This is a genomic window from Enterococcus sp. NPDC086594, from assembly GCF_044746145.1.
Taxonomy (GTDB): domain Bacteria; phylum Bacillota; class Bacilli; order Lactobacillales; family Enterococcaceae; genus Enterococcus_D; species Enterococcus_D entomosocium.
Window position 1 is genome coordinate 57,672 of sequence record NZ_JBIVBP010000002.1, and the last position, 115,343, is coordinate 173,014.

General features: G+C 40.6%; 118 protein-coding genes, 1 pseudogene, 1 riboswitch and 1 other annotated feature (2 of these 121 cut by a window edge). Of the genes and pseudogenes, 93 read left to right on the forward strand and 26 right to left on the reverse strand.

Features of this window, described 5'->3' with window-relative positions; translation table 11 throughout:
* The 3 genes in view from hslU to ACIPK1_RS04665 are tightly spaced (at most 13 nt apart) and all read left to right on the forward strand, a layout consistent with a single transcriptional unit that may run on beyond the window.
* Nucleotides 1-922: the 3' portion of an ATP-dependent protease ATPase subunit HslU gene (hslU, locus tag ACIPK1_RS04655; RefSeq protein WP_005236820.1), read on the forward strand. Its footprint begins 476 nt before the window's first position; 922 of the gene's 1,398 nt are visible here — the last part of the coding sequence; its start codon lies beyond the left edge, outside the window; its stop codon occupies nt 920-922.
* 13 nt (nt 923-935) lie between these two features.
* Nucleotides 936-1,727, forward strand: coding sequence for a GTP-sensing pleiotropic transcriptional regulator CodY (gene codY / locus ACIPK1_RS04660; protein ID WP_005236817.1), 792 nt, complete (start codon nt 936-938; stop codon nt 1,725-1,727).
* An 11-nt stretch (nt 1,728-1,738) separates the two neighbouring features.
* The gene (locus ACIPK1_RS04665) at nt 1,739-2,614 is read left to right on the forward strand and encodes an aldose 1-epimerase family protein (protein ID WP_008379674.1); all 876 of its coding nucleotides are present in this window, start codon (nt 1,739-1,741) and stop codon (nt 2,612-2,614) included.
* A 52-nt stretch (nt 2,615-2,666) separates the two neighbouring features.
* Here ACIPK1_RS04665 and plsY read toward each other — a convergent pair whose 3' ends face one another.
* Nucleotides 2,667-3,305 carry a glycerol-3-phosphate 1-O-acyltransferase PlsY gene (gene plsY, locus ACIPK1_RS04670; protein WP_008379676.1) on the reverse strand — a complete coding sequence of 213 codons (639 nt, stop codon included), beginning with the start codon at nt 3,303-3,305 and terminating at the stop codon, nt 2,667-2,669.
* 284 nt (nt 3,306-3,589) lie between these two features.
* Here plsY and parE point away from each other — a divergent pair, with 284 nt between their 5' ends.
* The 18 genes from parE (at nt 3,590) to efp (ending at nt 29,816) form a co-directional block, all read left to right on the forward strand.
* A complete protein-coding gene (gene parE, locus ACIPK1_RS04675; protein ID WP_400450017.1) occupies nt 3,590-5,617 on the forward strand; it encodes a DNA topoisomerase IV subunit B in 2,028 nt (675 codons plus the stop codon).
* A gap of 11 nt (nt 5,618-5,628) precedes the next feature.
* On the forward strand, nt 5,629-8,091 hold the full coding sequence (parC, locus tag ACIPK1_RS04680; RefSeq protein ID WP_005236805.1) for a DNA topoisomerase IV subunit A: 2,463 nt from the start codon (nt 5,629-5,631) through the stop codon (nt 8,089-8,091).
* A gap of 270 nt (nt 8,092-8,361) precedes the next feature.
* Complete coding sequence (pflB, locus tag ACIPK1_RS04685) at nt 8,362-10,590, forward strand: formate C-acetyltransferase (RefSeq protein ID WP_008379680.1); 2,229 nt, start codon at nt 8,362-8,364, stop codon at nt 10,588-10,590.
* Between the two features lie 104 nt (nt 10,591-10,694).
* On the forward strand, nt 10,695-11,450 hold the full coding sequence (pflA, locus tag ACIPK1_RS04690; protein WP_008379682.1) for a pyruvate formate-lyase-activating protein: 756 nt from the start codon (nt 10,695-10,697) through the stop codon (nt 11,448-11,450).
* 94 nt (nt 11,451-11,544) lie between these two features.
* Nucleotides 11,545-12,474, forward strand: a complete 930-nt coding sequence (locus ACIPK1_RS04695) for a manganese-dependent inorganic pyrophosphatase (RefSeq protein ID WP_400450019.1) — start codon at nt 11,545-11,547, stop codon at nt 12,472-12,474.
* Nucleotides 12,475-12,562: 88 nt separating this feature from the next.
* Entirely contained in the window at nt 12,563-13,372 is an 810-nt protein-coding gene (locus ACIPK1_RS04700) for a DUF1803 domain-containing protein (protein ID WP_034872210.1), read from the forward strand.
* Between the two features lie 197 nt (nt 13,373-13,569).
* On the forward strand, nt 13,570-14,016 hold the full coding sequence (locus ACIPK1_RS04705; RefSeq protein WP_400450020.1) for a hypothetical protein: 447 nt from the start codon (nt 13,570-13,572) through the stop codon (nt 14,014-14,016).
* A gap of 94 nt (nt 14,017-14,110) precedes the next feature.
* Nucleotides 14,111-14,518, forward strand: coding sequence for a hypothetical protein (locus ACIPK1_RS04710; RefSeq protein WP_016621302.1), 408 nt, complete (start codon nt 14,111-14,113; stop codon nt 14,516-14,518).
* A gap of 174 nt (nt 14,519-14,692) precedes the next feature.
* Entirely contained in the window at nt 14,693-16,627 is a 1,935-nt protein-coding gene (gene glgB / locus ACIPK1_RS04715) for a 1,4-alpha-glucan branching protein GlgB (protein WP_400450022.1), read from the forward strand.
* A gap of 42 nt (nt 16,628-16,669) precedes the next feature.
* On the forward strand, nt 16,670-17,812 hold the full coding sequence (locus ACIPK1_RS04720) for a glucose-1-phosphate adenylyltransferase (RefSeq protein WP_016613232.1): 1,143 nt from the start codon (nt 16,670-16,672) through the stop codon (nt 17,810-17,812).
* Nucleotides 17,802-18,953: a glucose-1-phosphate adenylyltransferase subunit GlgD gene (gene glgD / locus ACIPK1_RS04725; protein WP_016613233.1), complete on the forward strand. Its 1,152-nt coding sequence runs from the start codon at nt 17,802-17,804 to the stop codon at nt 18,951-18,953. The genes ACIPK1_RS04720 and glgD overlap by 11 nt, the downstream gene beginning before the upstream one ends.
* Nucleotides 18,950-20,383 (forward strand): glycogen synthase GlgA, encoded by a 1,434-nt coding sequence (gene glgA, locus ACIPK1_RS04730; protein WP_087664324.1) that lies wholly within the window; start codon nt 18,950-18,952, stop codon nt 20,381-20,383. Before glgD ends, glgA begins: the two co-directional genes overlap by 4 nt.
* Before the next feature lie 117 nt (nt 20,384-20,500).
* The gene (locus ACIPK1_RS04735) at nt 20,501-22,954 is read left to right on the forward strand and encodes a glycogen/starch/alpha-glucan phosphorylase (protein ID WP_087664323.1); all 2,454 of its coding nucleotides are present in this window, start codon (nt 20,501-20,503) and stop codon (nt 22,952-22,954) included.
* A gap of 81 nt (nt 22,955-23,035) precedes the next feature.
* Nucleotides 23,036-23,797 carry a hypothetical protein gene (locus tag ACIPK1_RS04740; protein ID WP_400450025.1) on the forward strand — a complete coding sequence of 254 codons (762 nt, stop codon included), beginning with the start codon at nt 23,036-23,038 and terminating at the stop codon, nt 23,795-23,797.
* A gap of 409 nt (nt 23,798-24,206) precedes the next feature.
* Complete coding sequence (locus ACIPK1_RS04745; protein ID WP_400450027.1) at nt 24,207-27,206, forward strand: WxL domain-containing protein; 3,000 nt, start codon at nt 24,207-24,209, stop codon at nt 27,204-27,206.
* Nucleotides 27,207-27,568: 362 nt separating this feature from the next.
* A complete protein-coding gene (locus tag ACIPK1_RS04750) occupies nt 27,569-28,138 on the forward strand; it encodes a DUF2179 domain-containing protein (RefSeq protein WP_005236782.1) in 570 nt (189 codons plus the stop codon).
* A gap of 104 nt (nt 28,139-28,242) precedes the next feature.
* Nucleotides 28,243-29,181: a cation diffusion facilitator family transporter gene (locus tag ACIPK1_RS04755; RefSeq protein WP_400450288.1), complete on the forward strand. Its 939-nt coding sequence runs from the start codon at nt 28,243-28,245 to the stop codon at nt 29,179-29,181.
* Between the two features lie 74 nt (nt 29,182-29,255).
* Nucleotides 29,256-29,816, forward strand: a complete 561-nt coding sequence (gene efp, locus ACIPK1_RS04760) for an elongation factor P (RefSeq protein WP_400450029.1) — start codon at nt 29,256-29,258, stop codon at nt 29,814-29,816.
* Nucleotides 29,817-29,877: 61 nt separating this feature from the next.
* Here the strand turns inward: efp and ACIPK1_RS04765 are convergent, their stop codons facing one another.
* Complete coding sequence (locus ACIPK1_RS04765) at nt 29,878-31,089, reverse strand: chloride channel protein (protein ID WP_400450031.1); 1,212 nt, start codon at nt 31,087-31,089, stop codon at nt 29,878-29,880.
* Between the two features lie 94 nt (nt 31,090-31,183).
* A riboswitch (Fluoride riboswitch) is annotated at nt 31,184-31,256 on the reverse strand.
* Between the two features lie 231 nt (nt 31,257-31,487).
* Between ACIPK1_RS04765 and ACIPK1_RS04770 the strand changes: the two genes are divergently transcribed.
* Nucleotides 31,488-32,180: a hypothetical protein gene (locus ACIPK1_RS04770; RefSeq protein ID WP_008379712.1), complete on the forward strand. Its 693-nt coding sequence runs from the start codon at nt 31,488-31,490 to the stop codon at nt 32,178-32,180.
* An 83-nt stretch (nt 32,181-32,263) separates the two neighbouring features.
* Here ACIPK1_RS04770 and ACIPK1_RS04775 read toward each other — a convergent pair whose 3' ends face one another.
* Nucleotides 32,264-32,542, reverse strand: coding sequence for a GIY-YIG nuclease family protein (locus tag ACIPK1_RS04775; protein ID WP_005236776.1), 279 nt, complete (start codon nt 32,540-32,542; stop codon nt 32,264-32,266).
* Complete coding sequence (locus tag ACIPK1_RS04780; RefSeq protein ID WP_400450034.1) at nt 32,532-33,266, reverse strand: tRNA1(Val) (adenine(37)-N6)-methyltransferase; 735 nt, start codon at nt 33,264-33,266, stop codon at nt 32,532-32,534. Before ACIPK1_RS04780 ends, ACIPK1_RS04775 begins: the two co-directional genes overlap by 11 nt.
* Nucleotides 33,267-33,403: 137 nt before the next feature.
* Between ACIPK1_RS04780 and ACIPK1_RS04785 the strand changes: the two genes are divergently transcribed.
* Complete coding sequence (locus ACIPK1_RS04785; protein ID WP_005229679.1) at nt 33,404-34,039, forward strand: 1-acyl-sn-glycerol-3-phosphate acyltransferase; 636 nt, start codon at nt 33,404-33,406, stop codon at nt 34,037-34,039.
* A 53-nt stretch (nt 34,040-34,092) separates the two neighbouring features.
* Here the strand turns inward: ACIPK1_RS04785 and ACIPK1_RS04790 are convergent.
* From ACIPK1_RS04790 to anmK, 3 genes and pseudogenes are all read right to left on the reverse strand, one after another.
* Nucleotides 34,093-35,184 (reverse strand): annotated as a pseudogene (locus tag ACIPK1_RS04790) (DUF871 domain-containing protein).
* A 118-nt stretch (nt 35,185-35,302) separates the two neighbouring features.
* On the reverse strand, nt 35,303-36,598 hold the full coding sequence (locus ACIPK1_RS04795) for a PTS sugar transporter subunit IIC (protein ID WP_008379718.1): 1,296 nt from the start codon (nt 36,596-36,598) through the stop codon (nt 35,303-35,305).
* A 21-nt stretch (nt 36,599-36,619) separates the two neighbouring features.
* Nucleotides 36,620-37,780, reverse strand: a complete 1,161-nt coding sequence (gene anmK, locus ACIPK1_RS04800) for an anhydro-N-acetylmuramic acid kinase AnmK (RefSeq protein ID WP_400450036.1) — start codon at nt 37,778-37,780, stop codon at nt 36,620-36,622.
* A gap of 254 nt (nt 37,781-38,034) precedes the next feature.
* Here anmK and ACIPK1_RS04805 point away from each other — a divergent pair, with 254 nt between their 5' ends.
* From ACIPK1_RS04805 to ACIPK1_RS04815, 3 genes are read left to right on the forward strand one after another with little or no spacing between them, the layout of a single operon-like run.
* The gene (locus ACIPK1_RS04805) at nt 38,035-39,156 is read left to right on the forward strand and encodes an exonuclease SbcCD subunit D (RefSeq protein WP_005236763.1); all 1,122 of its coding nucleotides are present in this window, start codon (nt 38,035-38,037) and stop codon (nt 39,154-39,156) included.
* Between the two features lie 2 nt (nt 39,157-39,158).
* A complete protein-coding gene (locus tag ACIPK1_RS04810; protein ID WP_400450038.1) occupies nt 39,159-42,287 on the forward strand; it encodes an AAA family ATPase in 3,129 nt (1,042 codons plus the stop codon).
* A gap of 16 nt (nt 42,288-42,303) precedes the next feature.
* Nucleotides 42,304-45,468 (forward strand): SNF2 helicase associated domain-containing protein, encoded by a 3,165-nt coding sequence (locus tag ACIPK1_RS04815; protein WP_400450040.1) that lies wholly within the window; start codon nt 42,304-42,306, stop codon nt 45,466-45,468.
* Between the two features lie 47 nt (nt 45,469-45,515).
* Here the strand turns inward: ACIPK1_RS04815 and ACIPK1_RS04820 are convergent, their stop codons facing one another.
* Nucleotides 45,516-46,250, reverse strand: coding sequence for an HAD family hydrolase (locus ACIPK1_RS04820; RefSeq protein WP_034878652.1), 735 nt, complete (start codon nt 46,248-46,250; stop codon nt 45,516-45,518).
* A 244-nt stretch (nt 46,251-46,494) separates the two neighbouring features.
* Here ACIPK1_RS04820 and ACIPK1_RS04825 point away from each other — a divergent pair, with 244 nt between their 5' ends.
* The 5 genes from ACIPK1_RS04825 (at nt 46,495) to pepF (ending at nt 53,116) form a co-directional block, all read left to right on the forward strand.
* The gene (locus ACIPK1_RS04825) at nt 46,495-48,231 is read left to right on the forward strand and encodes an ABC transporter ATP-binding protein (protein WP_400450042.1); all 1,737 of its coding nucleotides are present in this window, start codon (nt 46,495-46,497) and stop codon (nt 48,229-48,231) included.
* A 705-nt stretch (nt 48,232-48,936) separates the two neighbouring features.
* The gene (gene spxA / locus ACIPK1_RS04830) at nt 48,937-49,335 is read left to right on the forward strand and encodes a transcriptional regulator SpxA (RefSeq protein ID WP_003127030.1); all 399 of its coding nucleotides are present in this window, start codon (nt 48,937-48,939) and stop codon (nt 49,333-49,335) included.
* Nucleotides 49,336-49,487: 152 nt separating this feature from the next.
* Nucleotides 49,488-50,138: an adaptor protein MecA gene (locus ACIPK1_RS04835; RefSeq protein WP_400450045.1), complete on the forward strand. Its 651-nt coding sequence runs from the start codon at nt 49,488-49,490 to the stop codon at nt 50,136-50,138.
* A 101-nt stretch (nt 50,139-50,239) separates the two neighbouring features.
* Nucleotides 50,240-51,238: a competence protein CoiA gene (locus ACIPK1_RS04840; RefSeq protein ID WP_400450046.1), complete on the forward strand. Its 999-nt coding sequence runs from the start codon at nt 50,240-50,242 to the stop codon at nt 51,236-51,238.
* 60 nt (nt 51,239-51,298) lie between these two features.
* A complete protein-coding gene (pepF, locus tag ACIPK1_RS04845; protein ID WP_400450048.1) occupies nt 51,299-53,116 on the forward strand; it encodes an oligoendopeptidase F in 1,818 nt (605 codons plus the stop codon).
* A gap of 136 nt (nt 53,117-53,252) precedes the next feature.
* Here the strand turns inward: pepF and ACIPK1_RS04850 are convergent, their stop codons facing one another.
* Complete coding sequence (locus ACIPK1_RS04850; protein ID WP_034878650.1) at nt 53,253-53,909, reverse strand: DsbA family protein; 657 nt, start codon at nt 53,907-53,909, stop codon at nt 53,253-53,255.
* Between the two features lie 105 nt (nt 53,910-54,014).
* Entirely contained in the window at nt 54,015-54,593 is a 579-nt protein-coding gene (locus ACIPK1_RS04855; RefSeq protein WP_005236734.1) for a CYTH domain-containing protein, read from the reverse strand.
* Between the two features lie 196 nt (nt 54,594-54,789).
* Between ACIPK1_RS04855 and ACIPK1_RS04860 the strand changes: the two genes are divergently transcribed.
* The 4 genes from ACIPK1_RS04860 to mgtE are packed head-to-tail and all read left to right on the forward strand — an operon-like array spanning nt 54,790 to nt 58,547.
* Nucleotides 54,790-55,458 carry a GTP pyrophosphokinase family protein gene (locus ACIPK1_RS04860; RefSeq protein WP_005236729.1) on the forward strand — a complete coding sequence of 223 codons (669 nt, stop codon included), beginning with the start codon at nt 54,790-54,792 and terminating at the stop codon, nt 55,456-55,458.
* Nucleotides 55,459-55,463: 5 nt separating this feature from the next.
* Nucleotides 55,464-56,261 (forward strand): NAD kinase, encoded by a 798-nt coding sequence (locus ACIPK1_RS04865; RefSeq protein ID WP_301280263.1) that lies wholly within the window; start codon nt 55,464-55,466, stop codon nt 56,259-56,261.
* Nucleotides 56,262-56,265: 4 nt separating this feature from the next.
* Entirely contained in the window at nt 56,266-57,165 is a 900-nt protein-coding gene (locus ACIPK1_RS04870; protein WP_034872214.1) for an RluA family pseudouridine synthase, read from the forward strand.
* A gap of 17 nt (nt 57,166-57,182) precedes the next feature.
* On the forward strand, nt 57,183-58,547 hold the full coding sequence (gene mgtE / locus ACIPK1_RS04875) for a magnesium transporter (protein WP_005229714.1): 1,365 nt from the start codon (nt 57,183-57,185) through the stop codon (nt 58,545-58,547).
* Nucleotides 58,548-58,606: 59 nt separating this feature from the next.
* Here mgtE and ACIPK1_RS04880 read toward each other — a convergent pair whose 3' ends face one another.
* Nucleotides 58,607-59,443: an AraC family transcriptional regulator gene (locus ACIPK1_RS04880; RefSeq protein ID WP_005236722.1), complete on the reverse strand. Its 837-nt coding sequence runs from the start codon at nt 59,441-59,443 to the stop codon at nt 58,607-58,609.
* Nucleotides 59,444-59,587: 144 nt separating this feature from the next.
* Between ACIPK1_RS04880 and ACIPK1_RS04885 the strand changes: the two genes are divergently transcribed.
* Nucleotides 59,588-61,339: an ABC transporter ATP-binding protein gene (locus ACIPK1_RS04885; RefSeq protein WP_400450052.1), complete on the forward strand. Its 1,752-nt coding sequence runs from the start codon at nt 59,588-59,590 to the stop codon at nt 61,337-61,339.
* Nucleotides 61,326-63,107, forward strand: a complete 1,782-nt coding sequence (locus tag ACIPK1_RS04890; protein ID WP_005236718.1) for an ABC transporter ATP-binding protein — start codon at nt 61,326-61,328, stop codon at nt 63,105-63,107. The genes ACIPK1_RS04885 and ACIPK1_RS04890 overlap by 14 nt, the downstream gene beginning before the upstream one ends.
* Nucleotides 63,108-63,182: 75 nt before the next feature.
* Here the strand turns inward: ACIPK1_RS04890 and ACIPK1_RS04895 are convergent, their stop codons facing one another.
* Nucleotides 63,183-63,824 (reverse strand): copper homeostasis protein CutC, encoded by a 642-nt coding sequence (locus ACIPK1_RS04895; RefSeq protein WP_086332246.1) that lies wholly within the window; start codon nt 63,822-63,824, stop codon nt 63,183-63,185.
* A 102-nt stretch (nt 63,825-63,926) separates the two neighbouring features.
* On the opposite strand from ACIPK1_RS04895, the gene ACIPK1_RS04900 reads away from it, so the two are divergent.
* The 5 genes from ACIPK1_RS04900 to ACIPK1_RS04920 all read left to right on the forward strand — a co-directional run bounded on the left by ACIPK1_RS04900 (nt 63,927) and on the right by ACIPK1_RS04920 (nt 69,302).
* On the forward strand, nt 63,927-64,769 hold the full coding sequence (locus ACIPK1_RS04900) for a methyltransferase domain-containing protein (RefSeq protein WP_016613256.1): 843 nt from the start codon (nt 63,927-63,929) through the stop codon (nt 64,767-64,769).
* A gap of 353 nt (nt 64,770-65,122) precedes the next feature.
* A complete protein-coding gene (gene trmL / locus ACIPK1_RS04905) occupies nt 65,123-65,626 on the forward strand; it encodes a tRNA (uridine(34)/cytosine(34)/5-carboxymethylaminomethyluridine(34)-2'-O)-methyltransferase TrmL (protein ID WP_008379765.1) in 504 nt (167 codons plus the stop codon).
* Between the two features lie 17 nt (nt 65,627-65,643).
* Nucleotides 65,644-66,297, forward strand: a complete 654-nt coding sequence (locus ACIPK1_RS04910) for a histidine phosphatase family protein (protein WP_016621323.1) — start codon at nt 65,644-65,646, stop codon at nt 66,295-66,297.
* Nucleotides 66,298-66,317: 20 nt separating this feature from the next.
* Entirely contained in the window at nt 66,318-68,978 is a 2,661-nt protein-coding gene (locus tag ACIPK1_RS04915) for an ATP-dependent RecD-like DNA helicase (RefSeq protein ID WP_400450056.1), read from the forward strand.
* A 96-nt stretch (nt 68,979-69,074) separates the two neighbouring features.
* The gene (locus ACIPK1_RS04920; protein ID WP_005236708.1) at nt 69,075-69,302 is read left to right on the forward strand and encodes a hypothetical protein; all 228 of its coding nucleotides are present in this window, start codon (nt 69,075-69,077) and stop codon (nt 69,300-69,302) included.
* Between the two features lie 99 nt (nt 69,303-69,401).
* Here ACIPK1_RS04920 and ACIPK1_RS04925 read toward each other — a convergent pair whose 3' ends face one another.
* Nucleotides 69,402-70,025, reverse strand: coding sequence for a response regulator (locus ACIPK1_RS04925; protein WP_008379771.1), 624 nt, complete (start codon nt 70,023-70,025; stop codon nt 69,402-69,404).
* The gene (locus tag ACIPK1_RS04930; protein WP_400450058.1) at nt 70,022-71,131 is read right to left on the reverse strand and encodes a sensor histidine kinase; all 1,110 of its coding nucleotides are present in this window, start codon (nt 71,129-71,131) and stop codon (nt 70,022-70,024) included. Before ACIPK1_RS04930 ends, ACIPK1_RS04925 begins: the two co-directional genes overlap by 4 nt.
* Before the next feature lie 86 nt (nt 71,132-71,217).
* Between ACIPK1_RS04930 and ACIPK1_RS04935 the strand changes: the two genes are divergently transcribed.
* From ACIPK1_RS04935 to ACIPK1_RS04945, 3 genes are read left to right on the forward strand one after another with little or no spacing between them, the layout of a single operon-like run.
* Nucleotides 71,218-72,150, forward strand: a complete 933-nt coding sequence (locus tag ACIPK1_RS04935) for an ABC transporter ATP-binding protein (RefSeq protein WP_005236700.1) — start codon at nt 71,218-71,220, stop codon at nt 72,148-72,150.
* A gap of 13 nt (nt 72,151-72,163) precedes the next feature.
* Nucleotides 72,164-73,309: an ABC transporter permease gene (locus tag ACIPK1_RS04940; RefSeq protein WP_400450060.1), complete on the forward strand. Its 1,146-nt coding sequence runs from the start codon at nt 72,164-72,166 to the stop codon at nt 73,307-73,309.
* A complete protein-coding gene (locus tag ACIPK1_RS04945) occupies nt 73,296-74,468 on the forward strand; it encodes an ABC transporter permease (protein ID WP_016613262.1) in 1,173 nt (390 codons plus the stop codon). The genes ACIPK1_RS04940 and ACIPK1_RS04945 overlap by 14 nt, the downstream gene beginning before the upstream one ends.
* Nucleotides 74,469-74,520: 52 nt before the next feature.
* On the opposite strand, the gene ACIPK1_RS04950 is transcribed toward ACIPK1_RS04945, so the two are convergent.
* From ACIPK1_RS04950 to ACIPK1_RS04960, 3 genes are all read right to left on the reverse strand, one after another.
* Nucleotides 74,521-75,492, reverse strand: a complete 972-nt coding sequence (locus tag ACIPK1_RS04950; RefSeq protein ID WP_400450063.1) for a diacylglycerol/lipid kinase family protein — start codon at nt 75,490-75,492, stop codon at nt 74,521-74,523.
* A gap of 461 nt (nt 75,493-75,953) precedes the next feature.
* Nucleotides 75,954-76,202: a spermidine/putrescine ABC transporter permease gene (locus tag ACIPK1_RS04955; RefSeq protein ID WP_400450064.1), complete on the reverse strand. Its 249-nt coding sequence runs from the start codon at nt 76,200-76,202 to the stop codon at nt 75,954-75,956.
* 16 nt (nt 76,203-76,218) lie between these two features.
* On the reverse strand, nt 76,219-76,731 hold the full coding sequence (locus ACIPK1_RS04960) for a hypothetical protein (RefSeq protein ID WP_400450066.1): 513 nt from the start codon (nt 76,729-76,731) through the stop codon (nt 76,219-76,221).
* Between the two features lie 394 nt (nt 76,732-77,125).
* On the opposite strand from ACIPK1_RS04960, the gene bsh reads away from it, so the two are divergent.
* The gene (gene bsh, locus ACIPK1_RS04965; RefSeq protein WP_005236690.1) at nt 77,126-78,100 is read left to right on the forward strand and encodes a choloylglycine hydrolase; all 975 of its coding nucleotides are present in this window, start codon (nt 77,126-77,128) and stop codon (nt 78,098-78,100) included.
* Nucleotides 78,101-78,158: 58 nt separating this feature from the next.
* Here bsh and ACIPK1_RS04970 read toward each other — a convergent pair whose 3' ends face one another.
* Entirely contained in the window at nt 78,159-78,686 is a 528-nt protein-coding gene (locus tag ACIPK1_RS04970) for an aromatic acid exporter family protein (protein WP_005236688.1), read from the reverse strand.
* A 367-nt stretch (nt 78,687-79,053) separates the two neighbouring features.
* Between ACIPK1_RS04970 and ACIPK1_RS04975 the strand changes: the two genes are divergently transcribed.
* Together ACIPK1_RS04975 and ACIPK1_RS04980 are read left to right on the forward strand one after the other, a co-directional pair.
* Complete coding sequence (locus ACIPK1_RS04975) at nt 79,054-79,752, forward strand: Ig domain-containing protein (protein ID WP_005236686.1); 699 nt, start codon at nt 79,054-79,056, stop codon at nt 79,750-79,752.
* A 628-nt stretch (nt 79,753-80,380) separates the two neighbouring features.
* On the forward strand, nt 80,381-80,890 hold the full coding sequence (locus tag ACIPK1_RS04980) for a QueT transporter family protein (RefSeq protein ID WP_008379785.1): 510 nt from the start codon (nt 80,381-80,383) through the stop codon (nt 80,888-80,890).
* An 83-nt stretch (nt 80,891-80,973) separates the two neighbouring features.
* Here the strand turns inward: ACIPK1_RS04980 and cbpA are convergent, their stop codons facing one another.
* Nucleotides 80,974-81,612, reverse strand: a complete 639-nt coding sequence (cbpA, locus tag ACIPK1_RS04985) for a cyclic di-AMP binding protein CbpA (protein WP_008379786.1) — start codon at nt 81,610-81,612, stop codon at nt 80,974-80,976.
* A gap of 155 nt (nt 81,613-81,767) precedes the next feature.
* On the opposite strand from cbpA, the gene rpmG reads away from it, so the two are divergent.
* From rpmG to ACIPK1_RS05005, 4 genes are all read left to right on the forward strand, one after another.
* A complete protein-coding gene (gene rpmG / locus ACIPK1_RS04990; protein ID WP_005229764.1) occupies nt 81,768-81,920 on the forward strand; it encodes a 50S ribosomal protein L33 in 153 nt (50 codons plus the stop codon).
* Between the two features lie 12 nt (nt 81,921-81,932).
* Nucleotides 81,933-82,103, forward strand: a complete 171-nt coding sequence (gene secE, locus ACIPK1_RS04995) for a preprotein translocase subunit SecE (RefSeq protein WP_005229766.1) — start codon at nt 81,933-81,935, stop codon at nt 82,101-82,103.
* Nucleotides 82,104-82,222: 119 nt separating this feature from the next.
* Complete coding sequence (gene nusG, locus ACIPK1_RS05000) at nt 82,223-82,765, forward strand: transcription termination/antitermination protein NusG (RefSeq protein WP_005229769.1); 543 nt, start codon at nt 82,223-82,225, stop codon at nt 82,763-82,765.
* Between the two features lie 128 nt (nt 82,766-82,893).
* Nucleotides 82,894-84,384: a DUF1576 domain-containing protein gene (locus ACIPK1_RS05005; protein ID WP_400450070.1), complete on the forward strand. Its 1,491-nt coding sequence runs from the start codon at nt 82,894-82,896 to the stop codon at nt 84,382-84,384.
* Between the two features lie 154 nt (nt 84,385-84,538).
* Here ACIPK1_RS05005 and sdaAA read toward each other — a convergent pair whose 3' ends face one another.
* Nucleotides 84,539-85,411, reverse strand: a complete 873-nt coding sequence (sdaAA, locus tag ACIPK1_RS05010; protein ID WP_400450071.1) for an L-serine ammonia-lyase, iron-sulfur-dependent, subunit alpha — start codon at nt 85,409-85,411, stop codon at nt 84,539-84,541.
* A gap of 13 nt (nt 85,412-85,424) precedes the next feature.
* Nucleotides 85,425-86,090, reverse strand: a complete 666-nt coding sequence (gene sdaAB / locus ACIPK1_RS05015) for an L-serine ammonia-lyase, iron-sulfur-dependent subunit beta (RefSeq protein ID WP_005229781.1) — start codon at nt 86,088-86,090, stop codon at nt 85,425-85,427.
* Nucleotides 86,091-86,408: 318 nt separating this feature from the next.
* Here sdaAB and rplK point away from each other — a divergent pair, with 318 nt between their 5' ends.
* The 4 genes from rplK to rplL all read left to right on the forward strand — a co-directional run bounded on the left by rplK (nt 86,409) and on the right by rplL (nt 88,809).
* Complete coding sequence (gene rplK / locus ACIPK1_RS05020) at nt 86,409-86,831, forward strand: 50S ribosomal protein L11 (RefSeq protein ID WP_400450073.1); 423 nt, start codon at nt 86,409-86,411, stop codon at nt 86,829-86,831.
* A gap of 100 nt (nt 86,832-86,931) precedes the next feature.
* Entirely contained in the window at nt 86,932-87,621 is a 690-nt protein-coding gene (rplA, locus tag ACIPK1_RS05025; protein ID WP_005229790.1) for a 50S ribosomal protein L1, read from the forward strand.
* Between the two features lie 63 nt (nt 87,622-87,684).
* Nucleotides 87,685-87,811, forward strand: a sequence feature (ribosomal protein L10 leader region).
* Nucleotides 87,812-87,876: 65 nt separating this feature from the next.
* Nucleotides 87,877-88,377, forward strand: coding sequence for a 50S ribosomal protein L10 (gene rplJ, locus ACIPK1_RS05030; protein ID WP_005236672.1), 501 nt, complete (start codon nt 87,877-87,879; stop codon nt 88,375-88,377).
* 60 nt (nt 88,378-88,437) lie between these two features.
* Entirely contained in the window at nt 88,438-88,809 is a 372-nt protein-coding gene (rplL, locus tag ACIPK1_RS05035; protein ID WP_003127081.1) for a 50S ribosomal protein L7/L12, read from the forward strand.
* Between the two features lie 79 nt (nt 88,810-88,888).
* Here the strand turns inward: rplL and ACIPK1_RS05040 are convergent, their stop codons facing one another.
* From ACIPK1_RS05040 to ACIPK1_RS05050, 3 genes are read right to left on the reverse strand one after another with little or no spacing between them, the layout of a single operon-like run.
* Nucleotides 88,889-90,028, reverse strand: a complete 1,140-nt coding sequence (locus ACIPK1_RS05040) for a tyrosine-type recombinase/integrase (protein ID WP_400450074.1) — start codon at nt 90,026-90,028, stop codon at nt 88,889-88,891.
* Between the two features lie 57 nt (nt 90,029-90,085).
* Complete coding sequence (locus tag ACIPK1_RS05045; RefSeq protein ID WP_252709166.1) at nt 90,086-90,490, reverse strand: ImmA/IrrE family metallo-endopeptidase; 405 nt, start codon at nt 90,488-90,490, stop codon at nt 90,086-90,088.
* Nucleotides 90,491-90,499: 9 nt separating this feature from the next.
* Nucleotides 90,500-90,835, reverse strand: a complete 336-nt coding sequence (locus tag ACIPK1_RS05050; RefSeq protein WP_400450075.1) for a helix-turn-helix domain-containing protein — start codon at nt 90,833-90,835, stop codon at nt 90,500-90,502.
* Between the two features lie 310 nt (nt 90,836-91,145).
* Here ACIPK1_RS05050 and ACIPK1_RS05055 point away from each other — a divergent pair, with 310 nt between their 5' ends.
* The 18 genes from ACIPK1_RS05055 (at nt 91,146) to ACIPK1_RS05140 (ending at nt 99,010) form a co-directional block, all read left to right on the forward strand.
* Nucleotides 91,146-91,337 carry a helix-turn-helix transcriptional regulator gene (locus ACIPK1_RS05055; RefSeq protein ID WP_252709165.1) on the forward strand — a complete coding sequence of 64 codons (192 nt, stop codon included), beginning with the start codon at nt 91,146-91,148 and terminating at the stop codon, nt 91,335-91,337.
* Nucleotides 91,337-91,621, forward strand: coding sequence for a helix-turn-helix domain-containing protein (locus ACIPK1_RS05060; RefSeq protein ID WP_252709164.1), 285 nt, complete (start codon nt 91,337-91,339; stop codon nt 91,619-91,621). Before ACIPK1_RS05055 ends, ACIPK1_RS05060 begins: the two co-directional genes overlap by 1 nt.
* A 2-nt stretch (nt 91,622-91,623) precedes the next feature.
* On the forward strand, nt 91,624-91,818 hold the full coding sequence (locus tag ACIPK1_RS05065; protein WP_252709163.1) for a hypothetical protein: 195 nt from the start codon (nt 91,624-91,626) through the stop codon (nt 91,816-91,818).
* Between the two features lie 4 nt (nt 91,819-91,822).
* Nucleotides 91,823-92,542, forward strand: coding sequence for a Rha family transcriptional regulator (locus ACIPK1_RS05070; RefSeq protein ID WP_252709162.1), 720 nt, complete (start codon nt 91,823-91,825; stop codon nt 92,540-92,542).
* Nucleotides 92,543-92,719: 177 nt separating this feature from the next.
* Nucleotides 92,720-92,878, forward strand: a complete 159-nt coding sequence (locus ACIPK1_RS05075; protein ID WP_400450076.1) for a hypothetical protein — start codon at nt 92,720-92,722, stop codon at nt 92,876-92,878.
* A gap of 12 nt (nt 92,879-92,890) precedes the next feature.
* Entirely contained in the window at nt 92,891-93,079 is a 189-nt protein-coding gene (locus ACIPK1_RS05080; RefSeq protein WP_252709160.1) for a hypothetical protein, read from the forward strand.
* On the forward strand, nt 93,076-93,840 hold the full coding sequence (locus tag ACIPK1_RS05085) for a DUF1071 domain-containing protein (protein ID WP_400450077.1): 765 nt from the start codon (nt 93,076-93,078) through the stop codon (nt 93,838-93,840). Before ACIPK1_RS05080 ends, ACIPK1_RS05085 begins: the two co-directional genes overlap by 4 nt.
* Nucleotides 93,833-94,747, forward strand: coding sequence for a DUF1351 domain-containing protein (locus tag ACIPK1_RS05090; RefSeq protein WP_252709158.1), 915 nt, complete (start codon nt 93,833-93,835; stop codon nt 94,745-94,747). The genes ACIPK1_RS05085 and ACIPK1_RS05090 overlap by 8 nt, the downstream gene beginning before the upstream one ends.
* A complete protein-coding gene (locus tag ACIPK1_RS05095; protein ID WP_400450079.1) occupies nt 94,747-95,460 on the forward strand; it encodes a putative HNHc nuclease in 714 nt (237 codons plus the stop codon). The genes ACIPK1_RS05090 and ACIPK1_RS05095 overlap by 1 nt, the downstream gene beginning before the upstream one ends.
* A 1-nt stretch (nt 95,461) precedes the next feature.
* A complete protein-coding gene (locus ACIPK1_RS05100) occupies nt 95,462-96,331 on the forward strand; it encodes a helix-turn-helix domain-containing protein (RefSeq protein WP_400450081.1) in 870 nt (289 codons plus the stop codon).
* Nucleotides 96,332-96,637 (forward strand): hypothetical protein, encoded by a 306-nt coding sequence (locus ACIPK1_RS05105; RefSeq protein ID WP_194188272.1) that lies wholly within the window; start codon nt 96,332-96,334, stop codon nt 96,635-96,637.
* Between the two features lie 42 nt (nt 96,638-96,679).
* On the forward strand, nt 96,680-96,850 hold the full coding sequence (locus ACIPK1_RS05110; RefSeq protein ID WP_400450082.1) for a hypothetical protein: 171 nt from the start codon (nt 96,680-96,682) through the stop codon (nt 96,848-96,850).
* A gap of 9 nt (nt 96,851-96,859) precedes the next feature.
* Complete coding sequence (locus ACIPK1_RS05115) at nt 96,860-97,003, forward strand: hypothetical protein (RefSeq protein WP_252709155.1); 144 nt, start codon at nt 96,860-96,862, stop codon at nt 97,001-97,003.
* Complete coding sequence (locus tag ACIPK1_RS05120; protein WP_400450084.1) at nt 97,000-97,998, forward strand: tyrosine-type recombinase/integrase; 999 nt, start codon at nt 97,000-97,002, stop codon at nt 97,996-97,998. The genes ACIPK1_RS05115 and ACIPK1_RS05120 overlap by 4 nt, the downstream gene beginning before the upstream one ends.
* Nucleotides 97,999-98,008: 10 nt before the next feature.
* On the forward strand, nt 98,009-98,167 hold the full coding sequence (locus tag ACIPK1_RS05125; RefSeq protein WP_252709178.1) for a hypothetical protein: 159 nt from the start codon (nt 98,009-98,011) through the stop codon (nt 98,165-98,167).
* A 116-nt stretch (nt 98,168-98,283) separates the two neighbouring features.
* Nucleotides 98,284-98,454: a hypothetical protein gene (locus ACIPK1_RS05130; RefSeq protein WP_252709153.1), complete on the forward strand. Its 171-nt coding sequence runs from the start codon at nt 98,284-98,286 to the stop codon at nt 98,452-98,454.
* 136 nt (nt 98,455-98,590) lie between these two features.
* Nucleotides 98,591-98,782 carry an SAM--benzoic acid carboxyl methyltransferase gene (locus ACIPK1_RS05135; RefSeq protein WP_400450086.1) on the forward strand — a complete coding sequence of 64 codons (192 nt, stop codon included), beginning with the start codon at nt 98,591-98,593 and terminating at the stop codon, nt 98,780-98,782.
* A gap of 30 nt (nt 98,783-98,812) precedes the next feature.
* Nucleotides 98,813-99,010, forward strand: a complete 198-nt coding sequence (locus tag ACIPK1_RS05140; protein WP_016610885.1) for a hypothetical protein — start codon at nt 98,813-98,815, stop codon at nt 99,008-99,010.
* A 654-nt stretch (nt 99,011-99,664) separates the two neighbouring features.
* On the opposite strand, the gene ACIPK1_RS05145 is transcribed toward ACIPK1_RS05140, so the two are convergent.
* Nucleotides 99,665-99,838: a hypothetical protein gene (locus ACIPK1_RS05145; RefSeq protein ID WP_400450088.1), complete on the reverse strand. Its 174-nt coding sequence runs from the start codon at nt 99,836-99,838 to the stop codon at nt 99,665-99,667.
* Between the two features lie 499 nt (nt 99,839-100,337).
* Nucleotides 100,338-100,538: a hypothetical protein gene (locus ACIPK1_RS05150; protein ID WP_008377702.1), complete on the reverse strand. Its 201-nt coding sequence runs from the start codon at nt 100,536-100,538 to the stop codon at nt 100,338-100,340.
* 754 nt (nt 100,539-101,292) lie between these two features.
* On the opposite strand from ACIPK1_RS05150, the gene ACIPK1_RS05155 reads away from it, so the two are divergent.
* The 19 genes from ACIPK1_RS05155 to ACIPK1_RS05245 form a co-directional block, all read left to right on the forward strand.
* Nucleotides 101,293-101,553 carry an XRE family transcriptional regulator gene (locus tag ACIPK1_RS05155; protein WP_252709148.1) on the forward strand — a complete coding sequence of 87 codons (261 nt, stop codon included), beginning with the start codon at nt 101,293-101,295 and terminating at the stop codon, nt 101,551-101,553.
* Nucleotides 101,554-101,628: 75 nt separating this feature from the next.
* Nucleotides 101,629-101,886, forward strand: coding sequence for a hypothetical protein (locus ACIPK1_RS05160; RefSeq protein WP_400450090.1), 258 nt, complete (start codon nt 101,629-101,631; stop codon nt 101,884-101,886).
* 947 nt (nt 101,887-102,833) lie between these two features.
* Nucleotides 102,834-103,346: an ArpU family phage packaging/lysis transcriptional regulator gene (locus ACIPK1_RS05165; RefSeq protein ID WP_269923647.1), complete on the forward strand. Its 513-nt coding sequence runs from the start codon at nt 102,834-102,836 to the stop codon at nt 103,344-103,346.
* 449 nt (nt 103,347-103,795) lie between these two features.
* A complete protein-coding gene (locus ACIPK1_RS05170; RefSeq protein ID WP_269923648.1) occupies nt 103,796-104,995 on the forward strand; it encodes an AAA family ATPase in 1,200 nt (399 codons plus the stop codon).
* Nucleotides 104,988-105,728, forward strand: coding sequence for an HNH endonuclease (locus tag ACIPK1_RS05175; protein ID WP_400450093.1), 741 nt, complete (start codon nt 104,988-104,990; stop codon nt 105,726-105,728). Before ACIPK1_RS05170 ends, ACIPK1_RS05175 begins: the two co-directional genes overlap by 8 nt.
* 124 nt (nt 105,729-105,852) lie before the next feature.
* The gene (terS, locus tag ACIPK1_RS05180; protein WP_400450094.1) at nt 105,853-106,761 is read left to right on the forward strand and encodes a phage terminase small subunit; all 909 of its coding nucleotides are present in this window, start codon (nt 105,853-105,855) and stop codon (nt 106,759-106,761) included.
* Nucleotides 106,736-108,031: a PBSX family phage terminase large subunit gene (locus tag ACIPK1_RS05185; protein WP_400450096.1), complete on the forward strand. Its 1,296-nt coding sequence runs from the start codon at nt 106,736-106,738 to the stop codon at nt 108,029-108,031. The genes terS and ACIPK1_RS05185 overlap by 26 nt, the downstream gene beginning before the upstream one ends.
* Nucleotides 108,032-108,045: 14 nt before the next feature.
* Nucleotides 108,046-109,584, forward strand: a complete 1,539-nt coding sequence (locus ACIPK1_RS05190) for a phage portal protein (RefSeq protein ID WP_400450099.1) — start codon at nt 108,046-108,048, stop codon at nt 109,582-109,584.
* A gap of 4 nt (nt 109,585-109,588) precedes the next feature.
* A complete protein-coding gene (locus tag ACIPK1_RS05195) occupies nt 109,589-110,740 on the forward strand; it encodes a phage minor capsid protein (RefSeq protein ID WP_400450101.1) in 1,152 nt (383 codons plus the stop codon).
* 308 nt (nt 110,741-111,048) lie between these two features.
* Complete coding sequence (locus ACIPK1_RS05200) at nt 111,049-111,639, forward strand: phage scaffolding protein (protein ID WP_400450103.1); 591 nt, start codon at nt 111,049-111,051, stop codon at nt 111,637-111,639.
* 13 nt (nt 111,640-111,652) lie between these two features.
* Nucleotides 111,653-112,540 carry a capsid protein gene (locus ACIPK1_RS05205; RefSeq protein ID WP_400450104.1) on the forward strand — a complete coding sequence of 296 codons (888 nt, stop codon included), beginning with the start codon at nt 111,653-111,655 and terminating at the stop codon, nt 112,538-112,540.
* Between the two features lie 47 nt (nt 112,541-112,587).
* The gene (locus ACIPK1_RS05210) at nt 112,588-112,701 is read left to right on the forward strand and encodes a HeH/LEM domain-containing protein (RefSeq protein ID WP_400450289.1); all 114 of its coding nucleotides are present in this window, start codon (nt 112,588-112,590) and stop codon (nt 112,699-112,701) included.
* Nucleotides 112,702-112,730: 29 nt separating this feature from the next.
* On the forward strand, nt 112,731-113,183 hold the full coding sequence (locus ACIPK1_RS05215) for a hypothetical protein (protein ID WP_400450105.1): 453 nt from the start codon (nt 112,731-112,733) through the stop codon (nt 113,181-113,183).
* The gene (locus ACIPK1_RS05220) at nt 113,180-113,524 is read left to right on the forward strand and encodes a putative minor capsid protein (protein ID WP_400450107.1); all 345 of its coding nucleotides are present in this window, start codon (nt 113,180-113,182) and stop codon (nt 113,522-113,524) included. The genes ACIPK1_RS05215 and ACIPK1_RS05220 overlap by 4 nt, the downstream gene beginning before the upstream one ends.
* A complete protein-coding gene (locus ACIPK1_RS05225; RefSeq protein WP_400450108.1) occupies nt 113,524-113,889 on the forward strand; it encodes a minor capsid protein in 366 nt (121 codons plus the stop codon). Before ACIPK1_RS05220 ends, ACIPK1_RS05225 begins: the two co-directional genes overlap by 1 nt.
* A complete protein-coding gene (locus ACIPK1_RS05230) occupies nt 113,889-114,284 on the forward strand; it encodes a minor capsid protein (RefSeq protein ID WP_400450110.1) in 396 nt (131 codons plus the stop codon). Before ACIPK1_RS05225 ends, ACIPK1_RS05230 begins: the two co-directional genes overlap by 1 nt.
* A 2-nt stretch (nt 114,285-114,286) precedes the next feature.
* Entirely contained in the window at nt 114,287-114,835 is a 549-nt protein-coding gene (locus tag ACIPK1_RS05235; RefSeq protein WP_400450112.1) for a phage tail tube protein, read from the forward strand.
* Between the two features lie 56 nt (nt 114,836-114,891).
* On the forward strand, nt 114,892-115,275 hold the full coding sequence (locus ACIPK1_RS05240) for a hypothetical protein (RefSeq protein ID WP_400450114.1): 384 nt from the start codon (nt 114,892-114,894) through the stop codon (nt 115,273-115,275).
* A gap of 4 nt (nt 115,276-115,279) precedes the next feature.
* Nucleotides 115,280-115,343, forward strand: the start of a protein-coding gene (locus ACIPK1_RS05245; RefSeq protein WP_400450115.1) for a Gp15 family bacteriophage protein. It continues 518 nt past the right edge of the window; only the first 64 of its 582 coding nucleotides appear in the window; the start codon lies at nt 115,280-115,282; its stop codon lies off the right edge, out of view.

Sequence of the window (115,343 nt, forward strand, 5' to 3'; positions counted from 1 at the left end):
CAACGCCGCACAACAACCAGAAGAGCCAAAAGAAGAATTGACGGATGAGATTCGCAGCAACCGTCAAGCCATTTTTGAGCAATTAGAAAAGGGCCTTTTAGACAACCGGGAAGTGACGATCCAAGTCGATGAGCCGAAAAATCAAGCACCGATGATGAACAATGGCTTAGAACAAATGGGGATCGATTTGAATGAAACCTTAGGAGCATTGAAACCGCAAAAGAAAATTGAACGCACAGTAACCGTAAAAGAAGCACGAGAATTGCTGATTCAAGAAGAATCCTCAAAACTGGTCAACGACGCGGATATTCATAGTGAAGCATTACGTTTAGCAGAATCTAGTGGCATCATTTTTCTAGATGAAATCGACAAAGTATCTTCGAAATCACAGCAGTCAGGAGAAGTTTCTCGTGAAGGGGTGCAAAGAGATATCTTGCCGATCGTTGAAGGATCGCAAGTCAATACGAAATACGGAACCCTACAAACAGACCATATCCTTTTTATTGCTTCTGGGGCATTCCACCTGTCGAAACCAAGCGATCTGATCCCTGAATTGCAAGGGCGTTTCCCAATTCGTGTGGAACTAGATGATTTGACAAAAGAAGACTTTGTTAAAATTTTAACGGAGCCCAACAATGCCTTAGTCAAGCAATACATTGCCTTGTTAGGAACCGAAAATGTCAAAGTAGTCTTTACGATGGAAGCTATCGAGAAAATTGCCGAAATTGCTTATCAAGTGAATCGCGATACCGACAATATTGGTGCTCGTCGTTTGCATACGATTCTAGAGAAACTACTTGAAGACTTATTATTTGAAGCATCTGAGATGCAAATGGGTGAAATCACCATCACAGAAGCGTATGTGGAAGAAAAACTTGCGTCCATCGCAAAAGATGAAGACTTAAGCCGGTATATTTTATAAAGGGAGCGGACCAATGAAAACATTATTAGAAAAGACAAGACAAATCAACGAATTATTGCAGCAAAAAAACACCTTTAATTTAGCTTCTGATTTGCCTTACGACAAGATGGCTGTCATTTTAGGAAACATCCTAGACAGCAATGCGTATATTATTAGCATTGACGGTAGCGTGTTAGGTTTTGTTGAGAACCATGATGTCAATAATGAACGCATCAAAAAAATGTTTGTTGAAAAACAGTTTCCTAAAAATTATACAGATTTAGTCGATCACCTGACTTCCACAGAAGCTAATGTGCCAATCAGTGATGATATGACCGCTTTTCCTGTAGAAGGCCGTGAGTTGTATCCCAACGGACTAACGACCATCGTACCGATTTACGGTGCAGGAGAACGTTTAGGTACGATCATTCTTTCCAGGATCGATAAGTCCTTTGATGACGACGATTTGGTATTAGCGGAATACAGTGCGACAGTTGTTGGTATGCAATTCTTGTACCAAAAATCCCGCAGTATCGAAGAAGATGTTCGCAGTACCACAGCTGTTCAAATGGCAATCAACACCCTTTCTTATAGTGAGTTGAAAGCTGTTCAAGCGATCTTTGAGGCATTAGAAGGCGACGAAGGTCGTCTGACCGCGTCAAGTATCGCTGATCGCATTGGAATTACACGGTCGGTGATCGTAAATGCTTTGCGTAAACTAGAGTCTGCCGGCATTATAGAATCCCGCTCTTTGGGGATGAAAGGCACCTATTTAAAAGTGCTTAACAGCCGCTTTAAAGAGGAATTGACGAAACATCAATATTAGGAGATGAGACCATGACAGTTACCATCACGGCGGGTCATCTGCAAGCAAAAATTGCAGAAAAAGGGGCTGAGCTACAAAGCTTAGTTGATACAAGCAATGACCTTGAATATATTTGGCAAGCTGATCCAAACCACTGGGGAAAGCATGCGCCAATCTTATTTCCGATTGTTGGCGCCTTAAAAGAGGACACCTATCAGCATGAGGGCAAAAGTTATCATTTGCCCCGTCATGGGTTTGCCAGAGACATGGTGTTTACTGTCGTTGAAAAACGTACAGACTATGCCTTGTTTCTATTAGAAAGTTCAACTGAAACCAAAGTGAAGTATCCGTTTGATTTTCAGCTGTATGTCAGTTACGAATTAGGCGGTGATGGCTTAGTCGTCAAATACCAAGTAAAGAATAGCGGTCAAAAAGAACTATTCTTCTCCATTGGAGGACACCCTGCATTCAACGTCCCACTTGAAAAAGGGCTGACATTTGAAGACTACTACCTTTCTTTTTCTCCAAAAAAATCACGAGTGAAATTGCCATTAAAAGGCAATTATATTGATTATGAACAACGCACACTCGGTCAAACGAATACGGATTTGCGCTTGACCCACGATATGTTTGCAAATGATGCGCTGGTTTATGAAACGAAAGGATTACATTCCTACTCGATTCGCAGTGAGAAATCGCCTCATAGTGTTACGTTAAGCTACAATAATATGCCGTATGTCGGTTTTTGGTCCACGTATCCCGTAAAATCGCCGTTTCTATGTATAGAACCATGGTGCGGTATCGCAGATACACTGGAAGCTTCCGGTGAGCTTTCAGAAAAATTGGGTATTCAAGCACTTTCGCCTGAGGAGTTATTTGAAACAAAGTACTCGATCACAGTCAAATAAAAGCAGGCAAAAAGAAGCTGAGAAAAGTCATTGCACTTTTCTCAGCTTCTGCTTATTTGTTCGCTTGACGCTTATTCAGACCAAACGGTACCCGACTTTCAGTCCCGTCTTTAATACGTGAAATATTTTCGCGATGGCGAATAAAGATAAAAATCGTTACGCCGATCGCGATGAAGGTCAGCAACCAGTTTTGCTCAGGCAATATCGCAGGGGCGATAAAAGGCAAAACGACCGTCGATAAGGTGATCAAACACGCCGCGATCATACTGGTCAGGCTTACCATACTTGTCACATAAAGACAGATAACAAAAATCAATGAAGAATAAATGAAAAAGAGCGGATTGTATCCTAAGAGCATCCCAGCACTTGTCGCCACCGCTTTGCCGCCTTTAAACTTGGCAAAGATCGGAAAGGTATGACCTAAGATCGCGCAGACCCCAAACCAGAGCGGATTGACGGTATGGAGACCAAAGAGGACAGGCAAACTGGTTGCCAAAGTTCCTTTTAAGATATCCATCAATAAAACAACGATCCCGGCTTTCTTTCCTAAAACGCGAAATGTATTGGTCGTTCCCGTATTGCCGCTGCCGAATTGGCGAATATCTTTTTTGAAAAACAATTGGCCAATCCAAACACCCGAGGGGATCGAACCTAAAAGGTAAGCAACAATAAATAAAAGAATCGTATTCATAATAACCAACTTTCTTTGCAAGGCTAGGGCAATTTTAGCATGAAAACGCCTTTCCAACAATAAGAAAATCTTTCGCTAGTCAGGGAAAGAAGAAAAACAGCTTTCCTCGGAGCTGTGAAACACAAACAAGCCATTTTGTGACTCTAGCTTGTGCAAACAAAGGAAAAAGGATAAGATAGTTTAGAAAAATGTTCGCTTGAAAAAAGCGTATTTTGTGTTAAGATTTTTTTTGCAGTCCTTTCAGCAGTAAAAAAGGACTGATCAAGATTAAAGGAGCGGTGGGTTTGGCAAAGAAAACCACAGAATATAATGATGCTTCCATTCAGGTCTTAGAGGGCCTAGAAGCAGTAAGAAAACGGCCAGGAATGTATATCGGCTCGACCGATAGCCGCGGCTTACATCACTTAGTGTATGAAATCGTCGATAATGCGGTTGATGAGGCACTCTCTGGATACGGCAATGAAATCGATGTTACGATCCACAAAGACAATAGTATCAGTGTTCGAGACAATGGGCGAGGAATGCCGGTCGGGACACATGCATCGGGAATCCCTACTGTTGAAGTGATCTTCACAGTGCTACATGCCGGCGGGAAGTTTGGCCAAGGAGGCTACAAAACTTCTGGCGGCCTTCATGGGGTTGGTGCCAGTGTTGTAAATGCTCTATCCAGCTGGCTGGAAGTAGTCATCGTTCGTGATGGCATCGAATACAAACAGAGCTTCAAAGACGGTGGGAAACCAGCGGGTACTTTGAAAAAAATCGGCAAAACTCGTAAACCAACTGGAACCACAGTCACCTTTAAACCTGACGACACGATCTTTTCAACAACCAAATTCTCCTATGAAATTCTCGCAGAACGTTTAAGAGAATCGGCTTTCTTGCTAAAAGGGGTCAAAATCTCCCTGACGGATGAACGTGGGGAAGAACCAATTCATGAAGTTTTTTTATATGAAGAAGGCATCAAAGAATTCGTTGATTATTTAAATGAAGAAAAAGATACCTTGACCCAGGTGGTTTATTTTTCCGGTACCAAAGAAGCAATCGAGGTAGAACTTGCCTTTCAATACAATGATGGCTATTCGGAAAATGTCTTGTCCTTTGTCAACAATGTACGTACCAAAGATGGTGGTACCCATGAAGTTGGGATGAAAACATCAATGACGAAAGCTTTCAATGAATATGCCCGCAAGGTCAATTTGTTGAAGGAAAAAGATAAGAACCTTGAAGGTAGTGATTTTCGTGAAGGCTTAGCGGCCGTGCTGTCGATCCGTGTTCCAGAAAATCTTTTGCAATTTGAAGGACAGACCAAAGGGAAATTAGGAACACCCTTAGCAAGAAATGCTGTAGACAATGTGATTGGCGAGCAACTAGGCTATTACCTGCAAGAAAACAGTGAAATGAGTCAAATGCTGGTTCGTAAAGCAATCAAAGCAAGAGAGGCCCGTGAAGCTGCCAGAAAGGCGAGAGAAGAAAGCCGCACTGGAAAGAAACGCAAAAAAGGTGAGTCACTGCTTTCTGGAAAATTAACGCCTGCTCAGTCTCGTAATCCTAAGAAAAATGAATTGTATTTGGTGGAGGGGGACTCAGCCGGCGGGTCAGCGAAGCAAGGCCGTGACCGCAAGTTCCAAGCGATTTTACCGTTACGAGGCAAAGTTATCAATACAGAAAAAGCCAAGATGCAGGATATTTTGAAAAATGAAGAGATCAATACCATGATCTATACTATCGGTGCCGGTGTTGGCCCAGAGTTTTCGATTGAAGACTGCAATTATGACAAAGTCATTATCATGACCGATGCGGATACCGATGGGGCGCACATCCAAGTGCTGCTTTTAACGTTTTTCTACCGGTATATGAAACCTTTGATCGAAGTGGGAAAAGTATACATTGCTTTGCCACCTTTGTATAAAGTGTCTAAAGGGTTAGGGAAAAAGGCAGTAGTCGAATATGCTTGGACGGATGATGAACTAAGCAAACTGACCCAAAAAATCGGTAAAGGCTATATGCTTCAGCGCTACAAAGGGTTGGGGGAAATGAATGCCGATCAATTGTGGGAAACGACGATGGACCCAGAAACGCGGACGCTGATTCGGGTAAGAATCGATGATGCGGCTCAAGCAGAACGTCGCGTCACCACTTTGATGGGGGACAAGGTAGAACCTCGTCGGAAGTGGATCGAAAGCCATGTTCAATTCAGTTTAGAAGAAGATGGCAGTATTTTGGATAAAAAAGAAGATACGGTACCGGAATTAGTTGATGAAAAGTTAATGGATACCGAACAAGCAGAAAGCAAACATTTAGTTAAGGAATAGGAGGTGGTCTCTTGGAACACAGAAGCAATATACAAGAATTGACATTGGAAGAAGTGATGGGAGATCGCTTCGGTCGATATTCCAAATACATTATTCAAGAACGGGCATTGCCAGATATTCGTGATGGGTTAAAACCGGTTCAGCGGCGCATCTTGTTTGCCATGAACCAAGACGGCAATACGTATGACAAAGGCTTCCGCAAATCAGCGAAATCAGTCGGGAATATCATGGGGAACTTTCATCCCCATGGTGACTCGAGTATTTATGAAGCAATGGTCCGCATGAGCCAAGACTGGAAATTGCGTCAGATTTTGATTGAAATGCACGGAAACAACGGGAGTATGGATGGTGATCCGCCAGCTGCCATGCGTTATACCGAAGCACGACTTTCAGAATTAAGCGGTGAGCTGTTAAAAGATATCGAAAAAAACACCGTCGAATTGGTGTGGAATTTTGATGATACCGAAAAAGAACCAACGGTCTTACCAGCAAAATACCCAAATCTGTTAGTCAATGGCTCAACTGGGATCTCAGCTGGGTATGCAACGGAAATTCCCACCCATAATTTAGGGGAAATCATCGATGGAACGGTCTATTTGATCGACCATCCGCAAGCTTCTTTGGATCAGCTGATGAAGTATATTCCCGGCCCTGATTTTCCAACAGGAGGGATTTTACAAGGGAAAGAAGAAATCAAAAAAGCCTATGAAACAGGCAAAGGCAAAGTGATCCTGCGTTCGAAAACCAAGATCGAAGACATCAAAGGTGGCAAGCAGCAAATCGTTATCAATGAGATTCCCTATGAGGTCAATAAAGCCAATCTAGTCAAAAAAATGGATGAGATTCGTTTGAATAAACGGATCGACGGGATTGCTGAAGTGCGTGATGAAACTGACCGTACTGGTTTGCAGATCGTTGTCGAGCTGAAAAAAGAAGCAAATGCACAAGGAATTTTAAATTATTTATTTAAAAATACCGAATTGCAGATCAACTACAACTTCAACATGGTGGCTATCGACAATATGCGCCCCCAACAAGTCGGTTTGAAACGGATTTTAGAAAGCTACATCAAGCATCGGCGTGAAGTGATCGAAAAACGCAGTCGTTTTGAACTGCAAAAAGCCCAAAAGAGACAGCATATCGTCGATGGGTTAATCAAAGCTTTATCGATTCTTGATGAAGTGATCGCCACCATTCGCGGCAGTAAAGACAAAAAAGATGCCAAAAACAATCTGGTTGTTCAGCACGGTTTTACGGAAGAGCAAGCAGAAGCCATTGTGAACTTACAGTTGTACCGCTTGACCAATACGGATATCACACAATTGCAAGCAGAGGCGAAAGAACTTGCTGAAACGATCGCTGAATTGACAACGATTTTAAATGAGGAAAGTGAATTACTGAAAGTGATCAAAAAGGAATTGCGGGAGATCAAGAAAAAATATTCGACACCGCGATTGACTGAGATCGAAGCCGAAATTCAAGAAATCAAGATCGAAACACAAGTTTTAGTCGCGCAAGAAGAAGTCGTCGTGACAGTCACAAGAGACGGTTATGTCAAACGCAGCAGTTTGCGTTCTTACGGTGCCTCAAAACCAGAAGAGATCGGCATGAAAGAAGGCGACTCTTTACTTTACAGCAACCAAATGAATACGTTGGATCATCTGTTATTGGTAACCAATAAAGGAAACACGATCTATCGTCCGGTTCATGAATTGCCTGATTTAAAATGGAAAGATCTAGGCGAACATATTTCGCAAACGGTTATGACACTGGCGCAAGATGAAATGATCATTGGGGTCTTTGCCTACAAAGAGATCGATCCGTTGAAAAACTTTGTGCTGATCAGTAAAAACGGCATGATTAAACAAACACGAATGACGGAATTTGAACCTTGGCGCACCTATAAGACACGGCCAATGACGATCATGAAGCTGAAAGATGAATCAGATGAATTAGTCAATGTCTTTTTGACTGATCAAACAGAAGAAATGGATGTCTTTTTAGTCAGTCATCTTGCCTTTGGCTTACGGTATTCGCTTAATGAAGTGCCCGTTGTGGGACCAAAAGCAGCTGGGGTCAAAGCGATGAACCTTAAAGCGGATGATTATCTTATCAATGGGTTGTTAGTTTATTCAGAAGGGGATACACCGATCGTTCTGATTACCCAACGTGGCGCAGCAAAACGCATGCTAGCCCAAGAGATCACCCAATTAGGACGGGCGAAGCGTGGATTGATGGTCTTACGGGAATTGAAGAAAAACCCTCATCGCGTAGTCTATATGGGGAATGGAGAGAACCAGCAGCTACTGGTAACCAACCAAAAAGGACAAGCCTTTGAAGTCATCACGAATCAAATCCCGATCAATGATCGGACCTCCAACGGCTCATTTATCATGGATGAGAAAACAGGGGGGCAAATCTACGAAGTGAAAACACAAATCAGTCCTGCAATCGCAGAGGATTCTGTACTATAAATTATAACAAAGCAACCATTCTGTACCAGTACAGAATGGTTATTTTTTTGCCTCTTAATTAATCTTTCACATTAATAAAAAACGCACTTTAATAAAAGATTCACATTTGATAAATGCTTATAAATCAACGTTTTTAATAATAAAAATCTTAAAAAAAACTAAATTGTTCAAAATAATTCTTGAAAACACTTGCAATCATTAGGGTGTGTGTTATACTGTTCACGTAAAGCTGTTACATTAGTGAACAGAAAATTTAAGGAGGTCCATCAGATGGAACAATGGAATGGATTTAAAGGAAAAACTTGGAAAGAAGAAGTAAACGTACGCGACTTCATCCAAGAAAACTACACACCTTATGACGGAACAGATGAATTCCTAGCAGATGCTACTGAAGCAACGACGAAGCTATGGGATCAAGTCATGGAACTGAACAAGCAAGAGCGTGAAGCTGGCGGCGTATTGGATATGGATACAAAAGTCGTTTCAACGATTACTTCTCATGGACCTGGCTACTTAGACAAAAACTTAGAAACAGTTGTTGGTTTCCAAACGGAAAAACCATTTAAACGCAGCTTGCAACCATTTGGCGGCATCCGCATGTCAGAACAAGCAGCAGAATCTTACGGCTATGAAATCGATGCGGAAGTTTCTCACATTTTCCGCGACTACCGTAAAACACATAACCAAGGGGTATTTGATGCCTATACACCTGAAATCAGAGCAGCTCGTCGTTCTGGTGTAATCACAGGTCTTCCTGATGCATACGGCCGTGGCCGGATCATTGGTGACTACCGTCGTGTTGCATTATACGGAGTGGATTTCTTGATCAAAGAAAAACAACAAGACCTATTGTATTGCGGAAACGGAACCATGTCTGAAGACATTATCCGCCAACGTGAAGAATTAAGTGAACAAATTCGCGCTTTAAGCGAATTGAAAGAATTAGGAAACATTTACGGATTTGATATTTCTAAACCAGCTCAAACGGCGAAAGAAGCATTCCAATGGTTATATCTTGGTTACTTAGCAGCCATCAAAGAGCAAAATGGTGCGGCAATGTCATTGGGACGTACGTCAACTTTCCTTGATATTTATGTTGAACGCGATTTAAAAAATGGCGTGATCACTGAAGAAGAAGCACAAGAAATCGTTGACCATTTTGTCATGAAACTACGTCTTGTGAAATTTGCTCGGACGCCTGATTACAACGCATTGTTCTCTGGTGACCCAACTTGGGTAACTGAGTCAATCGCTGGTATGGGTGAAGATGGACGCCACATGGTAACAAAAAACAGCTTCCGTTTCTTACACACTCTAGCAAACTTAGGTCCAGCACCAGAACCAAACTTGACTGTTTTATGGTCAACACGTTTGCCTCATAACTTCAAAACATTCTGTGCGAAAATGTCGATCCAAACATCAGCGATTCAATATGAAAACGATGATGTGATGCGTGGACATTGGGGCGATGATTACGGAATCGCTTGTTGTGTATCCGCAATGCGCATCGGGAAACAAATGCAATTCTTTGGTGCTCGTGCCAACTTAGCGAAAACATTGTTGTATGCAATCAACGGTGGGGTCGATGAAAAATCAAAAGCACAAGTTGGACCAAAATTCCAACCAATTACTTCTGAATACTTGGATTACAACGAAGTAATGGAAAAATATGACACAATGATGGACTGGATTTGTGATCTGTATGTGAACACATTGAACATCATTCATTACATGCATGACAAATATTCTTATGAACGCATTGAAATGGCGCTCCAAGATACAGATATTCTACGTACGATGGCTACTGGTATCGCTGGTTTCTCTGTTGCAGTTGATTCATTATCAGCGATTAAATATGCCAAAGTTCGTACGATTCGTGATGAAAACGGCATTGTTGAAGATTACGAAATCGAAGGCGATTATCCTAAATACGGAAACAATGATGACCGTGTAGATGATATCGCAGTCAACTTGTTGAAAGCTTTCATGAAGAAAGTAAAACGCACAAAAACATATCGTGATGCAAAACATACAACTTCGATCCTTACAATCACTTCTAATGTGGTTTATGGGAAGAAAACAGGGAACACGCCTGATGGACGTCGTGCAGGTGCACCATTTGCTCCAGGTGCAAACCCAATGCATGGCCGCGATACGCATGGTGCATTAGCAAGTCTTTCGTCAGTTGCGAAATTACCATATGATTACTCATTAGATGGTATTTCAAACACCTTCTCAATCGTACCTAAAGCATTAGGTCGTGACGATGAGACACAACAAGAAAACCTAGCAACAATGCTAGATGGCTATGCAGCAAAAGGTGGTCACCACTTAAATATCAACGTATTTAACCGTGATACATTACTTGATGCGCAAGCTCACCCAGAAAAATACCCACAATTAACGATTCGGGTTTCTGGTTATGCGGTTAATTTCATTAAATTAACCAAAGAACAACAAGATGATGTCATTGCTCGTACAATGCACGAAGCAATGTAATAAGCAACAACTTCAGGCGGCGGACGGGAAAATCCGCCGCCTCTTGTTTTGAGAGTATCAGACGGAGCATGGTTATCCGTCGTTTCGAAGAAAGGAAGAGCATTATGGCAGTAACAGGACAAGTACATTCAACAGAAAGTTTTGGATCAGTAGATGGACCAGGTATCCGTTTTATTGTATTCATGCAAGGATGCCGCATGCGTTGCCAGTTTTGTCATAATCCAGATACTTGGAAGATTGGCACGGGTATCGAACGAACGACTGATGACGTCTTAGAAGAGGCGTTGAAATATCGCGAATTCTGGGGACAAAAAGGTGGGATCACCGTTAGTGGTGGGGAACCGTTACTTCAAATGGACTTTCTGATCGATCTGTTTCGCAAAGCCAAAGCAGAAGGGGTCAGCACAACACTGGACACTTGCGGAAAACCATTTACACGAGAAGAGCCTTTTTTCAGTAAGTTTCAAGAGTTGATGACTGTGACTGATTTGCTGTTGTTTGATATCAAACATATCGATAACAAAGCCCATAAAGAGCTGACCACCCAATCCAATGATAATATTTTGGATATGGCAAATTATCTTTCAGAGATCAATCAGCCCGTCTGGATTCGTCATGTGCTGGTTCCTTTTAGAAGCGATTATGATGACTTCTTGATCCGTTTGGATGAATTTATCAAGACGTTGAAGAATGTCGATAAAGTTGAGATCTTACCTTATCACACGATGGGGAAATACAAGTGGGATGAGCTAGGCTTGAAATATCCCCTTGAAGGGATCGAACCACCAACCGAAGATCGGGTGAAAAATGCCAAACGTTTGCTCCATGTAGATGACTATAAAGGCTACTTAACCCGTTGATCAAAACAGGAAAGAAGAGATTGCTATTGCTTCTTTCCTGTTTTTTTACTATGATTAGAAAGTGAATATCAATTGAAATAGGAGCGATGAAGAAATGTCGAAAATATTAGTATTCGGTCACCAAAATCCTGATACCGACGCTATTGGTGCAGCGATTGCCTTTGCAAACTTACAAAATCAACTTGGGAAAGACTGTGAAGCGGTGGCGCTAGGTACACCGAATGAAGAAACACAATTTGCACTAGACACCTTTAGCCTGGCTACTCCTCGTGTAATCGATTCAGTAACTAAGGAAACACAAGAAGTAATGCTGGTGGATCACAATGAGTTTCAGCAAAGTGCGGCAGATATCGCTGATGTTACAGTGTTGGCAGTGGTTGATCATCACCGTATTGCTAACTTTGAGACAGCCAATCCGTTGTATTATCGTGCAGAACCTGTTGGTTGTACCAGTACGATCGTATTGAAGTTATACAAAGAAAATCAAGTGGAAATTCCAAAAGCGATCGCAGGAATCATGCTTTCAGCGATCATCTCCGATACATTGTTGTTCAAATCGCCAACATGTACCGATGAAGATGTAGCGGCAGCAAAAGAATTAGCGGTTTTAGCAGGTGTTGAACTGGAAGCATACGGATTGGATATGTTGAAAGCCGGCACAAATCTTGGAACGAAATCAGCAGCAGAATTGCTGGATCTTGATGCAAAAAGCTTCCCAATGGGCGGGAAAAACATCCGTATCGGACAAGTCAATACAGTCGACCTAAAAGAGGTCTTTGACCGTCAAGCAGAATTGGAAGCTGCCATGAAAGAATCAATGTCAGCAAATGGCTATGATTTGTTCTTGCTTGTTGCTACTGATATCTTAGACAGTAATTCTGAGCTATTAGTTGTTGGTGAACCAATTGCCCCAGTAGAAGCAGCGTTTGAAACGACATTAACGAACCATCGTGCCTTTTTACCTGGCGTTGTTTCTCGTAAAAAACAAATCGTTCCTCAATTAACAGCGGTTTTCGAAGGATAATTAGGATAAATGTCAGAGTGCTGGTGAGATCTGTTTTGGTAGATCAAGCCAGCATTTTTCATGATTTTTTTAATAAGGAGTACACACAGTGAAATTTTTTTATAGTCCCCATTATCGTTCGTTGCAACCGATCCTGGCATCTTCTGAATTCCATGATTTGGTTCATGTGCTTTTAAGCTGTCAGGAACCACCGACACTACGAGAGCTAAAAGCGAAGTTTCCAGAGGTGTCATTTGATAAAACCCTTGACCGTCTGATCGCATCAGCTTTGATCATCCGCCAAAATCGACGCTATTTTTTAGGTTTTCCTGTTTATACTGAAGAAGATCAAAAGCAGCTGCAAGAAAGTGACGGTTTTTATCAAGATGCCCTTGATTGGTCAACACAAGAAATCGCTGGTTTTCTCAAAAACTTTGCGACATTAAGTAATGAAAATAAATACTTCTATGGTTGTTTGCAGGAGGTGGAGCAGGGGATTGTTTATTCCTTGGCCCATGAAAGTTTTCAGATGATCTCATACGCAGAAGCGCCATGGCCACCAACGCTGCCGGCTTTTTTTGAAGCAAATCGCCAGCTGCAAAATCTATCGGTTTATGACGAACTAATGGATTTGATCGGCGATGTCGATCCGGTCTATTACTTAGATCAAGTAAGTGTCATCTTTGAACGTATCCGTAAAAACAAAAAAGTGCGTCCGAGTATTTTTCTAGAATCGCTTCAACAGTTGAAAATCGTTAGTTCCGAGCTAGATTTCTTGCTGGAAGAAATAAATTGTGATAATCTAAAAAACGGCCGTTATCCATCTGCTGAAAAGGATATTTTCTTGCAACGATCAGTGCTCGCTCACTTAGCGAAAAAGGCAGGTTCATACAACACGTTTTTTTTCAATGATAATTGAGATTTCTAATAATTATGTTATTTGTTTTAAATTTTCTGAATATTACAAAGCTGTTAGATGGTATTCTAATAGCTTTTTTTCTTGTTCATTAAAATGATAATTTGATGAATAAAAATTAAAATATAACGATCGTTTTGTTTGGAGATTTGATTTCTTGATGATATGATGATTTTAGAACGTTGAAAGGGGATATAAAAATGGAAGGATATAAAACGGTTGATTTTGAACAGTTGGAACGGAATAAAACGAAAGCAGAAATGATTACATTCGTATCAATGTCAGAGATAGAAGCGGCACGGCAAGCAATTACAAATGCGGGGATCGATGAAACGCGTTTTTCTGATGGAGATCTCATTCTCGCATTAAAGCAAAAGGAACGATTTAGGGCAAATACGATCGTTTCAGTGGTTATTGATTGGCTAGTGAATCAAAACTATTTAGTGAATCCCGCGAATGCCCTTCGTTATTTGGCGAAAAAAATGGCAGGTGGTCCATTAACGAGTTATAAATTATTGAGTGAGGGAGAGTTTGACTGTGATGGCAATTATTACTTAATTGGTCACGCAGACAAGTCCTTGGCAGTAAATAAAGCCTATAAAGTTTACACCGATGGGCAAGTAAAAGAGCTTTGGCAAGCAAAATAATTGAAGGTGATTTCGGCTCTAGCGAAGAAGGGAAACGGCTGTAGAAGCAGTTGTTTTCGTAAAAGGATCGAAGATTGAAGGTTGTGAAGGACGCGTGAAACTAAACATTCGAATCAGCTTAGCTGGCAGTCATCTTTTGATTGGTGCATTCAGTTTGATCGGTGCATTGCTGACGCTTTATAAAGTACCAACTAGTTTTGGTAAGATCCAAGTCATGTTAGGTGAAATTTATTATACCGATACGGTATTTGACCGATTTACTCAGCTTTTCTTATTGGGGATTATTAGTCTTTATACCGTAGTGACGAGTTTTTACGGGTTTCGATTCTGGTGTTTTTGCTCCGCCTCTTCTGCATTTGGGACACTGCTGGCATATGTTGAATTAACTGAGACACTTCCGGTGATGATTGTTTTCATCCTGGTTTTGGCAAGTTTGTTTCAGTTAAGTGTAGTCACATACTTCATTTTCCAAAAGCTAAAAAGTAGAGCTGAAACAGGTTGAACAGATACGTTCAAGCTGTTTTTTTCTGTCCTGAATAATTCGTTCGTATCATAGGGTTATTAGGTTACTAGAATTTTATTTTATGCTATGCTAACAGTAGAGATCGTTTGATTGCAAATGCTTCTCTATGAAAAAATGGGACAATGATCGATCGTTAAAGAATAAGCGATCAAGATGAGTCGAAGGAGGACTGATGAGAGAGTGGTTACCAAACAACAGGTACTGACTGCAGAAAAGGACTTTCTGAGCGGTGAAAATTTTTATGTCCAACATTTCTTAGGAGCCCATCAAGCGGATGACGGCTATGTGTTTCGTGTTTGGGCACCAAACGCTCAACAAGTTTGGCTGGTTGGTGATTTCAACCAATGGACAGACACTTTGCCAATGAATAAAAGGGCAGAATCTGGGGTCTGGGAGATTGAGACCAACCAAGTAAAAGAAGGACAGCTTTACAAATACAAAGTCAAACAAGCAAATGGACGAGAAGTATTGAAGATTGATCCTTTTGCTGTCCATTTCGAAGCTCGACCAGGAACTGCTGCCGTGTTGCATTCGATCCCACAAAAAAAATGGCGGGATGGACTATGGCAAGGCCGCAAAAAAAGACAGAAAACATTTAATCGACCTCTAAATATTTATGAAGTTCATGCCAGCTCGTGGAAGCACCACGAAGACGGCACCCCTTATCGCTTCTCTGAATTAAAAGATGAACTTATTCCTTATGTGAAAAAAATGGGTTATACCCATATTGAATTTATGCCTTTGATGGAACATCCATTAGGTACCTCGTGGGGCTATCAGCTGACAGGTTATTTTGCGCTCAGTTCCTATTATGGGACACCAGAAGAATTTCAAGACTTTGTAGAGGCATGCCATTTAGAAAATATTGGTGTCTTTGTTGATTGGGTACCAGGACATTTTTGTGTCAATGATGACAGCCTAGCTTATTATGACGGCACGCCGACATTTGAATACATGGATGAAAACCGTGCCAAAAATGTTCGCTGGGGTGCGATCAACTTTGATCTCGGCAAACCACAAGTCCAAAGCTTTCTGATCTCAAGTGCCTTGTTCTGGATCGAATTTTATCATATTGATGGTATTCGGGTAGATGCCGTTTCCAACATGATCTATCGCGATTATGATGAAGGTCCATGGGAACCAAATCACGAAGGGGGCAATCGCAACTTTGAAGGCTATTACTTTTTACAGAAGCTTAATTCTGTTATCAAGTTAGCCCATCCAGCAGTGGTCATGATTGCAGAAGAAAGTACGTCTGAAACCAAAATAACAGGAATGGTCGAAGAAGGCGCGTTAGGATTTGATTATAAATGGAATATGGGCTGGATGAACGATGTCCTGCGTTTTTATGAAATGGACCCGATTTTCCGTAAAGATCATTTAAATCTGCTTTCTTTCTCTTTCATGTATCGGATGCAAGAAAATTATATCTTGCCACTTTCTCATGATGAAGTCGTTCATGGTAAAAAAAGTTTGATGCATAAAATGTGGGGGGACCGCTACAAACAGTTTTCACAACTACGAAATCTCTATACGTACATGATGATGCATCCAGGGAAAAAACTGTTATTCATGGGTAGTGAATGGGGGCAGTTTTTAGAATGGAAATATGATCATGGGCTTGAATGGGGCGATTTAAACGACACATTAAATGCAAAAATACAGTTCTTCACCCAGACCTTGAATGAACTATACAAAGAAGAACGAGCCCTTTGGGAATTGGATGATCAAGAAGATTCATTGATGGTGATCGATGCAGACAACTTAGATGAAACGACATTGACTTTCTTACGACAAGGAAAAACGAAAAAAGATTTCTTGATCGTTGTTGTCAATCTGACACCAGTGGAGCGTCACGATTTTGCGATCGGCGTGCCATACGAAGGAACGTATCGAGAGATTTTAAACACTGAACGGGATGTATTTGGTGGAACTTGGGTGGCTAATAACCAAGACTGCCAGACCAGTAATGCCCCTTTTAAACAATACGACTATCAAATCAAAACAATTTTGCCTGCACTTGGGGCTTTGATTATCAAACCAGAAAAAATCAAAATGACTCGTAAAAAAGCAGTAAAGAAAGCATAAAAAAAGAGTAGAGGGGGAACGGTGAGTAGATCACCAAACAAAATGAAAACAGAAATGTTAGCAATGATCCTCGCAGGAGGACAAGGGACTCGTTTAGGGAAACTAACAAAAAATATTGCCAAGCCAGCAGTTCCGTTTGGCGGCAGGTATCGGATCATCGATTTCACGTTGAGTAATTGTGTCAATTCTGGAATCAAAAATGTGGGTGTAGTCACGCAGTACCAACCTTTAGCACTGAACAACCATATCGGCAATGGCGCCAGTTGGGGATTGGATGGAATCAGTACCGGTGTGACGATTTTACAGCCATATTCAAATTCAGAAGGCGAAAAATGGTTTGAGGGAACTGCCCATGCCATCTATCAAAACATCGCCTATATCGATGAGATGGACCCGCAATACGTCTTGATTTTGTCCGGCGACCATATCTACAAAATGGATTACGAAGAAATGCTGGAAAAACACAAAGAAAATGATGCTTCATTGACGGTTGCAGTTCTCGAAGTTCCGATGAAAGATGCTTCTCGTTTCGGGATCATGAATACTGATAAAAATGACCGCATCATCGAATTTGATGAAAAACCAGCCGAACCAAAAAGCAATCTTGCTTCGATGGGGATCTATATATTTGATTGGAGTCGTCTACGCAGTATGCTATTGAGTAACTACACAAAAGACGGCGAAATGGTCGATTTTGGGAAACATGTGATTCCTTCTTATCTAGAAAGCGGCGACAACGTTTTTGCCTATCGCTTCTCTGGTTATTGGAAAGACGTAGGAACGATCGATTCATTGTGGGAAGCCAACATGGAATTTATTGATCCAGCTATGGAGTTGAATATCCGGGATAAAAGCTGGCAAGTGTTCTCCAAAAACCCAATCGCACCACCGCACTTTGTAACTGAAACCGGTGCTGCTAAAAATTCGCTTGTGATGGACGGCTGCTATGTTGCTGGGGAGATCGAGCACAGTATTTTATCAGAGAACGTGCAAGTGAAAGAAGGCTCGACTATCAAAGATAGCGTAATCATGCCTGGAGCGGTGATTGGCAGAAATGTCAAATTAAATCGAGTGATCGTTGGGGAAAATGCAGTGATTGGTGACGACGCAGAGATCGATGGAACAGACGAAATTGCCGTAGTCGGCTATTCTGAAATTTTAGGGGTGACGATTGATGAGAACTAATAAAATGTGTGCAATTTTAGGGAACCTACAGCGATACCAAGACTTGATGCCATTAACGGAGAATCGTCCGCTGTCGACCTTGTTGTTTGACTGCAAATATCGCTTGTTGGATTTCAATCTTTCAAGTATTGAAAATGCCAACATCAAACAAGTCTACATGATTTTCAATGAAGGAGAGACCCAGTCAGTTTTTGATCATATCGGTGGTGGAAAAGAGTGGAACTTGGACGGTGTTCAAAACCGGTTCTTTATCCACTTATTCCAAGACTCATTGAAAAAGCAAGCCGAAGGGCAAGAGTACTACTATAACGTCATTGACTATTTGGAAAAATCAAAATCAGATCACACTGTATTTATGGGCAGCAAAATCTTATGCAACATCGATTTGCGTGCTTTGCTGAAAATTCATCAACTACAAGGCAATGAAATGACTGTGGTGTATAAACGCATCGGCAGTGACAATGTTTCTGAAAGTGACTTGTTGTTTAATGTTGACAGTGAAGGACACTTAGAAGAAGCGATCCAAGCGAAAAAAGGGGAAGTTGGCTCCCTAGTCAACTTGTGTACGGATATTTTTATCATTCAAACGGATCGTCTGATCGCGGCTCTTAAAGAAGGGCAAAAAGTTGGCGCAACGGCAGATCTCGGTCAATTTTTACGAGAGATGATCTCTGTGGAGAACACTGGCCTATATGAGTACACTGGTTACTTAAGTAACATTTATGATATCTCTTCTTATTATCAAACAAATATGGACATGCTAGATGTGCATAAATTCACCTCATTGCTTTATTCGAATCAAAAAATCTATACCAAATTGAAGAATGAAGTACCAACCTATTACTCGGAAACGTCTGAGGTGAAAAATAGCCACTTTGCTTCTGGTTGCATCGTTGAAGGCTCTGTCGAGCAGTCACTGGTTGCTCGCCGTACGAAAATCCATCCTGAGGCAAAAGTCAAAGGCGCGATCATTTTCGGAAATAACGAAATCAAAGCAGGTGCCGAAGTCTCTTATGCGATCTTAGATAAAAATGTAACCATCGCAGAAGGTGTAAAAGTGCAGGGAACCAAAGAAACCCCGATTGTCATTAAGAAGAATTCTCATGTGACAGAAGATGTAATCGGAGGAGCAAGCGCATGAAGGTTTTGTTTACAGCAGCAGAGTGCGCTCCGTTTTTTAAAACAGGCGGGTTAGGGGATGTTGCAGGTGCATTGCCAAAAGAGTTGGTCAAAAAAGGCGTCGAGACAGTTGTCGTCTTACCTTATTTCACGAAAATGCCTGCCGAATACCAAGACCAAATGGAAGAATGTTTTTCCTTTGAAGTGGCGGTCGGCTGGCGCAAGCAATATTGTGGGATCAAAAAATTAGTTCTAGGCGCTGTGACTTATTATTTCATAGACAATCTCTACTATTTTGGTCGCGAACGGCTCTATGATTTTTATGATGATGGGGAACGCTTTGCTTTCTTCCAATTAGCCGTGATCGAAATGATGGAACGCATTGAATTTATTCCAGACATCGTACATGTCAATGATTACCATACGGCGATGATTCCGTTCTTGATCAAAGAAAAATATCATTGGATCCAAGCGTATCAAAACATACGCACCGTTTTGACGATCCATAACATTGGGTTTCAAGGGTGGTATAGTCGCGATATTTTACCGGATCTTTTTGGGATGGGTACGGAAAGATATGATGATGGAACCTTGCGTTTAAACGATTGCTTGAACTTTATGAAAGCAGGAATCTTGTATGCGGACCGCATCACGACCGTCAGTCCTTCCTATAGTGAAGAAATCAAAACAGCTGAGTTTGGTTGTGGTCTTGAAGTCATTTTACGCATGGAAAGTGGCAAGCTAAGCGGTATCTTGAATGGAATTGATTATGAAATGAATGATCCAGAAACCGATCCTCATTTGGACTATCCTTTCAGTGTCGAGGATTTATCAGGAAAAGCTAAAAACAAGCGAGCGCTACAAGAACAGTTTGGCTTGCCAACTCGTAAAGAGGTTCCGCTGATTTCCGTTGTTAGTCGTTTGACCACTCAAAAGGGGTTCCATTTAGTTCTTGAAGAAATGGAAAACCTCTTGCAGTTTGATGTTCAGTTCATCTTACTAGGGACTGGCGAACATGATTTTGAAGAAGGCTTTCGCTACTTTGCGCAGAAATATCCTGACAAATGTGCTGCCGCGATTTCTTTTGATATTGCATTGGCGCAAAAGTTATACGCAGCAGCGGATCTCTTCTTGATGCCTTCGGCTTTTGAACCATGTGGACTATCGCAGATGATCGCGATGCGTTATGGTACATTACCGATCGTTCATGAAATCGGTGGCTTGAAAGATACGGTGGATTCCTATAATCCGATCACGAAACAAGGAACCGGCTTTGGCTTCCAAGAGTTTTCACCTTTTTACTTGATGAATGCCTTAAAACAGGGGATTGAATTATATGAATCGGATCCGACAACATGGACGGCATTAGTCAAGCAAGCAATGAAAAAAGATTTTAGCTGGAATCAAAGCTCAGATCTTTATGTTGAGTTGTATAATAATATCAAAGTTTGATTGTTTTAAGACAGAAGAATCCTTGTCTGCAACAGAGCGGCTAGTTGTATGACTAGCCATTCTGGCGGCAAGAATTCTTCTTTTTTATAAACGGTTAGCATAAAGGAGTGTAACCCTATGACAAAAGAACGATTGCGTGATCTGTTAGAAACCAACGTGCACGAACTGTTTGCGATAGAGATCGATGAAGCATCACCGCAGGAATTGTTTCAGGCGCTAGCCAATGTCGTGAAGCAAATGTATTCAGAAGACTGGCGCCAGACCAGAAAAAATCTCTTGTTGGAGGACCAGAAACAAGCGTATTATTTTTCAATCGAATTTTTACCCGGCAAAATGTTAAAGAGTAATCTGTTAAATATGCAGCTGTTGGAGCAAGCGGAAGCCGTTTTTGAAGAGTTAGGGGTTTCACTTGACGATGTTGCAGAGACGGAAAAAGACATGGCTTTAGGCAACGGGGGACTCGGTCGCTTAGCGTCTTGTTTTATGGATTCATTGGCTTCTTTAGGTTTGCCGGGAAATGGCAATGGGATCCGCTATCGCTACGGATTATTTAAACAAAAATTTATTGACGGTCATCAAGTAGAGTTGCCCGATGACTGGTTGCGTTCGGGGAATGTTTGGGAAGTCCGCAAAGAAAGCAAGGCGGTGCCTATTCGTTTCGGGGGCCATGTCTATCTCGTTAACGGAGAGGACGGGAAATTAGCCCCAGTTTATGAAGGTGGCTTTACCTGGCGGGCGGTTCCTTATGATACAGCAATGGTTGGCTACCAAAATCACCATCTCAATACCTTGCGTTTATGGAGTGTTGAGGTTCCTGCCGAAGATGAGGCGCACTACGCGACACTAGAATCGCGGCAAGCATTGGAAAATCTGACAGCGGTCTTGTATCCCGATGATTCCAATGAGACAGGCAAACGGACCCGGCTGATGCAAGAATACTTTTTTGTGTCTGCAGGGATCCAAAGTATCGTCCGTTATTATAAAAAATTGAATTTACCTTTGGCCATGATGAGTGAACGAGTAGCGATCCACATCAATGATACGCACCCAGCCCTTTGCGTCCCAGAACTGATGCGCATTTTAGTTGATGAAGAAGGTCTTGCTTGGGAACAAGCGTGGTCGATCACCGTGAAAGTCATGAGTTATACGAACCATACGATCATGGCGGAAGCCTTAGAAAAATGGCCCGTGCGCATGATTGAAGAAGTTTTGCCGAGAATGGATCAGATCATCAAAGAAATTGATCGCCGTTTTGTGGAAACGATGCAAGGGGTCCATCCGCAAGCCTTACTGGAACGGACACGAATCATTATTGATGATCAAGTCCATATGGCACATCTCGCGATCATCGGCAGCCACAGTGTCAATGGCGTAGCCAAGCTCCATTCTGATTTACTAAAATCAGTGGTACTCCATGACTTTTACCTTATTTATCCTGCCCGTTTCAACAATAAGACCAACGGCATCGCGCAACGGCGTTGGCTTCAGCTAGCCAATCAACCGTTAGCCAAAGTATTGGATCAGTCCATCGGTACAAGCTGGCGCAATGATCCATTAGACCTGCAACTACTCAAAAACTATTATGAGGACGAAACTGTTCTCCAACAAATTGCCGACGCAAAAATGAGTAACAAGCGTGCACTAGCACAGTACATTCAAAAAGCAACGGGCATCACAGTAGATCCGACGGCAATATTTGATGTGCAGATCAAGCGTCTGCATGCATACAAACGACAATTACTAAATCTTATGCATATTCTAAAGCTCTACTTTGAGGTCAAAGACGATCCAACTGCTGCGTTTCATCCAAGAGTCTTTCTCTTTGGTGCCAAAGCCGCACCAAGCTATCACTACGCAAAATCGATCATTAAAGTCATCAATGAAGTGGCGAATCTGATCAATTATGATGAAACCATCAATGATAAAATCAAGGTTGTTTTTTTAGAAAATTACAACGTTTCTTTAGCAGAAAAAATTATCCCAGCAGCGGATGTCAGTGAACAAATATCATTGGCCTCCAAAGAAGCTTCTGGGACAAGCAATATGAAGTTGATGCTAAATGGGGCAGTAACGATCGCCACTTTAGATGGTGCCAATATTGAGATTCGAGATGCAATCGGTGATGAAAACATCGCGATCTTTGGGCTAACCGAAGAAGAAGTGTATCAGTATTACGCCCAGCGTAATTATTCTGCCTATGCGTATTATGAGTCAGATCCACTATTGCAACGTGTAGTCAATGCCTTTATTGACGGGACAATCCCCAATATTCAAGTAGAAGGCCGCGAGATTTTTGATTCACTTTTGAAATACAATGATGAGTACTTTTTATTAAGAGATTTCCACGCCTATTGTGATGCACAGCATCGGGTGGATATTGCTTATCAAGATACTCATCGCTGGCAAAAAATCAGTCTAATGAATATTGCGAATGCTGGGAAGTTTTCGGCGGATGAAACGGTGCGAAATTATGCAGCAGATATTTGGCAGATCGATCCATTATTTGCCCATATCAAAGAACCAAATGCGGCAAGTTTGACGGAGTCAGTGCCTCCAAGGGGAGACAATTGAAGCGACTTCGGTTGAAATGGCGCAGTCTTTCGTGAAATTCTCTTTTATTTGTGGTATGATGAAAAAAATGCATGTAAGAGGATGAGTACAGTGGCAAATTATTTAGATGTGAAACGAAAACACTTCCGTTTTCCTGCTTATGATGATACAGACGGTGTGAAGCTTCAATCCGAGCATCGCCCCGCATTCAGTAAAGCAGATGATTGGATTTTAACCGAAATCAAAGATCCCGTGAGTCATTCTCACAAGGAAGAAAGTCAATCTTTGCAGCGTAAAGTGCAGTCCAGCCAACGCGATCGAGGGCACAATGTTCGTCAAAAAGAAGAGCTTGCCAATCACCGTGCCAACTTGCCTCAGTACGGAAAACGTCCGGTGAAAGAGCAGATGCCGACAGGAAAAACCAATTTTTTTGGCAAAGAAGCGAACCATTCTTCTTATCAAGTGACTAGTAAGAAGGAAAAAGCTGAGGTTCCTGTTTCTTCAAAAAAAGAATATTCGGGACGCTCTTACTTCGTGCCTAAATATATTCCTGCATCAATTATTCCAGATGAGCAAAAACCTGAAATTACGCCGAACGATTTGATGGATGCAATGGCAAAAAAACAAGAAAGTTATTTGTTATTTGACACTGAACCAGCAGCTTATCAAGTCAAAGAAGAAAGCGATCCAACCGTCAAAAAATTCAATCGCCACCCCTCTGTTGGGATGACACGCAGCGAGTTTCGAGCCAACAATAAAAAAAATGGTGAGAAAAAACGGTCCGTTTTAGATCGATCATTAAAAGGAATGATTGAAGACGATCAACAAGCAGAATCTTCAAATGGCTATTTTCGTTCTAAATAGCAGAGACAGTTACTTTTAATAGAAGTAGTCCTTTGAGCATAACGATGAATGATTTCAGCTAGATGGCGAACATCTAGCTGTTTTTTTTGTGTGCTGAAACTGCCGATTTCACAAAATACTTAGTCGAATTACATTTTTCACCGACTGAGGAATATTCTGATTTTACTAAGCAATAGCGTGGGCTATAGAATAAAGTGAAACGATCAAAACCATCGTTATTTATAATGTTTGTTATTTTAATTGGCGATTTCTTTTGTCATTTAAAATCGATGGCAGGATTGTGGTTTTCTGATCAGCCGTAATTGAAAAAAGGAAGCAAGCGTCCTGATGGTTAAAGCTGCTCTTTGGGAAGGACTGATCCATGATCGATTTCAAGGGAAAGATACGCTGAAAGGTGGGGCATCAACAAATGAACAAGAAAAAGAGAAAGGTATATTTCACCATCATTATTGGCTTACTTGGAGGACTCTACTTTTTTTCAACCATGAGTGTGTTTTCTTCAAACATTTTCTTTGCTGCACAGCTGGAGGAAGAAACGGTTGCGAGTGACCCATTCGAACCGATACGAGAGAAAGAGGCTGAGGGAAAAGTTGCCATTTATTTTGATGAATCAACGAAAGCCGGGACTGTAGGAGACATGTTACTAGTTGCGTTTCATACGGGCCGTCCCATTAGTGAAATAGCGATCCGGTTGCCGCAATCTGCGGTTTTTGTTGAAGAGGAGTTGCCAAAGGGAGTCAAAATTACGTCAACCACTGAAGAGAATGGTTGGAAACTAACGACTGATATCCCTAGAAGTGATTTTTTGGTTCCATTGGTAGTTGATACAGCAGGGGCGTTTCCATTTGAAGTAGCAGAATCAATGATAATACTTGAAATAAAGGAAGCACGGGAGACAAACCCTACGGATACACAAGAGGATGCGCTAACCGATTCGAGTGACTCCACTGACCAATTCGATCAAGAGGACAAAGAGGATCAATTACCAAAAGAGAAGGAAATAGAAAGCCAGATTCCTGACGAATCAGAGTCAGATCCTGGCAATCTATATCTGTTAGGCGACGACGTAAAAAAGAGAGGGGTTGCTAACTGGGTCGAATTTATGGCTGCAATGGTCGATCCGACGGTCAATTATATTTATTTGACAGCCAGTTTTCAAACGAACGATAATCCTCGTTTAGGCATTACGGGAATTGACGGCTGGAGCAGCAGCGCCAATCCTAATGGCGGATTAGCCTATGTTTATATCAATGCCTCGAGAGTTTCAAGAACGTTAATCATCGATGGTCTCGACACCTTTCAGATGGATCTTAGAGCCGTAGCGATCTGTTTCCGCGATTCGAGTGTCAATCCTGATTCCCCATGGGACATTACCTTGCAAAATTTGGAACTTTACCATGGAAACTTTTGGGGGGCAATTGAATATCATGATTTGAACATGTCAAATCAGCAGCGTTCAATCATTCGGTACCACAATCTCAACCATACTGGCAATCAGTTGTTTTACGGGTTGCACTCTCGAGCCAGCTTTTCTGGACATTCGGTTTCACACCAAACGCCTAGATATACATCAGACTTCAATGCTTCTTGGATGATTCACTCGAACACCCAAGCGAATTTTGAAATCAACCAAATCGAGCTTCGTGAGGGAGCAAACGTCGAAATGTCGACGATCAGCTCAGGAAATCTTGATTTTTATAATACGAACGCGCGTCTCATACTAGGGAATAATGCCCGACTATCATTAAATGCCAACGGTTCAGCTGGCGAAGCAGGCGGCGCCAATATTCGCTTTGTCGCTGGCAATGGACGCATTGAGTTAGGAAAAGGTGCGGAATTGGCATTAAATACACAAAACAACAGTCCGGCAGTCATCACATCAGGCACGCCCCATGATATTCGCTTAATGGAAAAAAGTCGCTTGTCAGTTACTGCTACAAACCGAACGTTGTATAGTCATATTTTCTGGTTGAGTGCCAATACTCATGTAACCTTAGAAGACAGCAGCACCTTAGAGGTTGAAGCAACAAATCAAAATACAACCGCAAATATCTTCCACTTCTCTGGCACGACTGGCAATCTCAACGTAGGCAAAGATGCTACCTTAGATATTCTTACGGACAGCCCACAACCTGTCCAACGCCTACTTTTCTTTAGCGGTGCCAACAATCCCGCAAGATTGACGATCGACGATGCCAAGCGTGTCAATTTGCAAAGAACCCGCCCGATAACGACCACAACAAATGGTCTAATTGAAGGGGGAGGAATCACTGCAAAGAATCAGGCGATTCGCCAGTGGCGGCATGGAAATACAGGAGATCCATCTGATTTTCAGTGGCAACCGATTCTGTCCATGACTGCGGCGATTTCCGGAACCAACACCAATGTGACCAATGTATCTTCACTGAATGAGGAAACAAGTCGAGGGTTTGCCTCGCAGTTTGCTTCTCGTTCACAACGTCTATTATTTGAGAGAATCCCAGACATCACGGTGACCATCGATCCTTTGACAGAAGATAGAACCTTACCTAATGCCTATACGATTTCGGGAACCGCCAATCCTGGTAGCTACCTTCGATTCCAAAGAGAGGGACTGATGCCAGAACCGACGCTTGAAACGACAGTCGATAGTGCTGGCAATAGCACGTATTTTCACACCCAAGCGGATGAAAACGGGCATTATTTACTTGATCTATCTGATTTAGAACCTTTCCAGTATTTTACTCAAGGTGAGGTGGTCACCGCTCAGGCATTTCTTGATGGTAAATGGGCAGAAGCATCAACCACTGTGGAACCCATTGGTGACGTTGACCCAAAAGATCCCCTTGATCCTGATCAACCAATTCTACCTGAAAATCCACCATTGATACCAGAAAATCGCGGGTTTATCAGTATAGACTTTGTTTCACAATTCGATTTTGGTACAGTACCGATTCGCTCGTCGACAAGCCGCTATCCGGCGCGTCCGCAACGAATTTCTTCAGTGGATGATCATGAATCAACCGAACGACCAAACTATATTCAGGTTTCCGATCGTCGATTTCTCCCAAATGGCTGGACCTTGAGTGCCCGATTATCTGAGAAAGGGTTCGTAAGCACGGATGCGTTTAAGCACTATTTAAAAGGAGCGAGTGTGCATTTGAATAATATTGAAATGGTCACCTCTAAAGAAAATCGCTCTGAAGCACCAGACTACGTTGAAGCAATTGAGCTAGGACCGCAGAACCAAGTGATTGCACGTGCCAATGAAAATCAAGGGACGGGTACTTGGATTCAACGCTATGGAAACGAGCATACCATGCAAAAAAGTGTCGAGCTGGAAATCCCTATTGGCGCGAGGCCGCAAGCAACAAGTTATCAAGGAACCCTTCGTTGGGAGCTGAGTTTCGTACCTGGTGCTGACGAATAACCCCTTGGAAAACAAGTAAGCATGTTCTGCAATCGTGAATATGATCGAACACTGTAAAAGTTGCTCAGACAAAAAGAAGTCCAGTTGCCATTGGACTTCTTTTTTGTCTGAAACAGACGAGCGGTGGTTTAAATTGATTTTCCCACTTTGGTGGATATGCTTTTCGATCAATAGAAGAGAGTGAAACCACAGGCAATGGACCAATGAGCAAAATCATGACATGGTAGTGATCAATGAAATCACTTAAGCACTATATCTTCCCCAGTATAAATTTTATTTAGCTATTTTAGTAATTAAATCCTGCTCAAATATTTTAATTTTCTCTTGCCTTTTGATATGCTAAGAACAAGGGGGAATCAAAGATGGAAGTTGATCTACAAATGCTGGCGATGATTTTCTTTATCAATCTCGCCTATGTTACATTGAACACACTGCGATTTTTATTGACAATGAAAGGGTATCGCGTGATTGCCCCATTAGTGAGTATGATCGAAATCACGATCTATATTTTAGGCTTATCTATGGTATTGGATCGTTTGGACAACCCGCTGAATCTCTTATTCTATGCATTAGGTTATGCTGCAGGAGTCAGTATTGGTATCAAAATCGAAGATAAGCTGGCTCTGGGCTATACAATGGTCACAGTGATCCTACCTAGTAATACGGATGAGGAAAAAAGTTTGCCTAAGATCTTACGACAAGAAGGCTACGGAGTTACACAAAGTTATGGAGAAGGCTTAGAAGGGCCACGACTGATTTTAGAGATTCTTTCCCAAAGAAAAAGTGAGAAAAAGCTCTATCAAACCATCAAAGCGGTGGAAGAACGAGCGTTTATCATCAGCTATGAACCCAAGTATATCTCAGGTGGATTTTGGACCAAAAAAATCAGTCGCCGAGAAGCAAAGTTGAAAAAACAAGCACCTGTTGATTGAAGAAACTCAGTCAGCCGTGATTCATTTGAGAAGAATAGCAGAGTAAAAGACAGGGAATTTATTGATGAGAGGAAGCGTAAGGTGTGGAAAAGAAAGCAAATGGTATGATGGCGGTCATCGCTGCCCTGATCTCAAATATTTTGGTGGCTATTAGTAAGTTTGTCGGTTATGCACTAAGTGGCAGTGCAGCCATGTTGAATGAAAGCATTCATAGTGTCGTGGATTGTAGCAACCAAATCTTTTTATTGATCGGGGATAAACGGGCAACAAAGGGCCAAAGTGAACTGCATCAGTTTGGAGAAGGTCGGGCGAAATATTTTTTTAGCACGATCGTTGCGATGATGCTCTTCTTTGGTGGGGGCGCACTCGGTGTGATGGAAGCGGTAGAAAAGCTGCTGCATCCTGCCCATGAAGTTGGTAACGCTTGGTTGGTGATCGCTATTTTGATTTTCGGGATGATCGTTGAAGGAAGTTCGTTGTGGATCGCGATCAAGGAGATCCGCGAACTGAATGTGGAACGTCAACCAATCTATCGTTTTTTGAAAGAAAGTCGGCATAGTGAGATTCTGATCATTTTCACAGAAGACTTTTGTGCAATGATCGGCCTAATGATCGCACTATTTGGTACGATTTTAACCATGATTACGGGTAACGCATTTTTTGATGCCTTCAGTGGTTTATTGATTGGTCTTTTATTGATGGTAGCAGCCATTTTCTTAGCCCGCGAATTTTACAGTCTACTGATTGGCGAAAGTGTCACAAAACGGGATCTAGCAGTGATCAAAAGAGCATTTGAACGGCCAGATGTTGATCGCTTGATTGATGTTAAAACGGTGCATTTAGGACCATCAGAAATTTTGATTGCGGCAAAAGTTGATATTGCCTCGAAACAAGAAGAGGTCGGCTATGAGATCATTAATGAGATTGAAGCCGATATTCGACACCAGATGGCAGATAAAAAAGTCTATATTTATATTGAGACAGATGAGTATGACCCTCACTATATGGAGAAACGCCGTAAACTTGTGCGACCTTCCCACTGATTTAGCTAGAATAAAGCAGCTTTTTTTGATACAATAGACAAGGATTATCACATAGTGAAGGAGATTTCAAAATTATGATCAATGCAAGTGACTTAAGAGCTGGAATGACATTCGTTCAAGACGGCAAACTTATCAAAGTATTAGATGCTAGCCATCACAAACCAGGTAAGGGAAATACGGTTATGCGTATGAAATTACGGGACGTTCGGAATGGTTCGACTTATGATACAACCTTCCGTCCAGAAGAAAAATTTGAAAAAGCGCATATCGATACGAAAGCTGTACAATACCTATATACAATGGACGATACCGCATTCTTTATGGATCTGGAAACCTATGAACAATATGAAATTCCAGTTGAAGTGGTTGAAGAAGAAATGAAATTTATTCTTGAAAACATGGAAGTAAAAATCCAATTCTTCGGCAGCGAAGTAATCGGCGTTCAACTACCATCAAGCGTAATCTTAAAGGTTGTTGAAACACAGCCGTCGATCAAAGGGGCGACTGTGACTGGTTCAGGCAAGCCAGCAACGATGGAAACGGGCTTAGTTGTCAATGTTCCTGACTTTGTTGAAGAAGGCGAAATGCTAGAAATCAATACAGCTGAAGGTACCTACTTAAAACGTGCGAAATAAGAAAAAACCGCGACTTGTTCGCGGTTTTTTCTTTTGCTCTGGAGGAGGGATCAAAAGTGAATCATTTCCCGTCTGCCAATGATTTTTGTAAGGGATAAATACTATAGGGTTTACTGATAAAGTAGGCGACGGAGCAGACGATCACAAACAAGGGCAGATTTTCAAAGCCAAAGACTTCCCCACCGATAAAGATCGGTGCAAATAAAGTGCTAGTAGCACTGCCAAAGACACTGGCATAGCCTAGGGCTGCCACCAGTTCGATAGGCAGTCCGAAGAGCGGTGCCAGCACGACGCCCAAAGAGGCGCCGATCGCAAACAAAGGGGTGACTTCTCCGCCCAAAAAACCAATACTGATAGTCAGTACAGTTAACACCATCTTAAGCAGCCAGTCATAAGAATAGATTGGTTGATTCGTGAAACTAGCGCTGATCAAATTCGTTCCTAAACCTGAATAACGACCATGATACAAAAGGACAAAAAGTAAGACTAGCACGAGTGAACCGATGCCAATGCGCCAGAGAGGATGAGGAAAGCGTCGTTTCATGATCCGTTTCATCGTTTCTAATAATCCCGCAAAGCTGCCACCAACAATACCAAATAGTAAGCCAATCAAAAGTAATTTCAGAAAAACAGCCAAAGTCAAATCGGGGGACGGTGACAAAGCAAAACTAAATTTTTCTAATCCTAACAATTGAGAAGTCGTACTAGCGGTGAAAGCAGCCAGCAAAGTTGGTAAGAGGGCATGATGACTGAATTTACCGATGACAAGTACCTCCAGTGCGAAGAACGTCGCAGCGATCGGGGTTTCAAATAAACCAGCAAATCCCGCAGCCATCCCAATCATGATCAGGGTGCTGGCGTACTTTTCTAGTCGCAGCCATTTTCCGAAGCGATTGGCGATGGTGGCACCTAACTGAACCGCAACCCCTTCTCTGCCAGCGCTTCCTCCAAATAAATGCGTCAGCCAGGTTCCCACCATTACAAAAGGAATCAAGCGCAACGGAATGTCTTTTTCTTCTTCATGTCCGACTAAAAACACTAAGTTCATTCCTTGAGGACTCCGATCGCCATACTTTTGGAACAGGTAAGTAAAACAAATGCCGATAATGGGTAAAAAGAGAATCAAGGGCAAAAAATGACTATCACGAAAGGCGCTTAAGGAAAGTAGGATCTTCCCAAAGAAGGTGTCGACGGCTCCAGCGAATACGCCAATAACCAGACTGACCACACCTAAAGCAGTCAGTTCCCAATTAGTTGTTTTTTGTTTCATCATTTCTATCACGATCCTTTAAAAAGAATATAGGAACAATGCTCCTGCAAATACGACGACCTAGTGAAAATAAAAAAATGACTGCTACACACTAAAAAAAGTGGTAGAAGTCATTAGCAAAATTGCGGTTTCAGTAAGAACTGAGGGAGACATTCATTCCCGATTAGCATCAATATTATCTGATAAAACCCTCCTTTTGTCAATGGATGTTTGTTGTGAAAAGCAATTCATCTAACACTTATCTTTTCTACATAGTTATGGTAAAATTAATCTCATAAGAACTTATATGGGAATTGAGCGCCTTGAGGATAATTGGCATGAAAAGGGATGAAAGGACGATCCTTCTACTGTTTGACCAAGGGTAAGACAGTGAGTAGTGAGGAATCGAAGAGGAATAAAAAATGGTTGCATTTATGACGAGCGAAAAATGGCTGCAAAGTGAGCGTTTTTATTATGTGATCCTACCAATTCTCATGGTAGTTGGTCTGATTGCGTTATTAGGGTTCCTGATGGTTCTGCTTTATCGAGAAAACCGCAACCCAAAAGTGACGCTATTGCTTGGCGGCATAGTCGTTACGTGTCTATTAGGTTTTTTTATTGGGGATCAAGTGTATGGTGAATTCAAAACGTATAATGCGCTGATCACACCGAATATCCGAGATCGCGAAAAGATGTTTCTAGGCTATAAATATTACGAATCTGATACTACAGCAATTTATCAGCGCATCCAAAGCAATGAAGCGATTGAAACTTTAGGAATCTATCAAGCAATACCGGTGGAACGGGAGATTGAATTTCTTGGTTCTGCTCATAACTCCGTATATTTTAAAATGGGCGCCCAGGTTTACTATGCTCGCTATCAACCGACTTTTGTGGATGAGGAAACAACTGCTAAACTGCAGGGGGTTCAATACCATTTGACTGATCCTTCCTTTGAAACAATTGGTTTCTATTCCGAAACCAACAACTATTTAACGGCAATCACGATTCCAAAGTCCCAAGAAACCCTCGAATATCAATCCGTTGATTCTGTGATCCCGAAAGAATTTGGGAAAAGTCAAACCCAATGGGCGTTACCGAATAGGAATGAATAATGATAAAAAAACTACCTAAGTCACGAAAGAAAGCTCCCTCAAGAAGGAAACTTCCGTGCGCAGGTAGTTTTTTGCATGCTTGGTCAGAGAACATTGCTTTTCCTATGACTGATCAGGTAGTCCTCTTTCTTTTTGCGAGGCAATTTTTTGAAGGCGGCTTCTGCTTGAGTGGCTTTACTGCGAGTGGAAAAGCTTTCCGCATGGATCATTTGCAAGGGTCTGCGACTAGCGGGACGGGTATATTTTGCCCCGATCCCTTTGTTATGCTCTAATAAGCGGCGACTCAAATCGGTAGTATAGCCGCCGTAAAAGGATTGGTCGTTGCAACGTAAGACATAAAAGTAATGGTTGTCAGCAGCCATAGAGCATCGCCTTCACTTCTGGACTATAAGAGCCCGTTTCATCATAGGTAATGAGAGGAGAATCAATTTTAAACCCTTCCGCCTTACCATCCTTGATTCCTTCAATCAATAAAATATTGGCCTCTTTGCCTACTTTCGGATAGACGAAGCGGACTCGTTTTGGCGCGATTCGATGGGTGCGCATATGGTCCAAAATATCGAGAAAGCGATCCGGGCGATGAACCATCGCAAACCTTCCATTCATTTTTAACGCTTTACTGGCGGTTTGGATCACTTCATCTAAAGTTGTGGTGATCTCGTGCCGGGCGATCGCTAAATAGGGATTCGGGTTTTTGATCGCCGTCGGTATATTTTTAAAATAAGGCGGATTGCAGACCAAAAGATCGACGGAATCAGGTTTGATTTTTTGAAAGAGATTCTTCAAATCCATAGGATAGACCGTCAGCTGTTCTTGCAAGTCATTTAATTCGATACTGCGCTGCGCCATATCCGCTAAGCGTTCCTGCAATTCGACCTGATAAATATGAGCAGTCGTTTTTCTGCTGATAAATAAACCGACTGCGCCATTCCCTGCACAAAGGTCAACGATCACACCTCTTTTTGGTACTCTAGCGTAATTGGCTAATAAGACAGCATCTAATGAAAAAGAAAAAACTTCGGAACTCTGAATAATCTTGATGTCATCGGCATACAATTGGTCAATGCGTTCGTTCGGTTGCAACATGAAGCATACTCCTGTTCTAAATTCATTTCAATGTATTATACTACGATTAAGAATAATGGGAAACGCTAAAAAAGGCTTGTCATTTAAACCGTTTTTTTGCATACTTGAATAGGAGAGAAATAGAAAGGAAAATGAGTATGTTTTTTCGCTTTATGCGCGGTGTGGTTCGCGTAGTATTATTTTTGATCAACGGCAATGCTCGTTATCAAAACAAAGAGGTTTTACCTAAAAATGAAAACTATATTTTAGTGGCTCCTCACCGAACCTGGTGGGATCCATTGTACCTAGCAGTGGCTGCTCGGCCAAAGAAATTCAGTTTTATGGCGAAAGAAGAGCTGTTCAAAAACCCGATTTTACGGTTCATTTTGATTCATGCCAATGCTTTTCCAGTCAAACGGGACAAACCAGGACCGAGCGCGGTAAAGACGCCAGTCAAAATCTTGAAGGAAACCGATCTTAGCTTGATCATGTTCCCAAGTGGTACGAGACATGCAACGGCCTTAAAAGGTGGCATGGCGTTGATCGCGAAAATGGCCAAAGTCAAGATCGTTCCCTCTGTTTATCAAGGACCGCTGACATTAAAGGATTTATTTAAACGCAAGCGAGTGACTGTCCGTTTTGGGGAGCCAATCGATATCAGTGACATCAAAAAGATGGACAAAGAGGGCTTGGCGGAAGTGGAACGGCGCATCCAAGGTGCATTTGACACACTGGATCAAGCGATCGATCCGTCATTTGTTTATCAAATCGATGAGTCCAAAAGAGAAGATTAATACCTAAGAAAAGCCGTTGATCCTTTTGTGATCAGCGGCTTTTTTCTAATGATTTAATCCAATAATTCGAAAGCAAATTTGGTCCATGGTTTCAAATATTCCAACAAAGGCAACTCCTCTTTGGGGATAGCGCCGACTTTGTTTTTTCGGGCGTCTTGGTGAGGGGTCAAAACGATCTGCAATTCGTTTTTGTACTGACCAAAGGTATCATTGCCGATAACGATGTCCCCATAAGCAAACGGTTCATGGTTTGTATGAGGGAGGTTTTCGATGGGACGGTATTTCACCCGTGATTGTGTGGACCGAGCGACTAACGCATTACTGTCACCGCGACGAAAATGATTGGTTTCAGCTAATATCCTCCGTTCGATTTCGCTGGCTTCTGCTTCTACGGAAACGCCAAAGGTCAGTTTGTAGCGATCGATCGTTGCCAGAGCTTTCAGTTCTGCATCCGACGCATAGGCATTGCCAATAATCACCGTATCGATCAACCCAGAAGCAAAAAGCAGCTTTCCTTGTAGCGCCAATGGTAAATCGCGACAAGATTCTAAGGTTGGCAGGCCATCATTGACTTCCCAAGGGCCAATTTTGGCTGATTGGCTAGTGATGAAGGCGGCTGTTTTCAACCCATATTTTTTAAAACGTTGACTGCAGTTGCGGAAAAAAGCCTCCGTTAAGCCTGTGCCTCGTTGGGGGTAAAAATTGTGGCAGCCATATAAAAAAGGTTCATTGGCTTGATAAGAAAGGATATTTTCTAAATAGTTCACATCATTACTCATATTCAATTCAATCGCCAAGCCGAATGGATTGAAGGTCAGTTGGGCTTCTTTGCTGCCATCAAACCCTTGATCCAAGCGGATACCGTCCGCACCTAATTCTGCAAAGAAGCTTAGATCGTCATAAGAGATCGCCAGATCACTAAAAACAGCTGGGGAAATATCTAAAATCGTTTCAAACCCAAGGTTCTTGGCAAACCCGATAATCGAAGAGAATTTTTTTCTGACGGTCTCTTTGCCTTCACTGACTTCTAGCATACTCATAAATAAGCGAGAGTAACCAAGGGCAGCAGCTTTTTTTTAATAGTCTTGATCCAGTAAAGGATCGCTATGGTCGGGGTAAATCGAAAGGCCAATTTCTCGTTTCAATGGTTTTCCCTCTTTCTAAAAAAATCGTACGAAGCACCTCTTAGTATCGAAAAATGCTGCTGAGGAGCGCTTCTTCCGATTGTCTTGATGGGTGCTTCGTCCGACCTTTATCAACAAATTATTGTGTGACTGGTTGATTTTCTTTTTCCAATTCGTTTTTGTCATAGATTTTTACGAATGGGTAATAGATCAGAATCGATAAAAGAATCAAAAGAACATTCAGCACGATCGCACGCCAATCGCCGCCAGTCGCTAAGAAAGCACCAATTGGTCCAGGCAATGTCCAAGGGGCATTGACCGTGACGGCATTGACTAAACCTGCTGAGGTGGCGACCCATGCAATGACACCATTGATTAAAGGCGCAATGATGAATGGTGGGATCAAGATTGGATTCAAGACGATCGGTGTACCGAAAATCAGTGGTTCGTTGATGTTGAAAATAGCTGGAATTAAGGCTGTTTTTCCTAGTTTTGAACCGAATTCCGATTTGGTGCGAAACGCTAACAAGATAGCCAAACCAATCGTTGAACCAGCCCCACCGATCCAGATGAACCATTGATAAAATGGTTCGGCTGCAATATTGGGAATCATATCTCCCGATGCAAGCGCTGTTGTATTTCCTTCTAACAACTGTAACCATAATGGACGAGCCAGTGAACCAACGATAGAAGCACCATGGATCCCGAATGACCAGAAGAAGGTCGTCAAGAAGGTGATCAAAAGCACACTTGGCAAGGTATCTGCGGCACTGACTAAAGGATCGACCACTTTTGCCACGATCGTGTGCCAGTCAAAACCGATATAGTAAGTGATCGCGCCCATTCCTAAAATGATCACTAAAGTGGGAGTCAAGGCTTCAAAAGAGCGAGCGACTGCAGGTGGGACTTGTTCTGGCATCGTGATTTTGAATTTCGATTTGTCCGTTAACCGATAGATTTCAACGGCAAGAATCGAGGTGATGATCGCCACAAACATACCAGCACTCCCTAAATTGGCCATTGGCAAGACAAAACCGACCGTTCCGGCAGCATCCAACGCTTCTGCTGGGATATTGACCGGGGTGAAGGTCAGTAAGAAGGCGGTCGTAGCTAAGATCCCGCCTGAAAGACCATCAAGCTTATAAGAGCGAGAAAGACTGTATCCAATCCCGAATGCAGCATACAAGCTCATAATGTACATCGTCATTCGATAAGGCAATAAGATGGTTGTGGCATTGCTAGACAAGAATTGATAGATGCCCCAACTTTGAGGTAGCGGTGGAAAGGCTAAAATCATAAAGAACGAACTGACGATAATCAATGGCAATGTTGAAACGATCCCGTCACGAACCGCTCGCAAATGACGCTGGCTGCCAAGTTTTTCCATCGGTCCTGCCAGATGGCGTTCGATGAACTGAGTGAATTTATCTAACATGGTTTATCCTCCTAAGATGTTTTACATTATTGTTTCCCATGGATTCGGAATGATTTTTCCTAAAATCACGCCTTGGGCTGCCCCGGTTGCTGCAGGGGCATTGTTGACACGGCTGTGAAGGGTTTCATTTCCTAAGATGGCGAAAGCCACCGCTTCTTTGGCATCGTTCGAACCGCCAATGTCATCTTGTGTTACAACGGCTACTGTTTCGGGTAAATAGCCTTTGATCATCTCAATCAGCAGATGGTTATGGGCGCCACCACCTGAAAGAATCACTTCAATATCATTTGTTCCCAACTGAGGGAAAATGAACCTTTGGTAACTGTCAGCAATGGAAAATGCGGTGAAATCGGTTAAAGTCCTCACCAAGTCTTCCGATGCTACTTGGGGATATTCGGTCATTAGCTGCTGCACAAAATGTTTGCCAAATTGTTCACGTCCAGTGCTTTTCGGCGGTTGCTGGGACAAATAAAAATGAGTTCTTAATTCCTTTTGCAAGGTGGGTATAATTGCTCCCGCTCGGGCTGTTTCACCAAACGCATCATAAGGCTGACCGAATAGCTGAACCATTAGTTCATCGATGACCATGTTTCCTGGACCTGTATCAAAAGCATATAATTCGCTTAAGCCACCATTTTTAGGCAGAACCGTAACGTTGCCGATGCCGCCAATATTTTGCAATAAACGATTTTTATCGTTTGATTGATAGAACAGATAGTCCGTATAAGGTACAAGGGGCGCTCCTTGCCCGCCAGCAGCCATATCCATCACTCGGAAATCGGCGACGACTTTCGTTTGTAAGCCATAAGCAATAATCGAAGGTTCGCCAATTTGCAAGGTGCTGTTTTTCGCTGGATCAGCATCGGGGGAGTGCCAGATCGTTTGTCCGTGGCTGGCAACAAAATCAATGCTTTTTTCTTCAATACCGGCTTTTTGGCAGAGGATTTGACACGCTTTCAAAAATTGATACCCTAATTCAGTATTTAATTGGCAGATGAGGGGAACATTTGATTCCACCGGATCACAAGCAGTTTTTATTCGTTCCTTCAATTCTTCATCAATGGGCAGTGTGAGCATTTCCATCAGCTGGACGTCAGTTTCGATACCGCAGCCGTTGATTTTTACTAAAGCAGCGTCGATTCCATCCAAACTGGTTCCTGACATGAGTCCTATTGCAAGCATATCGTTTCTCCTTTCTTTTAGAATAGTGATGAAAGCGATTGTTGAATTCGATTTCACACTCATTGTAAATGAAGTGTAATTGTATTTCAAGATATAAATTTATAATTGAAAAAACATTTCAACATAATGATGTTAGGTGTTCGCTATTTTTATCAAAAATGGGTGGTAAATGAAATTTCGCTGGAAGAGAGATGTCTAACGATCAGGGAAAGTGGTATAATGATTGGAAGGATATTTTTTAAGAAGGTGAAGAAATGCGCTTTATACATACAGCTGATTGGCACATCGGAAAAAAACTACATGGCTATGATCTGCTGGAAGACCAACGAGCAATCATTGATCAAATCATAGCGCTAGCAAGAGCAGAAAAGGTCGATGCCATCGTCATTGCGGGGGACCTTTATGATCGTTCGGTTCCTGCTGTTGATGCAGTCAAATTACTAAATGAAAAAATCGCTGAAATCAATTTAACGAATGAACTGCCATTATTGGCTATCTCAGGAAATCATGATAGTCCAACTCGTTTAGAAACCGGCAGTCAGTGGTTTCAACAAACACGCTTTTACCTGTCCACCAGCATCGAACAAAGTTTGCACCCGGTTGAGTTTGACGATACACAATTCTTTTTACTACCGTATTTCGAACCCATCGAGGCCCGCTTGTTTTTTGATGAACCATTAATGAAGATTTCTGATAGTGTACAAAGAGTCATTGAGGAGATGACCAAGAACTTTGACTCGTCCAAAAAGCAAGTGCTAGTGACCCATTTTTTTGTGGCGGGTTCTAGCCAAACAGATTCAGAAACAAAAATTCAAGTTGGCGGATTGGACAGCGTACCGACCACCGCTTTTGCGCCTTTTGATCGGGTTGTTTTAGGCCATTTACATGCCAATACGGCTCTCAAACACCCAAAGATCGGGTACAGCGGCTCACCACTGAAATTTTCCCTTTCTGAACGGACGAACCAAAAAGGGATCTATCTTATTGATACCGTAAAAGATACCAATGAATTTATTCCACTGACACCAAAAAGGGATATCCAGCAGCTGACGGCGTCCTTTGAGGAGTTGATCGATCCGGTTTTTTACCGTGATCTGGATCGTGAGGCGTTTTGGCATTTTCTGCTGACGGATCGTGCTGTGATTCCAAATATGATGAATCAGTTGCGAAAAATCTATCCATTTATTTTGTCTGTCGAACGATTGAATGGACGAGAACAGACGAAAAAAAGACAGCTAACGACACGAGAAACCGACCCGCAGACCTTGATCAGTCATTTTTTTCAAGAAATGACGGGAGATTCATTGCTCGATTCACAAACCAAATGGATCGAACAAGGATTAAATGAAGCATTTGTCGTGGAAAAGAGGGAATAGTCATGCAACCGAAGTCTTTACAAATGAAAAATTTTGGTCCATTCATTGATGAAAAATTGGATTTTAGTCAGCTGCAAGCTGGCGGGTTGTTTTTGATCAGCGGTAAAACTGGTGCAGGAAAAACGACTATTTTCGATGGAATGACGTTTGCCTTGTTCGGTGAAACATCGGGGAATCTGCGCTCAGGCAAAGAAATGCGATCGATGTTTGCTTCACCAACCGAAGAGACCAGCGTCACGTTTACTTTTGAACATCAGCGTTTTACCTACCAGATCCAACGGAAACCGGAACAGACGTTAGCAAAAAAACGTGGTGACGGTGTCACTAACCAAACGGCAAAAGTTCAATTGACGATTTTTGACGCCGATGGCAAAGAGAAAAAGCAGATCAGTAAACGGACAGAAGTTGATGCGTTTATCAAGGATCTGCTGCAGCTGGATGCAAAACAGTTTTTTCAAATCATGATGTTGCCGCAAGGAGAATTTCGTAATTTTCTGATTGCCAGTAGTAACGAGAAAGAACGGGTTTTACGAAATCTATTTGGTACAGAAATGTACCAGCAATTTAATGAATGGCTAAAAGAGCAAGTCAAAGCACAAAGTAGAAAGCTTGAACATCAGCAACTAGTCGCTTCGCAGATCATGGAGCGTTTTGAATGGGAAGAAGTGCAAGAAGTTTTAACGGTTGCGGAATGTCTGACTTTATGGGCGCAAGATTTAGAGAAACAACAGATTCAACTTCAAAAGTTATTGCAGAGAAAAGACCAGGCAACGCAAGAAATGAAAGCTGCGCAAGATGCCTTTTACCGTGCAAAAGAAATCGAAAATGCTCGGATCGAATGGCAAGAACTACAAGAAAAAGCACAACTGTTGAATGCCCAAAAAAACGAGATCGATCAAAAAAAAGCACGATTGACTCAACTTGTGTGGGCGCTTGAACATCAAGAAATTATGCAGCAAAAAGAAGAACGCGTAAATGAAGCGCAGCAAGCAGCACAGCAAATCGACGAAACGAAGCAGCTGTTGCAAGATGTTCAGCGGCAACAAGTAAGCTGGCAAGAACAAAGAACGTTGATCGAAGAGACTAAGAAAAAGCATGAAGCTGCCAATCAAAGAAGCCAACAGATCCAGCAGCAGATTCCATTGGCGCAACGCACAGAAAAGCAGCGAGAAGAAGTGGCACAGCAGGAAAAAGCAGCACAGCAGCAAACGGGCAAATTGACCAAAATTACTCAAGTGCTTGCTAACACCAAAACACAAGAGCAGCAACTGGTAGAAAAAATTGAAACGTTAAGAACATTTCAAACAGAAGCATTAAAACTAGCTGAAACACAATTGCTAATTGAAAAATGGCAGCAAGCAAAGGCACTGGTTCGTGAAGCAGAGCAAAAAACAGGGGAACAACAACAAATTCATTCGGATTTGGTCCTTGAAAAACAGCAACTAGAAACATCTTTGCTAGCGCTGCAAAAAACGCTAAAACAAGAAACCAGTCAAAATGCTCGGATGCAAATTGCGCGGCTTCGTCTTTTATTGGAAGAAAATGAACCTTGTCCCGTGTGTGGATCATTGGATCATCCGAATGCACAGGAGCATACGACCTATCCCATTGAGGACATTCTTGCGAGTGAGCAAAGACTTGAGCAAATGCAAGAAAAATTGACGATAGTCCAACAGCAGGTATCGGCAAATCAAACGCTTCAAGAACAAGCGTTATTGCGGATCAATGAATGGCAAGCGACAAGCGTTTCGGCGGAAAAGCAAGCGGCTGCTGCTTGGAACGACGTTCAGCAGGCATACGCTAGGTTACAGCCTTTCGAAACGCAAGAGAAGCTTACTGAAGAAACGATTGCACAGGAATTAAAAAAACGACAATCTATCAATCAGCAAAAAGCCTCCTCTTACGAAGCAGCGCAAAAAACATATCAGGCAGTAAAGGGGCAATTGACAAAGTTAGATGAATCCTATCAGCAAGTCAGTGAGCAAGCAAAAAAGGCCGAGGAAGCGCGCCAACTTGCGGCAGGAAAATTGGCCTCTTTGCAAGAACAACTTGCTGGTGCTACTTACCAACAACTACAAGCCGATTTAACGTCAATTCATCTTTTACTAAGGGAATATACGCAACAAATCGAGGCGGATGCACGGCAAGAAGCACAGATCAAAGAGCAGCAAGCGATCCTTTCAGAGAAGTTGAAGAATGTACAACAATTTTTCGAAGAAAAGCAAGCCGCCAAGGCGAAAGCAGAACAACGGCTGATGCAACGATTGCAAGAAGCAGCGATGACTGAAGAAGCAATGCGGGAATTGATTGCCCAAGCTCCTCAAACAACCCTTCTGACAGAAGAAATCAAAACCTATGAGCAAGAAACGGCGTTTGTTCAACAGCGTCTGATATTGCTAGATACCCAATTAAAAGAGCAGGCGGCAATGGATTTAATCCAATTGGAAACGACCTACCTTCAGTTGCAGACTGTGATGGAGGAATTACAGCAAGAAACGGTTCGCAAACAGGAGAAGGTCAACAGCAATCAACGGTTATTTGACGAGTTGCAAGCCATTTATCAGAAAAATGTCGAAGAACTTGCCCAATTAGGCCAACTCCAACAGTTGGCAGAAACCATCAATGGCGAAAACACGAAGAAAACCAGCTTGGAACGGTATGTGTTGCAACAATTTTTGACGGAGATCTTAGAAGTCGCCAATGAACGCTTGTCCCGTTTGACCCGTGGCCGCTATCAATTTGAATTAGCGGATAAAGTTGGGAGCTATCGAAGCTCAACAGGCTTAGAAATTGACATCTATGACGATAATGCCGGTCAAGTCAGAAGAGCACATACACTGTCAGGCGGTGAAAGCTTTATTGCAGCCTTAGCGTTAGCAATCTCTTTAGCAGATGTGATCCAGCAACGAGCTGGCGGGATTGAGATCGAAGCACTTTTCATCGATGAAGGGTTTGGCTCGCTTGATGAAGAATCATTGGAAATGGCGATGGAAGCATTAGAAATGATCGAAAATGAAGGGCGCATGATTGGGATCATCAGTCATGTTCGAGAACTGCGGGCAAGGATCCTGCAGCAAGTGTTCGTAGAAACCAACGGCAGCGGGCAAAGCCGGATCCGAATAAAAGAATAAGGAGAGGAGGGCTCTTATGAAGTGGAGTATTCCAGAAAAAGTAATCGAGCGGGGGAGAACGTATCTTAATGAAGGCCGTGTCCTGTCTGTGACCCCGGATAAAGAAAAAAATGTGTGGCATGCAGAAGTACTCGGAACAGAATTATATTTAGTTACTTTGGATGCTACTGCCAAAGAAGTGGATTATTGCCAATGTCCCTATTGGGAAGAACATCATTATTGCAAACATACGGTGGCCGTCGAACTCTATTTACGCCAACAAGGAAAAACACGGAAAATCAATGAACAAACCCCCATCAAAAAAGCCTTTTCTGCTTCAGAGATGTTTTCCAATGGTTTTGCTCGCTTAGACAGCGAAAAGGAAGCGAGTAAACCATTACAGATTGAATTTCGGGTAGATACGATTGCGACAAATCCTTATCACCAAGAGATGGATATTTTAGGGGTCTCTTTGAAGGTCGGGCATCGCGGCACGGCCAGGACCTATGTCGTCAAAAACATTTATAAATTTTTACAGATGTATCAAGAGAACAAGCACTATGCGACCAATAAGCAACAGACCTTTTTGCTTTCTGCGGATGCTTTTGATGAGAAAAATCGAGCTTTATTGAATCGATTGACAGGAATCGCGCAAACCCAACAATTAATGGGGCAAGCGGGCATTCAAATCAATGGCAAACTTGACAAAAAATACTTGCTGCTGCCCGTTGAATTCGGCAAGGAACTGCTATTGCAATTCAATGATGTCTACACGCAAATCACCATTGGTGAAACCAAGGTCAGCCAAGTAGACTTCCAATCGGGGGAACCATTGACGTTTTCAGTTACAAAAGAAGCGGATCATTTTCCGCTGCAGTTCGTAAAAGACTTCGACCACTTACTTAGTTATTATAACTGGGGGCTGTTGGACGGAACATTTTATGAATTGACTGTCGAGCAAAAGGAGATCTATGTCACGATGCAGCAGCTGTTTAAACGTTTTGAACAGCCAATCATTGATTATCCAAAAGAAGAGCTGGCGAATCTCTTTATGAAAGTTTTGCCTTATTTGCGAAAAATTGGGCGTGTCCAAGTGGCTCCTGAGGTTCAAAATGACATCGAAGAATCTGAATTGAAAGCAGTTTTCTCCTTGCGGAAAATCAAAGGTCAAGTAGATCTACAAGTTGATTTTACTTATGGAGAAGTCGTTTTTTCAAGTGATGAAAAACATCAATACATGCCAGAAAATCATCCAGAGATTTTACGTGATTTCCAACAAGAAGCACGGATCGAAGCCATTATTGAAACCTTTGGCTATCAAGCCAGCAGCAAAAATTGGCAAAAAAATCTACCACTAGGCGAGCAACTCTATACCTTTTTTACGAGAGAGATCCCGGTCTTGAGACAATTAGGGGAAGTGCGGATCGGCAAGAAGCTGCGGGAACTCTACCTTGATGCCCAGCATCATCGACCAGAAATTGTGATTGAAGAGAATGGTTCTTGGTTGGATATCAAGTTTGATGTTAGCGGCATTCAAGAATCAGAGATCAACGATGTTTTGCGGAGTCTGTTGCAATCTGCGCAATTTTATACCACAGAAAATGGTCAAGTTCTTTCGCTGGAGTCGGAAGAGTTTCAAGAAGCAAGTGCTGCCCTCAAAAAATTACGGCTCTCGTTAGATACGAAAAACGGGGCAATCCAAGTCCCATTGAATCAAGGGCTATTACTGCAAGAACAGTTTGCCGATCAAGCGAGTTTTAGCACAGGCTTTCAGCAAATGACGAAAGATTTGATCCATCCAGAAAACTTTGAGGCACAGTTGCCAGACAACTTGCATGCTGAGTTGCGGCAGTACCAAGAAGTTGGCTTTCGTTGGCTAAAAATGTTGAGCCATTATCAATTTGGCGGCATTCTTGCTGATGAAATGGGGTTAGGGAAGACCGTCCAAACGATTAGCTATTTGCTTTCTGAGAAACAAGAGCATCAAAAATTGAATGCGTTGATCGTGGCGCCAGCCAGTCTAACATTCAACTGGCAGCAAGAAATCAAACGGTTCGCACCTTCAATTTCAGCGACTGTCATCAGTGGAACGAAAGAAGAGCGAGAAGCGCAGATGGCGCAATCAGCGGACGTCCGAATTACTTCTTATGCAAGCTTGCGTCAGGACATTGATGCCTATCAAGCACTAGAGCTATCGTGTTTGATTTTAGATGAAGCACAGATGGTCAAAAACAGCGCGACCAAAACGGCACAGGCATTGCGATCCTTGGAAGTTCCGCAGCGGTTCGCCCTCAGTGGCACACCGATCGAGAACAATTTAGAAGAATTGTGGTCCTTGTTCCAAATGATTATGCCAGGCTTTTTCCCCAACAAGCAGAAATTTAAGGAACTGTCTACACAAGAAATTGCAAAAATGATCAAACCCTTCATTTTGCGAAGAGATAAAAAATCTGTGTTACATGATTTGCCGCAAAAGCTGGAAACAAATTATTACAGTGTCCTAACAGAGGAACAAAAGAAAATTTATTTGGCGTATTTGCGACAAATGCGAGAAGAAATCGCGCAAATGGATTCTACGTCTTTCCGCAAAAATCGGATCAGTATTTTGGCTGGCTTGACTCGTCTACGGCAAATCTGCTGTGACCCTCGATTATTCGTGGAGGACTACGAAGGGGCTTCTGGGAAACTTGAACAGGTCAAAGATTTACTCTTAGCAGCCAAAGAAAATGGCCGTCGTGTCCTGCTATTTTCTCAGTTCACCAGTATGCTTTCGATCATTGAAGAAGAATTAGCCCAGGAAGGGTTTGAATCCTTCTATTTGCGTGGCAGCACACCGCCGCAAGATCGTTTGACGATGGTCAATGCTTTTAATAGTGGCGAAAAAGATGTCTTCTTGATCTCATTAAAAGCAGGAGGAACTGGACTAAATCTGACTGGTGCAGATACAGTGATTTTATACGATTTATGGTGGAACCCGGCAGTGGAAGAACAAGCCGCTGGACGAGCCCATCGGATCGGTCAAAAAAATGTAGTCGAAGTCTGGCGAATGATCGCCGAAGGAACCATTGAAGAACGAATGGATGCATTGCAACAAGAAAAACGTGAGCTTTTCCAAAAAGTGATTCAAGGCAATGAAACCCAGCTTCAACAAATGACCGAAGAAGATATTCGCTTAATTTTGAGTATCGGCGAAGAACATTAAGCATTCAAAAAAAACATGGACCCGCTTGAAGCGAAGGTCCATGTTTTTTAGTTATAGGCGTATGCAGGAAGCTGCAAGAGGGCGTCAATACTTTCTTGGAGCTGCGAGAAAGCAGTGATCGACACATCGGGCAAATCTTCCAATCCATTAGGCGCCTGACGAAGACGATGATTGAACCACAAGGCTTGCCAACCGGCTTTTTTGCAGCCCACTACATCATTATCAAAGTTGTCACCTACGTACAGTGTTGTTTCTGGATCAAGAGCAAAGGCGGTTTCTGCCAATTGGAAAATTTCTAGCTCTGGTTTCTGATAACCGGTTGCTTGTGAAATGATCATATGCTCTGGTTTGATCCATCGAGTCAGTTGCAACTGATTCAACTTCTTTTGTTGGTGGTCGGTGGGACCGTTAGTAATAATTCCTAATTTGATTGGCAATTTGGACAAATAACTCAAGGTTGACTCAACTTCTGGATGTAGCGTGATAGCATCTAGTTCTTGTTCATAGCACAGCTGAAACTGGCAGCTTTCTTCCATAGTAATAGGGAAATAACCTAAGTCCGTTAGAGAATGAGTCAGCCGGTAATAACGAAAATGCTCCAGCGTCCATTCATTCGCCAATACCCTTCCAAACTGTTCATCGCTATGTACGCGAAAACGCAAATAAAGAGCGGTTAGGTCCTTGCGGGCAATTTGTGGAAAGCATGAGGTTATGGCATTACGAAATGGTTGTTGCTGGTCATATAAGGTATCATCGACATCAAAAAGAATACTAGTGATCAAAAGAGACACGCCTTTCAGAGTTAGTGAAAATTTTCAGTTTGTTTTCGAATCAATCATAAGCCATTATGACTCTAAAAAAAAGAGGGAAAGCCTTGTGAAATAAAGGTTTTATTTACTGTTTTTAGAAATCCGCGTCTTGATAGGTTTTCAAAATTATAGTGAATTTTACCCATTTTCACATGTTTCTCATTTTGCATTTCTTCAAAGAGTTGCTTATAATGAAAGCTATTGAGGAGGGGGAAATGTGTTAAAAAGGTTTTTTCGTTATTATCGACCGTATCGGTCACTATTTATGCTAGATTTTACTTGTGCGGTATTTGCTGGTTTATTAGAACTGGCCTTTCCCGTTGCCGTCAACCAAGTAATCGATAAGATCATGCCCCAGAACAACTTTCGCTTGATACTATTGGCTTGCTTAGGCTTGTTCTTGTTTTATGTGATCAATACTGTGTTGCAATATATCGTGGTTTTTTATGGTCATAAACTTGGGGTCAATATTGAGACAGATATGCGTCAAGAACTGTTTCGACATCTGCAGACCCAATCTTTTGAATATTATGACAATCAAAAGACCGGCAAGCTGATCAGTCGCTTGACCACGGATCTCTTTGAAATCTCTGAAGTCGCTCACCATGGGCCAGAAGATGTTTTTATTACCATCATGACTTTGGTGGGGGCATTCCTATTGATGTTGAATATGCACGTTCAATTAGCGATAGCGACATTTGCGTTGATTCCATTGATTACGATTGCCTTGGTTTTTTTCAATAAGAAAATGACCAAAGTCAATACACAGATCTATGACAACCTCGGTGAGTTCAACGCCGGAGTGGAAGCATCTGTTAGCGGCATTCGAGTGACCCAATCGTTTGCTAATGAAACGTTCGAACATAAACGCTTTGATGGATTGAGCGAAATCTATCGGCAATCGAAGATCCTTTTTTATAAGGTAATGGCGATCAGTTCAGCGTATAATTACTTTCTGATTCGCTTGATCAACTTGTTTGCTCTGATTTTTGGTGCTTACTACGTGATTCGTGGTGAACTGACGAATGGCCAGTTTGTTGGGTTTATTTTATTATCGAATGTCTTTGTTAGACCAATTGAGAAGGTCAATACGATGATTGAAAGCTATCCGAAAGGCATCGCTGGCTTCAAACGATTGACCGAAGAATTGGATAAAGAACCGACGATCAAAGACAAACCAGGGGCACGGGTTGTTCAATCATTAAAAGGGGATATCGTCTACCAAGATGTTTCTTTTTCCTATGCGGATGCGACGAAAGTCTTGAATCACATCGATTTATCGATCAAAGCTGGCGAGACGATCGCCTTCGTCGGGCAAAGTGGCTCAGGGAAAACCACGTTATGCAACTTGTTGCCGCGTTTTTATGAAGTCACTGAAGGCGCCATTACGATTGACGGCATCAATATTCAGGAGATGACCCTGGCTTCTTTACGTCAGCAGATTGGGACTGTGCAGCAAGATGTCTTTCTTTTCCCGGGAACGATTCGAGAAAATATTGCTTATGGCAAACTTGATGCAACAGAAGAAGAGATTTTAAAGGCAGTCAAATTAGCACACTTAGAAAAGGTCATCGATCAAATGACGGATGGGTTAGATACGGTCATCGGTGAACGAGGAGTCAAATTATCCGGTGGTCAAAAGCAGCGGGTAGCGATTGCTCGGATGTTCTTAAAAAACCCGCCGATTTTGATATTGGATGAAGCAACATCAGCGTTGGATACGGAAACCGAGCAAGTGATTCAAGAGTCATTGAATTCTTTGGCAGATGGCCGTACAACCTTGATCATTGCCCATCGCCTCGCAACGATCAAACATGCGACACGCATCATTGTCGTTAGTGATAAAGGCATCTTAGAAGAGGGGACCCATGAAGATTTGATGGCGAAAAAGGGACATTATCGCGCATTGCATGATGCGCAATTCGCTCGTGATGGAGAACCTTCTCTCCCTTAGAAGAAAGAAATGAACGATCAATCCAAGAAAACACTAGTCTTTTTATACTTTGTCAGGAAAAAGCATAAAAGACGGGTTTCTTAGGTTGATCGTTTTTCACTAAATTTTTGTGAGAAACCCTTTTCATTTATAAGCAGATATTCATTTCTCCTACTGTTTTATTGTCGATTATGACAGAAATGCTTGTATGGTTTTCTGATTAAAAAGGAATGTGATACAATGGAATCAAGAATGAAGACATTGGTTGAGAATCTTCTCTGGAAAAAATAACATATATTTTTATTGTAGCCCTGTCGTTTCCAAGGCAACAAGGGATCGTGAAATTTTTCCTTTGAAAACGATTGAGCCATGGACTTGGTTTTTTTCTCCATTTTTTTGATTATACATGTAATTACAGAGGGGAAATTAAAAAACGCGGGATTCAACTAAAAGAGTATTTTAATATTCTGACATCTTTTTGATACACCTTTGACACACTGTTGTATAAAAGAAGTAATATTAAAAAAAAATTTGATTTTTCTCATTTAAAAATAAACTTTTTGAGTGAAACCTTTTGCCTAAAAGGTTTCGCTTTTAATATAACTTTCGAGTTTTATTAAAAAATATGAGATTTAGACTAGATTTTTTTTAGTTAAACCTGTATAATTGAAATCAAGCGAGGGAACAGGACTTGCTTGATTGAAAATTAAAAAGGAGAGATGCACGTTGTTGACACTATACACTTCCCCAAGTTGCACATCTTGTCGCAAAGCTCGTGCGTGGTTACAAGAGCACGAAATCCCTTTTGTTGAAAGAAATATTTTTTCAGAACCGTTAAATATTTCTGAGCTTAAGGCAATTCTACAAATGACAGAAGATGGCACAGAAGAAATTATTTCCACCAGATCCAAAGTATTCCAAAAGTTGAATATGGATCTAGATGACCTGCCCCTAAAAGATTTATTGACACTTGTTCAAGAAAATCCAGGATTATTGCGTCGGCCAATTATGATCGATGAAAAACGATTGCAAGTTGGGTTTAACGAAGATGAAATTCGTCGGTTCTTACCTAGGGATGTTCGCCAACTGGAACTAAGACAAGCGCAATTAATGGCAGGCTTATAAATTTGACTTCATCGACTCGCTTTCTCGTAGAAAGTGAGTCTTTTTTTGAGTTTTTACGTTTTTCTTAAGAGGATATTCGTTTTCTCTTTACTTTTTATCAGGTTTCGATACAATGAACCTATAGTGAGTAGCAAAAGTGAGGTGTAGCTAATATGGAAATGGAACATATCAATGAGAACACCATTCGTGTATTGATCAAAAGTGAAGACTTAGCTGCGAGAGGCATCACTTTTCTTGACCTTCTAGGAAATCACAATGAAATTGAAAACTTCTTTTACAGTATTCTTGAAGAAGTTGATATTGACGAAGAATTTAAAGGCAGTGAAGCTGTAACTTTCCAAGTCTTGCCTAAAGGCGATGGGTTAGAATTGTTTATTAGCAAAAATCTTCCACCAGAAGGAATGGAAAATTTTGATGAGATGAACGATGAAGCGAATGAAGACATTACCGATATGTTGAAAAAACATGTGGCGGCTCAATTACAAGAGTCAGAGCAAGCAGAAGAAATCGGCAATCGTTTTGTATTCGAGTTGTTGCGATTCGAAGATATGATTCAATTGGCATCCGAAGTATATTTGGATTCCGTTGCAACCAATCTTTACCAAATGGGTAACCATTATTATATTGAAATTCGATTCATGGATGCAGAGGTTACTGATATTGAAGTGGAAAATGCACTTTCTTATTTGATGGAATTTGCCCAACGGACATCAGTGACGCCAGAGGTTTTATCTGAATATGGTCAGTTGATCATGGAAAACGATGCACTTGAATTGACTCGTTTCTACTTCAAGAATGATTAATGAATGAAATTCATTTCCAGCCAAGGACATTTTGACAATGTTTTTGGCTTTTTTTAATTGTGTTTGACGAATCTGGCGTACCTCTTATTGAGGTGAGCCAGATGTTGAAAGCGTTGAACCAAAGAAAAGAAGTCATCCTAGCGAAAGGGGCAAAGAAATCCTCGGGCCCTTTTTATTGCCCAGGCTGTCAGAAAGAAGTGATTTTGAGGCAAGGACTTAAGCGACAATCCCACTTTGCCCATCAAGCCACCACTGATTGTCAGACATACAGTGAAGGGGAGACGAAGGAGCACTTGGAAGCAAAACAACTTTTGTTTGAATGGTATCAAGAGATGGATATTGAACTTGAAGCCTACTTGCCGCAACTTCAGCAGCGACCTGATCTCTGTTACAAAAATATTGCCGTTGAAGTCCAGTGTTCTTCACTCAAGTTTTCACGATTTCTGGAACGAACCAGCACTTATTTAGCAAATGGTTATCAGCCTTGGTGGATCCTAGGGACCAAAATGTATCCGAAACGCCAATGGTCGCTTTTGGCAAAAGCTTGCTGTACTTATCCGTCTACTGGCTTTTGCTTGTGGCTCATTGATACGCGAAATCAGGCATTGGTGCGGCTGCACCAAATCAAATGGCACTATCAAGAAGGGGTAATCAGTCGACGAAGCGCTATACAAAAAGGGGAGCCTTACAAGAAAGAGACACTTCGACCTTTGTACGAAGCAGATGAATCAGATACCCACCATTCTATTGAATGGGTAGCGGTCGATTATCGTTTGTGGGTGATTCGAAAACTGCGAAACAGACTGCCTAAAATCAGAGAGATTCAAGAAATAGTATACCCGTTGAATGGGAATGTCTCACAGTTGCCTCTTTGGTGCTATTGTGAAAGTCGGTTTGGCTTTTTATTTGAACACCACATACTGATTTTTCGCTTTCTCTATTTAAGTGAATGTCCCATTAGTTTTGAACAGTGGTTGATTCAGTTGAGGAAGCTGCATTGGCAATGGTGCTTTCCTTTGCTTGATCAAAGAGAAATATTGAGAGAAATCTTTCAAGAATGCCAATATTTAGAAAATTCGGTTTCTTTTTCAAGTCAATGATTTGGTTTCGTTGAAAAGTGTGATAAGATATTTTTAACCAATGAACAAGGAGTGAAGGGAATGTCAGAAACAAAACAATTACCAGCACGTGAATCGATTCCAGTCGAAAAAACGTGGGACTTAACGAAAATCTATGCCGATGATGCGGCTTTTGACATAGAATTTCAAGAAATCCAAGCACAGCTCAAAGAAGCTAGCAGTTACCAAGGCACTTTAGCAGATGGGCCACAAGCCTTCCTATCCGCTTTAGAATTTGTCTTAGATCTTTCTCGCCGTTTAGAGAAACTGTATGTTTACAGTCATTTAAAAAATGATCAAGATACCGCTAATACGACTTATCAAGGCTTATATGCGAAAGCCAGCAGTTTAGTTGCGCAAGTAAGTGAAGCCGTTGCTTGGTTTGATCCCGAATTATTGACGATGTCCGATGAAACGATTTGGGGCTATTTCGATCAAGAACCGAAACTAGCTGTTTATCGTCATATGATCGAAAAAACTATTAACGAGCGGCCCCATGTTTTGCCTGCCGATCAAGAAGCGCTATTGGCCGGAGCAGGCGAAATTTTTGGAGCATCCGGCAACATTTTTTCTGTTTTAAACAATGCTGATTTGGATTTTCCAGTAGTTGAAGACGAAAACGGGGAAAAAGTACAGCTATCTCATGGTGTATACGGTGAGTTGATGGAAAGCACGGATCGGTCTGTTCGGGAAGCGGCCTTTAAAGGTCTCTATGGCGTCTATGAACAATTCCGCAATACCTTTGCCCAAACCTTAAGTACGAATATCAAAGCCCATAACTTTAAAGCCAAAGCCCGTAAATACGACTCGGCACGCCAAGCCGCTTTGAGTGCCAATCATATTCCTGAAAGTGTCTATGATACCTTAGTGGACGTCGTTAATCAGCATTTGCCATTATTACACCGATATATGGCATTAAGAAAACGCCTGTTGGCTGTCGACACGCTTCATATGTATGATGTGTACACGCCGATTTTAGGGGAAGCACCGATTCGCTATACCTATGAAGAAGCAGTCGAAAAAGCGAAAGAAGCGTTAAAACCATTAGGGGAAGAGTATCTAGCTGTAGTTGAAGAAGCCTTCAGCAATCGGTGGATCGATGTCGTTGAAAACAAAGGCAAACGCAGTGGTGCCTATTCTTCAGGTGCTTATGACACACTGCCTTATATCTTAATGAACTGGAATGATCGATTGGATCAACTCTTTACCCTCGTTCATGAAATGGGACACAGTGTGCATAGTTACTTCACACGGAGTAACCAGCCTTATGCCTATGGGGATTACTCGATCTTCTTAGCAGAAATCGCTTCAACCACGAATGAAAATATTTTAACGGAATACATGCTTCAGACTGAGACTGATCCGCGGGTCAAAGCCTATGTCTTGAATCATTTTCTTGATGGATTCAAAGGAACGATTTTCCGTCAAACGCAATTTGCCGAGTTTGAACACTTCATGCACGTGGAAGATGCGAAAGGAACGCCGTTGACCAGTGAATTCTTAAGCGAGAACTATGCCGAGTTAAATGCAAAATACTACGGACCATCAGTTGAAAAAGATCCGGAGATTCGTCTTGAGTGGTCACGCATTCCGCATTTCTATTACAATTACTATGTTTATCAATATTCAACTGGTTTTTCGGCAGCTTCTGCTTTGGCGAAGAAAATCTTAGTTGGCGAACCTGATGCCTTAACTAACTATTTGAACTATTTGAAAGCCGGACGTAGTGATTATCCAATCGAAGTCATGAAAAAAGCAGGCGTAGATATGACGAAAGCAGATTATATTGAAGATGCAATGAAAGTATTTGAGCAACGCTTGAATGAATTGGAAGAACTCGTAAAAGAAATCGAAGCATAATTGAAAAGAGTACAAACCAGTCCGAAAAGGATTGGTTTGTTTTTTTTGTTCCTCCCGCAATGAAAAACGCTGCGCAGCGAGCCAAACACAAGATCATCGTTTGGCTCGCTGCGCAGCGTCGCTATTGAATAGGGTTTCATAAAAGAATCAACCCTCGATCAATTTCATGAATAGTGGAAAGTTTTGGTGCTTTCAAAGACTGAGCTTTTTGCATAAATGTATCGAGTTCTGTTGCTGTACCACAGACGAGAGGAAGACTTCTCAGTTCCTCTGATCCTTCTAAAAGGACCCCATATTCTTCTTCACTTGAAAAATCATACACCACAGCAGAAGGTGTGATCGTGATGCCCATGTCTTTCGCTACCCTCTGATCGGTGGCAAAGTTCTTTTTCACTAACTCAGATGTACGATCTTCTAGGAACATCTCTAAATCACCATTCGTTTCTGAAAATAGATCTTTCACTAAAGTGTCACAATATTCCTGGTTTTCGATCCCTATCCGTTGTTGCAATTTCAATAAGAAATCCCGAGCAATTTTTTTTCCTTGCAACTGGGCTGCTTTATAATCCAATGACGCAGCATAGATTTGGTTGGTCTGTTCATTTCGCAAGACCAAATCCGCCTTATTCATGGACAAATAGTCCATTGAAACACCTACGGAAAACAAGTTAACGAAAGGCAGGATCTGCAAATGGATTTTTTTGCGGCTCGTGTTTAATTTGTTGAGAATCTCTTTTTCGATATCATAACAAATAGGCCCAATCGGATTAATAAATAAAAAAAGTTCGATCATTTGAATCTCTCCCCAATTAAGATTCTTGAGTAACTTGAAAAACAAAATAAGTATGTTTTATTAAATATAGCAAAAAAACGCGAAAAAAGTAAGCAAAAGGGCATCCTACAATGATTTTTCTTCAACGGCTCGAATGATCTTGTTTTTTGCTGGTCGGTAAGGAACACCAAAAGAATGCAATAACGATTGAAAGGCAAGTTTTCCTTGAATTGGCTCACTGACTTCTAGCTCTAACTCATAATCATGCTGTTGACCATACCAGCTTTCATCCAAAGCAAGTAATCCTTCATTGATCGGAAATTCCGCCCGTTTCGTTTTTAATGCTGCGATCATGTGTAATGAATCAGGTTCGATATTCGCTGCTTTTAAGCGTTGAGCAACCACACCTGTTTTTAAAATTTTTTCTGACGCGATCAATGACGCTGCGGTTTCGATTGTCAAAGGATCAGTCGTTTCTAACAGACCGTGTTCAATGGGGGTCTTTAGCGTTAATTCTGCATTGGTAGAAGTTGTGCGAATGCGTAAGCCAAAATGCTTTTCTCGCAGTTTATAGTCTTGCGTATCAAAGTAATAATTGGTTTGCGTCTTGAAGGCTTTTTCTGACAATTTGTAATAAGCAAGCAACTGGTGGTATTCTTTTTCCGTCAACATTGTTTTATATTCAATCTCTACTTGTTCGACCAATGATTTTCACTCTCTTTCTATTGCAAACATAGTGTACGCTGTTTCAGCTATTCCGTCAAAGAAACTAAACAAAGAAAAGCGGAAACGATTGGGGCAGACAAAAAAATCTTTTGCTTCTGCACTTCTGTCCATTCAGTTTTATTCCAAGAGTATGGTAGAATAAGAGGTATGTTATGAACAGAATCGAGGGAGAAGAATGATTCGAGATTGGGAAGAATTCTTAGCGCCTTATGAACAGGCGGTTTCAGAATTAAAAGTAAAATTAAGAGGCATAAGAAAACAATATCGGGAACAAAACAAACATGTTCCCATTGAATTTGTCACGGGGCGTGTCAAGCCAGTAGATAGCATTTTAACAAAAAGCAAATTACGAGGAATCGCACTGGATCGTCTTGAAGAAGAAATGTCTGACATCGCCGGTTTGCGAATCATGTGTCAGTTTGTGGAAGACATTCACCAAGTCGTTGAACTGTTGCGGACACGTAAAGACATGAAAGTCATTATTGAACGTGACTATATTACCAATAAAAAAGTCAGTGGTTACCGCTCGTATCATCTGGTGATCGAGTATCCAGTTCAATTGATCGATGGAGAAAAAATTATCTTAGCAGAGGTACAAATTCGTACACTGGCGATGAACTTTTGGGCAACGATTGAACATTCATTGAACTACAAATACCAAGGGGAATTTCCCGATGAAATTAGCGAGCGACTACGACGTTCGGCAGAAGCAGCCTACCAGCTAGATGAAGAGATGTCTAATATTCGTGAAGAGATCCAAGAGGCACAGCGGTTGTTTTCTCATGGGAAAGGCAAACGCGGCGGACATGACACGCCCAAGTTGCCGAAGGAGGAATCAGAATGAAAGGCATCCGCGTGGCAATCGTCCATAATCAAGAAAGCAAGTCAGTAGAAGTGACGAAGCGTTTAACTGTCCTCCTGGAGCAGTCTGAAAACAAGATCGATCAAGAGAACCCTGAATTAGTGATCTCTGTTGGTGGAGATGGTACGCTTCTTTCTGCTTTTCACTTGTTCAACCATAAGTTAGACCAAGTACAATTTTTAGGGGTCCATACGGGACACCTCGGCTTTTATACAGATTGGCGTGACTATGAATTGGATGAATTGGTAGAGTCTTTATGCAATGACCATCAAAAGAGTGTCAGTTATCCTTTATTGGATGTCCGAATCACTTATGCAAATGGTAAACCAGACAAGCATTTCCTGGCATTGAACGAATCAACGATCAAACGCGGCAATCGCACCATGGTTGCCGATATTTCTATTAAAGAAGACCTCTTTGAAAAGTTTCGCGGGGATGGCCTCTCGATCTCAACGCCAACCGGCTCAACTGCCTATAACAAAAGTGTTGGTGGGGCAGTATTGCACCCAAGTATCAATGCGTTTCAATTAGCAGAGATTGCTTCTTTGAACAATCGCGTCTTTCGGACACTTGGATCACCGATCGTCGTGGGTCATCACGAGTGGGTCAAAGTGCAACTGCAACAAAGTACCGACTATTTAGTGACGATTGATCAATTTACCATCGAGCAAGAAGAAATCGACGCAATCTATTACCGGATTGCCGATGAACGGATTCATTTTGCGTCTTATCGGCATATGCATTTTTGGAATCGTGTCAAAGATTCCTTTATTGGAGAAGAATAAACTCATGGAATTTACGTATCAATATACCGGACAAGGGCAGCAAGTCAAATATTTTTTGAAGGAACAAGGAGTATCCAAAGGTCTGCTAGCGAAAATAAAATTTCAAGGCGGAAAGATATTTGTGAACGACCACGAGCAAAACGTCTTGTTTTCTTTGGCGCAAAATGATAGGGTAACTATTGTAATTCCTCCTGAAGGGGAACATGAAACGATGCTGGCTGATCCGACACCTATTGAGATTGTGTATGAAGATGCCCATCTGTTAATCGTGAATAAGCCGGCTGGCATCTCATCGATTCCTGCGCAATATCATCCGACTGGCACGATGGCCAATCGAGTCAAGGCTTACTATCAAGCGCAACACTATGAAGATCAAGTGATCCATGTAGTGACTCGCTTAGACCGTGACACATCAGGATTGATGCTTTTTGCAAAACACGGCTTTGCCCATGCGAAGCTGGATAGCCAGTTACGGAAGAAGCAAGTTGTTAAAAAATATCAAGCCCTCGTTGCGGGAGATCTTTCCGCATTATCCGCCCATAGCGAGATCGATTTGCCTATCGCTAGGGACCTGACCTCGCTTTTGAAACGCAAGGTCAGTGAAGAAGGAAAAGAGGCACGTACGGAGTATTGGCTAAAACAGCGCAATTCAGATTGCGCATTAGTCGACATTCAACTACACACAGGCCGGACACATCAAATAAGGGTCCATTTTTCTGCAATCGGTTGTCCCTTACTAGGAGACGAGATGTATGGGGGACCAATGGCTTTTGGGATCAGACGACAGGCACTTCATTGCTGTCAGCTGCAATTCCAGCATCCCTTTACGAATGAACCGTTGGCTTTTGAACTGCCTTTACCTGCAGACATGGCCGCTGTTTGTTCAGCTATCGATAAGCAATAACAAATGAGGTGAAGAGATTGGATGAAAATCAAGAATTAACCGAACGATTTGATCAACTGAATCAAGCACTAAAAGACAATGATATCCAGGGATTTCGTGAGGCATTCTTGGATCTGCATATCTACGAGCAGGGTCAATTCTACCAATCTCTAGAAGCAGACGATCGACAAATCGTCTATACGTATCTATCGCCGAAAGAATTGGCAGACATGTTTGACGTCATTGAAGAAGACGATGAAAACATGGTGGACTATCTTTCAGAAATGCGGCCGGCATATGCTGCAACGATGTTAGCAGAGATGTATACCGATAATGCTGTCGATCTACTGAATACATTGGACAAGAAACAAACGGCCAAATATTTGAGTCTGATGACTGCTGAAGCCGCTAGCGAGATCAAAGAACTATTGCATTATGAAGATGAAACAGCTGGATCATTGATGACAACCGAGTTTGTTTCCATTGTTGCCAACCAAACGGTTCGTTCAGCGATGTATGTCTTAAAAAATGCCGCAGATGTTGCTGAGACGATTTATTATATTTACGTCGTGGATACCGACAACAAACTTGTGGGCGTTATTTCTTTAAGAGACTTGATCATCAATGATGAAGATACCATGATTGCTGATATTTTGAACGAGCGGGTGATGTCGGTTCATGTTGGAGATGACCAAGAGGATGTCGCTCAGACCTTCCGGGATTATGACTTTCTCGCATTGCCAGTCACCGATTATGACGATCACCTATTAGGGATCGTGACCGTCGATGATATCATCGACGTTATCGATGATGAAGCAGCCAGTGATTACTCGGGTTTGGCAGGGGTCAATGTAGAAGAAGTCAGTGAAAACCCGATCAAAGCTTCTTCGAGAAGGTTACCTTGGCTCATCACCTTACTCTTTCTCGGAATGGCAACCGCCAGTTTAATCAGCCATTATGAAGAGTTAGTTAGTGAAGCAAGTATTCTCGCCGTCTTTATCTCACTGATCACCGGAACTGCCGGCAATGCCGGTACCCAATCTTTAGCGGTAGCCGTACGCCGCTTGGCGATCAATGATGATAAAGAAAATAGCTTTATGAAAACAGTGGTCGGTGAGGTGCTTACAGGACTTTTCACAGGAGCTATTACCGGATTGACGATTTTTGCTATTGTGGCTGTCTGGAAACAAAATCCGATTCTAGGGTTTGTGATCGGGATGGCTATGATGTGTGCCATCACAGTAGCCAACTTAGCGGGAAGTTTGATTCCGATGCTAATGGATAAGCTTGGGTTTGATCCGGCAGTGGCGAGCGGTCCGTTTATTACGACCCTCAGTGATTTGACCAGTGTTTTGATCTATTTCAATATTGCCAGTCTTTTTATGAACTATTTTATTCAATGAATAAAAAATAAAAGCAAGCCGATGATTTTTCTTCGAGTGAAGAATCATTGGCTTGCTTTTTAATTTTTTGGTTTTGGCAACACCCCAGAAGGAGAGACGCCATAAAGTTTTTTAAAAGACTTGCTAAAGTGATAGGCATCTTGATAGCCAACTGCAGAGGCGACTTCCTTGATCGTGAGGTTGTCATTTTTTAGCATGTCTTTGGCACGTTTTAGGCGGATTTCTATCAAATAGTTAATGGGGCTGACCCCTGTCGCTTCTTTAAAAATCTTGGAAAGGTACGTTGGACTGAGAAATTGATCTTGTGCCAGTTTTTCCAAGGTGATTTCTTCTTTATAATGATTTTCCAAATAATAGACGGTATAGTTGACGATTTGTTGTTGTCTTCTTTGGCTTTTGGAAAGGTAAGGAACGACATTGATGTGGTCTTCATTTAGTCCGCGTAAAATATAGACGAGCATCTCCATCAAGACAGCTTTTTGCATCAACTGAAACTCATCCCGCTCTTCACTGCTTTCTCGCACCAACTGCCACGCTTTTTCCAAAACTTGATGATGGTATTTGCCTAATTCTAACAATGGGTGTTTGTTGGGGAAAAAATTTCGCTTGAATCCTTCCAAGGAAATATTCTTCAGTCCAATATGCAACTGGTGGGAGCGAGTGCCTTTAGGCTGTAATTCGCAGTGGTCGACACCAGGATTAAAAAGCATGACACTGCCAGCACGAATTTTCTTCGCTGGTTCTTTTTCAAAATAATACGTACTTTCTCCTTCTAACAAGACGCTGATTTCTAAAAAGTCATGATGATGCATTTCTCCATGACTTTCTGCTTGCGTCCATGGGTCAAAGAGATAGATGATTTCGGGATTGAAGGTCCGAGGGTTAACTAAATTCATGGCTGATTCACTCCAATTGGGTGCCCATCTCCGATAAAAAAAGGGAATGGTGCTTCTTACTAATATTTTACATCAAAATGAGTAAGAAAAACCATTCAAATCGCTTTTCAAAACGCTAAGCTTAACAACGAGAGGGGGAATTAGATGAGTAATACACAATGGATCTGGCGCTATGCCAAAAAGAACCGGGGAAAAATCATATTGGCAGTCCTGTTTTTAGTGATCAATGCAGCGCTGATCATTGTTAATCCGTACTTGGGAGGAATGGTGATCGATGATGTCATCAATCAGCAAAAAACGCACTTATTGATTCCATTATTGTTGATCATGATCGCAACGACCGTCATTCGTACCATTGTCCGCTACAGTTATCAAATTTTATTTGAACGGGTCGGGCAAAATACGCTATACGATTTACGGGAAGATTTGTATCAGAAGCTGCAAGAATTGGATTTCGACTTTTTCAATCACACTCGCGTGGGAGATATTATGGCACGGATGACTGGTGATACCGATGCCATTCGCCACTTTGTTTCTTGGGTGACTTACAATATCGCTGAATGTATCTTATGGTTCTTTTCAGCGGTGGTGGTCATGAGCTTTATTGATTGGAAATTGATGTTGGCGCTGGTGGCTGTCACACCGATCATATTTCTGTTGACCAATCGCATGTCTAAGAAAGCACACCCGTTGTTTTTTGACATTCGTGAGAGCTTTTCGCGCTTGAATTCAATGGTGGAAGAAAATATCGGCGGCAATCGAGTAGTGAAAGCTTTTGCTCGTGAAAATTTTGAGATTGAAAAATTTCGCTCCTACAACGAAGATTTTAAGACCCGCAACATGGCATCTGCCAAAGTTTCCCGCACTTATCTGCCCTGGCTTGATGGCTTAGCAGGAAGTTTGTCAGTCATTGCCTTAGTCTTAGGCGGAATTTTCGTAATCAATGGGGACATGACCTTAGGAGATCTTGTTGCGTTTAATGGCTATCTATGGATGTTGAACAACCCTATGCGTATGAGCGGTTGGTTGATCAACGATGTTCAGCGATTTTCTGCAGCTTGTATCAAAATTCGACAAATGCTAGCACAAGAATCGAAAATACCGGTTCACCAACAAGAAAAATTAGAACCGATCAAAGGGTTTGTGGAATTCAAAGATGTCTCGTTCCACTTTTCAGATGACCCGGATCAAAATGTGTTGGAAAACATCAACTTCACCATCGGGCCAGGACAAACGTTAGGGATTTTAGGCGAAACTGGGTCTGGGAAAACGACCTTAGTGAATTTAGTCGGTCGTTTTTATGACCCGACTGAAGGGGAAGTATTCATTGATGGGAAAAATGCCAAAGAGTATCCTGTGCGACAAATGCGGGAAAACATTTCAATGGTGATGCAAGATGTCTTCTTGTTTTCTAATACCATCTCTGACAATATTGCTTTTGGAAATCCTTTAGCAGATGAAGGCTTTATTCGGCAAATGGCGGTAGTCGCCGATGCAGATACCTTTATTTCTCGAATGCCTCAAGGCTATGAGACGATTGTCGGTGAAAGAGGCGTCGGACTTTCTGGTGGTCAAAAACAACGGATCTCCCTCGCACGGGCTCTAGCGAAAGATCCATCGATCTTGATTTTGGATGATACGACATCTGCCGTCGATATGGAAACAGAATCGAAGATCCAACAAGAGCTGACAAAATTAACAGGAGAGAAAACGACGTTTATCATTGCGCATCGCATCTCCTCCGTTCGAGAAGCCGATCAGATCTTGATGATGGAAAAAGGGCGGGTCGTTGAACAAGGCACCCACGAAGAACTTGTCAAACTGCGAGGTAAATACTATGAAGTGTATCAAAAACAATTAGGTTTGTCAGGAGGTGAAGACGATGGCGAGAAATAAATTTGATGTGGATGAGGAATTAGACCAGGAATTTAGCTGGAAGGATTTCAAGCGTTTGTCCCAATACGTCGTACCGTATAAAAAAAGCATTGGGAAAGTACTATTTACGATCATCCTGGCAAACTTAGCAGGAATGCTGGCGCCCGTTTTCACGAAGATCGCCATCGACTCATCGATTCCTGAGAAAAATGTCAATCAATTGCTGCTTTTAGGAGCTGCCTTTCTAGTGACCTTGATCGTTATTGGCGTCTGCATGCGTTATCGTATTTACCATATCACGAATATTGGGCAAGATGTTTTGAAGGATATGCGCTTTGATATTTTTGAACATCTGCAGCGGCTGCCGTTTTCTTATTTTGATACAAGGCCCCATGGCAAGATCTTGATCCGCATCGTAAACTATATCAATACACTGAGTGACCTGTTGAGTAATGGCCTGATCAATTTGATTTCCGATGTTTTCAACGTCATCATCACCTTGATCTTTATGTTTGCAATCGACTTCAAATTGACCCTATATTCCCTTGCGTTGCTGCCAATTTTGTTCATCATGGTGATGGTAATCAAAAATAATCAGCGCAAAGCCTATCAGGAGTTGAGTAATAAACAGTCCAATTTAAATGCTTACATTCATGAAAGTATTGCCGGCATCAAGATTACCCAATCCTTCGCACGGGAAGAAGAAAATGCAGAGATTTTCCAAGAAGTCAGCAATGATTATCGGACTTCCTGGATGAAAGCTGTCAAAATTCAGTTTCTTATGTGGCCTGGGGTGCAAAACATTTCAGTCATTACGACTTGTTTGATTTATTTTGTCGGCATTCGCCAAATCGGTGTCGCTGTCAGCACAGGTACTCTGATCGCTTTTATCAGTTATATCAATAATTTCTGGAATCCAGTCATCAACATCGGGAATTTTTATAATTCTTTGATTACAGCAACAGCCTATCTTGAACGGATTTTTGAAACGATGGATGAAGTCCCAGATATCGAAGACAAACCAGATGCAAAAGTATTGCCGACGATGAAAGGGACCGTTGATTTTGAACACGTGACCTTCCGATACGAAGAAGGCAAAAACATTCTTTCTGATGTCAATTTTCACATCGAACCCGGGGAAAGCATTGCCTTGGTTGGCCCTACTGGTGCAGGAAAGACCACGATCATCAATTTGCTGAGCCGCTTTTATGATGTCAATGAAGGCAGTGTTAAAGTAGATGGGATGGATGTTCGTGACGTGACGCTGGAATCGCTGCGTTCACAAATGGGGGTCATGCTGCAAGATACTTTTATTTTCTCAGGAACGATCATAGAGAATATTCGCTATGGAAAATTAGATGCAACAGAAGAAGAGATCATCGAAGCAGCGAAAATCGTCCGTGCTCACGACTTTATCACGGAGTTGAAAGACGGCTATCAAACCGTCGTCGAAGAACGAGGAAGCACTTTATCTGCAGGGCAACGGCAACTGATTTCCTTTGCCCGAGCGTTGTTGGCTGATCCAAAAATTTTGATCTTAGATGAAGCGACCTCAAGTATCGATACGAAGACAGAAGAATTGCTGCAAGAAGGATTGTTGAAGCTGTTAGAAGGCAGAACCTCATTTATCATTGCTCACCGGCTGTCCACGATCAAAAATTCTGATCGAATCTTTTACGTGGCGGGGGGAACGATTGCTGAATCTGGTAACCATGATCAGCTAATGGCACAAAAAGGCTTGTACCATCATTTGTATCAATCACAATACGACTTATTGCAAGCCATCTAAAAAGAATCCCCACAAACGATGCGTTCTCATCGTTTGTGGGGATTTCTTTGCGTGATTCTTTTGTGTCACGCAAGCTCAATCATTAAAGTCGACGATTCTGGTTCCATGAACTTCTTTTACACCTAATGTATCAGCAACTTGTTGGGCATTTTCAAAGGAAATGCCACCGCCAGGTAAAATCGTTAAACGCTCACCAGCATAGGCGATCAATTCTTTCAGATGATCGAAGTTGTCTTCAATCGGAGTCCCTGCAGCACCACCATGGGTCAAAATCCGCTGTACGCCATGCTCAGCTAACCAATCGATCGCTTTAAATTGGCGCGCTGCAGGAATCGCGTCGAAGGCCATGTGAAAAGTAACCTGCAAGCCTTCTGCGGTTTCTAACAATAGCTCCAATGCTTCTTCGTCTAACCAGCCGCTAGGAGTTAAGCAACCTAGAACAACGCCGTCTGTTCCTAATTTTTTTGCTTCGATCAAGTCGGTATGCATGATTTTCAATTCTGTATCATTGTAAACAAAATCACCGCCCCGAGGTCGAATGATCGTCATAACGGGTATTCCTTTTTCGCCAGCATATTGCAGGACTTCTTCTTGCACGCCGGTACTTGGTGTTGTTCCGCCGACTGCTAAATTATCACAGAGTTCGATGCGTTGGGCACCTCGGGCGATTGCTAAGGGAATATTGGTATAATTTTCTGCACAAAATTCTTTTAACATGATTTACCTCCAATAGATGGGTGTTCAATTGATTTGTTATTCTATCCACTAGCATTCTACCACAAGAATATGCTAAAGTAGAGCAGAGATGAGGGAAGTTGAATGTTAAAAAAAATCGATCGCGGGCGCCTTTTTTTAAACGCCCATTATCACTTATTTGAATGTCCGTTGTGCCGCCAAGCATTTTTCCCGACCGAAAATGGCTTGGTTTGTCCAAATCGTCATCGATTTGACTTATCAAAGAAAGGCACACTTTTCTTTTTGGATCATCAAGTTAAAGCAGATTATGATCAAGCACTGTTTTTGCCGCGTCAACGTATGATCGCTAGCGGCATGTATGCACCAGTCCTTGAGACCATCAAAGCAGCTTTGGGGGATGCTGAGTATCTTTTAGATGTCGGTTGCGGTGAAGGCAGTTTCCTTGCACAGATGGTCAATGAAAAGACCCAAGCGGCTGTCGGTTTTGATATAGCCAAAGACGGGGTCTATCTAGCTACCAATCAAAACGTACCCGCTTTTTGGTGTGTGGCGGATCTGACTAAGTTACCGTTTGCTGAAGCGAGCTTTGATACGATTTTCAATCTGTTTTCACCGTCAAATTACGGGGAGTTCAACCGCATTCTAAAAAAGGGTGGCCAGTTGATCAAAGTCGTCCCAGCAGCGGATTATTTAAAAGAACTACGAGCCGCTTTTTATCCTGATGACGAAACAAAACAGCAGTATTCGAATGAACGGGTCGTTAGCAAATTTTTTGAACACTATCCCACCGCATCCCGTCAAAGAGTAACGCATGTTTTTGCGATTCCTGAAGAAAATCGGCAAGATTTACTTGCCATGTCGCCGTTAGAGTGGGGGGCTTCGGAGGAAAGGAAAGAAAAGCTGCGTCAAACCCCTTTGGCACAGATAACTGTTGATGTTGAGGTGTTGATTGCGAAAATTTCCTGAAAATATTTTGAACTTTTTTGTTATTTACTCTTGCAATCATGCCATGGGAGTGATATATTGTTCTCAAGTCATTTTTCATTGGTTTTTATCAGGTTCCTGTTCTGATAAAAGTTAGTGAAAAGAGCTTCACTAACGTAACGACTCGCAGTGATCGACACCGAGTTGGTACGTTTTTTTTTATGCCCAAAATTCAACTTAAAAAATGTCTTTTTCAAAAAACAAGCGTGCCAAAATATGGTACTATAGAAGTTATTGAAGAAGCTATTGAGAATCAATTGTAAAACGCAAGATACAGAGACACAAATCAATGCGAGAACCGATCGGCAATATCCGATCGAAAGGAGTTTTTATCTATGAATCACATCGTTCTTTTTGAACCTCAGATCCCGGCCAATACGGGGAACATTGCACGTACTTGTGCAGCAACAAATACTCATTTACACTTAATAGAGCCACTAGGCTTTTCAACGGATGACAAGCAATTGAAGCGGGCAGGACTTGATTATTGGCATGATGTCAATATCACCTATCACAAAGATTTGGCTACTTTTATGGACTTTTTAGGAGAGCGTCCGTTGTACCTGATCTCGAAATTTGCCAATCGCGTGTATTCTGACGTCGATTATACCGCAGATGATGATCAGTTCTTTATTTTTGGGAAAGAAACGACGGGGCTTCCGGAAAGCTTTATGCGTGAGCATGCCGAAAAATGCCTACGCATTCCGATGAATGATGAGCATGTTCGTTCCCTAAATCTATCAAATACGGCTGCTTTGATCATTTATGAAGTTTTGCGGCAGCAAGGCTTCCCACAGCTGGAATTGACACACCATTATGAGAACGACAAACTAGATTAAGAAACGAGGCTTGTTCGATGCAATTATACTTTACCCGTCACGGAAAAACAGAGTGGAACCAAGCGCGCCGCTTTCAAGGGATGCTAGGGGATTCACCGTTATTGCCGGAAAGTCATGAAGAGATCAAACTGCTCGGTGATCATCTGGCTGCTATTCCTTTTGAGAAGATTTATTCAAGCACGTCTTTACGAGCAAAAGTAACTGCCCAAGAGATCCAAACAAGGCTCCATCACCCTGTTGAAATTATTTATAATGAGAACCTGCGTGAGATCGGACTTGGTGAATTAGAAGGACGTTCTATCGATGAAATGCATGAGAAGTATCCTCAACAATTGACTGATCTGCGTAATCATCTTGATCGCTACGATCCCAGTGCCTTTAAGGGAGAGCCGATCCAAGAAACATTGAGCCGGATCGAGACCGTCGTCATGGATGCGGTGATGCAGCATGAAGGCCCATTATTGTTCGTCGGTCATGGGGCATCCTTTACGGCTGCTATCCAGTGGCTTGCAGGCAAACCATTAGCCGAATTAAGAGAGCAAGGTGGATTAGTCAATAACAGCGTTAGCTTATTAGAGACGAATGAACAAAAAGTATTGCCTTTTGAACTAAAAGTTTGGAATGAAGCAAGCTTTTTAAGCAATCAGGCAGGATTAGACGCTTTATTGTAAACCATGAAAGGAGCGGCACCATGATTCCAGAAAGAACGTTTTTTGTCGGCCATGTTGCCGCCATCTTTTTCCAGAATCCCAGCAATTTTTATAAAGTACTATTAGTTAAAGTCGCTGAGAATAATGCCGACTACAAAGACTCGGAGATCGTCGTTACTGGTAGTTTCGGCGAAATCCAAGAAGAGGAAAAGTATCGGTTTTTTGGTGAGCTGGTCAATCATCCCAAGTATGGCGTCCAGTTGAAGGCCGAAAGCTACCAACAAGAACAACCGACCTCTGAACAAGGGTTGATAGCCTACCTTTCTGGAGAAAAATTTCCTGGGATCGGCAAGAAGACCGCTGAAAAAATCGTTGATCTTTTAGGAGAAGAAGCGATCGACCGGATGCTGGAAGAACCGGCATTGTTGGAGCAGATTCCAGGGTTAAATGAAAGTAAGCAAAAAATGATTTTAGATACCGTTCGGCAAAACCATGGGATGGATCAAGTAATCGTTGGCTTGAGTCGCTATGGCTTTGGTAGCCAGCTATCTTTTGCTATCTATCAAGCCTACAAAAATGAGGCGCTATCCATTATTGAGGAGAATCCATATCAGCTGGTGGAAGACATTGAAGGCATTGGCTTTAAACGCGCAGATGGCATCGCTGAACAGCTGGGGATCGAAGCTTCGTCACCGCAACGGTTTCGAGCGGCGGTCTTGCATCAAATCTTCGCCCAGTCCTTGCAGACGGGCAATACCTTTATCCACGCCCAAGATTTGTTAGAGCAGACACTGCGCCTATTAGAAACGAGCCGCCCCATTGAGATTGCGCCTGACGATTTGGCATCAACGATCATTCATCTAGTGGAAGAAGGAAAGATCCAACAAGAAGAAACCCGTTTATATGAAAATAGTTTGTACTTTTCTGAATGGGGAATTGCCAGTTCCATCGAACGCTTGCTTTCCCGCAAAAAAGAAATCGTCTATCCTGAGAAAAAAATCAGTAAAACGTTACGTAAAATAGAAAAGCACTTAGGCATCACCTATGGTTCCTCGCAAGAAGAAGCGATCAAAGAAGCAATCCGATCGCCATTGTTTATTTTGACAGGTGGCCCAGGTACTGGGAAAACAACAGTGATCAATGGGATCGTACAATTATTTGCTGAGTTGAACGATTTGGACTTAGAACCATCAAAATACAGCGACGAAACCTTTCCGATTCTCTTGGCAGCACCGACTGGTCGAGCCGCCAAACGGATGAACGAAACGACTGGTTTGACAAGTGGTACGATCCATCGTTTGTTAGGATTGAATGGCCGTGAAAAAGCACCATCGATTAGTCCCAAAGAGTTAGAAGGCGGTTTACTGATCGTCGATGAGATGTCAATGGTCGATACGTGGTTGGCGAATACGCTCTTTAAGTCGATCCCTACAAACATGCAAGTGATTTTTGTGGGGGATAAAGATCAGCTTCCTTCTGTGGGACCAGGACAAGTCCTTCATGATTTGCTAGCGATCGATGCGATCCCGAAACAAGAATTGACGGAAATCTATCGTCAAGGAGATGGATCAAGTATTATTCCACTGGCCCACGCCATCAAAAACGGGCAGCTGCCTGCTGATTTTACACAAAACCAAAAAGATCGTTCTTTCTTTGCGTGTGATGCGTACAAGATCGAACCGTTGATCGCTCAGATCGTGAAACGGGCGAAAGACAAAGGTTATACGCCGCAAGATATTCAAGTGTTGGCGCCGATGTATCGTGGGGCAGCTGGGATCGATGCTCTGAATAAAATGATGCAAGAGATTTTTAACCCCAACGATGGAACCAAAAAAGAGGTCACCTTCAATGATACGGTGTATCGTATCGGCGATAAGGTCTTGCAGTTGGTAAACTCTCCTGAAGATAACGTGTTTAATGGCGATATGGGCCAAATCGTTGGGATCACTCTAGCCAAACAGTCGGAAGACAAGGTTGACGAACTGGTCATTCAATTTGATGCCAATGAAGTGACCTATAAGCGTAATGAATGGAACAAGATCACATTATCCTACTGTTGTTCGATCCATAAATCCCAAGGTAGTGAATTTCAAATGGTTATTTTGCCGATGGTTCATCAATACCAACGTATGCTGCAGCGCAATTTGCTATATACCGCTGTGACTCGCAGCAAAGAGATGCTGATTTTACTTGGTGAACCGCAAGCCTACCAAACCTGTGTCAGTCACGAATCTGCCACTCGCTTAACGACATTAAAAGAACGTATCAATGGCACGGAAGAAATGACGCCGCTGCAACGGGCGAAATTGGCTCAGTTTGAGGAAGCCGATGATCCGTTTTATAATGATTCCTCTGAGAACACGAAGGCAAAAATGGTAGCTTCGAAGCCAAAGGAAAATCCTAGCACTGAAGCTGCTGCTAACCAGCAAGCGACAGAAAAGTCACCAGATAGTGGGTTGGACTTGTTTGCTTTTGCCGAGCCTGAGCCGTCGGCATCAAATCAGACAGAAACGGCCAAGCCTCTGTCAGGGGATAAGGTCCTAAGTGAAGGGACTACGGGGGAAGAAGCACTCATCGAAGAAACGCAAAACGATGGTGTGCTGACCTTAACGATGGTCAAAAAGCATTTAGTAGATCCAATGATTGGGATGAAGGACTGTTCTCCGTACGACTTTATGCCCGTAAAAAACGAGGGATTATAACGATGAGAAAATGCTAAAAATGGGTTGTTAGTGAGCGCTTTCTTTTGGTTTTTCAGCTTCTTATGCTAAGCTGAAATCAAAAGGAGGCGTTACATTATGGCGAAAGAAACCGAAGACAAATTAGCAAAACTCGCAAAAGAATCTGGCAACGACTTTAAAAAATTGGATGAGATGGAAAAAGAATTTAAATTAGATGAAAGCCCTGATGCAGAACGAGGCGAACGGGAAGAATCAGGATTAGAAAAAACGTTAGATAAGGCGCCGATTTTCCCGCCTAACACACCAAATAACCCAACGAATCCTGGCAGTCCTGGAAATCCATGATTTTCTACCAAGAAGAAACCAACTGTTGAATAATCGAATAGAAAGAAACCTGAAGAATGCAAAGGCGCATTTCTTCAGGTTTTTTGTGTCTAATGAGACTCACTGTAAATGCTGATAAAAATAGATTGCTAATTGCGTGCGATCCCGTAATCCCAGCTTTTCTAGTAATTGGCTGATGTAATTACGAACGGTTCCATCACTCAAATACAAGGCATCGGCGATTTCTTTATTGTTTTTACCCGCTGCTACTTCTTTGATGATCGCAAATTCACGTTCGCTAAAGGAAGCTTGATTGTCAATTGATGGTTCGTTCTTCATTAGCTGCGTGAAGGTCTCAACGATTTCATTCCCAAAGACAACTTGGCCATTATAAGAGGCTTTGACAGAAGGGATGATTGCCTGTAAATTCTGTTTGATCAAATAACCTTTCACACCGATGGAAAAGGCTTCTCGAATGTATTCTTCATCTTTGAAGGTAGTCAATAGCAAAAGGATCGCGTGGGGAAATTTAGCCAGTATTTCTTTGGCAGCATCGATCCCAGTTTGTTCCGGCATGCGGATGTCCGTCAGCAAAACGTCAGGACGATGAGTTTCATAGAGGTCAATGGCGTCTTTGGCACAATGACCGATGCCTAATACACGAATTTCTTCTGTGCTTTCTAAAATGGTTTGCAACGAGGTCGTCACAAACGGATCATCGTCAATAATAACTACAGTAATCATTGGTGTTCCTCCTTTGGTAAAATGATCGTCAACTGAAAGCGTTGGTTTTCTTGTAAGATATGAACTTGTCCTTGTTGTTCTTGGACCCGTTGACGCATCGTTTTCAGACCGATTCCAGTTTTAGCAATTTGAGATCCGCGGACCCCATCATTGGTGATTTGCAAGCGGAAAAAAGCAGGCAGTGTCCGAAAATGCAAGACAACGGTTTTGGCATGACTGTGTTTGATGCTGTTGGTCAAGGCTTCTTTGATCACCATTAAGAAACAATTTTGCTGGGCTTCGTTCAATCCTTCAAATAAGGTTCCTTCAATCGTGACTGAAGATGGAAAATCAGCAATCAGAAACTCTAAGGACTGTTGGAAAGTAATCGATGTCTCATGGAGATCATGAACGCTTTGGCGGATACGATCCATCCCAGTGTGAACCGTAGCACTCAAATTTGCTAAGGGCTCATTTAGTTTTGGTTCTTGATTGATCATTTCAAGTGCGCCAATCTGCAAAATGGCACTCGACAGCAGATGGCCAACATTGTCATGGATATCTCGCGCGATTCGATTTCGTTCTTCGGCAATTTGTAAGGCCAATTTTGTTTCTTGTGATAAGGCTAGTACTTTGTTTTGCTGCGATAATTGCTGCTGTTTTTCCCAATGAGTATCTTTTGAAGCGATGTACTTTTTCTCAAGAGCAGACATTCGCTGTTCTTTTTTACGTAAGTAAAAAGCAAAAAGCAACAAAAGGATGACAAAGGCGATCTTGGAGGGGGATTGATTGCCAACTGTTGGGATCAATAAAAATCCTAATAAAGATAGAATGTCATCTTTTCTTTCTTCAGGAGCGATCACCCGCATCATTGCAGGCAGAAAGAGGGCAAGCTCTGGCCAAAAAGTACATAGAAGCAATAGAATAACTTGAAAAAACCAGCTTGCTTTCCTAGGCAATAAATAACTGACACCAGTGAAGAAAATAGCGATCAGCAAAAAAATGACTTGTACGGCAACAAATCCTTGATTTACCAATAGAAGCAACGAGATTGCGAGTAGAAAGCCAGCTTCGCTGAGTAGTCGAGATTTGGACATGGCAGACTCCTTCATTGTGACAAATGTCATAGTTGATTTGGTCAATCGTCACTAGTTTCTTTTCTTAAACTTTATTATAGTCAGATTAACAAGAAATTTGGAAGGAGTTTTTCATCATGATTATTGAAATTGATAAATTAGTTAAACGCTATGGTGATTTTGTGGCATTGAATCATTTTGATCTGCAAGTACAAGAAGGGGAAGTTTTAGGATTATTGGGACCAAACGGTAGTGGGAAATCGACTGCTATCAATTGTATGCTCTCTTTGCTAAATTATGACAAAGGCACCATTAAACTGTTTGGATCAACCATGACCCCTGAAAACTATGCCGTTAAAGCAATGATCGGCGTCGTTCCTCAAGATGTTGCCGTCTTTGAAGAACTAAGTGTACAAGAAAATATCGATTATTTTTGTGGTTTATATGTTGCTGACAAAGAGAAACGGCAAGCATTGATCGAAGAAGTCATACAATTAGTGGGATTGGAAAATTTCGTGACTTTCCATCCAGGTGAGCTGAGTGGTGGCTTGAAACGACGGTTGAATATTGCCTGTGGGATCGCTCATAAGCCACGCTTGATTTTTTTAGATGAACCAACAGTCGCCGTCGATCCCCAAAGTCGTAATAAAATTTTGGAAAGCATCAAAGAGCTGAATCGCCAAGGAGCAACGATCGTTTATACGACCCATTACATGGAAGAAGTGGAAATTCTTTGTGACCAGATCGTGATTATGGATCAGGGACAGGTGATTGCCAAAGGGACCAAGGAATCTCTGAAAGACATGGTACGTACGGCAGATCGTTTGACCATCGACATCCCCTTACTGCCAGACCATGTATTGGCTACAATTCAAACCACCATTACTGCTGACGGGATCGTTTATAAAGAGGGACAGCTCCAAGTAACAACGACGGAACTCAATACGGTCTTGCTCCCCATTTTGACGCTCTTACAAGCAGAGAAAATCAGTTACGGAAAAATTGCAACCAAAGAAGCGACCTTAAATGATGTCTTTTTAGAGATCACGGGCAAGGAATTGAGAGACTAAAGGAGGGGAAAACATGTTTTGGCATTTTTACAAATATCGCACAAAAGTGCTGTTGCGAAATAAATCCATGCTGTTTTGGACGTTGGCGTTTCCCATTCTCTTAGGCCTAATGTTTATGGCGGCCTTTGGGGAGATCGATCAAGCAGGAAATTTAGAGACAATCACGACGGGAATCGTAAAAAACGGGGATCAATCAGCGCTTTCGGAAAATTTTTCCGCGGTCCTTGAACAAGTGGAAATCAATGAAAAACCATTATTTGATCTTAAGGAACTATCAGAAGCAGAGGCAGTTGAAGAGCTGAATGCGGGTGATTTAGCTGGGTTTTATCTGATAGCTGACGAAACGATTTCACTCCATGTGGGGCAAGCGGGCATGAGTCAGACGTTGATGAAAAATGTAATGGATCAATTTTTACAACGTACAGCGATTATTTCTAGTAAAGCAGCAGAACTTGAAACGCTTGATCTTGCACCAATTATGGCCGCGTTTGAACAGGAAGCGACTTTTCAAGAAGTGAATGCTGATCGTGACATGAGTGTTAAAAGTTTTTATTTCTTTACTTTGATTGGGATGGCGATCCTCTATGGGACGATGTGGGGTGTTCGCAATGTTCAGGATCAGCAAGCCAATCAATCCGCGAATGGGATTCGGCTTTCCTTGATACCAAGAAAACGCACATTGGTTTCAAGTGCGAATTTAGCGGCGAGTTTTACGATTGTGTTAGTAGAAGTCTACATTATTTTAGCGGTTTTTCGTTTTGTCTATCAAGTAGACTTTGGTGAACGATGGCAGTGGCTACTACTGGTTGCCGCGTTGGGATCATTGTGTGCGATTTTGCTAGGAACATTGATTGGAAATCTGACGCCAAAAATGAATCTGGTGCAAAAGGATGGCATTTTGATTTCCGTGACGATGGCGATGAGCTTTTTTGCCGGGATGATGGGCTCGGAACAAATCAAGTATTGGCTTGATCTACATGTGCCGATACTGGGGCAAGTAAATCTCGTCAATTTGATCAGTGAAAGTCTCTATCAATTATACTACTATACAGATCTGGCTAGCTTTTATACCAATCTTTTATGGTTGACTGGCTTTATCGTCCTTTTCGCAATTGGAAATACTTGGATCGAAAGAGGGGTGCGCTATGACGCTTTATAAAACGATTTGGACTTTACTGAAGGCCAATAAGTCGAACTTACTAATTGGAGTACTGATCACTGTGGGAGTTACATTCTTTTATGCACAAAGCATCGACGTCGAAAACACCTCTTTACAAGAAGCCAACATTGCTTTGATCAGTGAAGAGGAGTCGCCAGTCGTTGACGGTCTTCGGGACTACTTGAAGGAGAAGCAGACCTTGGTCACTTTGGAGGGTACCTCACAAAAAGAAATTGATGATGCCCTTTATTTTAATCGCATAAACATCGTCTTGCATTTACCAGTAGATTTCACGGAACAGGTGGAGGCCGGCCAGATGCCAGCAATCGAGATTCAAAGCCGGCCAGATGCTTTCTCTAAAACCATTGTCACCCAGCAAGTGAATACGTACTTACAGACGCTTTTGCTTTTTAAAGAAGAAGGTAAAACAGTTAGTGAGGCGATAGAACAAGCACAAACAGCGCTAGCCGTCACTGGGCAAGTTGAACTCAGTACAGAATATAGTCAACGAATGAAAAAAATGTTAACAGGCATGACCTTTAACTTATTGTCATATGGTCTCTTTCTATCAATATTTAGCGGGTTTGGCGTGATCAATATGGCCTTTAATCGCAAAGCAATCAGCAAGCGAAACCAGAGCGCCCCTCTTGCTAAACGTGTCTTACAGCGGAAAATCCTGTTAAGCTTGATCAGTTATTCGCTGCTCTTAACTTTCGGCTTTTTATTACTGATGGTGTTATTAGTGATCCGCACGTCTTGGGATACAGCAGCTTGGTACCACATTTTGAACACGTTCTTGTTTTTATTACCAGTCATCAGCTTCTCGGCGTGTGTCACTTCCCTGGTGAAAAATTCAGAAGCAATCGGCGGGATCAGCAATATCTTTATAACCGGCAGCTGTTTTATCGGTGGTGTCTTTGTATCAGCTAATTTCCTGCCAGATATCGTCAATAAAATCGCGGCGTTTACACCAACGTATTGGTTTGTTCAAAACAATACCTTGATTAGCGAGACCCTCACGTACAATCAAGGGTTTACTGAATCGTTTTGGTTCAATGGCTTTGTCTTGGTTGCATTTGCAGCAGTATTTTCAATGATTCATTTTGTTTTGGGAAAAGAAGGAAGTCCTCGTTGGCAGTACAACTCAGCGAAAAACTAACAGGTACACAGAAAAAAACGATACAAATCGTTGCTGATTTGTATCGTTTTCTTTATGGGCACCAAAATAATTGATTGGCAGTAGTAAAGGTAATATCAAAGGGACGTTGGCCCATTTCTTCGCCATCTTCTTGTCCATGTTGGGGCACGGTAGAGATAATTCTCAGCTTCGACGTGGAGAGATGATGAAAGTAGCGTGAATTCATGTGTTTCTTACGCATCAGTAAACCGATCAGCCAGAAAATCTTGAAAATCGACACACGCTCAACGAGCACGAAATCAAACTTTTTCTCTTTGACTGAAGCGGTTGGGGCGATTGCAACACCGCCGCCAAAGTAAGGATGATTGGTCGTGGTGCACAAAAAAGCTTTTTTATAACTGAATTGTTGCCCATTACACTCGACTAAGATCGGAAAACCTCTTTGAAGAAACAAAACGCGGATAATTGCAGCGATATAGGAAAAGGAGCCGAGGTTGAACTTATTAAGACTGCTTTTTGCCACAGAGTGATTGGTGGTATAGACGATTGCCGCATCAAGACCAATACCCACATTATTAAGAGCGATGCCGTTTTCCTCTTGGATCTGCTCTTCATAGCGGATAATGGCCAATTCTTGAGGCTTAGTAGTACCGGCAATTTTCCAAAACGCTTTTTCCGGCTCTCGTGGCAGATCGATACTTCGCGCAAAATCGTTTCCCGAGCCAGCGGGGATGTAAGCAACGGGAATTTGTTGTTGTTCAAGTTGTAACTCTGATACTACTTGGTGCAGCGTTCCATCACCGCCGATAACCACCAATAATGGATAAAGCATCTCGCCATTTTCTAAATAGACATCATCCCAAGGCAAAAGGCGTTCTTTTAAGAGTTTTCTGGTGATGTTCCGTTCGTCGCCGGGTGATTTGGTTAGGTAGATTTGATGGGGGAAACGATGTTTTTTTACGATTCTTTGCACACGTTCCGCCGCTTTTTTTCCTCGTCCACTACCTGAAGCAGGGTTTACGAGGAAGTGATAATAATAGTTCATTTTATGAATAGCTCCATATCGTTTTTTCGTTCAATGCGGTTAATTATAGCATGTTTCGACAGAAGGCGGGGAGACGATGCCTGAAAAAAGAGCAAAAAAATAGATTCGACGATTGTGCTTTCTGGGTTTTCAAAGGTTCTTATGTCCACTTTGATCCTCAGGTAATGATGCCCATCGCCGAATCCTATTCAATTAGTAAGGAGTAACTCAAATTCCCACATCCTTTGTCTTTTATTCTAAGTTGACAACAATTCTTTTCTTGCAGAACCTGCTTCGTCTGCTTTACTGGGAATCCTTGCTCCTTACACTTATAGTATAGCACATTTTTCTCTTTTAGCAATCGCTTACATGATTTGGTTGTTGTCTTTTAGATAAATTTAAATAGTTTAAATAAAAGATAAAGGAAAAAGCAAAATCGATTTTCATTCGATTTTGCTTTTATGTCTTTTAGAAAGTAGCAGTCATTCTTTTTTTGGATTTTTCACAAAAATTAAAATCAAAATTGGAACCACTAAAAATATAATCGCATTATTGATTATCAGCACATCGTAATTACTAAAATTAAACGGATTATTTTGCCATGTTTGAAACATAAATCCCAGTAAATTTTGAGTATGGGCAAGATAAAATAAAGCAGAGGTGCCTAGTATGTTAAGGATTATTGTGATCACACATAAAATCTGTACTAGCTTAATTAGTACTTTTTTCATAGGAGAGCTCCTTTAGTTATTGCTGCATTTCTGGTAGATTGGCGAAGGCTTCAGTTAGTTTCACAGATTCTTCTAAAATATCCATATAGATATCGTAGTAAGCCCAGCCGTCACCTAAATCAGCCGCTTCAATTGTCTCAGTGGTTGTTTGAAATTCTCTCATCAAATCAGTGTAGCTACGCATAACAGAAGTGTAAGCGGACAAATCATAAGTTTCAGGTTTAGCAATATACCCTTCAACTTCTGCGATCAGATCAGCGTACGTATCAGATAATTTTTCAAGTTGTGCTTCCAATTCATCAGAAGCTTGCCCATTCGCTTGGCTGTTAATTTCTTCTTCTGAGCTCTCATTAGTTTCAATCTCTTCTTCTTCAGAAGCAGCGACATCCTCAGATTCTTCAGAGCTTTCCATTGTTGTTTCAGTTGTTTGTTGTGACGATTCGACAGTATCACTTTCCACATCTTCACTAGAGCAACCAGTCAGGAATAAAGTGGATACTAATACAAAACCAAATAAAATCTTTTTCATTTTTAAACCCCTTTTTTTCAAAATAAATTGTAATATTTTGCTTATATTATAATTTATGAAGAAATATTTTTTTGTATCTAAAAAAGAACATATCCTTTCTTTTTTAGATACTTTATTTATTTTACCTTGAAAAGCCTCACGAATAAAGAGGTATCTGGTTATTTTAACCATTATTTAACTATGTTTATGCATATTGTTATAAATAGTGATAAAAAAAGCGTTTTTTTATTTTGTGTAAAAATTCAAAAGGTTTGCATTTTATGGAGAAAAGATATTGAAATAACTATAATATATCTAATTATTTTTTTATTATTATTTATTGCTTTTTCCTTGTTAAAAAAAAGCGATAGGAGTAAATTAGAAGTGTAAAAAACTTATTTTAGGAGGAAGTATTATGTGTACTGCGTTAACTTATGTAACGAAAGATCATTATTTTGGCAGAAATTTTGATTATGATGTTTCTTATAAAGAAGTAGTGACCATTACTCCGAGAAATTATCCATTCAAATTTCGCAAAGTAAGTGAAATAGATCACCATTACGCAATGATTGGGATTGCTGCTGGTGTCGCTGAGTATCCACTGTATTATGATGCGGTCAATGAAAAAGGTTTAGGTATCGCTGGATTGAATTTTCCAGAAAATGCTGTCTACAATGAATTTCAAGAAGGAAAAGAGAATGTTACGCCTTTTGAGTTCATCCCATGGCTCTTAGGACAATGCGCTACTGTCGAAGAGGTAAAAGGGCTATTAGCCAATGTCAATCTCGTTCGGATCAATTTTAGTGAAGATTTGCCTCTATCGCCTTTGCATTGGATGATTGCTGATAAAAAAAGTGCCATCGTTGTGGAAAGTATGAGTGATGGCCTTCATATTCATGAAAATCCGGTGGGAGTTTTGACAAATAATCCACCATTTGACTATCAATTGTTCAATTTGAATAATTACCGTGTGTTATCATCGAAAACTCCGGAAACTCATTTTTCTGACAAGGTGGATTTTGATGAATATAGTCGTGGAATGGGCGGCTTAGGTCTGCCAGGAGATCTTTCTTCGATGTCTCGCTTTGTCAAAGTAGCTTTTACCCGATTGAATTCCGTTTCTGGAGAATCTGAATCCGAAAGCATTAGTCAGTTCTTCCATATTTTAGGTTCGGTTGAGCAACAAAAAGGACTTTGTGACATAGGCAATGAGCGCTATGAGTACACGATTTATTCTTCTTGCTGCAATACAGATAAAGGAATCTATTACTATCGTACGTATGAAAATAGTCAAATCGTTGCAGTTGATATGAATAAAGAAGATTTGGAAGGTAATGTACCGATTTCTTATCCATTAATTGAAGACCAACAAGTTCTTTTCAGTAACTGATCCATTCTTAAAAAACCATCTCAAAGCTGTTTTGAGATGGTTTTTTTCTTTTTCATTTTTAAAATGAATCACTCTCATTTGTTGTCGTCTTCGTCCCTGCGGTACTTTTATTCGGAAATGGAAAAAAGCGGTTCACCAATATTGCAATCGTCATGCCGATAAAACTATCAACAATTCGATTAAAAGCATACAAGTAAGATTCAGTTTGAGGAATCATAAATAAAATCGTCAATAGTGTGGCACAAGCACCAACTGTTCCCTCGGAGTAATCAAATTTGACCAATAAAGCGATCATTAACATGATCACTAAAGGGATTGCAATCATTTGAATAAAGGACGAATGTCCGAAAAAGTTAAATATCGCAATACAAAATACAGAAGCGATTGCGCCGAAGCTGTTACCGGCAATCCGATGTTTCCCGTATTTGACGGTATTCTCATGATCTTCTCTTAATGTGAAAACAGCTGTGATCGTTGATACGACGTAGGTTTCACGATTCAAAAGAACACTAATCAAAATACAGAGGAATACACTGATTCCAGTTTTTACATTTCTTAAGCCAAAGGTCAATCCAAATAAGTTCAATCATGCCATCCTCTCAAAACAAATTTCAACGAAGTCGATTATACCACATTGCAGACGGTCAATTGCTTAGATTTTCAGAAAAATGAACAACGATTCTTTCATCGTACGTTGACAGGCAAATTTTATCAGTCGTCGAGAAGCTAGCTTGATACCATGCAATTTTCAACTTTGAGTGTTGAAAGGAATACAATAAGTGACCCCAACCCTAAATGAATTGACTTTCGTTGCTATCGCTTAAGACTCCTTTTTTTATTTCTCAGTCTGTTCAACGTTTAAATAAGTGTTTTGATAAAAAAATATTTATTGTTCATAAAAAGTTTGTTTTTTAGATATTATATTGAGATAATCAAAATAAGGAGGGTTTAAAATGAAAAAAGTGTCAATACTATTTGTTCTTTTACTTGGCTTTGTTGTTTTTCCGATGACAGTTTTTGCTGCATCTTCACCAAGTGTGAGCTATCAAACAAATATCCAGTCTCAAGGGTGGCAATCATGGAAAACAAACGGTCAGACGTCAGGGACCACAGGGAAAGCCAAGCGACTTGAAGCAATCAAGATAAAAATTACTAACGAAAAATACAAAGGGAATATTGAATATAAAACCTCCATTCAGAAACAAGGCTGGGAAAAATCGTTTAGAAAAAATGGGACTCTGTCTGGTACAAGTGGAAAAGGACAACGGTTGGAGGCGATCCAAATCAAACTCACCGGTGAGATCGCTAAGTATTACGATGTCTATTATCGAGTCAATGCACAACAATTTGGCTGGATGGGGTGGGCGAAAAACGGACAGTCTTCAGGAACGTCTGGCTTTGGTTTTCAACTGGAAGCAATCCAGGTCAAACTGGTGAAAAAAGGTGGGAAAGCACCTGGAACGACGAATGATGCATTTAGAGATGGACTGAAAAAATATGTAGACAAACGGGGCAAAGGGCTGATCAAAGGCTCCAAACAAAAGATTTATCATATACCGGGGAGTCAATATTATAATAAAACGACCAGTCCAATTCGGATGTTCAAGACAGAGGTGGAAGCCTACAAAGCGGGCTTTCGACCAGCTAAATAGAGGTGTGGCAGGCATTCGCTGAGTAAACATCTATGAGAAATTGTTTTACCAAAAAGGTAACGAGGCAACGAGAAGAAAGCTATTTTTGATCAAAAAGTAACTGAATCGTCTGATTCATTCTAAACATCCCTTTCCGTTAGCGAAAAGGGATGTTTTACGTATTCAAGATGATTTCTGTGCGTAGATCCGACGAATCTTAAAGTAATTCAGCACTTAACCTTTCATCACGAGATGCGCCTTGATTTAGCGAGGTTTCAACACAAAGCCACCATCTTCATCGTTCATTTCTTCGGTAGGCGTAAAAATAATATTTTTCCCATCTCTTTCAAGGGTAAAGATTGAATCACAAGCCATTAGGAAATCTGACGATGGATGATTCATTGATAGTCGAATAGGGCTAGAAAATGAAAGCTGCGAAGTGTTTCTTTGAATCAACGGATGAAGGAATAGAGGAAGCAATTCCATCTGCATAAAGTTTTGTCAGGTGAATTCTAGATGATTTGATGATTAAATGGCCGGTTTAACATTGATATATGGCTATTAATGTGTATAATAAGTACTTGTGCGAAGCGCACCGCGGTTCATCAACCATCCCGCGTAATCAAAACTCGGAGAAAGTAGGGATCAAATGGAAAAATCAACAAATCTAACCAATCAACGTTTGCGTGTCGTCGCAGCCAATGGGATCATTATGGCACTTTATGTTGCTGTAACGGTTCTAGTCTCACCCGTTGCCTCAGGAGCGATTCAATTTAGGATATCTGAAGGATTGAATCACTTGGTCGTTTTCAACAGAAAATTGATGTGGGGTGTCGTTGGCGGGGTTGTAGTGTATAACATGTTCTTTGGAATGGGGATCTTGGATGTCGTATTCGGCGGTTTCGGAAGCTTCTTGGCTTTAGGAGCAACTGCATTGGTATATAAGAAGATTCCAAATGTTTTCGTAAGACTGGCATTTAATACCATTGTTTTTTCATTAAGTATGTTCCTGATTGCGATTATGCTAAATATCACCTTAGCATTGCCTTTCTGGCCAACATTTGCAACAACGGCATTGAGTGAATTTATTGTAATGACGATTACGGCACCGGTGATGTATATCATCAATCGTGCCGTTCGCTTCGATAAGCGCGTGTAAAAAAAGCTTGTTTTTTGCTTTGATGGTTCTCAAAAAACAAGAAAAAAGATCATTCCTAAGAAATGAAGGAATGATCTTTTATTTTATTCTGCTTTTAAGTCTTCGATCTCCACAACTTTGAAGTTTTTCGCTTCTAGTTGCGCAACGATCTTGTCGCATAATTCTTTTGATGTGTTTGCTGGTAAAGTGATCATCGTACGACGAATAAATTCGTCTTTACCGATGTCGAGAGTGATACAGCTAGCGATACTGCTGTATTTTGCGATTATTTTTGAGATAACCGCTAAGTCGCCTTGTTGACCTGTTGATGCGATCGTCAACACATAGCTTCCTTGTTCGACGCTCCATGATTGTGACAACATATTCAATAAGGAACTATGAGTCAAGATGCCGTAAAATTGATTGTTTTCATCTAGTACCGCAATATAAGGCAATTCTTTGATTGTAAAGAAAACCTTAAAAAATGAAGAGTTGACATAAATGAACTTCGTCGCATTTTTTAGCAGATAGGTGACGGGTAAAGTCATGTCACCGCCATTTGCTTTATGGCGATAGATGTGCATTTTATAAATATTTCCTCTAAAAATCTTTCCTGATTCATCTAGGATAGGCACACAACGATAACCAGACTCTTCTAAAATTGCCAGCGCTTCTTCTAAGGTAGCTGTTTCCTTTACCGTTGTTAAATCGCGTTTTTTGTAAACCATTGTTTTTAATAACATAATTTTCCCTCCCAAATACCCATTTAACACCATTATCATACCACAAAATCAGCAGAAACTATATTTATACGACAGAAAATCAAAAATTGACACAATCTTAAATAAATGGTATTTTTAGTGTTGGAAAACTTTATAAAAAGGGGGAGGACACTAAGATGGCAACGAAAAAAGCTGCTTTGGCTTGTTCTGTCTGCGGATCCCGCAACTATTCAAAATCAGTCAGTGAAGGTAAAAAAGGCGAACGCCTTGAAATCAACAAATTTTGCAAGTATTGCAATCAATATACTTTGCATCGTGAAACGAAGTAAGGAGGGAATCGAATGAAATTTTTGAAAAATGTTGTTGAAGAAATGAAAAACGTTTCTTGGCCATCAAAAAAACAATTACGCAAAGATACATTTGTGGTGATTCAAACAACCATTATTTTTGCATTGATGTTCTTTGTGATGGACACACTGATTCAAACGGTCTTCAATTGGATCCTAAAGTAACACTTCTTACTGATAGCGCTAGTCATTTATCACAAATCGTGCTATAATCGCTTTGAGGAAAAACTTCGGTGCAGCTGAGGTTTTTTTATTTTACAAAAAAGATGGGGAGTCCGAAAAAAATGGAATCTTTTGAAAAAAATTGGTATGTACTGCATACGTATTCTGGCTATGAAAACAAAGTAAAAGCGAACCTAGAGTCACGTGCACAAAGCATGGGGATGGGTGATTATATTTTCCGTGTCGTCGTTCCCGAAGAAGTAGAAACAGAAGAAAAAAACGGCAAAACCAAAGAAATCGTTCATAAAACATTTCCTGGCTATGTATTAGTTGAAATGGTCATGACGGATGAATCTTGGTACGTTGTACGTAATACTCCTGGGGTAACAGGTTTCGTTGGCTCTCATGGTGCAGGAAGCAAGCCAGCGCCTTTATTACAAGAAGAAATCAATTCAATTTTACGTTCGATCGGTATGAGTACTCGGACAGTTGAACTGGAAGTCGAAATTGGCGAAACCGTCAAAATCATCGAAGGTGCGTTTTCTGGTCTAGAAGGACAAGTAGCAGAAATCGATGAAGAAAAACAAAAACTAAAAGTGAACATCGATATGTTCGGTCGTGAAACCAGTACAGAACTTGATTTTGAGCAAGTAGATAAAATTTAACTGCTGGATAGACTAGCATGAACGGCTCATTTACGGTAAAATAACAGTAATGAGAATAAAGTGGACCAATTCGTTGGCCCACTTTTTTTCTCAAAATGAGTAAGCGCTTTATAAGAGGAAGGGGTCTTATGTCAAAATTATTTGCTTTTTTTAGAGTAAAGTTTCACAATGATTTTCATCCCCATACTAAAGGGATGATCTCTGTACATAATGGGTATAGCTTGTTGCTTCTTTTTAATTTGCTGCTGTTTTTCTTTGCCATGTTGTTTTTCGATCCAAGGGTGGCAGTCGAAGAGCTCAAGTTGATTTTATTTTCGGAAAGTCATCTTGTGACAGATTATATTGCTATGACTTCTGTAGGGTCGGCTTTATTAAACAGCAGTTTGATGACGTTTGTAGCGATCTCGATTTGCTATCATTATCGGGTGCCGATCACAGGAGGCGCGGTGTCTGCTATCTTTATGGTGACTGGGTATGGTTTTTTTGGGAAAAATCTACTAAATTTTATCCCGATATTTTTAGGCGTCCGTCTGTATTCGTATTTTATGAATGAACCATTGAAAAAATTTCTGTTGATTGCATTGTATGGATCGTCGGTTTCTCCAATCGTCAGCTATTTTGCATTCAATGACTCACTACCGCCTTATTTTAGCTTGGTGATGGGGTACGGTATTGGAATTTTTACCGGTTTTTTGATGGTTCCCATGGCCTTATATTTTCAAGGACTTTTTCAAAGCGTCAGTTTATACAGTGCTGGATTCACTTCAGGAATGTTGTGTACATTAGTCGCCGCTATCTGTCGGATGTTTGGCCTAACGATTGAGCTAAGAACATTGGTGTCGCAAGAACAGCAGCCGCGTTTGATTCTCATGATGCTGGTTTTAGGAAGTGTGTTCGTAGGCTATGGGTCGCTGATGGCAATCAAGAAAAAACGATTGAATATGCGAGCGATTTGGTCTCATAGTGGCAAAATCGAACGAGATATCTTACGTGATACCGGCGTTTATAATACGATGATCAACATGGGATTGATGACGTTTTTGCTTGTGGCATATGTCGTCAGTATTGGTGCGGTTTTAAATGGACCAGTTATCGGTGCGATCTTTTGCGTCATCGGCTTTTCTGCTTGTGGCTCTCATGTCTTTAACTCGCTGCCTTTATTGGCAGGGGTGACGATTGCCAATCTATTGAGCGTATACACCATCAACGAGACGGTTACAGTCACGTCAGCGATTTTTGCGATGATGCTCTGTGCAGTAACAAATGCCTATGGCTGGAAAGGCGGCTTGGTGGTCGGTTTTGTGCACGCCTCAATGGTACTGAATATTGATTTCTTACATGGAGGTTTGAATCTGTATAACAATGGTTTTTCTGGCGGGCTAGTCGCCATGATGATCATTCCCTTATTGGATCTCAGCAAACAGCTTTGGCAAAAATCAGCCGATCAGGCGCAAGCTACCAAGGATGAAAAACCACAAATGGACTTGAAAGCACAAGAAAGCGAGCAGCCATTGGTCCCATTGGATCAAACAGAAGGAAAACCTAAATTTTCCGAGCCTGTGAAGGTATTAAAACCCGTTGCCCAAAAGAAACACTATAGGGTAGGCGAGTGGGAGTAGAAAAACCGCCAATGTCATTTGTTACTTGTTTAACAAGTAGGGAGTGCTTGCCTTTTCGTCGTTGGAAATAATGGGAAAATGAAAACCAACCAAGAACAAGCAAAGATTGGTTGTTCTTGGTTGGTTTTTATTCGTGTTCATTTCTAAAAAAACATCAACGATTGGCTTCTAAGATTTCTGCCTGTAGGCGTTGGGCAGTCGGCGTCATGGCTAGACCACCTTCAGCCGTTTCCTTGAAAATGCTAGGCATTTGTCGTCCTACTTGATACATCGCTAAGACCACTTCATCAGGTGGGATGACACTTTCGATTCCTGCTAATGCCATGTCGGCAGAGATAAAGGCCTGGGAAGATCCCAGGGCATTGCGCTTCACGCAGGGGACCTCGACTAAGCCCGCGACGGGGTCACAAATCAAGCCCATCATATTCTTGAGGGTGATCGCCACCGCTTGAGCCGCTTGGTGGGGGGTGCCACCTTTTGCACAAACCAAAGCCGCCGCTGCCATTGCGCTAGCAGAACCGATCTCTGCTTGACAACCGCCTTCGGCACCGGAAATCGAGGCATTGTTGGCAATCACCAGACCAAAGGCGCCGGCTGTAAACAAAAAGTCGACTTGTTGCGCTCGAGTCAGTGCCAAACGCTCACGTACGGCCATTAATACACCAGAAACAACACCCGCACTACCGGCAGTCGGTGTTGCACAGATCAAGCCCATTTTCGCATTGACTTCGTTGACTGCAATGGCATTTTGGACCGCTTGTAGAATGGTTTCTCCGCTTAAAAAATCACCGGCAGCAAGGTAGTCGTTCATGCGAGTCGCATCGCCGCCGGTCAATCCCGTCACCGATTTTACACCAGCGACACCTTCAGCGACTGATTGTTCCATAACAACTAAATTCTTTTCCATGATTGCAAGGATCTGTTCGCGACTACGACCAGTATTTTCTGCTTCGATCGCAATCATCATCTCTGCAACGGAAGGATATTTTTTACTTTCTATTACTAACTCTTCTATTGTATAGAACATGTGCTTATCTCCTTTAATCAAAATACGCAGCGCTGTAAACGTGCGGCAAAACTTTGATTTGTTGCGCCAGCTGATCATTGCGCTGATCGACTTCGATGATCATGATTGCTTTATCACCGACAGCTTCTCTCGTAACGGTCATCGTACCGATATTGATTTGAGCCTCTGATAGTAAATTGGTTACTTTCGCAATCATTCCCGGAACATCTTGATGGACGATCACATAAGTAGGGGTACCCAGTGTCAGAGAAATTTTGAAGCCGTTAAGCTCTGAGATTTGAATGTTGCCACCACCGATCGAGATGCCAGTGACAGATAGTTTGTGGCTACCTTTTGTCAAAATCATCTTGACCATATTCGGATGTTCCGCTTTTTCTTTTTTAGGGACGAATAAGACTTCGATCCCTTTCTCATAAGCGATTTTTAAAGAGTCCGCTAGGCGAGCATCATCTGGCTCCATGCCTAAGAGACCGCCAACTAACGCAATATCGGTTCCATGACCGCGATAGGTTTTAGCAAACGATTCATACAACAGGATATCTACACTGTCTGGCTGTTCGCCAAAAATACTGCGAACGATTTTTCCGATCCGGGCAGCACCGGCGGTATGAGAACTGCTGGGACCCACCATGATGGGTCCGATTATGTCAAATACACTGCGGTATTTTAATTGTTCCATTTTTTTCACCTCGATAGTAGTAAACGAATAGGGAAGAATTCCAGTAGTAGTGTAGCATAAAAAAATGAGAGAATGAAAAAAGCAGACCAAAAGCAAGTGATTTTTATTTCTTTTTTTAGCGATGGACTAACGAAAAGCGCTGGTGAGCATTTTTTCAAAAAAATCAGCTGAAAAACCTTGAATTATTCCATAAAGATGCTATAATATTCCAGTGTGCTTTCGTCACACGTTTTTTGTGTGTGCACATGAATCACCAAAGTGGGAGGAGAAATTTGGATCTCCAATTAACCACATCACGGACTCAAGGAGGTATGTCTCGTGGCAAAAAAAGTAGAAAAAATCGTTAAATTGCAAATTCCTGCAGGTAAAGCAACACCAGCTCCGCCGGTAGGTCCTGCGCTAGGTCAAGCGGGTATCAACATCATGGGATTCACTAAAGAATTCAATGCTCGTACAGCTGATCAAGCAGGTTTGATCATTCCAGTAGTGATCTCTGTATACGAAGACCGTTCATTTACTTTCGTTACAAAAACACCACCAGCAGCAGTATTGTTGAAAAAAGCAGCAAACCTTGAAAAAGGTTCAGGCGAACCAAACAAAACAAAAGTTGCAAAAGTTTCACGCGATCAAGTAAAAGAAATCGCTGAATTGAAAATGGAAGACCTAAACGGAGCTGACGTTGAAGCAGCAATGCGCATGGTTGAAGGAACTGCACGAAGCATGGGGATCACTGTAGAATAATTACAGCCCTAAGGAAGTAGCTTCTCAGTCGGCTTCATATTGAAAAATATGGGACACGTGGGAGGTTCTACCGTTATAACCACATCAAGGAGGAAACAAAATGGCTAAAAAAAGCAAAAAAATGCAAGAAGCATTGAAAAAAGTTGATGCTACAAAAGCTTATTCAGTTGAAGAAGCAGTAGCTTTGGCAAAAGAAACAAATATTGCAAAATTCGACGCAACGGTTGAAGTTGCTTACAAATTAAACGTAGACCCTAAAAAAGCGGATCAACAAATCCGTGGCGCGGTTGTATTACCAAACGGTACTGGTAAAACACAAACAGTTTTAGTTTTTGCTAAAGGCGATAAAGCCAAAGAAGCAGAAGCAGCTGGTGCTGATTTCGTTGGTGACGACGATATGGTTCAAAAAATCCAAGGTGGCTGGTTCGATTTTGACGTTGTTGTTGCAACGCCTGACATGATGGCTACTGTTGGTAAATTAGGTCGTGTATTAGGCCCTAAAGGTTTGATGCCTAACCCTAAAACTGGTACAGTAACAATGGACGTAACAAAAGCAGTTAACGAAGTAAAAGCTGGTAAAGTTACTTACCGTGTTGACAAAGCTGGGAACATCCACGTACCAATCGGAAAAGTTTCTTTTGAAGATGACAAATTGATTGAAAACTTCAAAACGATCCATGAAACATTGTTGAAAGCTAAGCCTTCAGCAGCAAAAGGTCAATACATGAAAAATATCTCAGTTACAACAACATTTGGTCCTGGGATCCATGTAGAACAAGCTTCTTTCTAATTTAATACAAAAATTCAAAACTTTTATTGACTTGACTACCTTATCTGTGGTAAGGTAGTCAAGGTTAAAAGTTTAACTGTACCGAAGACAGTAGGTGGCATTTGCCTTAATTTCCTACCGAGGACGTTTATTGAGAATCTTCAATAGTCCCTCTATGTCTACGGTGGCATAGAGTTTTTTTATTGTCCTTTATAGGACAAAGGAACAGTTTGTTTCGAAGAAACTCTTCCATCAAAATCAGGAGGTGAAATATAAATGAGTGAAGCAGCTATCGCTAAAAAATCCGCGATCGTTGATGAAGTGAGTGCAAAATTCTCTGCAGCCGCATCTGTAGTCGTTGTTGACTACCGTGGACTAACTGTTGATGAAGTAACTCGCTTACGTAAACAATTGCGTGATGCAAACGTTGAGATGAAAGTTATCAAAAACTCAATTCTTTCTCGTGCTGCTGAAAAAGCTGGTCTAGAAGGTTTAGGTGAAGTATTCACTGGCCCTACTGCCGTAGCATTCAGTAACGAAGACGTTGTTGCACCTGCAAAAATCATTAACGATTTCGCAAAAGACGCAAAAGCTTTAGAAATCAAAGGCGGTATCATCGAAGGCAAAGTTTCTTCATTGGAAGAAATTACTGCATTGGCGAAATTGCCAAACCGCGAAGGACTTCTTTCTATGTTGCTATCTGTGCTACAAGCACCTATCCGCAACGTGGCTTACGCTGTCAAAGCAGTGGCAGAAAAAGAAGAAGATGCAGCATAATTGCCGCATAATTTTTCAGTATTAAAAACTAAACTACTTACTTAAATGGAGGAAAACAAAATGGCATTGAACATTGAAAACATTGTCGAAGAGCTAAAAGGCGCGACAATCTTAGAATTAAACGATTTAATTAAAGCTATCGAAGAAGAATTTGGCGTATCTGCTGCAGCTCCTGTAGCTGTAGCTGGTGGAGCTGGCGATGCTGGTGCTGCTGAAGAACAAACTGAATTCACTGTAGAATTGACTGCAGCTGGCGATCAAAAAGTTAAAGTTATCAAAGCAGTTCGTGAAGCAACTGGCTTAGGCTTGAAAGAAGCGAAAGCAGTCGTTGACGGAGCTCCTTCAGCAGTTAAAGAAGGCATCTCTAAAGACGAAGCTGAAGCATTGAAAGCAGCTTTAGAAGAAGTTGGCGCTTCAGTAACAGTTAAATAATTTTTCTTAGTGTCAAATCCTTTTGTATGAAGGGGTTTGGCGCTTTTTTTGTTATTTGACCATACTTTTGACCATATTTTTAGAAATTTATATAATTCGCGAACCTTTGGGCGGAGGAGTCTTTTTGTTTTTTTGTGACGTGAGCATAAATGTTCATTGTTGTTTGAATATCAGAATGGCCCAGACGAGATTGAACTTCTTGAATAGATAAACCAGCTTCAAATAATAGGCTGCAATGAGTGTGTCGAAATCCGTGAATAGTTATATCTTTCAATCCACTTTCTTTGCATAATCGTTTCTGTATATTGTTTGGTCTTAGGGGATCCAGATAGTTATTATTTTTTGACGAGAAGATAATCTGGTTTGGTCTTAACGAATTATGACCATTTGAGAGAAGATATTTTCGTTGATCTTGTCGCCACTTTTTTAGCACTTCAATCGTTGTATCATCGAGAGAGATTTCTCTGTTCGATGTTTCAGTTTTCGGCTGGTTTGTCACCAATTCATTCTTAGTATTTCTTGCAATCGTTTTGTTTATAGTGAGTATTTTATTTTCAAAATCGATATCTTTCCAAGTTAACGCTAAAGCTTCGCCTTTTCGTATCCCGGTGAACGCTAGTAATCGGAATAGTGGGTAAGAGAGTGGAAACTTATCTTTCTTTGCTACTTCTAGAAATTCTTTGAGCTCCTCAGCTTCATAAAACTTGATTTTATCTTCTTTTTTCCTCGCATTTCCTTTCGTTATATATACATCTTTCATAGGATTAGATACTATTACATTCATTCTGACTGCGTAGTCAAATACAGCGGTAGTATATGTTTTTAATGCTTTATAGGTTGAATATTCAGCTTTCCATTTGTTCACCGTTTTTTGACAGTAAGATACGGTAAAAGATGAAATTTTCTTTTTACCGAAGCAAGGAAATATATTTTTTTTGAACAGAAAGCTTACCCTTGAAAGAGTACTTTCTCTAACAGTATGCTTATATTCCTCATACCATAATTCTTGAATATCAATAAAAGTGTAGTTTTTTTCGGGCGCATATTTGTTATCTTGGGCCTCTGTTTCCAATCTAGCTTTTGCGACTTTTGCTTCTTTTTGAGTTTTGAAACCTCTTCTGGTAGTGTAAAGTTTTTTACCCGTACCAGGATCGATGCCTAAATAAGCTTTAAACATCCACCACTTACTTCCATCTTTTTTCGTATACTGTTTGATCACATTCCTTCTTCCTTTCTTAAGTGCGAATATATGTTCTTTTTTTATGAAAAATAATAATCACACGCAAAGTGTGTTATTGATTTTATCTAGTAGAAACTTTTTTAGCATTGGTTCCCACTTTGTATCCAAACCAAAGTATTCGATAAAATAAAATATATTTAAGTTAGCAGGATCTAAATGATTATGTTCTATAAATTCATGAAGCAAATTCTTGATCATATGACAATCAGCTTCATACTCCATTTTCGAGCGGAAATAAAATATTTTGTATAGTTCTGCAAACTCTTTATGATCTAAGACATGCTTAACCTCGTGATAAATTACTTTCTTTGCATCCGTGGGAGACAGACTGCTATTAATGAAAATCTTATTGAGTTCTTTAATATAGCAGCCGTCGGATTCCATCTCAATTGGCACAATATCAATCCCATGCTCATGCAGCACCTTTTTCACTAACTCCATACTTTCACCTCATTTTGAACTAAGACGACCTTCCATATATGCTCGAATTGCTTCGCGATCTTTTTCCGTTAAAGGTTTACCATTGAAGGACATCGCACTGTCGAGCATTTTTTCTAAATCATCGGAAGTTGTTGCGCTAGAACTATTAGGATTATCAGTACGGCCTAATAAGTAATCAGTAGAGACGTGAAAATAGTCTGCTATGACTTGTAAATTTTCGGCTTTTGGACTTTGCTTTTGCAATGTATACAAATAGTTTTTACTGTAACCAAGCTCCAAAGATATCTCTTTTAGATTTTTATCCCTTTGTTTTGCTAGTTTTTGAATTCGTTCAAATAGTGTCATATCAAGCTTTCCACGCTTTCAAAAATTATTTAACGAAAAAAGTACACAAAAATAGGATAATATTATTGATAATCCAATAGTTGTGGGTTAATCTTATCACGTAAGCTAATTTAATTAGCTAATAAGCAATAAGTAAGGCACCAAATAAAATAAACAATTCGACGTCGGCAAACTAAGAATGTTGTTTTATTAGTGTGTGTTTGGCTTATTTCGTTATGCTTATATAGTACACAACTATGGGATGAGTGTCAACGGAAATTAGCTAATTTTGTTAGCTTACACTCAATATATTTAGAAAGGAGTTGGATCTATGTCTCAAGATTTTGTTCTTAAGGTCAAAATCCAGTTAGCAAAATACGGAAAATCTCAAGGTTGGTTAGCTGATACTATCGGAATTTCAAGACCGTATATGTCTGATATTTTGACCGGAAAAAGAAAACCGGATAAGCAAATCAAACCGATCGAAAATGCACTAAACGCATTAAAGGAGGGGGAGGATTAATGGATATACGGATACCTGATGAGATCATTGAAAATCAGATCATACCTCAATTTGTCCAGATAGCAGTAACTGAGTTCGAAAAGAGGATGAGGTTGGTAACAAAAACAATCGAACTTCCGCCGTTTAGCAATAAAGAAACAGTAAAAGAGGTATTAGGGATCGGTGATGCGAAGTTGAACAGATGGATTGATCAGGGACTGAAAATTCAAGTTTGGAGTAAACAAGATATTCGTATACGTCGCGAAGCCTTGCAACAATTCTTGATAGAAAATTTTGAGGTGTAAATATGGCCTATACCTTCGAACAAGAAGTTTTGATCAACGGATTGATCAAAGAAAGAATCCGAGACCTGCAGCTATTGATCCATGAGACGAAAGGGCAGCTAAGTGAGCGACAGTATGAGAAGGCCCGACAGGATTTGGAACAATATCAAGAACTACAATATCAAAATAGACTTAACCGTCAGATAAATATGGGGTGAAATCATGGAAAATCTAGTAATTATGAAAGATCAGCAACCTGTAACGACCAGTTTGCAAGTTGCTGAGGCATTTGATAAGCAACATAAAGATGTATTAGAAGCAATCGATACTAAAATTCAATCGGCGGAAAATTCCGCTCATTACCAAAATATGTTTGCAGAAGGAGATTACAAGGATTCTCGAGGAAGAAATCAAAGACTATATTACATGAATCGTGATGGTTTTACATTTATTGCATTTGGATTCAATGGTAGAAAAGCAGATGATTTCAAACTTAAATACATTGAAGCATTCAACCAAATGGAGGATCACATCAAACAGCAACCACAGATACCAGATACACCACGAGGACTTGCCTTGTTGGCATTAGCTGCAAACGAAGAAGCGAGTAAACGCATCGATGAGATTGATGAACGCCTCGTAGACATCGAAAAAAACAAACTGATCACTACTGAAGATAAAGGGACTATCGATCGGGCGGTCCAAAAGAAAGTCTATCAAATCTGCAAGGATCAAGATCTTGGTCAAGGCGCAAAAAGCATGTTGTTTCAGGATTTAGGATCTAGCATCAAACAATTATTTAGTGTTCCAAATCGAGGACGTATCAAAGACAAAGATTTCCCAAAGGTTTTGGAGTTTATTGATCATTGGCAGCCGTCGTCAGTGACGAAGGAACGAATCAATCAGATTCAAACGGAATTGGATATGGAGGATCGCGCATGATTAAAAAACTATGCATTTGGTATCTGAGAATCACAGAAACACCTGTATTCCTCAATTTAGAAACGGTGGATGGGGACATCAATCTTGCCGCAAAAAAAGGACCAGTTTTCCTAAGTGCGGATACTGGTCCCTATGGAGTATTCCTTAATTACAAAAGCAAAAGGAAGGTGAGACGGTATGACTAGAGCAGAAGCTTTGCGCATCGGTAAAGTCGTTGCTGATCGCATGTATGAAATTGAAAAGCCATCTATTTTAGCTAAACAACATATCGAACGGATGAAACAAAAAAGTGACTCAGCCGACCAAAGCATTGAGTCACAAACAAAATGTATTTAAGGAGAGTGTATCATGGATCAATTTGACAGTCTAGGGGCAAGACAATTGCCACAAGATGAAAATGACCCTATAGCATTTGATTGGCGTGGCAATCCCCTATATCAAGGTGACCTAGTCTATTCCATTGATGATCAATTCATCCATGAGGATGACCTGCTGGAGTATTGCAAATCAAAACTAGGAAAGCCGGTGCCTTTATGACAATAAAAGAAATCATTCCTTTCGAGGAGCTTTACAACCGAGATCTGACGAATGCAGTTAAGAAGAATGTCCAAAAGTACACAGATAAACAAGGAAATCCACAAGAATTTTCTCTTGAATATCTTTCATGGTCATACGGATGGCGTGAAATGAAACGTATCGATCCGGAGGCATCAGAAAAAGTTCACGAATTTCCAATGTTTGATAATCAATTCCGAATGATTGAAGGGGTGACAGTCCCTTATTTAAAAACACCACAAGGATTTTTCGTCAGAAACACTGTGACATTTCAAGGTAAGGCAGAAACCGAATGGCTGCCAATTGTTGAAAAAGCCAAGTATCCAGTATCTAATCCTAATAGTTTTCAAATTAACACTAGTAACAAACGTTGCTTTGTTAAAGCGCTGGCCAAACATGGATTAGGCTTGTATCTCTATGCAGGGGAAGATATGCCAGAAGATATTTCTAAGCTAGAACTAATTAGTGAGGAACAAGTCGGCTATTTGGATGAAATACTCAAGGTTGTTGCTCAAGCAACAGATACAGATTTTGAAATTCTTGTCGCAAATATACGAGAAAACACAAAAATACAAACACCATTTGATCGATTAAATAAAAATGAATATGGCACGATTTTGAATTATGCCAATCGGATGAGGCTTAAGGCAGAAAAAGTTCAGAAGGCTAAACCACCTGGACAAGGAGCACCGAAAAAGATTGAAACTAAATCATTTACATGGGGGGAACTATCGGATGAATGAATTAATCAAAACTGACACATCAATCCAGATCGACTATACACCAAGTACCATTGAAATCAAAAATGAAGCAGAGCTTGAAGCGCTTGTTGAAAATACCGCCAATCATTACAAAAGCTTGACCTTTAGTGAAGGGGATATCCAAGGAGCTAAAGATGCACGGTCGTCCCTGAATAACATTATTAAATTGCTGGAAGAAAAACGGAAAGAAGTAAAAAACGGATATTCTGAGCCCTTAAAAGCATTTGAAGCCAAGATCAAATCATTTGTTGATCAGATGGAAACTGCCAAAGAAGGGATTTCTCAGAGCCTCGAAAAGTTCGAAACTAAAGAACGTGATTCACGATCGCAGAAAGTGAAAGAAAAAATAGAGGACCTGTGCAATGCATTAGGTGTCGATCCAAATGAAATTGAAATTCCTGATCGATGGACAAATAAAGGCGCCTTTACTGCTGCAAAAGCTGAGTTAACAAAAGCGATCAGTAAAGAAATCACAGATACGATCAATGAAATCGTGTCAAAAAAGCAAACACTAGCAGCGAATAAACAAGCAGTTGAAAGCTATGCGCAGGCTGTTGGCTTAGATCCATTCTCTTGGGTTCGTTGGATTGATCAAGGTCATGAGTTGCAAGAAGTCTTTGACCAAATCAATCAAGTGGTTGCAGAACAGAAAGAAAAACTTGCCAAAGCAGCAGCAATCATCGAAAGAGTTGAGAAAAAAGAGATAGTTCCATCAGTACCGATTGATCCGGAAACTGGCGAAATCCAAGAAGAGCCTACTCAAGAAAAGGAAGTATCAGCAAACGGCAAAGTAGTCACGCTGAAACTTAAAGGCTCGGATGAACAATTTAAACTACTAAATAAAAGTATTGTGCAATTAAGGATCGAAATTGTTGAAGTGACGGAGTGATGCTAGCAAAGATTCTAAAGCAACAGGGGAACAGATTTCTACTGGAAGTTGACGAGAATGTGAATCCTGAGCACCTTGAAACGATCCGCAGGGGGCAGGAGGGATTCGCAGAAATCCAGTTTATAGATAATGATCCCAGAAGCGCGAAGCAAAATGCATTATCTCATTCATTGATCAAAGATATTGCTGAGAGTGAAAACATTCCACGCTATGAAGCGAAAGAGAAAATGCGACATATCTATCAAAACACCTACGATTGTGAATTCAGCCATGCGGAAGTGACAAAATCAGAGATGAACCAATGGATTGACTTTCTAATCGAATACGTTGTTGCAGAAGGAGTTCAGTTGCCAAGGCGCTATAACTACCTTCTGGAACACGACAGTTTCTTCTACTTCTGCTGTAAATACCGAAAATGCGCAGTAACTGGTCAATTAGGCGCGCAGATCCACCATGTAACGGCAGTAGGGAATCGCCACAGAAACAAGGTCGATCATCGAAAGTTTCCGTTTGTTGCTTTGAGTTGGAAGTACCACAATATCGCTCACAATTTGGGTCAAGAAGAGTTTATCCAAAAATATCAAATCAAACCAGTCTATTTAGACCAAGAGGCATTGATTAGGATTGGAATTATGAATAACGCTCAAATCATGCGATTTGATGAAGATTATGAGACAGAAGATTTGTTTAAGAAAGCCACAAAGGAGGTATAACGTGGTAATTCACAGAAGTTACTTTGCAATCATACCGGCAAGTGTGAGGTATGACAACAGGTTGATACCAAGTGCGAAACTTCTGTATGGCGAGATAACCGCTTTATCTAATGAAAGAGGCTATTGCTGGGCAAGTAATGATTATTTCGCCCAATTATACGGAGTTAGCAAACCAACAATTCAAAATTGGCTTAAATCCTTGGAAGACTATGGTCACATTTATAGAGAAGTAAAATACAGACCAAACACTAAGGAAGTTGAAGCCAGAAAAATACGTATAATCAACACCCCTCACCAAGAAAATTTGGTGGGGTCACCAAAAAATCTTGATGAGGGTGACCAAGAAAATTTGGTGACCCCCCACCAAGAAATCTATCAAGATAATAATACATCTATTAATAATACATTTAATAATACAAATAAAGAAGAAGTTGAAACTTCTCCTGTGAAGTATTCTATCGAACACTTCACGCTTGCTTCAAAGCTTAAAAATAATTTGATTAATGATTTTCCAAAAGAAATGAAAAAAGCCAACTTAGAAAAATGGGCAGATGTTATCCGCCTTATGGAGGAAAAGGATGATCGTACTATCAAACAAATTGAGCATGTGATCAATTGGCTTCCTACAAGCGAGTTTTGGTTTGGCAATATCAGAAGCGCTAAAAAGCTGAGAGAAAAATTTGACAGTCTCAAGTTTGAGATAAAAAAAGAAACAAGTAACCAAAAGCGAATAAAGAAACCTTTTATTCGAGAAGAACCATTGCCTGAAAGATTTGTTGATCCTGAACCGGAGCCTGAAATTGATCCTGAACGTCAAGCGGAAATAAATGCCAAGGTTCAAGCTTATCTAAACAAAAAGGGAGGCGGTTAGATGGATAAAGAAAAAAGACTTGAAAAAAAGATTCGCCGGCAGCGGATGGTGTACCTTGCAGAAAAAGTCGATCTCGAAAAAGACTCGGATGCCAAAAAGGAATGGGAAAAGCTTCGTGAGGATCTCTATGAAGGTGTAAATCCTGAAAAACGTTTAGTTGAGGTTCTCTATAAAGGGGATGTCATTTTTACAGGGAATAAGAAAACTGTTAGTGAGAAATGCAAGAAGTCCAAAGTCACTGTTAAAAATTTAATCCAAAGCGGGTCCCCTGATAAACAAGGAAGAATATATCGGTGGAAGGAGTAACCTTCAAGGTGTCCCACCATTTCACAGGAGGTGTCCCACCTATTGGCTACGAAGAAAAAAAGACCCAGATACGCAATGGATGATGCAACCATCGAAAAGTTTCAGTGGTTGTGTGTGCAGCATCAAAAGCGGTCGGGCAAGAAATTATATCCCAAAGATACATTGAAAGAGATGATCGACCACGAATATGAAATTCGAAAGAGTTTCGGTTAGGAGTGAATGATGATAATATTTTTAATTTTTCTCGGTGTGATTGTTTTGCTGAGTATGGAAAATATCACCGCGGAAACACAAAATCGAAACAAAGCAGTTCATGGAATCATTGTTTTAGTTGCCTTGGCACTAATGTGGAGTCTAGTAAGATGACTGCTAAAGAATCTCTGGTAAATAAAATTGTCGGAGAATTAGAAGCTGATTTAAATTCAGAACAGCTTCGAAAAGTGAACATGCTTCTGATGATGTATCTCGAACCATTTGAATTGGTTAAGTCTTCAACAGATATAGTAATCTATGACGAAAAGTCAGATGCGTCAGCTTACCATCAATTTATGGTGTCAAAGAAGATTCAGGGGCTTTCAGACGGAACACTGAAACTTTATATGCAGACGATCAATTTCTTCATGAGCAAGCTTAGAAAACCGTTTAAGGATATCACTACAAATGACATCCGATTGTTTATTGCTAACAGGGAAATCCATGATCGAATATCTAAAGGTACGCTTGCTCGTGAACGAGGCTGTATTGTTAGGTTCTTTCACTGGCTTTATATCGAAGAGTTTATCGATCGAGATCCTGGCGCAAGGGTGGAAAAGATAAAAGTACCCAAAAGGCGCAAACAAGAATTCAGCGAGCTTGAAGTTGAAAAGCTGCGAAGTGCTGCATCTAATGCGAAAGAAACGCTAATCATCGAACTGCTATTGAGTACTGGATGTCGAGTCTCTGAAGTGGTTTCTCTAAATTTTAGTGACTATGACCAAGAAAATGATTCGATTGAAGTGATTGGAAAAGGCAACAAGCAAAGAACTTTATACTTTAATGCCAAGGCAAAGCTGGCATTGAATCATTACTTAAAAGAGGTGCCTCACATCACTGGTCCATTATTTTATGGACAGACGATAGGGAAAGAGATGACTACTGCCGGAATCCAAAAGTTGGTCAAGCGTCTAGGGGAGCGTGCAGGTGTTTTGAACGTTCACCCACACAGATTCAGAAGGACAGCCGCAACACTTGCGAGAAGACACGGGATGCCTATAGAACTCGTTTCTAGGTTCCTCGGTCATGAAAATATTGAGACCACGATGGCCTACTCGATGATTAATGATGATGAAGTGAAGATCTCCCATCAAAAGTTTGTAAGTTGAGGTGAATATTTTGAAAAGAATTTATTACAACGAATTTCACGCGATTTTAGTAGATGAAACAGCAAGGACCTATCGTTTCATTACTAGTCAAGAAGGAAAAGCCTATGCGGATCAAATTGGTGTACAGGCGATTTATCGTAACGCTTTGAACCAAAGGGAAGAGTTTTGATTGAATTAGGCTATAAAAGAACGAAATAGACAATATATAGTGGGCGAAAATACGTTCCTACAATATATTGTGTATAACTTTGTGGATATGTGCATAACTAAAAATGGAGGTACTTCATGGGAGAAATGGCTGAATACTGGAACGATGTGAAGCCTTACCTGAAACAGCGCAGAACGCATCATGTTAAGCGCATGGGAGATTCAGCGACAAAAAACATCAAGGATTTGGGCTTTGAGTTTAACCATTATCCAAATAATCATCAATTTGCGATCAATACGCCAAAATGATTGATTATTGGGGGACAACTGGTACTTGGATAGATCGTAAAACGAAAAGACGCGGCAAAGGACTGCATAGTTTAAAGAAATACGTTAGTGGCAGTTAGTCAATAAGCGGAAGAAATAGAAAACTAGGAGGGGTCACATGCCACCAGAAGATTATCAACCGCCCTTTTGCTTTGAGTGTGACGGTGAGGTATTAAACTCGGAACATTTACTGGTATGCGACGAGTGCGGAAAAATCTATACACAAGACGAATACCAAAAACTAACTGATAAAGAAGCAGAAAAATATATAAACTTCATAAAGAAAATATCACCAGAATTATTCGGTTAATGACAGAGATTGCGGAATAGGAGGGTAAACATGAAAGCAAAAGATTTGATTAGTATATTGCAAAATAATCCGGATGCAGAAGTTGTAGTTTCTACCGTTAGTTACTATGAAAAAAGTCATTATGAAGCAGGATATGAGCGGGGAACCCCTCAACACGTGGAAAGCATTACAGTAGATTTGGGGTATAACCAGATCAAGCTTGATGGCGGAAAAGAAAGAACAATTTAGTCAGTAATCCACCAAAATAGCAAACTGTAATGAGGCAAAAAATGAGCAATCAATTCATATTAACTATACAACGAGAAAATTTTTGTGTTTGGAATCTTTTTCATCAGAAGGAAGACATTTTTTAAAAGACGGAACTTATAAAGTGCCTCCAATTGCCGGTGGATACGTGTTGTCGAAGCGTGGTCAGATGTATTAGTTGAAATTACTGGATAGTCAGCTATCCGACGAAATAAAGGAATAAAAAAAGCCAAATTTATTGGCTTTATAAACTATTCCAAAATCCTTTAGCAAATCCAGTGAAAAATTCAATAATTACTGGTATAGAAATAGAGATGCTTAAGATAATGAAAGAAATTTTCTGAACGGTATTTAATTTATCAAAGAAATTATTTTTCTGAAACAAAAGTACTAGCAAACTTACCAATCCGATTATGCTGAGTATATCTAAAAAAATTGCCATTTAATCACCTCAAAATTAAGGATAGCATATTCAAGTCTTAAACTAAATATTTATTGTAAAGAAATTTTGATAAACAAAAATTAATTCCGCAATCGTCAGCAATTACTTACTAAAAAAAGCCATTAATCAATTAAAATTGATAATGGCTGAAATAACTATCTAAATTGATATTTTTGGAAAAAGCTAGTTACAACTTATTTAAGTTTTTTTAACTCTTCAGGATCTATAAATAACCTTACATCACCTGTTTCTAGATTTACATCTGCTTTTATTTCTGCTGTGTCTTTTTCTTTTAAAAATTTACTTATTTCTGGATTCACTTTCAAAGGTAAATTTCCAAAAGTAACAGTTTTAAAAACCTTATTCATAATATAGCAGCTCCTTTTATTTTTTAACTACAAAAAAGTTACACAAATACCATATATTCAAGTCTAAAGCTCTTTATAGGTAATGTAAAGAAATTGATTTTATGCGAAAAACTAGATGTATTGGCAATTAAAAAGAAATTAAAGATAAAAATATGATTAATCAGCACTCCAACGAAGTAAGGAACTATAAGTTCTTTAAAGGATCACACATGAATGTAACTAATTTAAAAAAAGTTCTTTTGAAAGTCTGTTTAGCAGGCGCATCTTCACTAACTAATTTATACAAACTAATAAAAAGAGACAATAAAATGCATATTATCAGGCAAATTAATACCAAAAAAAAGATAAAAAGAAAAGATAAAATCATAACTTTTAGGGTTTGCATAGGTACTCCTTAAGTAATTGTTGTTAAGGGGAATATTATCATAGTACCTATTTACTTGGCGTGACACTAATATAACAAATTTGAAAGATAGCCACATACATTTAAAACAACAAATCAACCTTTTTTGATTTTCTTTTCATAAGCTTCAGTAAAGAAGATAGTAAAAAAATAGCCAAAAAAAAGACCGGAAAATATAAATAGATGTTTCAAGAATGTAGAAACATTCAAGGTGATTTCAGTGAACAAACTAACAACACCAACCATAGGTAGAAAACAAAATAAAGATATAAAAAAACTTTTTTTAAATAATTTCATAATGCTACTCCTCTAAATATATTTTGAAGAAACTTTCGTTATAGAATCATTTTCAAAAATATCACATATCTTTATATTTTTGTAAGGAAAAATTATTTCATACCATACAATATACATTTCTCTATCATAGATACCTTGAAGCAATAGGTCGTTTATATCTGTGCTATTTGAATCAAATAAATCACATATATCAATTCTCTTACAGTTATCCATAAAAGCACCTTCGATGTAAAGGATAACAGAACAAAGTGTTTAAGTAAAAAAATTATATATATGCGAAAAAAACCAGTACCTTGGAGCATCCGGGTACTGGAAAGGCTAAATTTAAAATGAAATCGGGCCTCAATTGCATTTAGTTAGGAGTTGCCTTTTTTTAAATATTACTTTAATCAGTCTTTTTGAGCAAATAAAAAAAACCAACAACTATAAAGTTGCTGGCAATGCCTAAAAACTTGAAAGGGTTAGTTAAAAGAATATAGAGGCATTACAGACATTCTAAAGTAAATATTGAGTATCCGTCAAGGAAACTGCTAGCTACAAAAAAGAGATGGCAAATTACTTACCATCTCAAACAGTGAACTGTCAGTTTTCCGCCTGACAGTTATATTGTATCAAATCAATGTGTGAAAACACTATTAGTAAGGAAGGATGAAATGCTTCGGATGAAGAATAAATCTTTTATTGTAATAATACTATCGGCAATAATCGCTACAAGTTGGCTATCCTATACGATAAATGAATCGAGGTGATGAAAATGAAAAAGTACAAAGAGCGTTTAATTCCCGAAGATGAGAGACCAATTGAAATTGTGATGGGTGAAAATATCGAACGCTATTTTTTGAAAAGCGATTATAGCAGCATGACTGCATTTGCAAATGATTTAGGATGTGACTCAGCACGGCTTAAAAAGGTTATTGAGGGAAAAGCTGTTTTTAGTGTGCAGATACTACAACGTGCGGCAAAATTATTAAATATTAAAACAATTGATTTAATCGAGGACTGGTCAGAACAATAAAAAAGTCGGATTCCTCCGACACAATATAATATTTCCAACAAATATATTATAACATAGTAAGGGGAATCAGGCACTATGGCACTTTTTGATGTAAGTAAATATGAAGTACCAGATCCTAAGAATTTGGATATTGAAAAAACAAAATACAATGTGGACGTCTTTATGGCTGCCTATCTATCTGAAAGATGTCGAGTAGGTGAGCCAAGAGAGCCGAAGATTACCAGTACTTTTTCAATTGTCTCTCCGACGTTTTCAACTGAGAACTATGCTGCAGCAGAGCAGAAGAACTACTCATCCAAAAAGAGGAAACAATCAATGTGTTCCATCAATTGAAACAATTTAAGTAAAATAAAAAGTTCCTACTATTTATAGAAGTGCACTCTTTATTATCCAGTACTATTCAATTTTCTTTACTCTCCCACCTATCTTGGATGCAAATTCTTCTGCATCAGCTTTACACTTAAACAATCGTGCTTTACTTTTTAGACGTGTTCGACATCCAGTAGGGGTGATGTAGCCATGCAATACTTTCACAACATACATTTGGAATCAACTCCTTATAGTTTTTAGTATAAAAAATAAAAGTAAAGAGTTAATAAAGTAAGTTAGAAGAATAGAATAATATTTTCTAATGGTCAATACCATATTTGAAAATACAAAAAGACACTTAATTTTAACTAACTATGTACCCTAGCGAGGCGCGATGGATACAGCAGAGCCTTAGTTGGATGAGGCAACCTCGCTAGGAGAAGGCTAGCAATTTATCGAATAGATGTTTTAATTTAAATACCCATATCTTTAAAAGGAGATTCGATACTAGCCTTCGAAAACAGACTACTATATTTAAATAACATTTTTCAAACAGATTAAGAAAGCTTAATCTATAACAAGTTATTTCTTAAGATCTCAAAGTAACAAAAAATCGGATTTATCTGGCTATCATTAATCGTATGCTTTTGGAATAATTATGTATCCTAGCGAGGATTTAAAAAGCGTAGCTGCGTTATTATGTTAGATTATTATCTCTCGCTAGGAGAGGGCGGAGGCATATCTTTGAAAGCAACCATTAGCAGAATATTTATTTTTGAAGATATGATCGCTCTGACCCTCGAGTTCAAATTACACCTATGAATAATGGATTGCAATCCAGGTTAAGGAGAGTTAATTAATAACTTAGAATATTTATTTCCATAATATGTAGAATAAACAAAAACAGATTCATCTCAAAATTATTGATACTAGAGGTAGATTAATTACACCAAATCGGAGGGATATGCGCTATGACTTTATTACAGGAAATAGATGAGAATAAAACACGCGCTAACGCAAGAAAGCTTCTGATGACATACAGAAGAAAGAAACGGCGTTTAGTGGGTGCCAGTATAGATCCATATTCATTAATCCGTTCTCCGGAAATAACCGATGATCCTGCTCATCGAAGTAATACGAACGGTACAGAGAAAGTCATGCTGCATCAATTAAGTTTAGTTGGACTTATGGAAAATTACTCAAGAGAGATTGTACTGATTGATCAAGCGATTGACAGCCTATCGGATATCTCTAAAAAAATCCTTCGTTTCAGTTATTGTGATCCCAACAAACTTACAATTCGAGACATTGCATATAAACTTGATATCTACCAGGTTACGCCATCTGGGAAATTTGAGCGTATTCTATATAGTGAAAAGAATATCGAGCGTCTTCGATCGCTGGCTTTATTTGAATTTGCAGAAGCATATTCAGGTGGTGTGTTAATAGCTCAAAAAAATAGGGATTTTATAGGGAAATGTTAGGGGTTTTTTAGGGATTTCGTTCGATTTAAGGTGATATTATGTTAGTGTCGAAAGATTAAGAGATGTGGTTGGTGGGCTACTCACATAATAACTCATAAACCGAAAGGGGGCTAATCTCCTCGTCGCTTTATTATTCTTTGACAGAAAGACAGTAAAACTAAAATGAATGGAGCTGAGAACGCTCCTTATCTTCATTCGACGTCTATTTGATTTTAACGTGTAACTCAGATAAAAAAGAGCTTGATTTTTATTTAGGAGGCTGGTGGTTCAGGTCCAGCTATGTCAATAGGAATTAATCGATTGAATCGCTCTCATGATCTCACATACTCCCCACAAAAAACAGCCTTTTAAGGCTGTTTTTTTGATATATATAAACTTTATATTTACCGCTATGTTATTTTTATAACTTTCAACTTATATGGAAAACTATAGAACGAAGGAGTATAATTATGTTAAAAATAATTGATTTAGGAGATAAAATGAAAATCAACCGAATTAATTTAGAGAATGTTGGAAATATTTCAAATTTAACACTGAACTTTAATGAGAGTATGAATGTAATTTGTGGTACAAACGGTATTGGAAAGACAACAATCTTGAAATCTGTTGCAGCTTGTTTTTCTGATGGAGGACAGGGTATTAAGAAAAAATACGGTAGCAATATTGGGAAAATAAACCTTAGTTTAACTAACTCTGATTCAATTACTGATGAATTGAATGTAAATGTAGATGCAATTAAACCACTTGAAATGTATGAACCTGATAGAATAAATCGAACTCTATATCTGGAATTAATAAATTTTTCAATTGATAGAAGCATAAATTACAAAGAAATAACAAGTCTGAAAAAATATCCAGGTAGAGAATTCTGGCAATCCAAAGATATTGTTAAAGAAGGAATAAAATCTGAAGATTTAAAAAATTGGCTTGTGAATAGATATATGAGTAGTGGACATTGGGATGATTTGGAAGAATACGAGCAAGAGAATTACAATCTAATGAAAAATGTTTTCTCGATAATTAATCCTGATATTAAGTTCAAAAAGGCTGATACAAAAAACTATGAAATAGTGTTAGATGATCGAGGTAGTGAGGTTTATTTTGAATTTGAATCAGCTGGATACAAAGCAATTGTGTATATTTTGTTGGGGATTATTTCTGAGATAGAGTTTCGGATGGAAAATAAACAAGCTACAGGTTTCAGCGGGGTAGTTCTAATAGATGAGATAGATATGCATCTACATCCAGAATGGCAGCGAAGAGTTGTTCATGCCTTAAAAAAAACATTTCCAAAAGCCCAGTTCATTATTACAACCCACAGTCCAAGTGTTTTACAAGATTTAAATAAAGATGAAATCATTCCCCTTACGCTAAATGAATCTAAAGATGTAGAAATAAAAGAACTCGATCTCAGTGAATATGGATTAAAAGGTTGGTCACTTGAAGAAATCTTGTCTGATGTCATGGGAGTTGAAAATGTCAAGAGTAATGAATACCTTGATATTAAAGAAAAATTTGAATTGGCTCTTGAAGATGGGGATGAGCATAAATTAAAAGAGTCATATGCGATCTTAGAAAAAATGTTACACCCTACTAATCCTCTTAAGCAAATTCTAGAAATTCAAATGGCAGGGATCGTAAATGATTAAAATAGAGAGGATAGCTCGTCCGGAAAAGTTAACAGAAGATGTTGTACGAGTCTTAACAGAAAAATATAGACAAACGAAAAGGGCTGTTTGGAATAAGGACTATATTAAAGAAAAATTATTAGAAATGACACATCATAAGTGTTGCTATTGTGAGACATCTTTGGATGTTTCTGGAAACTATATGGAGGTCGAACATTTCTATCCTAAAAGTTGTTTTCCAGATCGTGTAGTTGATTGGGCAAACCTTTTACCTAGTTGCAAAAGATGTAATATAAAAAAAGGCGATATTAACCCAGAAAAAATTTCTTTAATAAATCCAACAATTAATGACCCTAAGCAACATTTTAAATTGGATCGCTTTAGGATTAAGGGAATTGATGAAGTCGGAAAAAATACTATTAAGAGCTTAAATTTAAATGATTTAGAAAAATTAATGTTAGTTAGAATGAAAATAGCAGAAGCTCTTATTAACAAGATTGAAGATATAAATGATCTTTTAGAAGATACAGGGGTTAAACAAAATACAATGAAATGCTTACGAATACGCAATTCACTTCATGATATATTAGAAGCAGTACAGCCTAATAAAAACTATAGCGCTACGTTATCTAGTATACTATTAAACGATGAGAATTATAACAATATAAAACAATGGTTGCAGGAAGAGCAATTATGGGATAATGAATTAGATAACATGGATGCTGTTGCTAATGATATCGCATTGAAAATATGATAAATGTATTTCATCATGAGATTTCGGTTTTTACTTACCTATAAATTTAATTTTAAACCAATAATACAAGATGAATTAGTAAAACAAAACTCAATTAAGAGTGATTGCGAGGTGGTGTGCATGGATGGCTAGAAAAAGAGACCCTAGACGAGATGAAGCTTTTCGAATTTATGAAAAAAACGGTGGAAAGATTGCTCTTGTCGAGATCGCTAATATTTTAGGTTTACCAGCTGGCACCATCCGAGGTTGGCGTTCTAAGGATCGCTGGGATGAAAAGTTGAACGGAACGTTCCAATTAAAAGAAATGGAACGCTCCAAAAAAACAACGGAACGTTCTAAACGTGCTGGGGCTCCAGTTGGCAACCAAAATGCAAAAGGCAACAAAGGTAATAGTAGGGCATCACCGCCTGAAAGAAACAAAAATGCGCTGAAAACTGGCGAATATGAAACGATATTTGAGGATTTTTTATCTGACGAAGAAAAGGAAATTTACTCAAGCTTGAGTGATGATCCTTTTTTTGTTTTGTCTGAAGAAATCAAGTTGTTGAAAATTAGACAACGGCGCATGATGCAACGCATCAAAGATGCTGAGGATGGTCTTAATCAGGAAGAAATTGAAAGATTGCAGCAGTTACGAAAGGTCAAAGAGCCGACAGTTGTTGACGGTAAAGTCATTACTATTAAGCGAGAGATTCTAAAGGATGTGCAAGTATCAAGGAAGCAGTTTCGCAAAATAGATAATATCTTAGCTATTGAGGAGGCATTGACACGCATCAGTAACCAGCTGACGAAATCCATCAAGCAACTGAACGAGTTGTCATTATCAGGTGAAAAAGCTGCATTATTGGAAGAACAAAAACGGAAGATGATCTTTGAAGCAGATATCCTTGAAAACAAAGCTGCTAAACTGGTACTTAAACAAGGTGAACAAAGTAAAGTGCAAGGTCTTATTGATATTGGCCAAGCGCTTATTGGTCCTATAGAAGAAGCTGAGGAGAATGACACCGATGAGTCAGTTGAAATTATCGACTAAGCAAAAACAGAATATTTTTCAACCACTCAAAGGGATTCGAATGGAATTGAACGAGGGAACGATTCGTTCAGGTAAGACGATGTCAGATGCGCAGAAGATGGCGTTAATCTACGCAGGACATCCCGATACGAATCATCTTGTACTCGCTTATAACCAAGAACAAGCTTACAGAATGTTTATGGATTGCGAAGGTTTTGGGCTTGAACATATCTTTGCCAGCTATGCTGAGATTCGACACGATGAGCACGGTGATCACTTGTGGATCAATCTCCCGACAGGAGAAAAGCGGATCTATTATAAAGGTGGCGGGAAAGTGAATGCTGTCGGTGCTATCACTGGGATGTCTTTTGGTACGGTCACTTTTTTAGAGTTTAATCTTTTAAATAAGGCGGTTATCGAAGAGGCTTTTCGTCGGACCAAGGCTTCTAGCTTTCGGTACCACCTTGCAGAACAAAACCCGCCGGCTCCAAATCATCCGAATCTTGAAACACTGAAGCCATTTATTGAAACGGGTTCTTACATGTTTCGACATTGGCGTCCACAAGATAATCCTATTTTAACTAAACGATCATTAAAAGAATGGGAAGCGGAGTGTAAAGTCTCTGACTATCTTTACAAACGAGATTGGCTAGGCGATCGAGTGATGCCCGAAGGCGTGATCTATTCAATGTTTAATGAAGATACCCATATGACAAAAGAAATCATAGGCAAGCCTGTAGAAGTGTTCTTCAGTGCCGATGGTGGTCAAAGCGATGCGACAACTTGTTCGTTAAACCTCGTTACATGGAAAGATGGAAAATACTATCTCTATCGAATGGCCAACTTTTATCATAGCGGCGCTGATACTGGTGTCACAAAAGCAATGAGTGAGTATGCCAAGGAAATTAAGCAGTTCAAAGAATGGTGCTATAAAGAGTGGTCGTGGCTGCCAAAGCATTCGAAATTTTTTGTCGATCCGGCCTGTAAGTCGTTGAGTGAGGAATTACGTGTTTTGGGTATTGTCACTACAAAAGCAGATAACAATTCAAAAGATAAAGTAACGAGTAACGGCACCAAAATTGAAATAGGGATTGAACGCATGCAAAGCGCCTTTTCTAAAGGACGCTTTTTTCTTTTTGATCATGAAGGCAAATATGGCCATTATTATTTTATCAAGGAGTTAGGGATGTATGTCCGTAATGATAATGGCTACCCAGTTGATAAAAACAACCATGCTCTTGATGAATGTCGGTACGCAATTAATTACTTTACGAAACGTTATGTTCTCTAATAGGAGGTGGTCCAGTGTCATTTTGGCAGACAATAAAAAGAGTCTTTGGAAAGGGGGCGGTTGCGATAGGAGCAAAAAAAGAGCTACAAAGTATTTTAGATCATCCCAAGATTCAGATGAGCCGTGAGGAGTATGATCGTATTCAAAGCAGTTTGCTTTATTATCAAGGATATACTCATTGCGATTCTGATCAACGAAAAAAAGCGAATATTAATATGGCTCGTAAGGTGGCCTCTGAGTACGCGAAAGTGATGTTTAATGAGCAGGCAGAAATTACAATCGGAAAAGATGATAAATCTAACAAGTATGATGAAGTCAGTGCTTGGATAGAATCTGTGTTTCAGAAAAATGACTTCAAACGTAATCTAAGTAAGTATCTTGAGCCAGCAATGGCCCTGGGCGGTTTGGTAGTACGCCCTTATTTTAATGACCAATCTGGGAAAATTGAGTTCTCGTGGGCGCTACCCGATGCATTCTTTCCGTTGGAGAGTAGTACTAATAAAATCAGTCAGTGTGCGATCGCGTTCAAAACTATCAAAACTGAAGGATCTAAAACATTTTTTTACACTCTGTTGGAGTTCCACGAATGGATTGATGGAGAGTACTGGATTTCAAACGAGCTTTATGAAAGTGAGAAGCATAGTGTTCTAGGGGTACAAGTATCTTTGAAGACATTAGAACAATATTCAGAACTGGAGCCGTCTGCTCGAGGTGAAGAAATTGACCGTCCGATTTTCTCTTATTTCAAAACCGCGGGCTTTAATAATATACACCCTTATTCTCCATTGGGCGTTGGTGTTTACGACAACTGCAAACAGACGCTTGATCGACTAAACACAGCTTTGGATGCATTTGATCATGAAATTGACGTTGGAAAGAGAAGAGCAGCTTTCCCTGAATCTATGCTGAACGGCATCCCTGATAAAAGTACTGGAGAAATTAGATTAACCTTTGACAAAGATGATGATTTTTATGTTATTGTCCCTGGCACTAATCCTGATGAATTTAAAATAACTGACTTAACACAAGATATTCGAACGGAGCAGTATATTGGGGCGATCAATCATCGCCTGCGACTTCTAGAAATGGAAGTAGGACTTTCAACCGGAACCTTCGTCTTTGATGGCCAAGGCATCCGATCAACCAACAAGACCGCAACTGAGGTAATAAGTGAAAACTCACAAACGTATCAATCTAGGAACCAGCAAACAACTGAACTTGAAGAGTTTATTCGGGATGTTGTGCTAGCGTTGTGCGAGCTTGGGCGAGCAACAGAAGTGGATGGGAAACCTCTATTTGATGGAGAAGCTCCTACGCGGGAAGAAATAGGGGTAAATTTTGACGACGGAATTTTCTTAGATAAGAAATCCGAGTCAGATTATTATCGAGAGTTGAAAAACGACGGATTGATCCCAGGGTGGTTAGCTATCTCGAAAATAATGAAATTGCCAGAAAACGTTGCACGAAAAATCTATATTCAAGCTCAGTTGGATGTTGTCGATGAAACGACTGGGAAGATAAGAGATTCTGGATTTGAGGACTTCGAGGAGTGATTGAATGACAATTAATCCGAATCGATTAGAAATTGAAGCTGCCTACGTCCAAGATGCCTATATGGCCATGGAAGACGAGGTCATGAAGATGCTTGTCCGTCAGTTAAATAAGCCAACCAAAACGCGGCTCACAGAAGACAATGCGTTTCGGTGGAAGATTGAAAAGATGCAGCAATTACATTTGTTGAATCAGCAATCGCTGCAGCAACTGGTCAACGAAATAAGTCAGTATTCTTATAATCAACTACGAAAGATCATCGTGGACATGGGTTTTGAAGTCGTTTCTGACTTGGACAAGAATTTGTCTAAGCAAACGGAAAAAGAACCACCGCCACGAACTGAAATCGACAATGTGATGGAGTCGTATTTCAATCAGCAGTGGCGAGATCTCGACAACCATGTCAATCAAACGCTGATCGACACCAATTATCCCAATAATCCCTTAGCTAAAATGTATCAGCAAGTTCTCAATGATACTGTAGCTAAAATCATCGGTGGTGCTAAAACGCCACAGCAGGCGCTTAGAGAATCAATCTATGCGATGCTGGAAAAAGGGGTTATGACGACTTTTATCGACAAGTCAGGGCGAGAATGGAGCCTTGAGCGGTACGTTCGGATGGTTTTAAAAGCAACCACTCACCGTGTTTATCAAGATCTGCGACTGAAGCGAGGCCTAGAGCATGGCATCGTCACTGCTTTAATGAGTAGCCATGTGGCTGCACGACCACAATGTGCCCATATTCAAGGTGGATGGGTGCTACTTGTCCGCACTGAAGATGCACCGGAAGAATTGCGACACATTCCATCGATCTATGATCACGGATACGGTGAGCCTGATGGCACACAGGGGATAAACTGCAGGCATCGATTGTACATTCAAATCTATGATCCAAATCTTGATGTTCACATGAAGCAGTATGATCCAAAGGAAGCGATTGACAATGCGGACCTAGTTGCCAAACAGCGACGAATGGAAGTCGCTATTCGTCGTGCAAAAAGGCAACTGAATGCCGCTGCTACGACAATTGACGATAAAGAAGATGTCCAACACTTTAAACAGCTAATAAGAAAGCGCCAGGCGGCTTTAAGAGCATTTATCAACGAGCATGATCAATTGTTGCGTCGAGATTATTCGAGAGAACAAGTGTACTCATAAAGAGAGGAATGATTCATTGAAGAATAAAACTACCATAACACTATCTGAAATCTTACTTGCATTTTATCAAATTGGCCTTGCTATGAAATATGAGAAGAAACCGCCGGATACTTGAAGGAGGTTGCAAATGGATGAAGATGAATTAGAAGAATTTTGGGAGTTCGAAGATTTAGGTTTGTTTATTCTAGCTTGCTAGGCTTTTTGTTTTGTCCTGAATAAGACTTGAAACTGTTTTTCTACCGAAGTGAGCGGTATAACTCACACTCTAACTGGTACCAACCAGAATAAAAAGGAACGGAGAATGAATCATGGAATGGATCAAAGAAATTTTATCAAAAAACGTCGGAGAGGATGGAAAGTTTGATCTAGACGGGGCAACAAAGGAAATCAAGTCAGAATTTCCAAAGAATGCAGTGCCAAAAGCTGATTTTAACGATAAGTCTCAAAAGTTGAAAACGGCTAACGAGGATTTAACTGCCGCAAATGCGCTTGTTGAGCAGTTGAAAGCATCGAACAGTGGCAACGAAGATTTGCAAAAGCAAATTGATGACTATAAAAATCAGTTAGAAACTGTGACCGCTGAACGACTAGCAGATCGTAAGAACGCTGCAATCGAATTAGCTTTAACACAAGCTGGAGCTAAGAACATTACAGCTGTGAAAGCTTTGTTGAAGACAGATGAGTTGGAAATTACTGACGAAGGTGTCAAAGGATTAGATGAAAAAGTAGCCACATTGAAAAAAGATGAAGGCTATTTGTTTCAAACGAATGATCCTACACTTCAGCCAAAGAAAAAGCAATTTGTGGCTGCTGGGAATACAGGTGGTGGCGAACCACCTAAAGAAAAAAGCTGGAAAGATAATCTAGCCGAGAATATCGCAAAAACAAAAAATAATTAGGAGAGTGGTTTAAATGCCAGTAATTTTAGACAGTAAAGATTTAGCGAAAATCGACAAGGAATTTGCTGCCGAGTCGCAAGTATGGGAAGTATTAACGCAAGGGGCAAAAGATATCACAGAAGAGGATTTTGTGGGGACTCATGAAGTACGTGTAAATGAAATGCAAGGATTTACTGCTGCTGATTATAAGCGTAATAAAGAAAACGAACGGAACAATATCTCAGTTGAGAAATCAACTTTAAAATTGGAAAAGGAACGTTGGATGGGCTACGATATGGATCGCTTGGATCAATCGGAAAATGCAGCGTATCAAGTAGGTGCTGTCATTGAAGAGCACACTCGATTGGTTACGATTCCTGAGAAAGATCAAACCGCTGTTGCTCGCTTACTTGAAGCTGGATTTGACACCTCTGACAATGTTTACAAAGGAAAAACGGTCAAAGAAACAATCACTAAATCTAACATTTTAGATAGTTTCGATGATGCTGAGGCGTACATGACTGATACAGAAGTCATTGGTCAGTTTGTGGCGTTTATGTCTAGTGATGCTTACAAAGCATTGAAGAATGCAGATGGTGTCTCTAAGACTTTTACTACCAACACAGTACAATTCAACGGTATCGATCGACGTGTTGAAATGCTCGACGGCACGAATATCATCATCCAAAAGGTTGCTAAAAATCGATTGCAGGTCGATGAAGACAAGCATGTTAACTTCATTATGACGCCTATTACCGTTGCTAAGCCAATCGAGAAGTACAATACGATTGATTTGGTTCCTGCTGACCAGGATCGTGGCGGTTACCGTGACACCATCAAAGGGTTGGACTATTACGACTGCTTGGTACTTAAGAAGGCACGTCCTGCGATCTATATCTCTTATGATGACCCAAAAGCGTAACCCCGGAAGAACCGGGGAACTCTGGGGCGGAAGGACAGTCAGCGATAATCGGTGACATGAAAGTTGATGAACTCAAGGCTGAGTTGGATCGTCAAGGGATTGAGTATCCATCAGCTGCCAAGAAACCAGAATTAATTGAACTGTTAAAAGAGAGTGAATAATCGCTCTCTTTTTTCATGGAGGTGAAAACATGGAGCGATTACGTAGAAAGCCGCTGAATGAAATCTTTGACGATCAAGAAAGCATCGAACCATGTGGCTATTTGTCTCTCAAAGAGTACAAACGATTGGTAGACAAAGAAACGGAACTGACAGAAAAAGATTTCCGCAAGCTTCTGAGAAAAGCTAGTGCATTGTTGGACGTTCAAACCAGACGTTTCTATCAGAGCAACGATCTTGAATCAGATATTCCGATGCGTCGCAACGCATTTAAGTTGGCTGTTGCCTATCAAATCGAGTACATGTATGAAGCAGATGCCACTACCTCATTTGGTATGCAAGAGCCTGACAGTTGGTCCATTAATCGGATGAGTGTTTCTAGTTCAAAGGGGAATACTTCCAAGGAAGAAGTACCGTTGTTATCTGGCGATGCAATGATGCAGCTTTCGGGAACTGGATTATTGTACAGAGGAGTGAGTCGATGAGAATGCGATTACCGCCAAAAAGGTTCTTTCCCCATGAAGTGATTTATCGGAAGAAGACTGGAATTTCACCAATTGGTGAGACTCTTTTTGAAGAAGAGGAACAAGTGATCCGGAATGTACGCTTTGACTTTTCTGTCAAATTCTCACCAAGAGATATAAACGGTGAAGTTCAAATTCCGAATGCATTGATTACGATGGTGCGAAAATACACTGGATCTTTACCAGAGTTTTTTATTGCTGATCAGATTGAATTCGGAGGGAGACAGTACACGATTGCTCATGTAATCCCATTGCTTGCCGATTTGCCTGAACCGTTTGGCTATGAAATTGAGTTGGTTTGATGGCTGGAATCAAGATTGACATCGATCTTTCTGGCATCCGGTCTAAATTAAGCGAAGACAATTTAGGGCGTGGACAATTGAACATGGCCAATCGTATGCTTCAAACAATAAATGAGACAGTCGTCCCTTGGGACACCGAGCATTTGCGAGATAGTGGTCATGTGTCAGGCAGGGGAAGTCAGTTGGTTTGGGATGTGCCGTATGCCGGTCCTCAGTACTATGGTGGTCGAAAACATCCAACTACAGGTGTCTGGATTCCGTTTGTTAATAAACAACCGGGGACGGGTCCCTATTGGGATGAAACTACGAAGCCCATTTTTATCAATGATTGGCTGCAAGCCTTCAAGAAAGGAGCAAATCTCTAATGGATTTCATTCATCGACTACAAGAAGTAGCCAGTAAAGCCGACGTGCCAGTGATCATCCATGCGATAGATCAGGAAGAATCGATCAGATTATCAACGCAAGCCGGGGGGCGGACAGAAAAAACGTATATGAGTGGCAACAAAATTAAAGATCTACCGTTTGAATTTGTGTACAAAACAAAAAGCGCTCGCGCTGATCAAGTGATGGCCCAGTTAGCTGAAATCATCGAAGATACACAAGATATTCCTTCAGAAGATGGGTCCTATCAATTTATGGGACTGACAATTGTCAATGAACCATTCTTTATCGGACGAGACAACCAACAGTTCCTTTATTATCGCTTGGTAATTCAAGCGAAGCTATACATTATAAAACGAAAACAGGAGAGTGAATAAATATGTTCCCACAAAAAAACGTCAAACGTAAACACTATATTGCACCATATGTTGATGGTGGAGCAACGCCTGCTGAATCTGCATGGCTGCCATTAGGAGATGGGATCACGGATATTTCCGATAGTACCGACGAACAAACCGATGATAAGGCGTACTACAGCGGAGATGGTACCGTAACGACACGAATTACAGGGATTGCAGGTTCCTATGATTTTTCTGGAGATTACTTAGCCGAGGATCCAGCGCAGGCTTTGATCGAAGATATGAAATACAAACTTGGCGCAGGACGAAAAGTTTGGCACCGAGTAATCCGATCGGATGGCAAAAAGCAATGGGTTGGTCACGCAACGGTTTCAGGTATTGTTGCAGGATCTGGTGCTGCAGAAACGGATGAAGAGTTTGCATGTAGCATTAAGTTTGACCAGATTCCAATTGAAAGTACGCCTGGGGGTGCTTCTGCTCAGTCAGCGGCATTGAATTCAGCCATTGTGGATGAAACGCCACCAACTAGTTCAGCGGGCAAGAACAGCAAGAAAGAAGACAATAAGTAAGAGAAGCGTTTATCGCTTCTCTTTTTTACATAAAGATGGAATTGGAGGAATTAGTCATGATCAAAATTAACGTAGAATCAACACAAATACCTGTTGAAATTGGTGAATTAAAAGTAACAATTGATGCCACAGCAGATTGGGAAGCCAAGTATAAGAAATTAAAAGAAGACTTCGATAAAAAGACAGCAGCTATTTCTAAAAAAACTGAAGATGGATCCCTTAAGACAGAAACTGCTGATAAGCAATATTATGACCTTGCAGGAAAGAGTATCGATGCCATATTAGGCGCGGGAACGGCCGAGCATTTATTATCAATCAGTCCGAATCCTCGAATTCTTTCAGGATGCTATTTCTCAATTAAAAATGCACTAGATGCTGAACTTGATTTAATGCTCGTCGGTATTCACAAAGAGAAAATCAACCGTTACCTGAAGGGATAATCAAATGAAACTACAGTATCGATTAGATGAAACGGTTGAAATCCAAGGCGTAACTTATCGGATCAATC

Excerpts from the sequence above, each read along its gene's own strand:
- codY (WP_005236817.1), top strand. The coding sequence starts at position 936 with ATGAAAACATTATTAGAAAAGACAAGACAAATCAACGAATTATTGCAG.
- ACIPK1_RS04665 (WP_008379674.1), top strand. The coding sequence starts at position 1,739 with ATGACAGTTACCATCACGGCGGGTCATCTGCAAGCAAAAATTGCAGAA.
- plsY (WP_008379676.1), bottom strand. The coding sequence starts at position 3,305 with ATGAATACGATTCTTTTATTTATTGTTGCTTACCTTTTAGGTTCGATC.
- pflB (WP_008379680.1), top strand. The coding sequence starts at position 8,362 with ATGGAACAATGGAATGGATTTAAAGGAAAAACTTGGAAAGAAGAAGTA.
- pflA (WP_008379682.1), top strand. The coding sequence starts at position 10,695 with ATGGCAGTAACAGGACAAGTACATTCAACAGAAAGTTTTGGATCAGTA.
- ACIPK1_RS04695 (WP_400450019.1), top strand. The coding sequence starts at position 11,545 with ATGTCGAAAATATTAGTATTCGGTCACCAAAATCCTGATACCGACGCT.
- ACIPK1_RS04705 (WP_400450020.1), top strand. The coding sequence starts at position 13,570 with ATGGAAGGATATAAAACGGTTGATTTTGAACAGTTGGAACGGAATAAA.
- glgB (WP_400450022.1), top strand. The coding sequence starts at position 14,693 with ATGAGTCGAAGGAGGACTGATGAGAGAGTGGTTACCAAACAACAGGTA.
- ACIPK1_RS04720 (WP_016613232.1), top strand. The coding sequence starts at position 16,670 with ATGAAAACAGAAATGTTAGCAATGATCCTCGCAGGAGGACAAGGGACT.
- glgD (WP_016613233.1), top strand. The coding sequence starts at position 17,802 with ATGAGAACTAATAAAATGTGTGCAATTTTAGGGAACCTACAGCGATAC.
- glgA (WP_087664324.1), top strand. The coding sequence starts at position 18,950 with ATGAAGGTTTTGTTTACAGCAGCAGAGTGCGCTCCGTTTTTTAAAACA.
- ACIPK1_RS04735 (WP_087664323.1), top strand. The coding sequence starts at position 20,501 with ATGACAAAAGAACGATTGCGTGATCTGTTAGAAACCAACGTGCACGAA.
- ACIPK1_RS04740 (WP_400450025.1), top strand. The coding sequence starts at position 23,036 with ATGAGTACAGTGGCAAATTATTTAGATGTGAAACGAAAACACTTCCGT.
- ACIPK1_RS04745 (WP_400450027.1), top strand. The coding sequence starts at position 24,207 with ATGAACAAGAAAAAGAGAAAGGTATATTTCACCATCATTATTGGCTTA.
- ACIPK1_RS04750 (WP_005236782.1), top strand. The coding sequence starts at position 27,569 with ATGGAAGTTGATCTACAAATGCTGGCGATGATTTTCTTTATCAATCTC.
- ACIPK1_RS04755 (WP_400450288.1), top strand. The coding sequence starts at position 28,243 with ATGATGGCGGTCATCGCTGCCCTGATCTCAAATATTTTGGTGGCTATT.
- efp (WP_400450029.1), top strand. The coding sequence starts at position 29,256 with ATGATCAATGCAAGTGACTTAAGAGCTGGAATGACATTCGTTCAAGAC.
- ACIPK1_RS04765 (WP_400450031.1), bottom strand. The coding sequence starts at position 31,089 with ATGATGAAACAAAAAACAACTAATTGGGAACTGACTGCTTTAGGTGTG.
- ACIPK1_RS04770 (WP_008379712.1), top strand. The coding sequence starts at position 31,488 with ATGGTTGCATTTATGACGAGCGAAAAATGGCTGCAAAGTGAGCGTTTT.
- ACIPK1_RS04775 (WP_005236776.1), bottom strand. The coding sequence starts at position 32,542 with ATGGCTGCTGACAACCATTACTTTTATGTCTTACGTTGCAACGACCAA.
- ACIPK1_RS04780 (WP_400450034.1), bottom strand. The coding sequence starts at position 33,266 with ATGTTGCAACCGAACGAACGCATTGACCAATTGTATGCCGATGACATC.
- ACIPK1_RS04785 (WP_005229679.1), top strand. The coding sequence starts at position 33,404 with ATGTTTTTTCGCTTTATGCGCGGTGTGGTTCGCGTAGTATTATTTTTG.
- ACIPK1_RS04795 (WP_008379718.1), bottom strand. The coding sequence starts at position 36,598 with ATGTTAGATAAATTCACTCAGTTCATCGAACGCCATCTGGCAGGACCG.
- anmK (WP_400450036.1), bottom strand. The coding sequence starts at position 37,780 with ATGCTTGCAATAGGACTCATGTCAGGAACCAGTTTGGATGGAATCGAC.
- ACIPK1_RS04805 (WP_005236763.1), top strand. The coding sequence starts at position 38,035 with ATGCGCTTTATACATACAGCTGATTGGCACATCGGAAAAAAACTACAT.
- ACIPK1_RS04810 (WP_400450038.1), top strand. The coding sequence starts at position 39,159 with ATGCAACCGAAGTCTTTACAAATGAAAAATTTTGGTCCATTCATTGAT.
- ACIPK1_RS04815 (WP_400450040.1), top strand. The coding sequence starts at position 42,304 with ATGAAGTGGAGTATTCCAGAAAAAGTAATCGAGCGGGGGAGAACGTAT.
- ACIPK1_RS04835 (WP_400450045.1), top strand. The coding sequence starts at position 49,488 with ATGGAAATGGAACATATCAATGAGAACACCATTCGTGTATTGATCAAA.
- ACIPK1_RS04840 (WP_400450046.1), top strand. The coding sequence starts at position 50,240 with ATGTTGAAAGCGTTGAACCAAAGAAAAGAAGTCATCCTAGCGAAAGGG.
- pepF (WP_400450048.1), top strand. The coding sequence starts at position 51,299 with ATGTCAGAAACAAAACAATTACCAGCACGTGAATCGATTCCAGTCGAA.
- ACIPK1_RS04850 (WP_034878650.1), bottom strand. The coding sequence starts at position 53,909 with ATGATCGAACTTTTTTTATTTATTAATCCGATTGGGCCTATTTGTTAT.
- ACIPK1_RS04860 (WP_005236729.1), top strand. The coding sequence starts at position 54,790 with ATGATTCGAGATTGGGAAGAATTCTTAGCGCCTTATGAACAGGCGGTT.
- ACIPK1_RS04870 (WP_034872214.1), top strand. The coding sequence starts at position 56,266 with ATGGAATTTACGTATCAATATACCGGACAAGGGCAGCAAGTCAAATAT.
- ACIPK1_RS04880 (WP_005236722.1), bottom strand. The coding sequence starts at position 59,443 with ATGAATTTAGTTAACCCTCGGACCTTCAATCCCGAAATCATCTATCTC.
- ACIPK1_RS04885 (WP_400450052.1), top strand. The coding sequence starts at position 59,588 with ATGAGTAATACACAATGGATCTGGCGCTATGCCAAAAAGAACCGGGGA.
- ACIPK1_RS04890 (WP_005236718.1), top strand. The coding sequence starts at position 61,326 with ATGGCGAGAAATAAATTTGATGTGGATGAGGAATTAGACCAGGAATTT.
- ACIPK1_RS04895 (WP_086332246.1), bottom strand. The coding sequence starts at position 63,824 with ATGTTAAAAGAATTTTGTGCAGAAAATTATACCAATATTCCCTTAGCA.
- ACIPK1_RS04900 (WP_016613256.1), top strand. The coding sequence starts at position 63,927 with ATGTTAAAAAAAATCGATCGCGGGCGCCTTTTTTTAAACGCCCATTAT.
- trmL (WP_008379765.1), top strand. The coding sequence starts at position 65,123 with ATGAATCACATCGTTCTTTTTGAACCTCAGATCCCGGCCAATACGGGG.
- ACIPK1_RS04910 (WP_016621323.1), top strand. The coding sequence starts at position 65,644 with ATGCAATTATACTTTACCCGTCACGGAAAAACAGAGTGGAACCAAGCG.
- ACIPK1_RS04915 (WP_400450056.1), top strand. The coding sequence starts at position 66,318 with ATGATTCCAGAAAGAACGTTTTTTGTCGGCCATGTTGCCGCCATCTTT.
- ACIPK1_RS04920 (WP_005236708.1), top strand. The coding sequence starts at position 69,075 with ATGGCGAAAGAAACCGAAGACAAATTAGCAAAACTCGCAAAAGAATCT.
- ACIPK1_RS04925 (WP_008379771.1), bottom strand. The coding sequence starts at position 70,025 with ATGATTACTGTAGTTATTATTGACGATGATCCGTTTGTGACGACCTCG.
- ACIPK1_RS04930 (WP_400450058.1), bottom strand. The coding sequence starts at position 71,131 with ATGACATTTGTCACAATGAAGGAGTCTGCCATGTCCAAATCTCGACTA.
- ACIPK1_RS04935 (WP_005236700.1), top strand. The coding sequence starts at position 71,218 with ATGATTATTGAAATTGATAAATTAGTTAAACGCTATGGTGATTTTGTG.
- ACIPK1_RS04940 (WP_400450060.1), top strand. The coding sequence starts at position 72,164 with ATGTTTTGGCATTTTTACAAATATCGCACAAAAGTGCTGTTGCGAAAT.
- ACIPK1_RS04945 (WP_016613262.1), top strand. The coding sequence starts at position 73,296 with ATGACGCTTTATAAAACGATTTGGACTTTACTGAAGGCCAATAAGTCG.
- ACIPK1_RS04950 (WP_400450063.1), bottom strand. The coding sequence starts at position 75,492 with ATGAACTATTATTATCACTTCCTCGTAAACCCTGCTTCAGGTAGTGGA.
- ACIPK1_RS04955 (WP_400450064.1), bottom strand. The coding sequence starts at position 76,202 with ATGAAAAAAGTACTAATTAAGCTAGTACAGATTTTATGTGTGATCACA.
- ACIPK1_RS04960 (WP_400450066.1), bottom strand. The coding sequence starts at position 76,731 with ATGAAAAAGATTTTATTTGGTTTTGTATTAGTATCCACTTTATTCCTG.
- bsh (WP_005236690.1), top strand. The coding sequence starts at position 77,126 with ATGTGTACTGCGTTAACTTATGTAACGAAAGATCATTATTTTGGCAGA.
- ACIPK1_RS04975 (WP_005236686.1), top strand. The coding sequence starts at position 79,054 with ATGAAAAAAGTGTCAATACTATTTGTTCTTTTACTTGGCTTTGTTGTT.
- ACIPK1_RS04980 (WP_008379785.1), top strand. The coding sequence starts at position 80,381 with ATGGAAAAATCAACAAATCTAACCAATCAACGTTTGCGTGTCGTCGCA.
- cbpA (WP_008379786.1), bottom strand. The coding sequence starts at position 81,612 with ATGTTATTAAAAACAATGGTTTACAAAAAACGCGATTTAACAACGGTA.
- rpmG (WP_005229764.1), top strand. The coding sequence starts at position 81,768 with ATGGCAACGAAAAAAGCTGCTTTGGCTTGTTCTGTCTGCGGATCCCGC.
- secE (WP_005229766.1), top strand. The coding sequence starts at position 81,933 with ATGAAATTTTTGAAAAATGTTGTTGAAGAAATGAAAAACGTTTCTTGG.
- nusG (WP_005229769.1), top strand. The coding sequence starts at position 82,223 with ATGGAATCTTTTGAAAAAAATTGGTATGTACTGCATACGTATTCTGGC.
- ACIPK1_RS05005 (WP_400450070.1), top strand. The coding sequence starts at position 82,894 with ATGTCAAAATTATTTGCTTTTTTTAGAGTAAAGTTTCACAATGATTTT.
- sdaAA (WP_400450071.1), bottom strand. The coding sequence starts at position 85,411 with ATGTTCTATACAATAGAAGAGTTAGTAATAGAAAGTAAAAAATATCCT.
- sdaAB (WP_005229781.1), bottom strand. The coding sequence starts at position 86,090 with ATGGAACAATTAAAATACCGCAGTGTATTTGACATAATCGGACCCATC.
- rplA (WP_005229790.1), top strand. The coding sequence starts at position 86,932 with ATGGCTAAAAAAAGCAAAAAAATGCAAGAAGCATTGAAAAAAGTTGAT.
- rplJ (WP_005236672.1), top strand. The coding sequence starts at position 87,877 with ATGAGTGAAGCAGCTATCGCTAAAAAATCCGCGATCGTTGATGAAGTG.
- rplL (WP_003127081.1), top strand. The coding sequence starts at position 88,438 with ATGGCATTGAACATTGAAAACATTGTCGAAGAGCTAAAAGGCGCGACA.
- ACIPK1_RS05045 (WP_252709166.1), bottom strand. The coding sequence starts at position 90,490 with ATGGAGTTAGTGAAAAAGGTGCTGCATGAGCATGGGATTGATATTGTG.
- ACIPK1_RS05050 (WP_400450075.1), bottom strand. The coding sequence starts at position 90,835 with ATGACACTATTTGAACGAATTCAAAAACTAGCAAAACAAAGGGATAAA.
- ACIPK1_RS05055 (WP_252709165.1), top strand. The coding sequence starts at position 91,146 with ATGTCTCAAGATTTTGTTCTTAAGGTCAAAATCCAGTTAGCAAAATAC.
- ACIPK1_RS05060 (WP_252709164.1), top strand. The coding sequence starts at position 91,337 with ATGGATATACGGATACCTGATGAGATCATTGAAAATCAGATCATACCT.
- ACIPK1_RS05065 (WP_252709163.1), top strand. The coding sequence starts at position 91,624 with ATGGCCTATACCTTCGAACAAGAAGTTTTGATCAACGGATTGATCAAA.
- ACIPK1_RS05070 (WP_252709162.1), top strand. The coding sequence starts at position 91,823 with ATGGAAAATCTAGTAATTATGAAAGATCAGCAACCTGTAACGACCAGT.
- ACIPK1_RS05075 (WP_400450076.1), top strand. The coding sequence starts at position 92,720 with ATGACTAGAGCAGAAGCTTTGCGCATCGGTAAAGTCGTTGCTGATCGC.
- ACIPK1_RS05080 (WP_252709160.1), top strand. The coding sequence starts at position 92,891 with ATGGATCAATTTGACAGTCTAGGGGCAAGACAATTGCCACAAGATGAA.
- ACIPK1_RS05085 (WP_400450077.1), top strand. The coding sequence starts at position 93,076 with ATGACAATAAAAGAAATCATTCCTTTCGAGGAGCTTTACAACCGAGAT.
- ACIPK1_RS05090 (WP_252709158.1), top strand. The coding sequence starts at position 93,833 with ATGAATGAATTAATCAAAACTGACACATCAATCCAGATCGACTATACA.
- ACIPK1_RS05095 (WP_400450079.1), top strand. The coding sequence starts at position 94,747 with ATGCTAGCAAAGATTCTAAAGCAACAGGGGAACAGATTTCTACTGGAA.
- ACIPK1_RS05105 (WP_194188272.1), top strand. The coding sequence starts at position 96,332 with ATGGATAAAGAAAAAAGACTTGAAAAAAAGATTCGCCGGCAGCGGATG.
- ACIPK1_RS05115 (WP_252709155.1), top strand. The coding sequence starts at position 96,860 with ATGATAATATTTTTAATTTTTCTCGGTGTGATTGTTTTGCTGAGTATG.
- ACIPK1_RS05120 (WP_400450084.1), top strand. The coding sequence starts at position 97,000 with ATGACTGCTAAAGAATCTCTGGTAAATAAAATTGTCGGAGAATTAGAA.
- ACIPK1_RS05130 (WP_252709153.1), top strand. The coding sequence starts at position 98,284 with ATGGGAGAAATGGCTGAATACTGGAACGATGTGAAGCCTTACCTGAAA.
- ACIPK1_RS05135 (WP_400450086.1), top strand. The coding sequence starts at position 98,591 with ATGCCACCAGAAGATTATCAACCGCCCTTTTGCTTTGAGTGTGACGGT.
- ACIPK1_RS05140 (WP_016610885.1), top strand. The coding sequence starts at position 98,813 with ATGAAAGCAAAAGATTTGATTAGTATATTGCAAAATAATCCGGATGCA.
- ACIPK1_RS05145 (WP_400450088.1), bottom strand. The coding sequence starts at position 99,838 with ATGAATAAGGTTTTTAAAACTGTTACTTTTGGAAATTTACCTTTGAAA.
- ACIPK1_RS05150 (WP_008377702.1), bottom strand. The coding sequence starts at position 100,538 with ATGAAATTATTTAAAAAAAGTTTTTTTATATCTTTATTTTGTTTTCTA.
- ACIPK1_RS05155 (WP_252709148.1), top strand. The coding sequence starts at position 101,293 with ATGAAAAAGTACAAAGAGCGTTTAATTCCCGAAGATGAGAGACCAATT.
- ACIPK1_RS05160 (WP_400450090.1), top strand. The coding sequence starts at position 101,629 with ATGGCACTTTTTGATGTAAGTAAATATGAAGTACCAGATCCTAAGAAT.
- ACIPK1_RS05165 (WP_269923647.1), top strand. The coding sequence starts at position 102,834 with ATGACTTTATTACAGGAAATAGATGAGAATAAAACACGCGCTAACGCA.
- ACIPK1_RS05170 (WP_269923648.1), top strand. The coding sequence starts at position 103,796 with ATGTTAAAAATAATTGATTTAGGAGATAAAATGAAAATCAACCGAATT.
- ACIPK1_RS05175 (WP_400450093.1), top strand. The coding sequence starts at position 104,988 with ATGATTAAAATAGAGAGGATAGCTCGTCCGGAAAAGTTAACAGAAGAT.
- terS (WP_400450094.1), top strand. The coding sequence starts at position 105,853 with ATGGCTAGAAAAAGAGACCCTAGACGAGATGAAGCTTTTCGAATTTAT.
- ACIPK1_RS05185 (WP_400450096.1), top strand. The coding sequence starts at position 106,736 with ATGAGTCAGTTGAAATTATCGACTAAGCAAAAACAGAATATTTTTCAA.
- ACIPK1_RS05195 (WP_400450101.1), top strand. The coding sequence starts at position 109,589 with ATGACAATTAATCCGAATCGATTAGAAATTGAAGCTGCCTACGTCCAA.
- ACIPK1_RS05200 (WP_400450103.1), top strand. The coding sequence starts at position 111,049 with ATGGAATGGATCAAAGAAATTTTATCAAAAAACGTCGGAGAGGATGGA.
- ACIPK1_RS05205 (WP_400450104.1), top strand. The coding sequence starts at position 111,653 with ATGCCAGTAATTTTAGACAGTAAAGATTTAGCGAAAATCGACAAGGAA.
- ACIPK1_RS05215 (WP_400450105.1), top strand. The coding sequence starts at position 112,731 with ATGGAGCGATTACGTAGAAAGCCGCTGAATGAAATCTTTGACGATCAA.
- ACIPK1_RS05220 (WP_400450107.1), top strand. The coding sequence starts at position 113,180 with ATGAGAATGCGATTACCGCCAAAAAGGTTCTTTCCCCATGAAGTGATT.
- ACIPK1_RS05225 (WP_400450108.1), top strand. The coding sequence starts at position 113,524 with ATGGCTGGAATCAAGATTGACATCGATCTTTCTGGCATCCGGTCTAAA.
- ACIPK1_RS05230 (WP_400450110.1), top strand. The coding sequence starts at position 113,889 with ATGGATTTCATTCATCGACTACAAGAAGTAGCCAGTAAAGCCGACGTG.
- ACIPK1_RS05235 (WP_400450112.1), top strand. The coding sequence starts at position 114,287 with ATGTTCCCACAAAAAAACGTCAAACGTAAACACTATATTGCACCATAT.
- ACIPK1_RS05240 (WP_400450114.1), top strand. The coding sequence starts at position 114,892 with ATGATCAAAATTAACGTAGAATCAACACAAATACCTGTTGAAATTGGT.